Source organism: Pseudomonas sp. R1-15, from assembly GCF_051132085.1.
In the GTDB taxonomy this organism is placed as follows: Bacteria; Pseudomonadota; Gammaproteobacteria; order Pseudomonadales; family Pseudomonadaceae; genus Aquipseudomonas.
Genome location: NZ_CP071660.1, coordinates 2,819,793 through 2,935,135, shown reverse-complemented (window position 1 = coordinate 2,935,135; position 115,343 = coordinate 2,819,793). Strand labels below are relative to the sequence as shown.

Below are 115,343 nucleotides of genomic sequence, written 5' to 3'. Positions count from 1 at the left end.
AGCAAGCTCCCTCGCCACGGGGTAATGGGTGCCCGAGGATGCCCAGGCACAACAACCCCTGTGGGAGCGAGCTTGCCCGCGATAGCGGCCCGACAGCCGCCACATGACTGACTGCCCCTAACTTTCTGTGGCGAGGGAGCTTGCTCCCGCTGGGGTGCGCAGCAGCCCAAAAAAGGCTGATGGATATCTACCTGACACACCGCGGCGAATGACTTGGGGCCGCTTCGCAGCCCAGCGGGAGCAAGCTCCCTCGCCACGGGGGTAATGGGTGCCCGAGGATGCCCAGGCACAACAACCCCTGTGGGAGCGAGCCTGCTCGCGAAGGCGGCAACTCGGTTTACAAGCTCAACCGCCCCCGCTCCTCCTCGGTCAACCGCTGCCGCGCCTGCTCGTCCAACGGCCCGGCACCCAGCACCTGCACCGGACTGGCCGGATCATAGGTGCGTGGTGCTTCACGGCTGGCGCCATCACGCGAAGGCGCCAGTTGCTCGGAGCCGAAACTCACCACCTGCACGGTAAACACCGAGGCCTGGTTCTGCCGCGCCGCGTTCTGCTGCTGGCGCGCCACGTCTTCCGCCGCTTGCGTGGCCGAGGACGCCGCCGAACTGGCCGAGGTGATCGCCCCGGTGTTCACCGAAGCCGCCAGCGGCACGCCGCTGGATTTGCCCTGGGTCTGGATGTTGGCCGCGTTGACCACGGTCAACGCGGCGATGTTGACGTTACCCGAGACCCGGATTCCCGCCTCGCCCGCATCGATGGTGCCCAGCGGCGCGATCAGGTCGATATCCCCCGGCGCTACCTCTGGAATCGGGTTGAGAGTGGCAATACCAGCCCCTGTGCTCGGCACCGACGGCGACAGCGTCACGTTGCCCCAGGTGTCGTACAGGCGCTTGGGCGGCGTGTAGACCACGGTGGTCTTCGAACCACGACCGGCGTTGATGTCGCCTTGTGCTGACCAGCCGAGGATCGAACCACCAAAAGTGGTCATGATCCGGCTCTGCCCCAGCAGGATGCTGTTCTTCGCATACAACTGGATATCGCCCTCACCCTGGGTGATGACCCCGGCGGTGGACGGCGGCGTGTTGCCTTCGATGCCGAACGTCTGCCCGCCACCGGGAGTGAGCATCTGAATGCCGCCACCAAAATCGGTGTGCACCCCTGCCCCGCCGAACATGGTGATGTCGCCCTTGTAGGTGATCGCATTGCCCGCCACGTCCTTGCTCGGGAACAACAACTCGATAGCCTCTCGTCCGCGCAGATAGCTGCCCTGGCGCACGCCGCCCACTTCGTTGTACTCACGGCCACCGGCCTTGAGCTCGGCAAAGTACACATCGCGGGCAAACACCCGTTGCTGCTCCGCCGGCAACGCCGCGAAGAAACTGCGAGCCTGCTCGGTATCGCCGCTGAAGCCGAAGCGTTCCTTGAGCCACTTCACCAGCTCCGTTTCGTAGGTCTTGGCGACCTTGCCATCCTGGTCCGCCAGGGGCACACCGGCCAGGGCCTGGTTCGCCGGGTCCAGGTAGGCCTTGACGAAGCGCTGGTAATCCGCACCGTCGAGGCCGGCGCCGGCTTGCAGCACCAGGCTTGCGCCAGGGCGCGAATCACCCGGCACCACCGCGCCAATGCTGGTGATGCTGACCTTGTCGTCCATCAGGATGTTGCGCCCGGCAGTGATCTCCAGCAAGCCGGGGCCGGCGACGTTGAAGGTGCTGTAGAGGATGTCGCGCCCGGCTGACACGATGGAAATGTCGGTGGGGTTGTTGTGGATGAAGAGGTTGCCGGCGCTGGTGTAGTCCCCCGCTTCAGCGTTATCACTGCGCGATCCGGTCAGCGGTATCCCGCTGCTGACGATATCTCGCCCAGCCATCATCCGGACAGCTCCAGCGCCTTCATATGCAATTCGCCCCGGCCATTTGGCCGTGGAAACCGATGTCATTGACCGCCCGGTGGTGACTGCCAGCAAATCGCCTTCAAGTGCATAGAAGCGAGCAGGATCGGCATTGAGGGCCCATTCGCTGGAAGCGCTGCTGGTGTCGAAGGCAAGCAGCGGCAGCATGTTCGAACTAAGGCGCACGGGATTACCGTCGGCCGAAAGATTGCTGACTTTGATACTGATGCCGTTATCGACAGAAGCGACATAGGCTGGCCGCAATGGCGTCGCCAAAGCGGTCGATGCGGCACCGGAACGACTGACCGACATGTCGCCGCCGTAAATGGAATCGCCGGCGAGGAATTGCAATTCGCTATTGATGCCGGGAGCAAGCAGCAGGGCTGGGCGATTATCTCCGCTGTAGCCTGCTTCATATACTGCTGAAGACTTCCCATAATAAAGGCTGCCACTGGCCGCCACCGCTCTGAGGATAGACGGGTAGACCACCGCCAGATCCGTTGCGGTACTGGAGGTGAACGGCGTCAGGTTACCTCCGGACGACCACAAGTCGATCGCAGTATTGGCCGTCCATAGCGTGAACCAGCTCAGTCCCGATCCGTTACTGTCACCGTCCTTGAAGCGAGAGGCGCTCATCATCGGCGCCCGGCCCGGGTCGGCAACATCCATCACGACAAGGTCGCCCGACGTTGTCAAATCGAAGGTGGCATCGCCCGGCATGAGGGTCAGGCCACCGGTAGCGAATCCTCGTGTGGACTTGAAGGAATCGTAGGCCCGCGTTTCTCCCGGGGATTGCGCCGAGGTAGCGTTACCGTATTGAAGGTCAATACGACCGAGGGCACCGCTATCGATCTGTGCGTGACCTCGCAGGTTGATTACCGCACCGTTGAGATGCCCGTCCACGAACAAACTCCCGGGATTCAGAGCACCGCCCACATGCAGATTGAGATCGCCGCCGCCGGTCAATTGCAGACTGCCATCGGCACCCACACGCCCGGTACTGCCTACGGCAAGCACCAATCCTTGACTGCGACCGTTGCCGCGAGTCTCAAGACGGCTCCCTGCCATCTGATCGATCACCCCGGCATCGCCCGCGACCTGGACATTCAGGTTACCGCCGCCCAAGGTACCAAACCCCGTAAATCCAACCATCAAGTCAGCCTTGCCATCCTGTGCTGCGGTATAGCTCCCGAAATTGATCCACCAGGCAGTGGGTTGTGCCTGGGTACCGGTATAAACCGAACCGTTGCCTTGGCGCCACAGCCAGTTTCCGACATTCGCAGTGTCATAACCCAAATCGCCGGGATTGGGTCGCGTATTACCGCTGCTAGTCACCACGTCCATTGTATTGCCGGTCAGGCTACCGCCAACATTCAGAGTCAGGTTGCCGCCAAAATCCGGGTACCAGGCGCGGTAAAGACTGTTGCTACCGCCATCGACAAATTGCTCGTTTTCACCGAGTGGATCGTTAAGCACCTTATCCGCTGCCCCCAGCGCCTTGGGCTGGTTGTAAGGATCATTGGCAAAAGTCGTGCTCGCCGAGCTACCGGCGGTATAGACGCCGTATAGCGAATCCATTTCCAGATCGCCTGCCGAGAACAGCTCAAGATCTGCTGCTCCGGTACGAATCACGCTCCAGCGTTGGCTGCCAGCTTTGTAATCGGCTTGTCCGACTGCTTGGCAATAAGAGGGATTTTCGGTACACAATTCCGGATACCCGATGGCACCCAAATCAATCGGTTGGCCGGCGAGACTCGGGTCCCCCCATTCGATAGCCCCTACTTCAGTCCAGATATATCCACTGCTGACCTTACAAAAATCCGGTAAATCAGTACATAGCCCTGGGTAACCAATCGCCTCGAAGTCAATCGGTTGGCCTGCCATGCTGGTGTCGCCAAAAAAATCCAATGACCCTGCTTCGGTCCACAATATCTCGCCAGCCTTAGGCACACCAAACATACCGTAATGACTATCCGCCAAATGAAGATCCCCGCCAGCCGTCACAGGCTTCACGACCCGGCTGTCCGCCGCCTGCGTGTCGGCACCCGCCACCAGGCGCAACGACCAGGACTGCGACCCCTCGGCCAGCATTGGCGCAATAGCCCAGTTGCTGCCCGCCACTTCCGGACGCAACTGCACCGACTCGACACCCGCCGGCAGCTTGATGTCGGTACCTGAAGGAATTTTCGAACCGACATTCAATGCCAGGGGACCGCTGAGACGCACGACGTTGGTCAAGCCATGGGTCGCGTCCGCAATGCCTGGCAGTGCAACGCCTTTAGGCCAGATCAGGCTGCCAATGGTTGCGCTGCTGCCCAGCAGGCTCCCAGCCCCCAGCACTGTGCCCGCATCAAGGGTCTGAGTCGAAGCCAACAAAGTGCCGGCGGCGAACAACAGATTACCCAAGGCGTCATGCACCGCCGCGGCAAGCACCGTGCCCGCAGGCAGTACTAAAGGTTGATCAAGCGTCGCGGCTACCGGCAGCCGCGTCCCCGCCGCCAGAGTGGCGCCCTTGAGCGGCACGTCGAAGTTGAGCACCGAGCCGGCCGGAAACGCCGTGTCCTCCGCCAGGGTCACGCCGGTACCGGGCACGACGATATCGCCCGCCGCAAAATCAATACCCGGCAACAGCACCCAGCCCTTGTCGTCGTTGCTGGCCGGCGGCTGGGCGAAACCGTCGGTGATGCTGCCATAGATATTCAGATCACCCCCGGCGCGCAACGTCAGGCTCGCGGATTCGCCGGAGCCATAGACATTGTCCAGTTGGTTATGCGGATTGAGGCTCTCATAGCGATAGCGCGACAGGTCCAGGTCGCCTTGGACCACCAGGTCGCCATCGGCCGTCGCGCTCACCACCTCCACACCAGGGCGCAGATGGAATACATCGCGATAGCGGCTGTTGTTCAGTCCGGCGAGTTTGCGCTGCAACAGATCGTCGTTGTCGTGGGCCTGAGTGATGAACGCGGTGTTGTCGTCATGCACATCATCCAGCCACGCTTGATTGATGACCTGATAAGGCTTGCCGCTGGCTGCCGGTACGTTGACCAGCGGTGCATCGTCGTATTGCCACATGGCCACCAGCGCGATCGAACGGGCGCCTTGGACATCCACGGCGCCGCTGGCATCGATTGCCACGTCGCCGCCTGAAACCCCGCCCAGTCGTGGTGCGTTGAGTTGCAATGTGCCGCGGGCGCGACCGTCATTCATGCCCGGCTTACTGCCCTGCGCCACCTCGGTGCCATGGCGCAGGTCGATACGGGCACCATTGCCCAGGGTCAGCAGCCCTTGCCGCGCGGTCAGGTCCACGATGGCGCGGTTCGGTGAGTCGATGATCTTGCCGTAGCTGTCCACCCGCAGGCGTCGGCCATGGGCATCAAGCACCGCCGTGCTGCCCAGGGTCAGGGCATTGCCGGCGGCCAGATAAATACTGCCAACACGCTCACCGCTGGCGTCCACCTTACCGTTGACCAACAGGCTGCCATTATCCACCGACACATTGATCGACGAAGCCTTGAGCCCGTTGCCGATCACCAGGTCGCCCTGCTTGAGCTGGAACCCACGGGCGCCGAACACCTGCCCATCGTTCAACCGCTGGTTCAGCGCCGCGAACTGCTCGCTGAGGCTGCCGCTGTCGTCCAGGCGCTGGGCCTGGATCTCCACACTGCCGGCCAGGTACGGCATGGCGGTGCCGCCGGCGTCGTATTCGCCCGTGCTGCTGCCGAGAATCCGCCCTTGCAGGTCCACCACGCCCGCCGCCCCGTCCAGCGCCACGGCGCTGAGTCGGCCGGCCTGGTTGTTGCGGGCCGAGAAGTCGATGGTCGAGCCATCGGCCTGGCGGATGTCGCCGTCCTGGCTTTGCAGAATCACCTCGCCACCGGCGCTGTAGCGCGTCACATCGTTGAAGGTCACCGTGCGGCCCGCCACATCGATCAGCGCCTCATCGGCCAGGGTCAGGTCGCGGGTCGCGCTCAGGGTGAGCTTGCCGCTCGGCAACACCACCGCACTGGCCAGATTGACGCTCGCGCCCTTGAGAGATAGCTCGCCGCCGAGCCCGGAGACAGCGCCCGGCTTGGCGCCCGCGCCCGCCACGTTGATCGCCCCACCCGCGCTGATGCGGTTGATCGAACCGGCTTCCCCGGTCAACAACGGAGTGAAGATATTCAGGTTGCCGCCGCTGTAGGCGAAACCTGTTTTCGGGTCGTATGCACCCTGGGTCTGATAGACCGCCAGGCTGCCTTTGTGATTGGCGGTCAGACGCTCGCTGGCGCTGAAGTTGACGTTGGCAAAGCCCAGGGCCAGACGGTCCAGGGAAGTGACCGAGCTCGGCTGGGCGAATTCACCGTAGCCAAACTCGATGCGCTGGGCCTGGATATCCAGGCGACCGGCGCCGGTGCCGGCCCCGCCGGCGATGACCGAACCCGGCGCGCCGACGGCACCGTTCCAGATCAGGTTGGCAGTGCGGATGGTCGCTACGTCGCTGGCACCGCCTGCGCCATAAATGGCCGGGGTGCTGAGCATCAGGTTGGCCAACCGCGACTTGCCCGTCGCCGAGTCATAGGTGTCGAGACTGACAGTGCCGTAGAAGTTCAACGCCTCACGAGCCGACAGTTCAAGAGTTTCCAGGGCCGGGGCACCGTATTCGGTGTCCCCGCGCAACAGGCGATCGAGTACCGTCTGGCTCAGGGTCAGACCGGCCGGCAAGACATTACGCGCCGCTGCGTCGCTCAATGCCGGGGAGGTACCGACGTTGATATTGCTCAGGGCCAGCGTCAGGTGGCGGGTGCCATAGCGCACTCCATCATCCAGTTCCAGGCTGCCCCCGGTAGCGGCGGCGATGCTGCCTTCGGAATGAATCCGGGTGACGCCACTGCAGGGCGTCAGGCTGCATCCACCGATGTTGATCGTGCCGTTGCTGCCCGATGAGGGTGCCAGCACGTTGAGCAAGCCGTTGGAGGCGGCCAGCAAGCTCAAATTCTGGCCGTTCACATTGAGGTCATAGACAAAACCGTCACGGGCATCGTAGGCCGCCGCGCCACGGCCGATGGTGTTGATGGCCGCGCCTTGTTCCATCGACAACTCGCCGTTGGCCAGCAGGAAAACTTCCGGTGCCGCTAGCGTCGCGCCTTCACGCAAGATCACCCTGGACGACGCTGCAAATGTCGGCGTGATGTAATTTCCGCCCTGACCATAGAGCGTATAGAACTGGCCGCCAATCACCTGACGCGATGCGTTCAACGCATTGAGGCTTTCGGCATTGAGTGTCACACCCTCGAAGCCAGCCGTAGCCCCGCGTCCATCAGCCACTACCTCCAGCGCGCCCCCCACATTACCCACTACCGTGACAGTGCCGCCGTAGCCACCTTTCTGGGGCGCGAACTTACCAATGCCCTTGAAGGAGAACGCTTGGTCTCCCGCCCCTGGGGCCAGCTTCAACTTCAAGGTCTTGGCGTCCACCGGCAATAGGGCCCGAGGCACGCCCAGGCGTGCGGCGTCGGCTACAGCGAACTGGGCATAGCTAGTTTCGTTGTACTGCGAATAGCGACGCAGCACATCGCCTGAAGTCAGGATGATCTGGCTGGCCAGACGGTTGCGATGCTCGGAATTGGCCACCGACAGCACCCCGGCGGTGGTCCAGGAGCCGTTGCGCATCTGCAACGCACCCGTCGTGGAACCCTGACCCGCGAGGCCGTTGACCTCTACCCGGAACGCCCCAGGCAACAAGGCATAGGTGGACGGCATCAGTGTATAGGTACCCGCGGCCAGCCCCGGCACACCGGCACCGATGGTGATTTGCTGGCCGACCCTCGGGTCGACGGCGCCGCCCTCGGGCGCCACTGGCGCGTATGGACTTTGATTACCCGGCACAATGGCATAGACCGGGTTGCTGGACAGGCCAGGCAACGTAAAGCCGCCGTTGGCACCGATTTGCACCAGCGGGTTGAAGCGCGCATCGGTGGAACCACCACGGCCGGAGATGAAACCGGCGCCGAGCAGATCACCGCCACCGGAAAGATCGAGTACCGAGCCTTCCTGGGCCATTACAGACTTTCCGCCCAGAATTACGCCGATGTTCAGATCACCGTTGGCAGACGGCATAGCCCCTTGCCCCAGGAACACCACCTTCTTGACCGCGTACTCATAACTCTGACCATCGACGGTACCGCCATAAGGCAGCACCAGACCGAGGCCACTGACTGAAGTGAGACTGTTGGGCAGCAAATCCACCCGGGCAGTGACGCCAGTGATGTCATTGGTGCCGATTTCAATTAATCCCAACGGCGCCCGAACGACCCCACCCTGCTCGATCTGCGCACTGCCCAGTTGCAAGTGACCGAATGCCGAATAAGGCACTTGTGGTATGGCCTTGGTGGTTCGCCCGATAACCAGGCTGCGCGTCGGATCGTAAAGAGAGGTGCCGTTAGATGTGCCCCACCCATACCCCGCCAATACCCGAGCCCCAACCCCGGTCGCCGGATACAACTGGGCCGCTTGCAACAGCATATCCGAAGGGGTCAGCAACTGAGTGGTAAAACCCGTAGGCATATCGGCGCTCGAGAACCCGGCCAGGAATCGCAAATCACCCCGGCTGCTCAGCTGGACCTGATCGAAACCTGCGCGCTCAAGTCCCACTGTGCTGCCATCGGCCTGCCTCACTGTGCCTTTGCTGCTGAACATCACATTGCCTTGCACATCCAGCAGATCGGCGTTGACGGAAAACACCGCCTTGTTCGCCGATAGAGACACCCCGCCACCATCGACCACTGGCCGGATGTAAGGCTCAAAACTCGGTCGAGTGGTCGCCAGCCCTGTCGCAGTAGACAGCAACACATGGGGTGCATTGAACTCGACCCGGGTATTGGCTGGCGCGGTTGCACTCAATCCAAAGCTGCGGGCGTACAGGCTCAGGCTTTGTCCGAGGGACATCGACAGGTTGCCATCGACGCTCATCAGTCCGTTGCTCAACAAGGACAAATTGTCGAAACCACCAGCCTGGACTTGATCGACGCCTAGCCGACCGTGTCCGTAGACCAGCGAATCCGCCGATGTTTCAGCCGTGTCGCCAAGCCGATGTGCCTGAGCCACCTGTTCCAACACCAGTTCACGCACGTTCAGCACCCGGCCATCGACTGCGCTTTTCAGGTAGTAGGGAGTTTCCAGCGCCACCGACAGGCTGCCCCCCGCCGCCCCGGCACCTCCCGAACGGGCGCTTAATGCGCCGTCCAGATACAAGCCATTGGCCGACGCCAGGGAAATGCTGCCGCCGTTGCTCGCCACTGACGTGCGCCCCTGACCAGCGACATCCAGCACGGCCTGGCTGCCATCCGCTTGCAGACGGGCACCGTCGCGCACTACCACAAACAGCTCGGAGGCAGACGTCGATCCTTTCGCGGCATCAATCTGGCCACCGATGACAATCTGCCCGCCATCGCGCACCAGGCCATAGGTCTGGCCGCGCATATCCTGAGCGGTCATAGCCCGGCTCGATACATCGATCAGCGCCTGCTCGCCCAGCCAGATGGAACGACCGTGGCCCTGGGCATTGACCTGATCGCGAACCGCATCATCAACGCTCAACTCGGTAAGGCTGACCCGCCCGCCCCAGGCGTTAAGCGTGCCGTTGGCGGTCAATTGCCCGCTGCTCCGGACATCGATGCCCTGGCCTGGATCAACGGTAATCACACTGCCCTTGCCCAAGCTCAATACCGTGCGCGCCATGTCGGCGGCGCTGGAATTCGCGGTGCCAGCGGTGAGGCTCAGGCTCGCACCACGACGCTGGGTCAGGACACCTTTGACCGCATCTTCCTGATACAGCTCCGGCGTCCAGCGCTGCAAGGCAGCGGCCGGCTCCGCGTCGCTGCCGGTGTTCAACGCCTGCTCACCAAAACGGTACACCGGCATCGTCACATCGACCCGGGCCCCGTCGGCCACAGTGAGGCCTTCGTTGCCGGTGATGTCATAGGCGGAGAAACCCTTGTCGAAGAAATCGCCGCCCAGTTGCAGAGTGCCAGGTTCGAGGGGGGTGCCGCTGTTGCCGATCAGCACTTTGCTGGCCGCCAACTTCAAGGTCCCGCCGCCGCTCACGCCGGTACCGCGCAGTTCACCTTCGAGGTTCAAGTCACCGTTACCGGACGATGCACCGGTACTCGCGGTCAAGGTCAGGTCACCGCCCTTGCCGCCGCGAGTCTTGCCATCGGCCATCACGGCAGCACCGGAGCTGACGTCAATCAGGCTGCCCTGCTGCACATCAATATCGCCACTGCTGCGCACGGACACGCTGCCGCCGTTGATGAACGGCAGGCCTTGGCGGTCGTTGCCGTCGAGCAGCAGATTGCTCCAGCGCCCGGCGGTGTTCAGCTTGACGCCTTCGCCCAAGGTGACCGTCGCCCGCTGTCCCGTGGCGGGTGAAAGTGTGACGTCTGCCATCTGGAAATTATCCGTCCTGACCTGTTTGAGCACGTTACCCAAGGCAATGCGACCGCTGCGGGCCGTCAGGTCGGCATTCACCTCGACCTGCGGTGCATAAAGCGTGATATCGCCGCCATCGGCGACCTTGAGTGCCCCATCGACCTTGATGCCTTCAGCCGCCGCTACCTTGACCGCGCCGAGCTGGAAGCCATTGAGCAACGCATTGTCCAGCACCAGCGTGCCTTGCCGGTCAGTGCCGACCGCCGAGGTCAGGTCCAGCCCCGCAGCAAGCTTGTCGCTCACCTTGCCAAGGGTGACCTGATCGAAGGTGGGGTTCAGGCCACTGTTGATCACGCCACTGGCCTTGTCATAGATCGGCGTGTAGCTGCCCACCCATAATTGCGCCCGACGGGCTACGGCGTTTTGCGATTGCTGGTAGCCGTCGAGGTTGAGGTTGGGCGCCTGTGTCTGGCGTTCGCCCTGGTAGACCTCGCCGACGATCTGGCCGTCCAGCACGGCGTTGCGGGTCGACACCACCAGCTTGCCGGCATCGCGCCCGACGGTGTAACCGGCTTCAAAACGTTCGCGAGGGGCAATGAGCGGGTTGTAGTAGTAATCGGTCTGGCCCCAGCGCTGGCTGTGGTCTTCGTAACCCTTGTAGATGCCGGTGTAGAGGATGTCGCCCGGGGCCTTGGACAGCTCATACAGACGACCATTGGCGCCCTTGAGCCAGGATTGGCGCAAGTACCCACTCTGTACATCCAGGGTACCGCCGGACAGGTTCAACTGAGCCGCCTGCTGGGTCACCACGTCGTTGCCAGTGAACGTCAGGGTACCGCCCTGGGCCGCCCACTCCCCGACGCTGTGCCCACGGGTGCCGAGATAACCGCCAACCTCCAACAGACCTCCCGCCGTGTACCAGCGGTCAGTGGCGTAGCCGTTGGTGCCCGCCGGGACGTAGACCAGGTCGCGCACGTCCACCCACACATCGTTGTTGGTCAACTTACCGCCTTCGCGGTTGATCGGCGCATCCCGTTGTTCGTTACCTTGGACGTTGACCTTGATGGAATTGGACTCCATCGCCACCTTGACACCGATGGCGCCGGACACGTCGATCACCGCGCCATCGCGCACCAGGCTGCGACCGGCAGCGCTGACCGCAACCTGGCCGCCGGTGGCCAGGGTGATGGAGCCGTTCTGGAAGTCGACGCTGCCGCCACTGACGATCTCGACCCGTGACTGGTCGGTGCGGTCGACCACGCTGCTGAGGTTGTTGAACTGGCCGCTGATCAGGTTGTTCGGTGTGCCATCCAGGCCGGCGGGTCCGGCATTGCGCTGACTGTCCAGGGCACTGCCGCCCGCGGCGTCGAGCAGCACCGCCGTGGCGCTGCCCTGCCCCAGGGCCACGCTGCCGCTGCTGTCGCTCGCGGCGTTGAGTAGGTGCACGGTGCCGCGCGTATCCACCGAACTGCTCGCGACCGCCACGCCGTTCTGCTGCACGTGATGTCCAGTGAGGGTGATGTCGCCGGTGCTGGCCTGGATCAGGCCACTGTTGATCACGGTGCCGGCGCTGCTGCCTGAATTGAGTGACGTCGCGACCTCGTTGCCACGGGTGGTGGAGCGCAAGTTGCCGCTGGTGCCCTGGCCCCGGCGGATGTAGAAGCTGTCGCCCGCCGCCAGGGTGGTCTGGCCCTTGGCGGTGATGATGGAGCCGGCGTTCTCCACTTCCGAACCCAGCAGCAAGGCATAGCCACCGCCTGCGGTTGAAGTGGCGGCGCGGTGGGTTTCAATTTGCGCACCGCGTTGCACTTCGACCTTGCCGGCGGCATCGGTGAAGGTTGGCTGGGTGCCGGTGGCATCGACGTACAACCCGCGCTGGCTGAACTGCTCATCGCTGATGTTCGCCGCCACCGCCGCCAGGTTGCGCACGTTGACCTGGCTGCTGCCGCTGAAAATGATGCCGTTGCGGTTGACCAACATCACCGTGCCGTTGCCCTTGATCTGGCCCTGGATCTGGCTCGGTCGCGCCTGCGGGTCGTTGACCCGGTTGAGCACGGCCCAGTCCGATTGCTGCTGGAAATCCACCGTGGTGTTGCGCCCGACGTTGAAGGTTTCCCAGTTGAGAATCGCCTTGTCAGCGGTCTGCTCGATCTTCACGGTGGTCTTGCCGCCGTCCTGGGTCTGCTGCGGTCCTTTGGCGTTGAGCCAGCCCTGGGTCAGGCTGTTATCGACCTTGAGCCCGCCCTCGCCCAAGCCGTCAGGCACGACCTGTACCTGGCCGAACGCGGCTTGGCGCCCGGCGGCCTGGGCCGCCTGCTGAGCCGCGATGGCGGCCACGGTGTTGTTGAGGTTGGTCAGCGAACGCTGCAACTGCGCATTGGCCCGTTGTTGTTGGGCCAAGGGCGGCGGCATGCCTGGCTGCGCCGTTGCAGGTCGCACCGCACCGCCGGCCTGAGGCGCGCCCTTGGCGGCAAACCAGGCCGAACTGAACGCCGTCGCCGCGTGGGCATTGCCGGCCACCATCAACAGGGCAATGGCCTGGGCCAGCGGCTTGAGTCGCAACATCGACAACTCGCCATCGCGACGTGGGGCATTCAGGTTCGTCTGGGGTTTGCAGCGCAGCATCCTACTCATCCTTTCGGGTTCGCTCTAAGGGGGCGCAACGCAGTGCTATCAAGCTGCCAGCGTTGGTTATAGGGGATAGGCGGTTACAGCCGCTCGGGACCGAACGGTTGTCATGAAAATTTCATGTGGCTGTGTCGGTACGGGTGTTGGGCAAGGATCAGCAACGACTGCGCCGTCCTGATCGATATCCTGGGTTGCTCCCGGCATAGTTTTACAGCGGACGACCAATGCCATTGCATACGTTAGGGTTACCGATGCTCAAGGTGTCGGCAGCCGTCAAGAAGCTGTTGCGGATTGCGGCTTTCCAGGCAACTGGTAACGGCAGCAGACGATTGGCGCTGATAGCCGCGTCGTGATTGACGGCAGAGGAAGCGTTGTAGTGACGGACAAAGAAGGTACGCACCTGTGCACTCTGGCCGATATCGGCATAGCACTGACTGAAGATCACGTTGGTGAAGCCAAGAATGGGGTAGCCGGTGGTCGGGAAAGGCACCACGCTTGGGTCAAATGTGTCGGTAGTTGCGCCGAATACCGGCACCCAGGCGTTTGGATTCGAGCGATTACCGGTGGCAGGGACAGCGATTGCGGCTATAGCTGCCGAAATATTCGCTGGCGCAGGAGACACGCCGGCAACCCGGGCCACCTTTGTGGCGTCATCCAGGCCAGCCAAGGTCGATGCTGCATACGCCGGGCTCATATAAGTGATAGCACCTTGAGTCGCATTCATTGCATACATGGCGCCTTCACTATGAACGGCCGCTAGCGCACGGGCCGGCGGCCCGCCGCTGTAGCTGGAGGCGAAGTGGGTGGTGACAGAGAAGCTGCCTGTTTCCGCGCACTTTGCGCGCAGGAAGCGGGTGAACAATTCCGTGGTTCCGCTGCTCTCGGCACGGTAAACCACAGTGATTGGACCGGTACGGCCAGAGCCGTTGATCTGGCTCCAGTCGGTCAGGCGACCGGAGAATACGCCGCACAGCTGGTTGACACTCAAGTCGATGCCCGCCACGCCGGCCTTGTTGAACGGAATGGCGATTGAAGTGGCAGCCGAAGGCACCTGGATCAATGGACCCCAGGCCGCGCCATGAGCGAACGCGTAAGCATTCAATTCGACCGGTCTGAGCTTTGAGTCACTGGCGGCCCAATGCACGTTCCTGGTAACGCCATCGACGAACTTGCTGTAATCGTTATTCAGAAAAGCGACTTTGCCCGCACCGCTGCCCACACCGATATAGGGCGCAAAACCGGTCGTCAACACGCCGGCTGTCTGGTAAAGCGGCTGAGCCAAAGTACTGCCGCCGCCATTGATATCCGCCATCGCCAACGGCGCGCAGAGGCCGCTGCACAACAATGCAACCGTTCGGGAAAGATGCTTGAACATGACAAGACTCCTGTCTTGAAATGCTGCGCCCGATCCGAGTCGTTCGGGCTGTAGCGCAGCTGAGGGGGACAAAACGACCACCATTGACTACGAGGAAATCAGCAACGGCTTGCGCCGTTGCTGATCGGTGTTGCGTGTCGCTCAGGCGTGGTGTTACAGCGGACGACCAATGCCGTTGCAAACGTTGGTGTTACCAATGCTGAGAGCGTTGGTGCTGGTGAGGAAGCTGCTACGAACGGCTTGCTTCCAGGCCGCTGGCAGCGGCACGAAGCGGTTTGCAGTGATGGCAGCATCGTTGCTACTGGCCGCAGTAGCATTGTAGTGACGGGTGAAGAAGTCACGAACCTGCGTGGTTTGTGCAGCATCGGCATAGCACTGGCTGAAGATCACGTTGGTGAAGCCCAGGATCGGGTAGCCGGTAGTAGGGTAAGGCACGACGCTTGGATCGTTAGGGTTGGCAGCTGCAGCGAACACTGGTACCCAGGCGTTCGGGTTGGCGCGGTTGGCAGCAGCTGGAACGGCTACGGAGCCAATGGCGGCCGACACGTTGGCAGGTGCTGGGGAAACACCGGCAATGCGAGCAACTTTGGTGGCGTCATCCAGGCCGGCCAGGGTGGTAGCAGCGTAATCCGGGCTCATGTAGGTGATGCGACCTTGGGCAGCATTCAACGCAGTCATCACGGCCTGGCTACCAGTGGCGGCCACGGCGCCGGCTGGCAGGCCACCGCTGTAGCTGGAAGCGAAGTTGGTGGTGATGGAGAAAGTGCCTGGGACACTTGTACCGCACTTGGCGTTCAGGAAACGGGTGAACAGTTCCGTGGTACCGCTGCTCTCTGCACGGTAAGCCACAGTGATCGTGCCAGTACGGCCCGAACCGGTGATCTGGCTCCAGTCAGTCAGTGTGCCGGCGAACACGCCGCACAACTGAGCGACGCTGAGGTTAACGTTGGCAGTGCCAGTCTTGTTGAACGGAATGGCTACCGAGGTGGCAACCGAAGGCACCTGGATCAGTGGGCCCCAGGCAGCGCCGTGGGCAGTGACGTAGTTGTTCAGCTCAGTGGTGCTGAGCTTCGAATCGCTGCCAGCCCAGTGCACGTTCTTGCTGGTGTTGCCAGCCACGAACTTGGTGTAGTCGTTGTTCAGGAAAGCCAGTTTGCCGTTGCCGCTGCCCACGCCGATGTAGGGGGCAAAACCGGCGGTCAGAACACCGGAAGTCTGGTACAGAGGCTGAGGCAAGGTTGCACCACCGCCGTTGACATCAGCCATGGCGGCCTGAGCGGCGCAGAGGCCGGCGAGGGTCAGGGATACCGCGAGAACGTTGCGCTTAAACATGAAGAATCTCCTTTCATCGTGTTCGTACGTAGGTTGGGTGACGCGTGCTTGCCGTCATGGCGCTCGGTCCTGTGCCGGTGGCGATGGGGTGAGGCCATGGGTTAGAAATTCGCAGCTTCCGGTGACAGATAAAGGAAAAAACCTCGGGAGCTGAGGGCTGTTTTTCGGGTTTTTTTCTCGGGTGTTCGAGGGCTCTGGGTTGAGGGTCCGGGCTGGTTTTGCGGGGGTACGGCAAGGGTTGCCAGCGAAGTCGGCGGCAGGCGGTCGTGCGGCGGAGAAACATGACAGAACGAGGAACCCGAGTTTGGCGCGGGCATGACACGGGAGGTGTTGTGGCAGTGCAAAAATATTCGCAGCTTTTGTGGCGCGTCTTGCTACTGCACCAACTGATTGATCTCGATGATCGGCAGCAGCACGGCCATGACGATCACCAGCACCACCCCGCCCATGACCACGATCATCAATGGCTCCAGCAGCGCCGTCATGCCCATGGCGCGGCGTTCGATGTCGCGGGACAGCGTTTGCGCGGCACGTTCGAGCATGGGTGGCAGGCAGCCGGTTTTTTCGCCACTGGCGATCAGGTGGATCAGTACCGGCGGAAAGACTTTTTCCACCCGCAACGCCGCTGCCAGGTTGACACCTTCGCGAACCTTGGCCGTGGCATCGCTGACGCTCAGGCTCAGGCGGTCGTTGGAGAGGGTCTGGCGCGCGGCCTCCAGTGCTCGCAGCAAGGGCACTCCGGCGCCACCGAGGATCGCCAGGGTCGAGGCGAAACGCGCGGTATTGAGGCCCAGCACAAATCGCCCGATCAGCGGCAGGCGCAGCACCCGCGCGTGCCAGTTCAACCGCGCCGCCGGCTGGCGCAGGTAAAGACGCCAACTCCAGAACCCCCCGACCAGGACGCAAAAACATAGCCAGCCCCAGGCCCGGATGAAGTCGCTGGCGGTGAGCATCGCCAAGGTCAGCCCGGGCAAGTCCTGGCGGGCCTGGGAGAACGCGCTAACAACCTGGGGCACCACGTAGCTGAGCAGGAAAATCACGATGGCGACCGACACCAGTCCCACCACGCCGGGATAAATGAACGCCGTGAGGATCTTGCCCCGCAGGTTGTTGCGCTCCTCGATGTAGTCCGCCAACCGCTCCATCACCTGGGCCAGGTCGCCGGACTCTTCGCCGGCGGCAATCAGCGCCCGGTAGATTTCCGGAAAGTCCCGTGGCCGCGCCGCCAAGGCTTCGGCCAGGCGCATGCCACTGCGCACATCGGCGCGCACGGCGCTGAGGGTCTGGGCGATGTGCTTGCGCTCCGCCTGCTCCACCGTCGCACTCAGCGCGGCCTCCAGCGGCAGGCTGGCGCCCAGCAGGCTCGCCAGTTGCCGGGTGGCCCAGGCCAGGTCGTTATCCGAGAGTTTGGCACTGAACAGACCGCCGCCGTTGGCCTGCGCCGTGTTGCGCTCGAGCTGCACCTGCAACGCCGTCAGCCCGCGACTGCGCAGCAGGCTGAAGGCAGCGCCCTGGCTGTCGGCTTCCAAGTGCCCGGATTCGATCTTGCCCTGGGCGTCGGCGGCTTCGAAACGGTAGCGATTCATCAGGCGTCCCGTGTTACGCGGAGGATTTCTTCAGGCGCGGTGGCGCCACTGCGCACCCAGCGTTCGCCGTCTTCGCGCATGCTGAACATGCCGGCCTGGCGGGCCGCGGCGCGCAGCGCCTGCTCCCCTGCCCCTTGATGGATCAGCGTGCGAATGTCGTCGTCGATGCAGAACAGTTCATGAATGCCGGTGCGGCCGCTGTAGCCGGTCTGGTTGCAACTCGGGCAACCCACCGGGCGCCAGGTGCCAGGCGAGGCCGGATCGGCTTGTTTGCAGTGCGGACAGAGCCTGCGCACCAGCCGCTGGGCCAGCACGCCGAGCATCGACGAGGCCAGCAGGAAGGGTTCGACGCCCATGTCGATCAGACGGTTGATCGCCGACACCGCGTCGTTGGTGTGCAACGTTGCCAACACCAGGTGACCGGTGAGCGAGGCCTGCACGGCAATCTGCGCGGTCTCCAGGTCGCGGATTTCACCGATCATGATGATGTCCGGGTCCTGGCGCAGTATCGCCCGCAGGGCCAGGGCGAAGGTCATGTCGATTTTCGCATTGACCTGGATCTGGCTGATGCCCGGCAGGTCGTACTCCACCGGGTCTTCGACGGTAAGGATGTTGTGTACGCTGGCGTCCAGCCGCGCCAGGGCGGCGTAGAGGCTGGTGGTTTTGCCGCTGCCCGTAGGGCCGGTGACCAACACAATGCCGTGGGGCTGGCGGATCAGGTGGTCGAGCTTGCCGAGCACGTCCGGGTCCATCCCCAAAGTTTCCAGCTGCAAACGTCCGGCCTGTTTGTCCAGCAGGCGCATCACCACCCGTTCGCCGTGGCCAGTGGGCACGGTGGAGACGCGGATGTCGATCGGCCGCCCGGCGACACGCAAGGCGATGCGGCCGTCCTGGGGCAGGCGTTTTTCGGCGATGTCGAGCTGGGCCATGATCTTGATCCGCGACACCAGCGCGCCGTGCAAGGCCTTGCGCGGCGAGACCACGTCACGCAGCGTGCCGTCGACCCGATAGCGCACCACCGAATGGCTCTCGTAGGGTTCGATGTGGATGTCGCTGGCCTCGTCCCGGGCGGCCTGGGTCAGCAGCGCGTTGATCATGCGGATCACCGGCGCGCCGTCCTGGGTGTCCAGCAGGTCGGTTATTTCGGGAATGTCCTGCATCAACCGGTCGAGGTCCACCTCGTTTTCCGCCGCGCCGACCACGGCGGCAGCACTGCCGGTGTCGGCGTAGGCGGTATTGAGCAGGCCGTCGAGCTCCTCGTCACGCACCCGCTCCAGGCGGACCTCGCCGAACTGGCGACGCACTTCGCTGATCGACCAGCCCGGCGTCGACGGGCACACCATCAGCACCGCCTCTTCCCCGGACTGGCGCAATACCAGGCGCTGGGCCTTGGCCCAGGCGTATGGGAGGGTGTTCATGCCGACATCTCGGGTTCATGAGTCGTCTGGGCACCCTGTGGGAGCGAGCCTGCTCGCGAAGGCGGTGGGACAGCTGCATTGATATCGGCCAGACCGCCGTCATCGCGAGCAAGCTCGCTCCCACAGTGTCTTGGGGTGAACTCAACATTGCTCTCACCGCAACTCCCTTGTGGGAGCGAGCTTGCTCGCGATAGCGGTGGGTCAGTTTGCATGGATGTCGATCGGGTCGCCGTCATCGCGAGCAGGCTCGCTCCCACAGGGTTGGTGTCCATCAGCGAGCGCCTCCTTCGACCGGCACCGCCTTGATCACCGCCCTCGGCGTTTGCAGCCCGGCGGGCGTGGCGCCTGGAATCGCCCGGGCCGAGGCCGGCAGTTGCGGCGCCTGCACGTCCGGCAGCGCCCAGCTGCGCTCCGGTTGCAGCAGGCCTTGGGCGCGGCGCATGAAGTCGTAGCGGTTCAGGGTGATTCCGCGACCCGCCGCCGTGTCGCGGATGATGTAGGGCCGCAGGAAGACCATCAGGTTGGTCTTGGTGACCTGGCGCCGCTCGTTGCGAAACAGCGCGCCAATGCCGGGGATCGTCGACAGCCACGGCACCGCATCATTGCTCTGGCTGTAACCGTCCTGCAGCAGCCCGCCGAGGACCATGATCTGCCCGTCGTCCAGCAGGATGCTGGTGTCAATCGCACGTTTGTTGGTGACGATCCCGGTGGTGCTGGAGGCGCGGTTGTCGACACTGCTGACCTCCTGGTAAATGTCGAGCTTGACCGTACCGCCCTCGGAAATCTGCGGTCGGACGTTGAGCTTCAGGCCGACCTCCTCACGAGTCACGGTCTGGAACGGGTTGTTGCTGGTGCCGCCGCCACCGGTGACGTAGCTGCCGCTGACGAACGGGATGGTCTGGCCGACGAAGATGCTCGCCGCTTCGTTGTCCAGGGTCAGCAGGTTCGGCGTCGACAAGACGTTGGTGCCGCCCTTGCTCTTCAAGGCCCGGGCCAGCACCTTGAGATCGAGGATCTTGCCGATGCCGGGAATGTCCACGGTGCCGTTGACCAGGCCCAGGTTCAGGCCCTGGGGCAACACGTCGATGCTGGTCTTGCCGTTGAGGTTGAGCCCGGTGCCACCGAGGTTGACCCCGCCAATCACGCCGCTGCCGCCGAGGTTGCCGGTCTGCCATTGCACGCCGAACTCGCTGGCATCGTCCTCGCCGACTTCGACGATCAGGCTCTCGATCACCACCTGGGCGCGGCGCTGGTCGAGCAGGTCGATGACCTCGCGCAGGTTGCGATACAGCGGGTCCGGCGCGGAAATCAGCAAGGTGTTGGTGGTGGCATCGGCCTGGATGGTCACGCCACCGGCGCTGAAGGCAGTGTTCTGCTCGCTCTGCGTCGTGCTGGAGGTTTGCCCGCTGCTGCCTTGGCCTTGGCCATAGCCGCTGCCGCTGCCCGAGGTGGTGCTACTCACGGGGCTGGCTGCGCTTTCGTTGCCCTGCCCGCTCTGGCCGTTGGTGCTGGCGCCCATGCTGCTGAGCACCGAGCGCGAATTGTCGTTACCCTCGCCTTCGCTTTCCCCGGTGAGCAAGCCGCGCAGGGCCTGGGCGAGTTTGGCGGCCTGGGCGTTGCGCAGGTACACCACGTGCAGGTTGCTCGGGTTGTTCTGCGCGTTGTCGAGCTTGTAGATCAGGTTGCGCGCCAGCTCGGTCCGCTCCGGGCTGCCGGCGCGGATGATGATGGAGTTGGAGCGCGGGTCGCCGATCACATTGATCTTCTGCGTCTGGTCGCCGCCCTGGGTCTCCAGCAGGTCGGAAACCATCTGGGCGATGTCCACGGCGATGCCGTTCTGGATCGGCACCACATCGGTATCGATAGCACTCGGAGTGTCGATCCCCTCGATGAGCTGCGCGACGCGAGAGAGGTTCTCGGCGTAATCGGTCACCACAATGGTGTTGTTGCCGGGGTACGCGTTGATCGGGTTGTTCGGTGAGACGATCGGGCGCAGCACCGGGATCAGGTTGACCGCGTTCTCGTATTGCAGGCGAAAGGTGCGAGTCAGCATGCCGTTGCCGGCCGGTTTGTCAGCATTGTAGATCGGCCCACCCAGCAACTTGGCATCGGCTTCCGGGACCACTTGGGCGACACCGCCGACATCGACCACGCTGAAGCCCTGCATGCGCAAGGCCGCGAGCAGCATTTCATAGGCCTGGCGGGCGGGCACCTGGCCTTCGGAGACCAGGGTCAGGTTGCCTTTGACTCGCGGATCGACCAGGAACTGCTGACCGGTGGAACGCGACAAGGCGCGCACCACCGCCTGGATATCGGCCTCGACAAAATTCAGCGTCACCGGTTGATCACCCAACGGATTGCTCGCAGGGGCATCGCTACGCGGCGTGCGGGCGCGGGCGGTCAGGTCGACCTGATGGCGCACCGGCGGTTTCTGCTCGCGGGACGCCTGGGCCCGTTGCCGGTCCAGCAACGCGTCACCGCTGCGCTGGGTACTGCCCAGCGGGATGCCCAGTTCGCTGTCCACCAGCAACGGTGGCTGGGAGGCCGGTGGCGTGCTGGTGCACGCGCCCAAAGCAAGCAACAGCAGCGGCGCGGCCTTGCGCCAATGTCGCGGGTATCTGGACCCCTTCATGAAGCTTCCTTAGCGCTTGACGCGTGGTTCATGCGAACGGTTCCGGACAGAGTGCCGGGGGTTGGGTCGGAACTGGCCGGGGCCGTGCGCTGCAAGCGGGCCTCGATCACTTCCAGGGAAAATTGTGGTGGACTGCCCAGCAGCCAATCGATCACCCCGTCCGCCGGCGCTTCGGTGAAAGTGAGTTGCCACGCGTCCGGCGCCGCGGTGCCCGGCGGTTGTAACTGGTAGCGCTCGCCCAGGCCGCTGGCATCCAGAGTCTGGCGCAGGGCGACTTCAAGGGATTGGCCCCGGGCAGGTCCGCCAACGTCGCGCAGCAGCACTTCGAGGGCTTCGGTCTGCGAGCGCAGCTTCGGGGTCTCGGTTTGCCAATAAGCGATGGTTTTCAACGCCGGCTCGATCAAGGCCAGCCAGACCAGGCCGCCACCGAACACCAACGCCGCCAGGGCCACGGCACGTTGCTCGCGGGCGGCCAGGCCCTGCCAGGCCGTGCGAAGGTTTTGCCAGCGCGCCTTCAGCTGTGCCGCGGTCGGCTTATTCATCGTTTGCTTCCTGGTTTTCGTCGGGGCTGTCTTGCGCTTCCTGCCCGGCGGGAGCCACGCGCAACGTCCACCCCTGGTCAATGGCCGCGACCTCGATGCCGGCCTGGGCCAGGGGCATTTTCCAGTCGTCACCCGCCGCTACTTTCTGCGCTTCGGCGCCGAGCTTGAGGCGCAACTCAGCGTTTTCGAACACCAGTTCCTGCACATTGCCGCTCATGAACGGCATGGCGCTGCCCGCCTGCCTTACCAGGCTGGCGAAGCGCTGCCCAGGCTCCGCCAGCGAACCGCTCTGGCGCGCGGCGATTTGCTGACGGGCCTGCTGCAAGGGGTTGAGAATCACCGGCAGTTGAGGGAACGCCTGCTTCACCCGTTGGCTCATCTGCGCCTTGAGCCGCTGCCCCTGGGCCGCTTCACGGCTGGCATACAGATTGAGCCCGACCACCCACACCGCCACCGCCAGCGCGCAGATGCCCGCCGCCCGCCCCCAGCCGCCGCGCCCGGCACGCCCCTGCGTCAACCCGGCATGCAGGCCCCAGCCCGGCGCGACACCCGTCCAGCGCTGGGTGACGGGCAAACTGTCAGTCGTCACTTGCGGCGGCGACTCGCCCACCCAATGCAGGCCGCTGCCCATCTCCACAAGCCACTCGTCCAGCGCATCGTCCAGCAACGGCTGGACCACCGCGTGCTGCAAGCCATGGCGCACCAGCACGTGCCCGTCTTCGATACATGCCACTGGCCCCGACAACACCGGCAAGGCGTAGGCGGCCGGATACAGGCCGCGCAATTTGAGGCCGGCCTGCTGCAGGATCTGACCCAATAGGTTCAGCGACGCACGGTCCAGCCAGGCGACCGCTACCTGCCCGTCCGCATCGCGCGGGCCGTGGGCCACTTGCATCTGTTCGGTGGCGCCGAGCATCAGCGCCTGGGCCGCGCAGGTCACGGCGGCGGTGGTTTTCGCCGCGGACAACGGCGGCAGCTCCAGGCGCGCCAGCAAGCTGTCACGCGGATGCAGGAAACATTCGACCGCCTGCTTCTTCGTGCCCTGGCCAAGCGCCCGGAGTGTGCTGAGACCGGCATCACGCACCTGCCCTTGGCGATCCAGCCAGGCAAATGCCACCGGGCTATCGAGGCCGAGACGATCCAGCGGCGCCAGGGCGATGCGCAAACGGCTCATACACCCACCCGCGACCAGATCACCTGAGGCAAGCGGTCCTGGCTGCATTGGAGCAAGGCATCCAGTTCGACCCGCCGTTGGCCGCTGCGCACCTGGCCCCGCAGGCGGAACCAGTCGCTGGCGATGCCGACCTTGACGGTGCTGACGTCCAGTTCGGGCATGCGCAGGCGGTTGACGAAATCCCCGCGATTGATGAACCAGTGGCCACCGTCGCGTTCATTGATCAGCGCCTGGGCGCGTTGCAGCGACAACCCCGGCACGTAGGCGGCGAGCACCGCGGCGCTGGCGGTGTTGCCGTTGAGCCAGGTGTTGGCCGGCAGGATCGTGACGTAAGGGGCCAGCGTTTCCAGCAGTGCCGGGGTGACGCCCTTGACGCTGAGCAGGTCCTGCAAGGTGCGCAGCATCGGCCGGGTCGGCGCCAGCGTGTCGGAGGCGTCCGGTGAGGTGCTGCGGCCGCTGTCGAACGTGCTGCTCGTGGACGCCTGGCCCGCCCGCGGCAGATTCAACAGACGCGGGTAGCCAGCAATCACCCGCTCGACGATACGCGCCCGTACCGTGGCGGCGACACCCAACTGCTCGCACAGCCGCGAGAAGGCGCGCAGCTGTTCCTGGTCCACCTGGTCATCGACCACCAGATTGCGCAGGTTGAACTTGCCCTGTTCATCCTCCAGTTGCCCTTCGAATGGCGTGTCGACCTGGCCGGAGCCCGGCATCAGGATAGGTTTCGCCCAAGGCTGGCCGAAGCGCGTCAAGGGATCGCGCTGGCGAACCTCCCAGAGCAACTGGCGACTCACCTGCAGGCCGCCCTGTAACCGCGCCGCGCCCTGGATGCGCAGTTGCTCGGCTTCCAGGCTGCGGGTGAACAGGGTCTGGCGGGTGAGCATGCCGCCGGCGATGACGGCCACCACGGCAGCAATCAGCAAGGCACTGATCACCGCCATGCCGCCCTGCTTCGCCGCTGTCGGCGAATTCGTGCGCATCACGGCCCTTATAACTGCCAGGAGCCGATGTCGGCGTTCACACCGTCGCCGTCAGGCTGGCCGTCGGCACCGAGGGAAAAGATATCGACCTCGCCGTTCGCGCCAGGATTGAGATAGTTGTAGGGGCGGCCCCACGGATCATTGGGCAAGCGGTCCAGGTAGGAACGCCAGGTGCTGTTCTTGGCATCGGCCGGCCGCTCCACCAATACCTTGAGACCCTGGTTCATGCTGGGATAGCTGCCGTTATCGAGGCGATAAAGCTTCAGGGCCTGCATCAACCCGCCGATGTCCTGCTTTGCCGCCGTGGCACGGGCCTGGTCAGGTCGATCAAGAACCTTGGGCACTACCATCGCCGCGAGAATGCCGAGGATGACCACCACGACCATGATCTCGATCAGGGTGAAGCCCCGCTGCGCGCGTGGGCCTCGGGAACGGGCGTAACAAGGGGCGATGTGCATCTCGACAGTCCTTCCTGGATTCGATTCGAGGCGCAGTGTTGCAAGAAAATATGTCAGCGATATTGAAATTGCTCAGGAGCTTGCGTCGTCAATCTGTAAAGAACATTGCTCAGGCTTGGGTACTGCTTTCGCCCCCTCGAGCCGACCGATGTCACGCCCAGCCCCACAAGCCGGTTTCACCCTGATTGAAGTGCTGGTGGCCCTGGCGATCATTGCCGTGGCCATGTCTGCCGCGGTGCGCGTGGCGGCGGTGATGACCCAGAGCAACGGCTTGCTGCGAGACAAGTCCATCGCCTTGCTGACGGCTCGCAGCCAATTGGCGCAATTGCGCCTGGAGGGACACGTGACGCCGGGGATGAAAGTTTTTGAATGCGATCAGGGTCGCTTGCTGCTGCGTTGCGAGCAGAACCTGCGCCCGGCGGAAAATGGGCGAATGCTGCGGATCGAGCTGAGCGTATCCGACCGCAACCGCGAGGCGCCGCCCTTGGCTCGGCTGGAGACCTTGCTCAGTCGGGAAAAATAACCGGTTGCACACGATCTTTCTGTGGCGAGGGGATTTATCCCCGTCGGGCTGCGTAGCAGCCCCTTTTCAGGCCGACAACCGAGTGGATATTCAGTTTTGGGGCTGCTGCGCAGCCCAGCGGGGATAAATCCCCTCGCCACAAAGTTCAGCGGAGCAGCGACGGTAAACTCACCGAATCCGGCAGCCGCGCCAGTTCCAGCCGGGTCTGTTCGCCGCCGCGTTCGATCACCACGGCCTGCGCCTCGATCGCTACCAGCCTTACCCCTTGGGCTACCCGCTCGCCGGCCAGGAAACTGCGCGGTGGTCCGTCGTTGAGACTCAGGATCGCCACCGCGCCGCGGGCGCCGGCCATCACCCCGCTGACCTTGATATCCACCGCCGCCGGTTGGTTGGAAAACCACTGCAACGCAGGACTGTCGGAACGCTCGGCCAGGCGTTGCGGGGCCACGTCCGGGGTGCGCGACTCGGCGGATGTCAGCAGCAGAGAAGACCAGGTCGCCACGCCGGCCAACGCTGCCACCAGTCCCAGCGCCTGGACGATATGCGCCGGGGAGACTCGTTCCGTGAACGTCATGTCCTGATCTCCTTGTTTGATTCCAGCGTCCAGCGTACGCGTCAATTCTCTCCGTTTTATTTCACATCCTTATCATCTTCAGCGTGCACGATGATCACTAACGCAAAGGAGCGCGCCCGGATGCACGGCAAGCAACGCGGTTTTACCCTGATCGAATTGATGGTGGTGCTGGTGATCGTCGGCATCGCCAGCGCGGCCGTGAGCCTGAGCATCAAGCCGGACCCGGCGAAGCTGCTGCGCCAGGATGCCGAACGGCTGGCCCAGCTGCTGCAACTGGCCCAGACGGAAGCCCGCGCCGACGGGCGACCGATCACCTGGCGCTGGGACGCCAAGGGCTTCGGCTTCAGTCGCCGCCCGGACCAGGGCGCAGGACTGGACCGCTTCAATGAAGACCCGCAGCTGCGCCCGCGACGGTGGCAAAGCCCGTCCATGGAGGTACGTGTGGAACCTCGGCAACGCGTGGTGCTCAATGCCGAATGGATCGGCGTGCCGCTACAGATCCGCTTGTCAGACGGCCAGAACAGTTTCACTGTGCAACGCAGCGCCGCCGGTCGGGTATGGGTTCAATGAGCGGCCGGGAGGCAGGCTTCACCTTGCTTGAAGTCATGGTGGCGATCCTGCTGATGGCGGTGATCAGCCTGATCGCGTGGCGCGGGCTGGACAGCGTGACCCGCGCCGACAGCCACTTGCAGGCCAGCACCGAGCAGACCGAAGCCTTGCTGCGGGTACTGAACCAGCTGGAGCGCGATGTGGCCCTGCGGGCTGGCGTCGAGTTGAGCGAACCGCTCAAGCCGGGTATCGACAACGAGCCCTCGACCGCCCCGCCCGCCCTCACCCTGCGCAGCACCGAAGGCCAGGGTTTTCGCCTTGACGTTATCCGTGAGGCCGCCGATCAGGGCGGTGGCTTGCAACGGGTACGCTGGTGGCTCAAGGGCGACACACTTTATCGCGCCCAGGGCCAGGCTCGCAGCCGCTACCCTCTACCGGCGCCGGGTGCAGGCGTGGCTGTGTTGAGTGAAGTCAGCGATGCGGGGCTGCGATTCTGGGACAGGGAAAAGGGCTGGCGCAAACTCAGCGGCAACCGGCAGGAAGATCCACTGGGCATCGAGATCAGCTTGACCCGGCAGACACCGCAAGGGCCGGAGAAATATCGGCAGGTGCTGGGGCCGTTGGAGTAGCCCGCCCTTCGAGATTGTTGGAGCGGGGTTGCTCGCGTTTCCCTGTGGGAGATTCTATGGTGCGGGACTAGCCCCTAAATGCCTTTTGGTAAGTATTCGCTCTGGTTCTTCAACAGAGCGAATACCACTCGGGCAAGCTTGCGGGCCAGCGCTACCAATGCCTCGGTTGTGCTGAGCCCTCGGGACCTCAAACCCTCGTAAAATCCCTTCCACGCCGCCGTGCGACTCGCCGACATCGCGGCGTTGTGCATCAATCGGCGTGCCTCCGGATCACCTCGCTTAGACAGGCAGCGGCGTCCCTTCTTTTTTCCCGAGTCCGATATGCGCAGGTCCAGACCCAGAAAAGCGATGAAGGCATCGGCATTTCTGAAATCTCCACGTTGAAACGACGTGAGCAAACGGGCACCGCTTAACAGACCGATGCCTTCGACTTTCATGCAGCGCTTGAGCTGACTGCCCAAACCGGCTGCATCCAACTGCGTCTGGATTGTTTTCTCAAGCAAAATCTCGAGTCTTTGCATTGCCTTTATCTGGTTCTCAAAGGCCGTTTTGAGCAACGGTTCGTTTGACCAGCTTTGCTTGAGGCTGACACGCGCCTGAACCAAGGCTGCCCGTCGCCGGAAAAGGCTTATAAGCCTGCAATACAGGGGCGATGGCGGGGACCAAGGGTGCAACTGGTGGCCTTCGTTGTTCAAGTAGCGAGCCAACAACCGAGCATCCAGCGCATCGGTTTTAGCGCGCACTTTCACACCTTTGCGGTAATGACTGAGTTCGTAACCGCCGATCATATAAATCACACAGCCATGCGCATAAGCCAGATCGGCGAAGTCCTGGTGATAGATATTAGTGGCTTCGATGGCGACATCCACTGGCGCAGGTAATGCCTTGAGCCACTTTTTGATATCAGCTTTGGTGTTGGGGATCGTTTCGAGTCGATCGGATTGGGCGTGATAAATCACCAACTCATCTTTGGCGACATCCACACCTACGATCGGCTGGGCGGTGGCGACGGGCATTGCCATTGAAAATCCTCCGGGCTAAGGTTTGAACACTTGAAGGGTTCACCCAGAGGCGCAGGCTTGTTCCTATCGTCGGTCTAGGCCAGATGCATTCTTTATCGGCGCTTGGGTGAAAGGAGGAGGGGTGAAATCTCCCACGGTCTGTACTGCGGCTAACAGTCAGAATCGAGCCTAGTCCCTCCTCCTCCCTTCAAGTCCTACCATACAAGCGAGCTTGCTCGCGATGGCGGCCTGAGAGTCGGCCAGGGTTTCGTTGACTGGGTACATATCCGTTGCTGCGGTAACGGCTGCTTAGGGTTCCGCCCTTACGGCGGGTCACTTTTGGAAAGAGCGCCAAAAGTAACCAAAAACGCTCTGCCCCACCACTCGGCACCTCGCCTGGGCTCGGTGTGCCCTCACTCCGGCATTGCTCCGTGGGCCGCCGCGAAGGGCCATCCATGGCCCAGCGCGGCTATCCTGGCATCCATGCCAGGATGCCCACTGCGCAATGCCTGCGTTCGGCCAGCGTGGTTAACGGGGCGTCTCAGATCAAGATCAAGATCAAGATCAAGATCAGGATCAAGAGCGAGGCGGGCTGGTAGGCAGCCTGCCTCTTCTGCTTTACCCCGATCTAACTGTGGGAGCGAGCCTGCTCGCGAAGAGGCCGGCACAATCAACATCTTCATCGACCATGCCACCGCCTTCGCGAGCAGGCTCGCTCCCACAGGGGGGTTGTGTCGCCTGCAATTGCTTGGTTGAACGCGAGCCGACTGTGGGAGCGAGCCTGCTCGCGAAGAGGCCGGCCCAGGCGCCGCTGAACTAACTCAACACCACCACCCCACCCGGCAACTCGGTGCACTTGGCACCATAGGCATCGCGAATCAGCAGCGCCACCCCAGCCAGTTGATCGAGGCGGAAACGGGCCTGGACCTTGCGCAAGCCCAGCTCGCGATTGAGTAACAGCAGCATGCCCGGCCGATAACGGTTGATCTCGTCGATGACGCTGGCCAGGGTCGCATCGTTGAACACCAGCACCTGTTCGCGCCAGGCAACGGCGGCGGATACATCGGCGGCCTGTGGGCTGCTGACCTGGCGGGTGTCGTACGTCAATTGCATGCCCGGCTCGAGGCGAAACAGCCGGCCCTGCACCTGGACCTGCACGACGCCCTCCAGACAGGTTGCGCAGACGCTCTGATCGATGTAGCGAAGATTGAACCGGGCCCGCGCGGCGCTGATCCAACCGGCGCCGGCCTGGACGTTGATCGTCGCGGTGCTACCGCCGGACACTTCGACTTCGCCGGCGAGCAATTCCAGGCCCTGCCCGCCCTCGGCCAGCGCCAGGCGGCTGAGGCGAGTCTGGGTATTGAGTTCCAGGCTCACGCCATCGCCCAGCTCGACCCGGCGCTGTTCGCCCACTTCGGTGACGTAGTCCGCAGCGAGCCCGGAAACGCCACCCGGCACCGTGGCGCGGATCAGCAAGAAGCCCGCGGAGGCGGCCAGCGCGCCACCGAGCAACGCCCGACGGCCAAAATGCCGAGGCCCCTGCACCGCTTCGGCGGCCGGTCGCAGCCCATGCCACAGCGCCTTGGCCTGCTCGAACGCCTGCGCATGTTCGGCGCTCTGTCCGCACCATTGGCGCAAGGCGCGGGCATCGGCGACGGTGGCGCGTCCCGAGGTCAGCAGGATCAACCAGTCATGGGCCTCGCCGGCCAGTCTGGCCTCGGGCGTATCGTCAGGGGACGCGATGCTGAAGATGTTCAAGCGCACACACACTCATGAATGGGTCGGGTCTCTACTCTCAAGACGGTTTTCCCGCGCCGGGACCGAACCGCTGAATGACTTTTCTTTCCAGGCGCAGGGCGCAATGCCCCAACGCAGCCTTGATTTCCTTTTCCACCATGCGCGTGGAAATACCGAAACGCTGGGAGATCTCCAGGTGCGGGGCCTCTTCCAGGCGCGCGGCAATGAAAATCCTGCGGCGCCGCGCCGGCAACTCGTACAAGGCCTTAAGCAGGGTCTGCAACTCTTTCTGGCCACCCACCACCCGAGCCGGGTCCAGCGCTTCGTCGCAGATTTGCAGCAGCTCTTCGATCTCGCTGCCGGTGAGCAGACGAGCATCGGACTGCCGGCGGTCGGCGGCAATGTTCAGGGCCATGCGATAGAGGTAGGCGTTAGGCTGGACGATCTCCGGCGTGTCGCCCATGCGGTCGACCCGCAGGTAGGTTTCATGCAGCACATCGTTGGCCAGTTCCTCGGAACCCAGGCGCCTGCGCAGGCGCACCTTGAAATCCTCATAGGAGGTGAGGAACAGCTTGACCATCGGGCTGCGGCCAGCGTCTTTCATTGCCCGAACACCTCTTCCCCTGCTGTGCATTCCATGCTTTTTCCTGATGAATCGGGTAACAAAAGCAGGGTCACCGGCTGGCGCAGCGAACTGGGCGCCGGACGGTCGATCCTGAGGTTCTGCAAACTGTTGACCAAGGCTTTGTCACGCAACACATCACCCGTGGAACTGACCAGCCGACTGTTTTGCACCACGCCGTCGCGTCCGATCCACACTTGCAACAACGCGCGAAAACTGCCCGGTCGGGTCAATGGCGAACGGCACAGGTTGCGCTGGATGACCGCCTGGATCGTTGCCGCATAGTTGTTGTCGCTCAATCCGGCTGTGGCGCCCGGCGGTAATGGCACCTCGCGAACCTGTACCGGTTGCAAGGTGAATGCATCCGCACGGGCATACTGCGCCGCCAGCCCGGTACCACTGAGCAGAACAGTCAGCCCTTGGGCAGGCGTGAACAGCCCCTGGACGCCCATCGTCTGGCGCCGGTTCGACAAGGCGTGATCCACCAGCACCGCCATGCCTGTGGCCCGACTGAATTGCTCCAGTGCCGGGGCCAGTTCCTGAGGCGCAATGTCCAGGTCCACCATGCCGACTGCCTGGGCCGGCCCGGCTAGCAGACACCACGCCACCATCAGCCACCCCAAGGGCGCCCTGGCCAATCCACGCCTGCGTCCGCCCCCGGTTATGCCCTGCTGCACGACTGACGTATCCGTTGAAAAACGTCATCCTGATGGGTGTTTATGAATGTCGTATGACACCCGACACAAATCCCGCGCGCGGCACTAGACTGGTGTCGAAACGATGAGCCACCACCGTGGCGGGCCAGGAGGTCAACGATGAAACAGTGGATGAGCATGACAGCCGGAATCGGCTTGCTGATGACTTTGCCCGGGGTCCAGGGCGAAGAAGCCCCGGCCTGTATCGAGGTGACTGTCGGCGGCTACAAGACACCGGATTACAACTGCCTGAGCCGCCAGATGGGCAACGACCCCGAGACCGCCGCCGCTGCGCAACACGCGCAGGACAGGCTGGATGTGCCGGTCGACAGACGCGCACCGAACAGTGTCGGCCTCGCGACGCCGGCAGCCACCGGCGTACGCATGGGCAACACTTTTGGCACGTCGGTCAAGCCCCAGCGACCGCCTGCTCCCGTACCTGATTCGCCGCTGCCCAGATAGACGCTTTTTCTGAAGCGACAGTTTGCCTGCGCTCGCTTGCGCAGTGGCCGCGACGCCACGAGTCGCCATACGCATAGAACAGCTGTCCTATGTGCGTTATTCAGAATGGCTGCTATAACCAATAAGACTAAATGGATAGCCTCCACTTATCGATACGGTGGAGGTTTGGATGATTCGCGTAAAAGGATCCATTGCGCGTTCGCTTTGGCTGGATAGATTCAAGGCCGATATGGAGATCCCCCTGTGGTGTATGTACAACTATCTGAGCAAAGCGCCACACCCCTTGATTCTGCCTGCCTGGCTGAGGACGCTGCCCAGTCTCCTGAACGGCTGACTGCCGCTCGCACGTGAGCCAGGGGACGCCGTAATGGCAATCACGCAAAACAACCGGTTGGTGCAGGTCGACAGTCCCCTCGGCGGCGATGTCCTGCTGCTGCAAAGCATGGACGGCAGCGAAGAGCTGGGGCGGTTGTTCCATTACGAGCTGGACCTCACCTCCGAAGACCGGGCGATCAAGTTCGACCAGTTGCTGGGCAAGCCGATGGGCCTGACCCTCGAGCTCTATGACGGAGGCAAACGTTATTTCCACGGTATTGTCAGCACCTGTCGACAGCTGACCGGGCACGGGCAGTTCGCCGGGTATCGCGTCAGCCTGCGGCCCTGGTTCTGGCTGCTCACCCGCACCTCGGATTGCCGGATCTTCCAGAACAAGACCGTGCCGGACATCATCAAGCAGGTATTTCGCGATCTCGGCTTCTCCGACTTCGAAGACAGCCTGAGCGGCAGCTACCGCGAGTGGGAATATTGCGTGCAGTACCGCGAGACCAGCTTCGATTTCGTCAGTCGGCTGATGGAGCAGGAAGGCATCTATTACTACTTCCGCCATGAAAAGTCCCGCCATGTACTGGTGCTGGCCGATGCCTACGGCGCTCATTCCACGGCGGCGGACTACGCGTCGGTGCCCTTCTATCCGCCCGATCGGCAGATGCGCGAGCGCGACCATTTCTACGATTGGCAGATGGCCCGTGAAGTGCAACCCGGCTCGCTGGCGCTGAACGACTATGACTTCCTGCGGCCGCGCGCCAGCCTTGAGGTGCGCTCCAGTGTGCCGCGCAACCACAGCAATGGCGAATACCCGCTCTTCGACTACCCCGGTGAGTACGTCCAGAGCAACGATGGCGACCACTATGCGCGAACCCGCATTGAAGCCATCCATAGCCAGTTCGAGCGCGTGCAGCTACGTGGCCGCGCTCGCGGGCTGGGTTCCGGCCATTTGTTCACGCTGACCGGTTATGACCGCGCGGACCAGAACCGCGAATACCTGATAGTCGTCGCACGCTACCAGATCCGCCAGGAAGCCTACGAAAGCGGGCAGCAGGAACAGGCTGAACAGTTCGTCAGCGAGTTGGACTGCATGGATGCCAGCCAGGCGTTTCGCCCCCTCCCCGTCACGGCCATGCCGATTGTCCGCGGTCCACAGACCGCGGTGGTGGTGGGTCCCAGTGGCGAGGAGATATGGACAGACCAGTATGGTCGGGTCAAGGTGCATTTCCATTGGGATCGCCATGATCAGTCCAACGAAAACAGCTCCTGCTGGATTCGCGTCTCACAGGCCTGGGCCGGCAAGAACTGGGGCTCGGTGCAGATTCCTCGAATCGGCCAGGAAGTCATCGTCAGCTTCCTCGAAGGCGACCCGGACCGGCCGATCATCACTGGCCGCGTCTACAACGCTGAACAGACCCTGCCTTACCAACTGCCGGCCAACGCCACTCAGAGCGGCGTGAAAAGCCGATCGAGCAAGGACGGCACGCAGGCCAACTTCAATGAAATCCGCATGGAAGACAAAAAAGGCGCGGAGCAGCTGTTCATTCACGCCGAGAAGAACCAGGACATCGAGGTCGAGAACGACGAAACCCATTGGGTCGGCCATGATCGCAGCAAGACCGTCGACAACGATGAAACCGTGCAGGTCAAACACGACCGTACCGAAACGGTAGGCAATAACGAAACCATTTCCATCGGCGTCGACCGCACCGAGGATGTCGGCAGCAATGAAAAGATCAGCATCGGCGCGAATCGCACCGAACGGGTCGGCAGCAACGAAACCATCACCATCGGCGCGGACCGCACGGAAAAAGTCGGCGCGAACGAAAAAATCAGCATCGCCAGCAACCGCACCGAGGACGTCGGTGGCAACGAGACCATCGACATCGCGGGCAACCGTAATGAAACGGTGCAGGGCAACGAAGGGGTCGAGATCAACGGCAACCAGAGCACCCGGATCGGCCAGAACGAATCCCGCGACGTTGCCCAGAACCGCAGCACGGGGATCAAACAGAACGACAGCCTGGATGTGGGCAAGCATTTCGTGCTCAACGCCGGCGACTCGATCAGCCTGACTACCGGCGCCGCCAGCATCACCATGAAGAAGGACGGCAGCATCGTCATCAAGGGCAAGAACATCACCGTCGATGGCTCTGGCGCCATCAACATCAAGGCCAACAAGAATGTGGTCGTCAAAGGCCAGAAAATTCTGCAGAACTGAGCCACGGAGCAGGCGTCATGACCGTTGAATATCATCTCCCCGTATCTTCCACCGCCACGCCGACGCGCGTGGATGGCGTCGTGATCGGGGTGCTGCTGGACGTACCCACGCCGGACGCTCCGGTCGTGGCCTTCCCCGGCTGTCCCGGCGAAACCGGCCTCGCCGCGCGCACCACCACCGCGCTCTGTCGTGACGACATCGGCGCCCAGGTCGCGCTGATGTTCGAGGCCGGTGACCCGGCCCGGCCGCTGGTGATCGGCCGCATCCAGCGCCTGCCGGCAAGCGCAACGCCAACGGTCGCCCACCTCGATGGCGAGCGGCTGGAGTTCAGCGCGAAACAGGAGATCGTCCTGCGTTGCGGCAAGGCCAGCATCACCCTCACCCGCGCGGGCAAGGTGATCATCCGGGGCACCTACCTCTCCAGCCGCTCCAGCGGGGTCAACCGCATCAAGGGCGGCTCGGTGCAAATCAACTGACAGGTAAGTCGCCTCATGGAACTGCTCAACGCCAGCAAACTGCAGGCTGCCTATACCCTGGGCATGGCGAGCGACGGCCGCGAATCCCTGGTCGTCGTGGCCAAGGGCACCTTCGATTTGCCGCTGGACGGGCGTGCCGCGACCCTCGCAGACATCCAGCAACCGCTGCTGATGGCCGACACCTTCTTCGGCGAGCCGGGCCTCAGCGCGCCACGAGAGGAAATGGACTTCGCCCCGATCAAGCCATTCTGCGACGTGCTGGTATCGGGCAAAGCTTATGCACCGGGTGGTCGGCCGGTGACGCAGTTGACTGCCGGTATTCGTGTCGGTCGGGTGAGCAAGGCTTTTTCAGTGTTCGGTCCCCGGCAGTGGCAACTGGGAATCTCAGGTATTCATGCCGGCTCACCGCAGCCTTTCACCGTGCAGGCTATCTCCTATGCCCAGGCTTTCGGCGGTTCTCATCCCATGGAGAACATCCCCGACATGCGTCATTGCTACCAGGACAACCCGAGCGGTTGCGGCTGGTATCCAGACAGTTGCGACGACGCTGACATCGTCGGTCGACCGATGCCGAACACCGAGGAACCGGGCAAGCCGATCGACAGCCCTTCTGGCGATTTCCGCCCCATGGCCCTCGGGCCAATTGGGCGCAGTTGGCCGCAACGTGCGCGCTTCGCCGGTACTTACGACGATGCCTGGCTGGCCGATTGTTTTCCGTTCCTGCCTGGGGATTTCGACAACCGCTATTTCCAGGCAGCGCCTGAAGACCAGCAAACCGATTACCTGCGCGGCGGCGAAGAGGTGTTGTTGCTGAACCTAACGTCCCAGGAGCGGGCAGGCTTTCGCATTCCCGAAATGGCTGTGCCGGTGACTTTTTTTATGAAAAAAGGCGGCCATGAAACGGTCTCGGCGGTGATCGACACCTTGCTGATCGACACTGACGCCCGCCAGGTGCAACTGACCTGGCGGATTTCCCGTCCGCTACGGCGCAACATTTTCGAGATTGCCCAGGTGCTGGTCGGGACGATGTCCACGGCTTGGTGGCGTGCGCGTGAATTAGGCAAGGAGTACTACCCGTCGCTGGGCGCCCTGGTCAAGGCCAAACGTGCTCCTGAGGAAACCGATTGATGAGTGCTCTGTGCGTCATCGGTTCGGGGATGGTCAGCGCTGTTGGCCTCAGCGCACCGGCCAGCTGCGCGGCGATCCGCTGCGCCATCGACAACTTCCAGGAAACCCGCTTCATCGACCGCGGCGGCGAGTGGATCATTGGCGCCAGCGTACCTTTGGAACAGCCCTGGCGCGGTCGCACCAAGCTGATCAAGATGGCTGCCGGTGCCATTGGCGAAGCATTGCAGAGCATTCCCGGCGTCGATCCGGAAAAGACGCCGCTGTTGCTGTGCGTGGCGGAAGCCGAGCGTCCCGGACGCCTGAGCGGCCTGGATAAGGGGCTGTTGCAGGCCATCGAAACGGAGCTGGGGCTGCGCTTCCATCCTGACTCCAGCGTCATTGCCCGGGGACGGGTCAGTGCTGCCGTGGCCCTGCTCGATGCGCGCACGCTGATCTACCAGGGCGGTCGTCGCCACGTACTGGTTGCCGGCGTCGATTCCTTTCTGGCAGGAGCGACGTTGACCGCCTTCGAAGCGCGCGAGCGCCTGCTCACCAGCCAGAACTCCAACGGTTTCATTCCCGGCGAAGGCGCCGCTGCCGTGGTGCTGGCCGCCCCGGTCGCCAGCGAAACGCCGCAGTTAACCTGCATCGGCCTGGGTTTCGGCCTGGAACAGGCCACGGTGGAATCCGAAGACCTGCCGCTGCGCGCCGAAGGCCTGACCCAGGCTGTACGCGCAGCGCTGAACGAAGCGGGCTGCGGCCTGGAGCAGATGGATTATCGCCTGACGGATATTTCCGGCGAACAGTACTACTTCAAGGAGGCTTCCCTGGCCTTGAGTCGCAGTCTGCGGGTGCGCAAGGAGTTCTTCCATCTCTGGCATCCGGCGGATTGCATCGGCGAAGTCGGTGCGGCCATCGGCCCGGCAATGCTCGCCGTGGCCCTCGCTGCCAGTCGCAAGGGCTACGGCGAAGGGCCGAATATTTTCTGCCACCTGGGCAACGATGCCGGCGAGCGCGCGGCCGCACTGCTCAGCTACCGGATTGTGAGGGCTGCCTGATGGCCAACGAAGTCTTTGCCAACAACATGGAAGTTTCCTGCAAGGCGGCCGACGGCAAGTCGATCGCCTGTTTCCCGGATGTCTGCTTCACCCCTCCGCAGGCCCCGCCCACCCCGCTCGGCGTGCCCATCCCCTACCCCAACACCGGCATGGCCAAGGACACAACCAAGGGCAGTCGAACGGTCAGGATCAGCGGCAAGGAAGTGATGCTCAAGGACAAGAGCTTTTTCAAGACCAGTTATGGCGACGAGGCTGGGAACGCGCCCAAAAAAGGCATCGTCACCAGCCGGAACAAGGGCAAGGTGTATTTCACCTCCTGGTCGATGGATGTGAAATATGAAGGCAAGAATGTTGTTCGGCACATGGATCTGACTACTCATAACCATGCTTCTCAGCCCGGGAATACGGTGCCTTGGCCTTATGCTGACCGAATGGCATTGGCCGAGGAGCTGGGGCAATGCGAAAGTGAAAGAGCGCGAGCAAACGAGGCTTGCAAGGGCACCAACAAGGAAACGAGCTGCCCGGATACGGACAAGCTGAAAAACGCCATCAAGGCCCGCAGCGATGCGAAAAAAACCGCCGGCGACAGCTTTAAAACCGACCCAGCCTATCTGGCGGCACACACGGGAGTCCAAGGTGAATATTCGTCCTTGGCGACGTCGATCAATGCCAACGATTGCCAAAAGGCGTTGCGCTGTTTCCTTGCCCCGTACAAGCCCAACAGGTGCTGCCCGGGACAGACAGGTGACCACCTCATCGACTCCGCGTCTTTTACCAACGGGCCGGCGTCCGTCGGGCAGCCCAGGAACCAGCACCCGACAAAAGATGGCTGGAGCAAATACAAGACCGACAAGGCCCCGGTGATGTGCGTCGAGGGGCCCAACCAGACCACTGCCACCCACGGCCAGATGCACACCCGCCGTGGCGTGGTGGCTTTGCACGAGGCTGATGCAAAAGGTGAATGGTCGAGGGCCAAAGCCACAACCACAGGGGCGCTGGCTGCCAGGAGAACCTTCCCGGACTCCGAATGTTCTCAGGAGTGCTTGGAAGCACAGTTGAACAGGTATCACGATGAAGCCAAGGACGACGGTGTGGAGAAACCGATCAACGCCAGCGTTTCAATGACCAGCGATCCACTTGAGCGCGCAAAGGCTGCGGCCGAGATGATCGGAGTCGTATCCCGCCGTTAATCTACTTACATCAGAGGATCAACATGGACACTCAAGACTCGCCCTTCCAAGGACTCAGCATCGGCACAGGAGTTGTGCGCTACTCGGACCTCGGTTATTTGATCGCAACGCACGACGTCGCTATCAGCGAAGGCTACCTGGATTCAATATTAATCACTTTGGATTGTGGAGCCTGGGGCGCAGCTGCAGTGCCGTGGCTTGCCTGTTCCGGGACGGTCTGCCATGTACCGATCGAACGGTACCTGATGCTCGGCACCGATGGAACTGTAGAAGCCAGTGGCGGCGGTACGGTTAACACTGAAAGCATCGCGAGTGGCGGCGTCGACCCCAAAAAACGCGGCCCTCTGCGCGAAATCCGTGGCATCGCCAAAGGCCGCGCCTACGCCGTAGGCACCTGCCGCCAAGCCTACGTTCGCGACGGCGAGGACCAGTGGCGCTGCATCGACCAGAGCGCCCAGGTGGGCGACACGCCCATCACCGACACCAGCTTCGAATCCATCGACGGGTTCAGCGAGCAGGAAATCTATACCGTCGGTTGGGAAGGCGAAATCTGGAAATACGACGGCTCCGTCTTTACGCAGCAGAACAGCCCGACCAACCTGGCCCTCTACAAGGTTCGCTGCGCGTCGGACGGTTTTGCCTATGCCTGCGGCCAACTCGGGACCTTGCTGCGCGGGCGCAATGACCAATGGGAAGTGATCGACCACGAAAGCACCCGGGAAGACCTCTGGGGCATGGAGTATTTCGACGGCCATCTGTACGTGTCTTCCACCCATTTCATCTATCGCCTGGAAGATGGCCAGCTCATCCCCGTCGATTTCGGCGATGACGCACCGCGCACCTGTTATCACCTGAGTGCAGCCGACGGGATCATGTGGTCCATCGGGCCCAAGGACGTGATGGAGTTCGACGGTACAAACTGGAAACGGTGCCTGCAAATTGACTGACCCGACCCGCCCAAGCCTCGGCGGCGACGCATGATGAAGACATTGCCCGTCGTCCTTGACCTGCACGTCGAGGAAGCCGCGTTCCTCGCGATCCTGCGCGACTACGCATTACGCGCCCCCCACTATGACCTCGACGACCTGGGCAAACTGGAGGAGCGCATCGAGGCTCACCTCGATGGCTTGCGGATCGCCGGACCAACCGGCCTGGAAATCCTGCTGGCCCAGCTCGGTCCCGACGCTGTCGGCGAGATGTTCGCCAGCGTGGTGCTGGCCTTCGAGGCGGCCGAGGCCAAGGTGCTGTCGCGGCTCAGCGAGCATCTGCGCAGTGCGGTGGAAACCGAGCGTGGTTATCTGATGGCCCTGGGGTGGCTGGACTGGCAACAGCTATCGCCCTGGATCGAGCGCATGCTCGCCGCTCCGGAGCCGCTGTTCCGTCGTCTCGGCCTGGCCGCCTGCGGCATGCATCGCCGCGATCCTGGCCCGGCCCTGCTTGCCGGACTGTCCGAGGCTGAGCCAAGCGTGCTGGCGCGTGCCGTGCGCACGGCTGGCGAGCTGCGACGTCGGGACCTGCTGCCGGAAACTCGCGCCCACCGTCTGCATGAGGACGCGGCCACGCGCTTCTGGGCCAATTGGGCCACCGCCCAGATGGGCGACCAGCAGGCCCTTGAGCCTCTGCGTCAATTTGCCGAGCAACCGGGCGAGTTTCAGTATCGCGCGCTTTGCGTATTGTTGGCCTGGCAGGACCGCGAACCCAGCATCGCCTGGATACGCCAGTGCGTGCAGGATCCCAGGGATAGGCGCTTGGGCATCCAGGCCCTGGGACTGCTGGGCGATCCGGTCAGCATCCCGTGGTTGATCCAGCAGATGAACGACCTGCCTTACGCCCGGGTCGCTGGCGAAGCTTTCAGCCTCATCACCGGCGCCGACCTGGCGCTGCTCGACCTGGAGTTGCGCAGCTCACCGGACTTCGTCGCAGGGCCGAACGATGACCCTGAGGACTCGAATGTCGCCATGGACCCCGATGAGAACCTGCCCTGGCCCGACCCGTCGGCAATCGAGGCTTGGTGGCAGGCCAATGGCGGACAATTCCAGGTGGGGGCTCGTTACATGCTGGGGCTGGCCCACAGCGAACGCAGCTTTGAGCAAGCCCTCGTCCGGGGCCAGCAACGCCAGCGCGTAGCCGCTGCCTGCGGCCTCGCCGGCTTTCGACCGGATGAAGTGCTCTTTCCAACCAGTGCACCGGTCTTGCGGCAACAAAGACTCTTGAAAATTACCCCGTGACCCCGTGGCGAGGGAGCTTGCTGATCGAGCTACATCACAGCTGAAGCTGGCGAAGCTCACCCCCCTCCTGCTCCAGACGCCGCAGATACGCGCTGGCGTCCAGCAGTTGATAAGGGAAATAAAGCCCTGGCGGCGTCGATGGTTGGCCGTCCAGACCGAGCAGACGCTCCAGGAGCATTGCCACACTGAGGCCGGTCAGCGGTGCAGTGCCCGCTGGGTGAACGACGGCATGACGGGTGCGCAGCGGTTTGCCGTTGAGGTCTTCGCCGGCAAGTTCGATGAGTATCTCGGTGGACATCGGCCTGCCTTGACGTCGGGTTGAGCTGACCCCGATGCCAATGTTGAATTGAACATCAGGCGCACCTGTAGCGGTGGCCAGGCCGGCGACATCAATCGACGAAAAGCCTGAGGCCTCGATCTGCGTACCATCCACAGCGTGGAAGCCGGCCTTGGAGTCCTCGCCTTCGCGCCAGACGAACACCCCGTCGCGTCGCGTCAACGCGGCAGGCAACATTTTGTTCAGGTGTTCAAAGTCGCTGGCGACGGTCGGCCCGCCGGTGTCCTGTTCATCGACCAGCGCGTTGATGCTGATCTCCTGGACTCGGCTGAACGCCTGGGCACAGCTCAATGTAGCCACCGTCGTCGCGCCTGCCATCCATTCGTAGCCCAGGACTATGGGCGAAGCATCGGGCATGTGCATGTACGTGGCGATTTCCGGCGCGATCTCGAAAATTCCGGAAGAAATGCTGAGGTGCGGCACCCCACGCTTTTGTGCATAGCGCAATCCGGCCATCGCGTGGTCCATATAAAAGACCACAACCCCGCTGACCGGGCGAGCGCCAAGTCCCAGGTCGTCCGCAGTGGAATCGATCACCACGCCCTGCGCCCCGCCAATTTCCTTAGCGGCCTGCCGAGCCTTGGCAAGGTCACGGCCGCCGATCAACAGCGGTACGTCGGGATGAGCGGCGCGCAGCGCTCGGGCAGTCTGGTGACCAATGGCGCCGGAACCACCCATGAACAAGATAGGATCAAGTGACATCGTGAGTTCTCCTCGTTTCTGGACTAAAACCTACTGTTAGTAGGTAAACTATCACGCTCTCACGCCTTGTCACCTACCATTGGTAGGTTTTATTGATCTGGATGCGCCACCGTGCAGAAACCCATTAAAACCGCTACAGGCAACTCCCCTTCCCGCCGACTCTCGAAAGCCGAACGGCGCCGGCAGCTGTTGGACACTGCGTTATTGATCGTGCGCGAGGAAAACGCCGACAGCTTGACCCTCGGCCGCCTGGCCGTCCGCGCGGGCGTGTCCAAACCGGTGGTGTACGATCATTTCGCTACCCGCTCGGCGCTGTTGATCGAGCTGTACAAATGGATTGATACCGAGCGGGTCCGCGCTTTTCGCGAGGCCATGAGCAGGACTGCGCGAAGCCCGGAGGAAACCGCTCAGGTCCTGGCCAGCGCCTATATTCAGTGCGCAGCAGACAACACCGATGAGTTCCATGCGGTCGGCGCGGCCCTGGCGGGCAGTGAAGAGAAGGCGGCGGTTTTCCAGGAACTGCTCGACAACTGCGTACGGATGTTCGTGAGCGTACTTGCGCCTCACGCGACGTTGGCAAGCGCAGAACTTGAGCGCTGCTGCACCGGTCTGGTCGGTGCGGGGGAAGCACTTGCCGGCGCCCTGGTGCGGGGGCGACATGCCCAGGATGAAGTGATTGAAGCGTTCGCCGCGTTGATTCGCGGCGTGTTGAGTCCGCCTGAATAAATGTTCATGTTCCAGCAATAAGCAATTGCCTACAGATACTCAGCTATGTCACTCGACGGTGACAAAAATCTTGGATCCAATTCCTGGAATCGCCTTGACAGGCTAATGGAGCCGATGAAATATTTCCCTCCGCTACGGTTCAGCTTCAATCATCATTTGGCGCGGATGCCATAACAATAATCAAATGGAGTTCATGATGGTTTTCCTCAGTACAGTTCCATCGGTTATCCCGTCACTCTCCTTCAGTTCCTCGTTTCCCAACTAATCGCTCTATTCGGCGCCTTGGCGCTGAAGGGACTGTTGTGCAATGCCCATCGTCGTCGGCAGAGGATAACCATGAAAATAGTAGACAGTTCGGTTCTGAAGGAATGGTACGACAGCGAATACAGCGCCTGTAATAACGGTGCTTTATTTGGTGAACTACGCGAAGAGTTCAAACAGTTTTTATCCACCCTGCCTGACGGCCCCGGCGATGCCCTTGAGCTCGGCTGCGGAGACGGTCGCAACCTTACCGCCCTGGCGCGCAAGGGCTATAGCCTGAGCGGCGTGGACATGGTCGACAGCACCGTACAGAGTCGCCAGCTCAATCCCTGGCTAAAGGATCTGAATTTCCAGCAGGCTGACATTCTGACGTACGAGCCGTTGCGTGAAAGTTACGACGTACTTGTCTGTTCCGAAGTTCTGCATTTCTTCAATAAAGATGAACTTCAGACGGTAATGGCCAAGATTATCGGTGCGGTAAAGCCTGGCGGATATATTTTCCTTGATCTGTTATCGGACCTGTCGCGGTACTTTCAAGCGAGCGGAGAACCCTTCATCTGGGACAAGGAAGCGGGCTTGTCTGTCCAGGACAGCGAAGGGTTATTTGATGCCTGGCTGGGTGATTTCGACATTTATGCGTCGCGGCATTTCTTTGATAAGCAAAGTTGGCCATTAAGCGATTCGGCAAACTTGCCAATAGCTCCCTATACCTGGCAAGGCACCTACGTCTCGGTGTGTGCGCGAAAACGTAAATGACTTTGCGACATTCAGCTTGAAAAGGATATTGAGCCATGCAGCTTTTCCATCAGGTTATCGCCAGCAATGCAAGAAAATACCCGTCCAAGCCAGCCATCGTCCTCGACGGGCAAGCAACTTCCTATCAGCAACTGCAGCAGCGCGCGGATGACATTGCCTCGGTGCTCCCCCTGCTCGGCATTGCTCCCGGTGACCGGGTGGGCCTGTACGCGCCCATTTCCGTCGATTTGATCGCAGGTTACCTGGGCCTGCTGCAGGCTGGAGTGATCAGCGCAGCGACGCACCACACCTTGAGTCGTACCAAGCTGATCCATCAGCTCAAGCACTCGGGCGCCCGGGTACTGATCACCGACTGTACGGATGATTTGCCTGGCCTGATTGACGAGGCTGGCCTGGAACTGGTCCTGCTTACCGTTCCAGCCCAGGTTGCGGTGCCCAAGGTCATGCAGCTTGCCGATGCCGTCGCTGCGCTCGGAGGAAAGAAGTCCGCGCCCTCCTCTCCGTTGCCCGCTGACCCTGAACGCCCCACCTCGATCTTTTATACCTCGGGGTCATCCTTCAATCCGAAAGGCGTGCTCGTCAATCACCGTATCATGTTGGCGGCCTGTCGCCGGGTTACTGCGTATCTGCAAATCAGCCCCGATGATCGTGTCCTCAGCTATTCCACGCTGGCATCCGACTACGGGGTGTACAACGTGATGATGCCGCTGTATGCCGGGGCCACCAGTGTCATCGAAAGCCGGCCGGCCAGCAGCGCCGAGGAGGTGCTCGCGGTGGTCGAACGCGAGGGGGCCACGGCAATGCATGTGTTTCCCCCCGTGTTCTTCCTGTTGGCCAATACGGGCCCGCACTGGCAGGCGCGCGTGCCTGGCTTGCGCTACATCTCCAGCAGCGGGCAGGCCCTCTACAGTCGTCATATCCAGCGGATCCGCAAAGCCCTGCCCGCGGTGCGGATTTTTTCCAACTACGGGCTCACCGAGTGCAAGCGCGTGAGCTACCTGCCGCCCGAAGAAATCGACCAACGACCGACCTCGGTGGGTAAGCCTTTGCCGGGAGTCAGCGTGTACCTGGTAGACGAACAGGGCCAGCGTATCGAGCAGCCTGGACAAATAGGCGAGTTGCTGGTGACCAGCGACTACCTGATGCTTGAGTACTGGAACATGCCCGAAGCGAATGCCAACGCCTTTGTCCACGATGCCTTCGGCCATTCGCGCCTGTATCGAACCGGGGATCTGTTCAAGCAGGACGCCGAAGGCTACCTCTATTACGTCGCCCGCAAGGACGACGTTTTCGCGCGCAATATCTGGAACGTCAATCCGCGAGAAATCGAGCAGTGCCTGGCCGCGCATCCAGCGGTCGCCGAGGTGCTCGTGGTGCCGGTTGCCGACGAGTCGGCCGGGCACGTGCCCAAGGCTTGCATCGTGCTTGATGCCGATCATGGCCAGACCAGCGAACAGGCATTGCTCGATCACTGCAAGGCGCATCTGGACTGGCACATGGTCCCGGCCCAGTGGGCATTCCTCAAGGCCTTGCCGAAAACCGATTCGGGCAAGTTCACCACCAAAGGACTGATCTGACAGCAGGAGCCATGTCATGAAAACTTCCCCGCAATCCATGGATGACACCGACCTCGACAGGGACCTGCAAAAAAGCGCCATGCTCAAGCTTGCCGCGCACTTCCATAGCCTGGCGACAGGCGCCAGCCAGGTGCCCATGCAGTCTCTTGGCAGCCACTTGCGCGGCGAGATCCAGGATCCGCTGGTTCTCGATTACCACGATCGCCTGATCGAAGGGGCAGGACCGTTGTTCTCCCACTTTCTCGCCAGCGTGCCGTACATTCTCGAGGAGTTGTCCAGGATCGGCGCAGCCCTGACGCGCCTGGCTGAGGCCAATATCCGAGAAACAGGCCAGACCTTCAGTCTCTTCGAAGTGGATGCCTTTGATGGCAGTAACGGCCGCGCCGTTGCTGGCCATTCCAATGGACTGATCCGCAGTTTCACCTCATCGCCGAATCGGGCCAACCAGGTTGCCTTCGACCGGTATGCCGACCCGGCGCTGTCGCGGTTCTATCCGCAGTCGGTGTTCAAGGTGACACCGGACCTGCTGCAGCAACCCGAATACAGGCTTTTCAGCCAGGGCTTCGACTTCATCTACGAGATGGCCGCGTTCCAGTTCTACAGCCGCGACCGTGACCGGCAGATCGCCCATATCCAGCAATTTCTCAAGCCTGGCGGCCTGGTGTTTTTCCTTGAAAAGCTTAACCACCCGGACCCGGAGGAATACCTGCGCAGGGAACGGGTCAAGGATGAGCAATTCAAGACCCGCTACTTCAGCGAGGAAGAAATCCACTGGAAACGCCAGCAGATGCTTGAGCAAATGCAGAATGGCCAGGTCACCTTCGAAGAATTGGCAGGCGCCCTGTGCGCCCGGTTCAAGTGCGTCCATCTGTTGTGGAACAGCAGCAATTTCTGTGAGTTCGTCGCCTCCGACGATCCACAGCAAATCGAGCGATTGGTTCGGCTGTTGGGCCCGGTGGTGCAACCTGCGGACTTCTGTTTCGAGGGCTCGCGCCTGGGCGCGGTGGCGACGCTGCGCAGTGCCGGGGGGCAAGACGATGCTTGAGCTTGCCGAGCAGGCGTTCCATCCGGCCGCACAACCCTCGCTGTGTCAGCGAGCCGTCGAGCACTTGCCCGGCTGGCGCGAGCGGGCCGCCATGGCTGAAGCGAATCGACGGCTGAGCAACAGCACCTTCGACGAATTGTTTGCCGGCGGCTGGCTGGATCTGTTGACGCCGCGCGCGCCGGTGACGAGCAGCGGACACTGGCCCACACTGGTGGAAAGCGCGCGGATCGCCGCGCGGGCGTGCGCCTCCACGGGCTGGATGCTCGCGCTGGTGGGCGGCCACGGCGCCATCGCCCGACGACTGCCGCCTGCCTGCACGGACCAGCTCTACACCGATGGCCCACGACAGCTCTTCGCCTCAGCCTCCATCAGTGCCGATAGCCGGCTGACCTTTGACTCCGCCGGGGTACGGATCGATGGGCGCTGGCGCTTCGGTTCAGGGATCGAGAACGCGACCTGGCTGATGCTCAACGCCCCCTGCCCCAATCACCCGGACGCGGCTCACACCCCACGTTTCCTGGTGCTGGTCGCCGCCGATGAAGTCGAAAGACTCGACAGCTGGGACAGCTGTGGTATGGCGGCGACCGGCTCCCATGACGTACTGACCCGCCAATTGCTGGTGCCGCATGCTCGCGTATTCGCGCTGCATGAAGTGTTTGCGCAGGCCACGCATGCACCGGCGGCCGACTACATCGACCGTATGCCCCTGGTGCCTTACCTCACCACGTCGATCATCGGTCCGCTGCTCGGGTGCGCCGAGGGTGCTCTTGGCGCTTTTGTCACTGGGCTCAACGGTTCGTTGGCGGTGAGCGATCCGCGGATCGCCGAACAGGCCGCCCACTCGGCAGCACAGCTGTACAGCGCCGGGTTGTTGTATGACTCGCTGATCACCCGACTGCATGACGCCGGTATGAATGACCGGCCGCCAGACACGCGACAACTGCTTCAACTCAAGCGCGACCGCGCCTATCTGGCGGGCCAGTGCGTGCAGGCCGTGCGCCGTCTGGTGGAAAGGCTCGGTGCGTCGTCCCTGGTCGCCGGCAACCCGCTCCAGCGCCACTGGCGTGATATCCAGGCCATGGCCGCGCATCGGGACGTTGCCTGGAACGAGGCGATGCTGGCCAGCGGCGATGCGCTGCTGCGGCCCGTCGCCGCCGGCACTGCAAAGAACTGATTTGTTTTCCATCGACTATTTCAAAGAGGTCCCCATGTTCATTCGCAACATATCCGAGGTCGAGAAAACCCCTTACTTCGTCGAGTGGGGTGCCGGCACGAGTCATCGCTTGCTCACTGAACGTGACGCCATGGGCTTTACGCTATGCCATACCGTCGTGCGTGCAGGTACAGAGTCGCTGTTGCAATACCGCAATCACCTGGAGGCCTGTTATTGCATTGCCGGAGAAGGTGAAGTCGAAGACATGCACGGCAATGTCTTTGCGATCCGGCCTGGCGATGTCTACGTGCTCGATCAGCATGACCGGCATTTCCTGCGCGGTGGCAAGGACCAGGACCTGATCCTGGTCAGCGTCTTCAATCCGCCACTGCGCGGTGACGAACGACACAATCTCAACGACAGTTCAGGGTCGGCCTACTGATGATTTTCTTCGCCGCCACGCCCCGTCGCTTATCCGCAGGAGGTTTCCATGCGTAAGGATTACCTCGCTTTTTTCATGTCGTTGTTTCTGTCGCGGCTGGCGGATCAGATCCTGCTGTTCATCGTACCGCTGGTAGTGTTCCAGACGACCAACAGCGCGTCCTGGGCCGGGCTGGCGTTTTTCGTCGAGTCGCTGCCGCGATTCCTGGCGTTTCCGTTGTGTGGCGCCCTGTGCGACAAGTATTCGCCCATCAGGATCCTGCACATCAGCCAGGTCTACCGGGCCCTGCTGTGTGTCCTGGCGATGGCGCTGCATGGGGTCTTTGGTGGCATCGCCTGGGTCGTCGTGCTGTCAGCGGTGTGCGGGGTGCTGACAACGCAAGGCATCATGGCGCGTGAAGTGCTGATGCCGCACATCTTCCAGCACTACAGCTACACCAAGACCTTGTCTTACTCGCAGATCGCCGACCAGACCGGGCTGGTGCTCGGGCCATTGGTGGCGGCCCTGATGCTGGAAGTGTGGGCCTGGCATTGGGTGGTGCTGTGGATCGCCGGGTTGTTCCTGCTGGCCGATCTGAGCATGCTGGTCTGGCAACGCCTCAGCCGTATCACGCTGGAGGTTTTCGAGCAGCATCAGGACATCTGGTTGCAGCCGCTGCGGATTGCCTTCGGGCATATCCGTAACCTGGCAGAGCTGAAGAAAATCATCACCCTGGCGGTAGGCGTCAACCTGGTCGTGGGTGTCACTTTGGCGACCTCGGCGGCCATGGTGCTTGGCGAGTACAGCGCCGGCAAGGACGACTACGCGGGCCTTCAGGCGGCTGGCGCGGTGACAACGATCGTGATCCTGTTCTTTCTCGCCCGGGTCGCCCTGCCTCTGCGCGTCTCGGGAGGCGTCGGCTATTCGATGATCGCCGCGGGAGGCTTCATCAGTGCCCTGAGCCCGAACCTGGTCGGCTACGTCGTGGGCTTCCTGTTGATCGTCGGCTTCGACAAGATGTTCAACGTCTACATGCGCACGATCCGGCAACAGGTGATTCCGCCCAAGGACTTCGGTAAGACGGTGGGCGTGATCACTTTGCTCAACAACCTCTCGCAGCCGTTGGCCGGCTTGTTGGTAGCAGTGCTGGCGGCGCCCTTGGGCACGCAACCGGTGATCCTGATTTTGGCTGTGCTGGCGACGCTCCTGGGAGCCGCGGCGTGGTGGTGGTTTGCAAAGACGCGAAGCCCCCTCACCGCATCGATTCTGGCGGAGCAGGAAGTCGGCAAGTGAAAATGGCTGGCCAGCCGGCGGCGGGTCGTCTCGCCACGTCAACTCGGTTGCTCAAGCAGTAGCAGTGTCTTGCGATCCGGCTCGCCCGAATAAAACCGGTCAAGCGCCTGTTGGTACAGGGAAGATCCCGGTTGGACGCTCTTGAACAACGTCAGGCAGGAACGAAACTTGAGGTCGTCGGGTGAGCCAAAGATCTGCCCGGCACTCTTCCCGTGATGCAGCAGAACTGTTTCCACACAATCCTCCAGTCGCGGGCCAAGCACGTCGTGCTGGAGATACGCACGGGCCTCGGCAATGCCGGAGATGGCGAAACGCGCAGCCATTTCGGAACGCCCGAGGCCCTGCAACTGAGGGAAGATGAACCACATCCAGTGGCTCGTCTTGCGGCCTGCGCGTAACTCGTCCATGACTCGATCGAACACCGGGTTCTGGGCCTCGACGAAGCGGGACAGGTGGTAGATGTCTTGCATGATCCCCTCTCTTCAACCGTAAGCACCTGGGCACTCCGGGCTTCGCCGCTAGTTGTCCGTCCTGCGCCGATTGCCCAGCGGCCCTGCGTCTTTTATCTGATCGATGTTCTCAAGGAACATTTTCAGGATAGGTGACGGATTGTCGGTCCGATAACCCACCGCCAGATCAATGGTAGGCCGTGTTCCCTTGAGCGGCCTGCTGACGATCGTCCACGGCAGCAGCGGCTCCACGTAGGCTGGCAGGATGGCAACGCCCCGCGTGGAGCTGATCAGGGAGATCCCGGTGCCGTAGTCGTCCAGCCAGTAGGATGCGTTGACCTGCACGTTGCAACTGGCGAAATACTGCGCGATGACATCGCGTAGTACATGGGGAATCTCCGAACAGCCGATGAACGTCTCGCAGGCCAACTCGGCAGGATCGATATCACCCATCGAGGCCAGGCGATGGTCGTTCGGCATGATGACCAGCAATGGCTCTTTCGCGACAACCTCATAACTGACATCCGGCCGCGGCTCCACGCGCAGAAAGCCCAGGTCGACGTCGCCGCGTTGAATAGCGTCGGCCAGCGAGGGCGATTGCAAGCTGATGACCTTGAATTCGATGTTGGGCAGCTCATGCCGAAGCAAACGCGTCACGCTGGGCAGCCAGTCCACCTCCTGCCCCGTCAGGAAACCCACCGAGAACACCTTCTTCGCCGGCCTTGCCGCTCGCCGAGCCGCCGCCACGGCTTCTTCAGCATGACTGAGCGCAAGCCTGGCCTGATCAAGGAACGCTATTCCGGCCGGCGTCAGTTCGATGCCCCTGGCCTTGCGGACAAACAGCTGCGCGCCAACCTCCAACTCCAGATCGCGCAGCTGGCGGCTAAGGGATGGTTGCGCGGTATGAAGTCGTCGGGTCGCGGCAGAGGTCAGGTTGCCCTCTTCGGCAACGGCAACGAAGTAACGAAGGTGACGCAGCTCCATCAAGCGATACCTCTAAGGCATGGGTTCGAGCATATAAAGTCTTTTTAAAGCAGCTGCGGTTTGCCTACAGTCTGCCCGACTGATAACAGAATCCTTAGCGCGGGGCAAGCTCATCGCCGTGCTCTGCCATGCTTATCGGCTATCGACAAAAAGCCGCTAGCGAAATCGCAGGTTATTCCAACTCACCAAGAGGTATTTCCAATGAACAAGATTGCGCTCATTACCGGCGCCAACCGTGGCCTGGGCCGCAATGCCGCTATTGCCATCGCCGAAAAGGGCAACGACGTCATCCTCACTTATCGTAACGGCGAGGCCCAGGCCCGTGATGTAGTCGGGGAAATCGAACGGCTCGGGCGCAAAGCCGTTGCGTTGAAAGTCGATGTGAGTGACGTCTCCAGCTTCGGCACATTCGTCGCTACGCTTTCCGGCGCCCTCCAGCGAGGCTGGGGTCGAGCCGATTTCGACTTCCTCCTCAACAACGCGGGTCACGGCGCGATGGCGGCGTTTGCCGAGACCACCGAAGAGCAGTTCGATGAGCTGTTCAATGTGCACGTCAAAGGTGTTTTTTTCCTGACGCAGGCGCTCTTGCCACTGATCATCGATGGCGGTCGCATCGTCAACTATTCATCCGGGCTGACGCGTGTTTCCTTTCCCGGTTTCTCGGCGTATGCCGCCGCTAAAGGCGCGATCGAAACCCTCACGGTCTATATGGCCAGAGAGCTGGGCGGCCGCGGAGTCACGGTAAATACGGTGGCCCCTGGCGCGATTGCCACGGACTTCCTGGGCGGCGCAGTGCGCGACATGCCGGATCTGAATGCGCAATTTGCTGGCATGACTGCCCTTGGCCGGGTGGGCGTCCCGGACGACATCGGGCCAATGGTTGCGAGCCTGCTGGCGGAGGACAACCGGTGGGTTACCGGGCAGCGCATCGAAGTTTCCGGCGGGCAGACAATCTGACTTTGTAGAAAATCCAGTGTGGGAGCGAGCCTGCTCGCGATAGGGTTATCACGGTTATGAAATCGTTGAATGAACCGGCCTCTTCGCGAGCAGGCTCGCTCCCACGGGTCAGCGGTGGGCTCAATGGCGCAGTAGTCGGCGCAACGGCACTCCATCCTTGAGCACCGGCGATTTGATGACGATGTAACTGAAGTATTTGGAGATACCGATGTTCTTGTCCAGCAACCCTTCGATCACTTCCTGATAATGCTGGATGCTGCACGTCATGAAGCGCACCAGATAATCGTAACCGCCGCTGATCAAGTGGCACTCAAGTACTTCGTCGACCAGACGAATATTCGATTCAAACTTGGCGAAGTCTTCCCGTTTATGGTCGCTGAGGGTGATTTCGGTAAATACCGTGACCGAGTCGGTGATCTTTGCAAGGTTCAGATGCGCCCTGTACCCGGAGATATAACCGGCTGATTCGAGGCGTTTGACCCGCTGCAGACAAGGGCTGGACGACAGTCCCACGGCATCGGCGAGGCTGACATTGGTCATCCGACCGTCCTTTTGAAGTTCAACAAGGATACTGATATCAATTCGGTCTAGTTTTATTAAACCTTCCATCGGGTACCCCTCGGTCGTCTTCAGGCTGACAGTGGTTTTAGCAAATTCAACGGCGCAAAGATAGCTGATGCTGAGCGACGAGGTCGGCCATGCTGGTGATGTAGAAATCGGCGGAATATTCTTGATTTTCAGGCTCATGGCCACGGCGGATCAGGCACAGGCCAGCCGATTTTGGCGGTTGTGCGGGCGGTCTGGACACTTGCATGATCGTTGCAGGCTCTAGTTGGTTCTGCAGCAACCATGCCTCATCCTCCAGTGGATTGCTGGCTCGCGAATGCAGGTCCTCGGGTGGAATTCCCAAGCGTTCGCAGAGCTGGTCGCGATCCTCGGCATCACGATCGCAGTAAACCAATAACCGGTAGAATTTGCGCAGATACAACATGGCACCTGGTGCGTCCTCGAACAGCGACCAGTTGCAGGCCGAACGGGCAAAGCTCATGCCCTCTTCCCAGCTGACCTTGAGCCCCAGGCGCTCCGCCAACTGGCGATGGGCAAAACACAACAAGCCGCTGAAGCCGAGATCGGAAAAACGTGGATAGAGCCCGCGTACCGCCTCGTCGAATTCCGCCAATACCTGTTCCTTGCCCGGCATGCCCGGACGGTTTTCGAGCAACGGTTGCAGGGCCGTCCAGACACCGGAATCCCGATCGACCAGGACTTCGTCGCAATCGATCAGCAGCGCACGATAATCAGTCAGGTGCATGTGTCGCCTCCCATGGTGCGTTTATCAATCCTTATGCCTGGCTGCCTCGGTCGACAAAATCGCCAACTTGCCGACCGAGACCTGAGACTAATCCATTACCCGCAGCAATGCGGCATCCAGGATGGCCAGTGCTTCGTCGATCTGACTTTCTTCGGTGACCAGGGGAGCGAGGAAGCGCAGGACATTTCGGTACACCCCGCATTTGATCACCAACAGCCCGCCTATCCTTGCCTGATCGATCAGGCGCTGGGTGAGCTCGGCATCCGGGCTGCGGGCCTCATCGTCTTTGATCAGTTCGATTGCCAGCATGAAGCCGGTGCCGCGCACATCACCGATGCGCGGGTGGCGGGCCTGCAAGCGCAGCAGGCCCTGGCGCAGCCGCTCCCCCAGGACCTGGCCACGCTCGAGCAGATGCTCCTGCTCATAAGCCTCGATCACCGCCAATGCCGCGGCGCACGCCAGAGCGTTACCGCCGTAGGTGCCGCCAAGGCCACCGGGCAATGGCGCGTCCATGATGTGCGCGCGCCCCACCACGCCCGAGATGGGCAGGCCTCCGGCCAGGCTTTTGGCGACGGTGACCAGGTCCGGCTGGATGCCGGCGTGCTGAAAACCGAACCATTTGCCGGTACGACCGAAACCGGTCTGGATTTCATCGAGGATGAGCACGATGCCGTGCTGCTCGGTCAGGACTCGCAGCGCCTGGAGAAATTCTGGTGGCGCGCTGAGGAAGCCTCCATCGCCCTGCACCGGCTCGATGATAATCGCCGCGACCCGATCCGGAGCGACTTGGGTCGCCAGCAATTCGTTGACTGCCTGCAACGCCATATCACTGCTGAAACCGCGATAGGCATTCGGGTATGGCGTATGGTAGACCTCCGGCGCCAGAGGTCCGAAGTTCTGCTTGTAGGGCTGGCTCATGCCCGTCAGCGTCGTACCCAGTAAAGTACGCCCATGGAAACCGCCCCGGAAGGCAATGACGGCGGGACGATTGGTATGCGCGCGGGCGATCTTCACCGCGTTCTCCACTGCTTCCGCGCCGGAAGTGAACAGCGCCGCCTTGCAGGCTTGCTGCCCACCCACCAAGGCACACAGGCGCTTGACCAGATCGATATACGGTTTGTAGGCCACCACTTGGAAACACGCGTGGCTGACCTTCTGCAATTGAGCCTGCACCGCCGCGATCACCTTCGGGTGATTATGACCGATGTTCAACACGCCGATGCCGCCGACGAAGTCCAGATAACGCGCCCCATCCACGTCCCACACCTCTGCCCCCTGGGCCCGGTCGATGACCAGCGGATGCGCGGTGACCAACCCTCGTGGCACGAATTGATCGCGTTGGAGGAGCAGGCTCGGGGTTTCTTCGACTTTACTGTTCATGGCATCTCCCACAGTGAACCAGGCAACCGGGAAACGGCTGCGATGTGTTCCACAGGTTAAGCGTTCGACACAATTGTCTAAGCCGAACTTGGCCTCTGGGAAATTCGGATCGACTGTTTTCACCCCGGCAAACAGCAGAATCCTTCAGCCGACTCCAGCCCCATGGAATCTGCCGGCAGACGCCCTGTACAAAGCAGTGTCCGGTGATTACGCAGGTTGTTTCGATACATCCTGCTTTGCCACTCGGGCATGCTGGATGTTCCCTATCTTGCACGAGAAGTGACCCATGGCCCTGTTGTATAAAGCCGACCCGGTACGCGGTGAACAATGGAAGCGTCTATTCGCCGAGCACGCTCCGGACATCGAATGGCGCGCCTGGCCGGACATCGGCGACCCGAGGGACATTCACTTCCTCGCCGCCTGGCAGGCGCCGGATGACCTCGAAACACTCTTGCCGAACCTGCAAGTGCTGTTCGCTTTGTCGGCCGGGGTCGATCAGCTTGATCTTGATCGCTTGCCCACCTCCCTGCCGGTGGTCCGTCTCCTCGATCCCGGCATCACCCGGGGCATGTGCGAGTACGCCAGCTTCGCCGTGCTCAGCCTGCACCGGGATATGCTCCGTTATCGCCAGCAACAGATTGCCCGGTGCTGGCAGGCGCACTTGCTGCAACCGGCGGCCCAGCGTCGGGTCGGGGTCATGGGGCTCGGCATGCAGGCCCGGCAGATTCTGGCCACCTTGCAGACCTTTGGCTTCGCCTTGTCAGGTTGGGCACGCAGCGAGCATCACATCGCCGGGGTGAATTGCTTTGCCGGTGACGAACAGCTCCCGGCCTTCCTCGGCCAATGCGACATCGTGATTTGCGTCCTGCCATTGACCGAGCAGACCCAAGGGATTCTCAGCCGTCAATTATTCAGACATCTGCCCGAGGGTGCTGCCCTGGTCAACATGGGCCGTGGTGGCCACCTGATAGAAGAGGATCTGCTCGAGGCCCTGGCCAGCGGCCAACTCAGCGCGGCGGTGCTTGACGTCCTGCAACAGGAGCCGGCAGCGCCGGATCACCCGTTCTGGCAGCATCCGCAGATACTGCTGACGCCGCATATCGCGGCGATGACTCAACCCGAAAGTGCCTTCGGCGTGTTGCTGGACAACATCCGTCGGCATCAGCACGGTGAACCGATGCTCGGCCAGATTGACCGCCAGCGATGTTATTGAGCGGTGCGTGCTCACGCAGCTACAAAAAGCACCGGCGAAAAATCCGCTGATATTTGCTGCTGAGCCTGCTGTCGATTTGAGCAATAACTGCGGTGCGTGAAGCCGCAACTGATGCAATCTACCGAATCAATCTGCGCCTCTTGTCAGGTCTGGCGGCAGGTGAGATATCAGTCCTTTCGGCGGAGAAATCCGCCAGGTCACGCTCCCTTGAATACGGAGATGTTCATGTCCAGTTCGCAACGCCCGGCGTATGCCTATCGCCCCATGACCGCTGCCGATGTGGCAGCGGCCCATGCCTTATCCGTGCAGTTGAAGTGGCCCCATCGCCTGGAGGACTGGGCCATGCTGCAGCGCGTCTCGCAGGGTTTTGTCGCCGAGGACCACGGCCGCCTGATCGGCACCGCGTTCACCTGCCCGCAGGGTGATTACGCCACGATCGGCCTGGTGATCGTCAGTGACGAATACCAGGGCCAAGGCATCGGTCGCAAACTGATGGAACAGGCACTCCAAGCGTGTGGAACGCAGACCGCCATGCTCAACGCGACGCTGGCCGGCGCGCCTCTTTATGCCAGCCAGGGATTCGTTGACTTTGGTCATATCCAACAACATCAGGGGAACGTATCGCCTCCGGCCCCCAAGGACCTGCCATCCGGTGAGCGCCTGCGCCGCCTGACCGAAGCGGATCGAAACAACGTGATCGAACTCGCCAACGCCGGCAGCGGCCTGGACAGGCATGCCGTGCTCAATGATCTGTTCGACAGTGTCGAAGACGTCGTGGGCATCGAGCGCGATGGGCACCTGCGTGGGTTTGCCATTCTGCGTCCATTCGGTCGTGGTCGTTACATCGGCCCGGTCGTTGCAGAAAATCCACAGCAGGCCAAGCACTTGATCGCGGTGCTGTTGGCTCAAGTGCCGGATGCTTTCGTACGCTTGGATGTACCGTCCGACAGCGGCCTGGGTCCCTGGCTGGAAGAAGCCGGGCTGAAGCAGGTCGACACCGTCGCCCAGATGGTCCGTGGTTCCCCGCCCCAGGCCAGGGGCGGCGTAAAGCAGTTTGCGCTGGTGAGCCAGGCCATCGGCTGACGCCCCTGCATCACCGCTACATCCCCTACTTTCCCGGAGAAACACCCTCATGCTAGAGCCCACTGCCGTGCTGTTGGCCCACGCCAACGGCACTCCCGCGTCAACCGCATTCACCGGCGGCTCATTGGGAGCCAACGATCCGTTCGACAGGCAGATTGCCTATCTCGGGACCCAAGACATTGCTGCCGGTATCGTCCAGGCGAGCGGACAGTTCAGCGTCGATGCATATCCCTACAGTGAAACGATCGTGGTCCACGCCGGACAAGTCATTCTGCAAAGCGAGGAACACTCGCTGCAACTCGATCCGGGTGACAGCGCGGTAATTGCCCGCGGCACATCGATTAGGATCGAGGCGCAACCTGGTTCGCTCTGGGCATTCTGCGCCGATACCCAGCCTGTTGAAGCGGGCATCGTCGGAGTGACCGCACTCCCCCGGCACACCCTCCTAGCACCCTCGACGCCACCGAGTGAAGAATTCCTGCTGAGCCCGACACCGCAATGTCGCTCGAACAATCTGTTCGTCGAGGAGACGACAAACCTGCGCATCGGCGTCTGGGATTCGACGCCCTATAACCGCAGGGCAAGGCCGCACACGATGCACGAACTGATGCACCTGATCGAGGGCAGCATCATTCTCCAGCTCGGCGATGGGTCGGCGCTGGCGGTGAATACTGGCGATACGGTGTTTGTGCCCAAGGGGGCTCCTTGCGCCTGGAAGAGCAGCGTCTATGTGCGCAAGTTTTACGTCTGTAAGTAAATTGACTGACACACCGCCTTCGCGAGCAGGCTCGCTCCCACACTGGATCGTCGGCAGATGCAGGTCTCACGGCATACCGAGGAACCCTGTGGGAGCGAGCTTGCTCGCGAAAGGGCCGGTACAACCAATATCTTCATTGGCTGACACACCGCCTTCGCGAGCAAGCTCGCTCCCACACTGGATCAGCGGCAGACGCAGATTTCACGGCATACCGAGGAACCCTGTGGGAGCGGGCCTGCTCGCGAAAGCGCCAGAACATCCAATATCTTCATTGACTGACACACCGCCTTCGCGAGCAGGCTCGCTCCCACACTGGATCATCCGGCAGACGCAGGTCTCACGGCATACCGAGGAACCCTGTGGGAGCGAGCCTGCTCGCGAAAGGGCCAGCACATCTAATATCTTCATTGACTGACACACCGCCATCGCGAGCAGGCTCGCTCCCACATTGGATCAGCGGCAGACGCAGGTTTCACGGCATACCGAGGAACCCTGTGGGAGCGAGCTTGCTCGCGAAAGGGCCGGCACATCTAATATCTTCATTGACTGACACACCGCCTTCGCGAGCAAGCTCGCTCCCACATTGGATCGGCGGCAGACGCAGGTCTCACGGCATACCGAGGAACCCTGTGGGAGCGAGCTTGCTCGCGAAAGGGCCGGCACATCCAATATCTTCATTGACTGACACACCGCCTTCGCGAGCAGGCTCGCTCCCACATTGGATCAGCGGCAGACGCAGGTTTCACGGCATACCGAGGAACCCTGTGGGAGCGAGCCTGCTCGCGAAAGCGCCAGAACATCCAATATCTTCATTGACTGATACACCGCCATCGCGAGCAAGCTCGCTCCCACATTGGATCGGCGGCAGACGCAGGTCTCACGGCATACCGAGGAACCCTGTGGGAGCGAGCTTGCTCGCGAAAGGGCCAGCACATCCAATATCTTCATTGACTGACACACCGCCTTCGCGAGCAAGCTCGCTCCCACATTGGATCATCCGGCAGACGCAGATTTCATGGCATACCGAGGAACCCTGTGGGAGCGAGCTTGCTCGCGAAAGGGCCAGCACATCCAATATCTTCATTGACTGACACACCGCCATCGCGAGCAGGCTCGCTCCCACAGTTGTGTCGGAGCAGGACCGGAGCACAACTCCCAGTTCAAAGCGCCCCCGCAATAGCCAGACCAACCTCCTGAGTCGACGCCTGTCCGCCAAGATCAGGCGTAATCGGCCCCTCTGCAATAACCCGCTCGATGGCCCTGAGAATTCCGTCATGGGCCGCGCGATAGTGTTCATCGCCATTACCCAGGAAGTCGAGCATCAAGGCACCGGACCAGATCATCGCAATCGGGTTGGCGATATTCCGTCCATAGATATCTGGCGCCGAGCCATGGACCGGTTCGAACAACGAGGGAAATCGTCGCTGTGGATCAAGGTTGGCCGAAGGGGCGATGCCGATGGTGCCGGCGCAGGCAGGTCCGAGGTCGGACAGGATGTCACCGAACAGATTCGACGCCACGACCACATCGAAACGGTCCGGCTGAAGCACGAAGCGTGCACAGAGGATATCGATGTGTTGCTTGTCCCAGGTGACGTCCGGGTACTGCTGCGCCATGAGCGCCGTGCGTTCGTCCCAGTACGGCATGCTGATGGAAATGCCGTTGGACTTGGTCGCCGCCGTCAGGCGTTTGCGCGGCCGGGTCTGGGCCAGGTCGAAGGCGAACTTGAGAATCCGGTCCACACCGCGTCGGGTGAATACCGACTCCTGCAGCACGAACTCGTGCTCGGTGCCTTCGAACATCTTGCCGCCGACCGAGGAATACTCGCCCTCGGTGTTTTCGCGAATCACCACGAAGTCGATGTCCCCGGCCTCGCGTCCGGCCAACGGACACGGCACGCCGGGAAACAGCCGCACCGGACGGATGTTCACGTACTGATCGAAGTCCCGGCGAAACTTCAGCAGCGAACCCCACAGGGAAATGTGATCCGGTACCTTGTCCGGCCAGCCCACGGCGCCAAAGTAGATCGCATCGAAGCCCTTGAGCTGTTCGAACCAGTCGGCGGGCATCATCTGCCCGTGTTCCAGGTAGTAATCGCAGTGGGCCCAGTCGAGCACTTCGATGCTCAGATCCAATTGCCATTTCTTCGCCGCCTGCTCCAATACCCGCAGCCCCTCCGGCAAGACTTCCTTACCAATACCGTCGCCAGCAATCGCGGCGATTCTGAATGGTTTGCTCATCAACCGTGCCTCCTCTTCAAATCGCTGACCGCATCACAACCCGCCGACGTGGAAGGCTTTGACTTCAAGAAATTCATCCAGGCCATACTTGCTGCCTTCACGCCCAAGGCCCGATTGCTTGATGCCGCCGAAGGGCGCGACGTCCATGGAAATGAGCCCGGTATTGAGGCCAACCATGCCGAACTCCAGGGCCTCGCCGAACCGCCATGAGCGGCGCAGATCCTGGGTGAAAAAATATGCCGCCAAGCCATAGGGCGTAGCGTTGGCCAAGGCGAGCGCCTCTTCTTCCGTGCTGAAGCGCATCAGCGGAGCAACCGGACCGAAGGTTTCTTCGTTGGCCAGCAGCATCCCGGCATGCGTCTCCCCGAGCACCGTCGGCTGGACGAACCGGCTGTCGCCCGTGGGGATTTCGCCACAAAGCAGGCGAGCGCCCTGGCTCAACGCCTCGTCGATGTGTCGAGCGACCTTGCTGACCGCCGCCGCGTTGATCAGCGGACCGATGTTCACCTCGGCCTCGAGGCCGTCGCCAACCTTGAGTTTGCCCACCGCCTCCACCAAGCGCTGGGCGAAGCGCTCGTAGATCCCATCCTGCACCAGAATGCGGTTGGCGCAGACGCAGGTCTGCCCGGCGTTGCGGAATTTGCTGAGCATGATGCCGGTCACGGCCTGCTCCAGGTCCGCGTCGTCAAACACGATGAACGGAGCGTTACCGCCCAGCTCCAGGCTCAAGCGCTTGATGTGTTCCGAACTCTGACGCATCAGCAGGCGTCCGACAGCGGTAGAGCCGGTAAAGGAAAGCTTGCGCACCGTCGGGTTGCCGGTCAGTTCCTCACCAATGCCGGCGGGCATGCCGGTCACGACGTTGTACACCCCGGCCGGAATCCCGACCCGCTCGGCCAGCACCGCCAGGGCCAGGGCCGACAGCGGGGTCAGGTCCGACGGCTTGACCACGATCGTGCAACCCGCGGCCAGGGCCGGTGCGCACTTGCGGGTGATCATCGCATTGGGGAAATTCCACGGCGTGATCGCGGCGCAAACGCCCACCGGCTGTTTGAGGGTCATCAAGCGTCGATCACCGCTGGGGGCCGGGATGGTTTCGCCGTAGATCCGTCGAGCTTCTTCGGCAAACCATTTGACGAAGCTGGCACCGTAGCGGATCTCGCCCTTGGCTTCCGCCAGCGGCTTGCCCTGCTCAAGGGTGAGGATCAACGCCAGGTCGTCGAGGTTGTCGATCATCGCCTGGTACCAGCGATCGAGCAGCGCCGCCCGTTCCGCCGCCGGACGTGCACGCCAGGCCGGCCAGGCACGGTCGGCAGCTTCGATGGCGCGCCGGGTTTCGCTGCCGTGTATCGCCGGTACCCGGGCAAGCACCTCGCCGGTGGCCGGGTTGATCACGTCCAGGGTGGCGGCGTTGTCGGCGCCGACCCACTGGCCGTCGATGTAAGCGAGTTCTACCAGCAGGCTGGGGTCTTTCAGGCGATTCTTGAGCATGACGTCGGGTCCTGTTCTGAGACAGCCTTCAGTCTATTGAGTCGCCCTGAACGAGGATGCTGAAAACGCCGGCGCTACAGCCACGAATGCTGAAAATCAGCCTTCGACGGCATAATGCTGTTCATTAAGGCAATCGGGGAACCCGTGGCGAGGGAGCTTGCTCCCGCTGGGCCGCGAAGCGGCCCCAAAACCTGCCAAACACTTAGTATCAGACACACCGCATCCGCCGGTTTACGACTGCTTCGCAGCCGAGCGGGAGCAAGCTCCCTCGCCACGGGTACGTCATTTTGTTAAGTGAACAGCATTACCTTCGACGGCAGGCTTTACTGCTGCACGATCAAATGCGCATCGAGCCCAGCAACCCTTGCAGAAAGTACTCACCCGCCTCCATCTGGCTGATCTCGATGTACTCGTCAGGCTTGTGCGCCTGTTCGATCGAACCCGGGCCGCAAACCACCACCGGTACATCCAGGCGTTGCTTGAACAAACCACCCTCGGTGCCGAACGAGACTTTCGCGGTGCCCGTGTCCGGGGCGGCAAAGTTTTTCAGGAACCGTACTGCTTCGACGCTCGGATGGGTGTCGAGACCCGGGTAGACGTTCAGGGTCTCGATTTCAATCGCAGCCACGCTGGAGAGCTTTTGCGCCTCGCGCACGATCAGTTCGGCCCGTTCGCGCATCTGCTCGAGGAAGCCGTCCAGGTTGTCCGCCGGCAAGTTACGCACTTCGAAATCAAGGGTGCACAGGTTGGGCACGATGTTCAGCGCCTTGCCGCCGACAATCTGCCCGACATGCACCGTGCTGTAGGGCACATCGTAATCGGTATCCCGGGCACCCTGCTCTTGCAACTGCTGTTGGCTCAGGCGCAGCGCGGCGATGAAATCGCAGGCCACATGAATCGCATTGACCGAGCGTGGCGCCAATGATGAGTGCGCCTCCAGCCCACGACAGTACGTACGGTAGGAACCCTTGCCCTTGTGCCCGAGAACGAACTGCATATGGGTCGGCTCGCCGATGACGCACAGAAACGGCCGGACCGGTGCCAGGTGCAACACATCCAGCAAACGCCGTACCCCCACGCAGCCGATCTCCTCGTCATGGGACAGCGCCAGCTGCAGCGGCCTGCTCAATGGCTGCCCGGCGGCATCGAGCATGGCGTCGATTGCCAGGGCGATAAAGCCCTTCATATCGCAACTGCCGCGGCCATAAATCCGTCCGTCCCGCACCGTCGCCGCAAATGCCGGGAAGGTCCAGGCCTGCCCCGCCGCCGGCACCACGTCGGTATGACCCGACAGCAGGATCCCCGGCACATCCCTTGGACCGGTACTGGCAAACAGGTTGGCTTTGTTGCCGCTGTCGTCCCGCACGATCAAGGACTCGATGCCCTTGGTCATGAGCAGATCGCGCACGTATTCGATCAAGGCCATATTCGATTCCGAAGAGACGGTGTCGAAGGCCATCAGCCGTTTGAGAATCTCCAATACACGGGATTTCATGCGTACGCCGCCACGGTCGGAGTGTTCGGTTGCTGGGTTTTCATCAGTTCGGCGCTGTCGTGGTGGCAAAGGATTTCGCTGCCACCGACTAACATCCGTCGGTCCGGCGCGACGCGGTTGCACAGCCCGTCGACCCGCACCGGGCAGCGACTCAGGAAGGTGCACAGCCCTGGCACAGCGGCTTTCGGGCCAATCGGCGGCAGCGTCTGGCAGGTCGTTGCCCCGCAGCTTTCCAGCCAGCCCTGGCGCAGTTCCGGTACGGAGTGGATCAACAGATCGGTATACGGATGGAACGGAGCCTCGGCATAGGATTGACGCGTACCGGCCTGGACCTTGTGCCCGCTGTACATCACCACGATGTCGTCACACAACGCGCGCACGGTGGAGATGTCGTGGCTGATGAACAGGTAGGACACTCCCAGCTCCTGGCGCAAATCGCGCAGCAATTCGAGAATTGCCGCACCGACCACGGTATCCAGCGCCGAGGTCACCTCGTCACAGAGGATCAGGTCTGGCTTGGCCGCCAAGGCCCGGGCCAGGTTGATCCGTTGCTTCTGTCCGCCGGACAGTTCGTTCGGACGCCGGTCCGCCATCGTCCGGGGCAAACGCACCAGGTCCAGCAGCTCGCCGATACGCTCGCGCAACGCCGCGCCCTTGAGGCCGAAATACATCTTCAGCGGGCGGCTCAGGATCGTGCTGACGCTGTGCATCGGATTGAGTGCGGTGTCGGCATTCTGGAAGACCATCTGTATGCGTCGGAACTGCTCCTGGGTACGCGACGACAGGCTGCCGCCCAGGGGTTGACCATCGAAGGACAACCCGCCAAGGGCTGGCTGCAACAACCCGGCCACCACCCGTGCAAGGGTCGATTTGCCCGACCCCGACTCACCGATGACGCCGATGGCCTGGCCTCGGCGAACCGTCAGGTCGATGCTTTCCAGCACGCGAATCGCTGGCATGCCCTGGGCATTCTTGTTGCCGTAGCCGGCGGTCAGCCCCTGGATGGTCAGCAACGGCGTGTCTTGCGCGATGTCGCTGGGCGGACGGATCGTCGTGTCCGGCCGCGCCGCCGCCAACAGGCTGCGGGTGTATTCGTGGGCCGGGCCCTTGAGCAAAGGTGCCGTGGCGCTGTGTTCGAAGATCTCGCCGCCATTGAGCACCACGATCTGATCAGCCATCTGCGCCACGACCGCCAGGTCGTGGGACACATAGACGGCCGTGGCCCCACGCTCGCGGACAACCCGTTTGAAGGCCCGCAGCACATCGATCTGGGTCGTTACATCGAGGGCCGTGGTCGGCTCGTCGAGCACCACCAGCAATGGATCGCTGATCAGCGCCATGGCCGCCATCACCCGTTGCAGCTGCCCGCCGGACACCTGATGAGGATAGCGCTGGCCGATACGCTCCGGGTCTGGCAAGGCCAGGTCACGAAACAGCTCGATGGCCTTCGCCTCAAGCACCGCCCGGCTACCCAGGCCATGAATCAGCGCGCCTTCCACTACCTGGTCGATGAGTTTTTTCGCCGGGTTGAACGCCGCTGCGGCGCTCTGGGCGATATAGGACACGCGGTTGCCGCGCAACTTCTGCAACTGGCTCTCGCTCAACGCCAGCATGTCATCCTCGCCGATTTGCACCACGCCGCCCGCCAGCCGGCAACCGCGTCGGGCATAACCGAGCAATGCCAGGGCAATGGTGGTCTTGCCGGAACCGGACTCACCGATCAACGCCAATACTTCGCCTTTTTGCAGGGAGAAGCTGACCCCCTTGACGATGTCCACCTCCTCGCGCTCGCCGCAGGCGACCACGCGCAGGTCCTGTACCCGAATCAATTCGCTCATTTCAATGACCTCCCGTACGTCGGCTACGTCGCGACGACAACCGGTCGATGAACAGATTCACGCCGATGGTCAGGGTGCCGATGGCCAGGGCAGGAATCACGATGGCCGGCGCCCCCTGATTGAGGCCGCCGATGTTCTCGCGCACCAGCGAGCCAAGGTCGGCATCCGGTGGTTGCACGCCCAGCCCGAGGAAACTCATGCCACTGAGCAGCAGCACGATGAAACCAAAACGCAGGCCCAGGTCCGCCAGCACCGGATTGAGGATGTTCGGCAGGATTTCCACGCAGGCGATGTACAGTCGGCGCTCGCCCCGGGTACGGGCCACTTGCACGTACTCCAGCGCTTCGATATTCACCGCCATGCTGCGGGCGATGCGGAAGGCACCGGGGGTGTAGCTCAACACCGCCGTGCAGATCAGCAAGGTGACCGAGGAGCCGAAGGCCGAGACCATGATCAGCGCTAGCATCTTGCTCGGGATCGAAATGAACGCGTCCATCAGGCGGCTGATCAGCTCATCCAGCCACTTTGGCGACACCACCGACAACAGCGCCAGACTGGTTCCCAGGGTGCTCGACAGCACCGCGGCCACCAACGCCAGGCCGACGGTGAAACGCGCGCCGACAAGAACCCGGCTGAGCATGTCGCGGCCCAGGTAATCGGTGCCGAACGGGTACGTCGCGCTGAGGCTGTCGAAGACATTGTCGGAGACCACTTCGCCCACCGGATGCGGCGCCAGCCACGGGCCGAAAATCGCCACCAGCAACCAGATCACACACATCGCGGCGCCGGCCAGGCCAAGCCAGGACTTTGCGTGGGCGTCTTTGCCCAACCCCAGCGCAGCGGCCGCCGTCGGCGATTTCACAATGAGGTTGTTCATTGGTTTCTCAGCCTCGGATTGGAAAGAATCGCGCACAGGTCGGCGATCAACACCAACGCCAGGTACGCCGTACAGAACAACATGGTGCAGGCTTGAACCAGGGCCATGTCGCGGTTGGTCACGGCATCGACCATCAGGCTGGCAATGCCGGGATAGTTGAAGATCGTTTCGACGATCACCACCCCGCCCAACAGGTAGGACAAGCTCAGGGCGATGGCATTGGCAATGGGGCCGATGGCATTGGGCAAGGCATGCCGGAGCACGATACGGATATTGCTCACGCCCTTGAGCCGGGCCATTTCCACGTAAGGGCTGTCGAGCTGATCGATCACGGCTGCGCGGGTCATGCGTGACATTTGCGCGACAATCACGCAGCACAGCGTCATCACCGGCAATGCGTAGGTGCGCATGAATTGCCAGGGGGACGTGATGTCACTGGCGTAGGACAGCGCCGATAACCAACCCAGGTTCACGGCGAATATCAGCACCGCCAAGGTGGCGACCAGAAACTCCGGCACGGCCACCATGGTCAAGGTGAAAAAACTCAGGAAGCTGTCGAGGCGCCCGCCTCGGCCCATGGCCGAGCCGATGCCCAGGGTCAACGCCACGGGCACCGACACCAGGGCCGTGGCAGCGGCGAGCATCAAGGTGTTGGGAACCCGGCCGGCCATCAGCTCGATCACCGGCGTGGCGTTGGACATCGACATCCCCAGGTCACCGCTGAGCAGGCTCGTCAGCCAATGCAGGTAACGCAACACACCGGGCTGGTCCAGGCCCATTTTGGTCCGCAGGGCCGCCACCTGTTCCGGCGTGGCGAACTGTCCCAGCGCCTGCTGCGCCGCGTCCCCCGGCAGCACCGCCGTGATGGCGAACACCACCATGGAGACAATCAACAAGGTCACGATCGCCGCCCCCAGACGGCGGCCGATCAACCACAGTGTGTTGCTATTCATCATCCGACCCTCGTGCAATGTGGCCCAAACCGACCTTCATCAGGCATCCAGCCAGATCTGCTCGGCGAACATGTAGCCCATGAAACCGCCCAGGGGATTGGCGCCGTAGCCTTTTACACGCTGGTCGGCACCGTCGATGTTGCTGATGAACACCGGTACGCCGATGCCTCCGTGCTCATGCACCAGCACTTGCATGTCGGCGTACATCTTGCCGCGCTTGGCCTCGTCGGTTTCACCGCGGGCCTGTATCAACAATTGGTCGAACTGCTCGTTTTTCCAGCCTGATTCGTTCCAGGGCGCGCTCGACTGGAAGAACTGCGAGAACAGCATGTCGGCATTCGGTCGCGGATTGATGTTGCCAAAGCTCAGCGGGTGCTTGGCCCAGTGGTTGGACCAGTAGCCATCGCTCGGCAGGCGGTTGACGTTGAGCTTGAGCCCGGCCTCCTTGGCGGACTGCTGCAGCAGCACCGCGATGTCCACCGAACCGGTCGCCGCGGGCGAGCACATCAGCGGCATGCTGATGCTTTCCATGCCGGCCTTCTTCAGCAGGGATTTGGCCTGCTCGGGATCGTAGGCCCGTTGCGGCAAATCGGCGTTGAAGAAGCGTGCCCCGGGCGCGATCGGATGGTCGTTGCCGACCCGCGCATAGCCACGGAAGATCGCCGACTTGATCTGTTCCCGGTCCAGCAGCAACTTCATCGCCTGGGTGAACTCCGGGCTTTTGCCGGGCATCTGGTCCTGACGGATGATCAGGTCAGTGTAGTTGCCCGACGGCGAGTCGATGACCCGGTGCCTGGCGCTGTCCTTGATGCGGGTCGTCGAACGCGGGTTGACCTCGTTGACGATGTGCACGTCCCCTGAAAGCAAGGCGTTGATCCGGGACGATTCGTCGGCAATGCCGATGAATTCGATCTCGTCCAGGTACGGCAGGCCGGGCTTCCAGTAATTGCTGTTGCGCACGCCGACGGAGCGCACCCCGGGCTTGAACTCCTTGACCTTGAACGGACCGGTACCGATGCCCTGGCTGAAATCGCTGGTGCCTTCCGGCACGATCAACATGTGCGAGACGGCAAGGACCGACGGCAGTTCAGCGTTGGGGCCGCTCAACTGAATCTGCACTTCATGGGTGCCAACGGCTTTGACGTCGGCGAACTGCGACGCCAGCGGCAGGACCTTGGAGCCGGTGATCGGGTCCTTGTGCCGCAACAGCGAAAACACCACGTCGGCGGCGGTCAATGCCTTGCCGTTATGGAAGGTCACTTCCTTGCGCAGGCTGATCACCCAGAGCGTGGCGTCCGTGGTCTCGATACGCTCGGCCAGTTCCAGTTGCGGCACCATGTGGCTGTCAAAACGCGTCAGCCCGTTGTAGAACATGTAATGGCGTACGTAGTCGGTGGACGACGAACCTTTGGCCGGGTCCAGGGTGTCGGCGGTGGAACTGGTCGAGCCGGCGACGCGGATCCGCCCGCCAGGCTTGCCTTTGCCTGGGCTGGCGGCCTCCTCATCGGCGAACAGCTTGCCGGCGGCGCCGAACAGGCTGCCGGCGCCCGCCACGACCACCCCGGCCAACCCGAGCATCTGCAATGCATTGCGGCGTGACATGCCGCGATTGAGCCCTTCGAAAACGCGCAGACTTTCCGTACCTGTTATCAGCTGGGTATCGATACTGTTTTTTTTGTCAGTCATGTCGGTTCTACCTTTCGCAAATGATAAGGCTCGATTGCTCGCGCTATACGCAATGTGATGAAACCTGAAGCGTCCCTCGCCACTCAGTGCAAATAGTCTTGAAGACGGTAATACGCACCTACCAGCGGCAGGAACCAGGGCTTGCCAAAATGTCCGGGGATCGCCGGCCAGTCGAGTTCGCGCCAAGGGTTGGCCTCGACCTTGCCGGCCATGACGTCGGCCATGACCTGGCCCATGTGCACCGACATCTGCACGCCATGGCCGCTGTAGCCCATGGAGTGATAGACGCCGCCGTGCTGGCCGGCCCGGGGCAGCCGATCGGAGGTCATGTCCACCAATCCGCCCCAGCAATACTCGACCTTGACGTGGGCCAGCTGCGGAAGCATCTGCACCATCGCCGCGTGCAGGACTTTGCCGCTCTTGGCATCGGACACACTGTCGGACATGGCGAACCGCGCCCGCCCGCCAAACAGCAAGCGGTTGTCCGGCGTGATCCGAAAGTAGTTGCCGATCATCCGGCTGGTGACATAGGAGCGGTGTGCCGGCAGCAAACTGTCGATCAAGGCCTGCGGCAACACCTCGGTGGCGATCACAAAACTGCCCACCGGCACGATTCGCCGCCGATACCAACCCAACCCACCCTGCTGGCAGGTGCCGGTGGCCAGCAGGATCTGCGTGGCCTGTAGCGAACCCTTGGTGGTATTGACCCGATAGCCACCGGCGCTGGTTTTCCAGTCGGTTACGGATACGCCTTGGAAAATCAGCGCGCCGTGACGGGCGGCGGCTTCGGCCAACCCTACTCCGAAGCGTCCGACATGCATCTGCACGCCGTTACGCTGCAGCAAGCCGCCATGGAACTGGGCCGAGTTCACTTCAGCCCGGGTTTCTTGCGCAGACAGCAACTCGACCTCGGCATCGACCTCGCGCCGGATCAATTCGCAAGTACGTGCCAACCCTTCGTAGTGCAGGGGCTTGGCCGCCAACTTGAGCTTGCCATTGCGCTTGAAGTCGCAGGCAATCTGCTCTTGCTCCACCAGCGAGACGACACTCTGCACGGCGCTTTCATAGGCCTGGTAATAGGCGCGCGCCTTGTCGGCGCCGAGGCTGGCACTTAATGACGCGTAGTCCTGGGCGACGCCGGTGTTGCACTGGCCGCCATTGCGCCCCGAAGCCTCGCCAATGACCCGCCCGCCTTCCAGCACCACCACATTGGCGCCCTTCAAGGCCAGGGACCGGGCGGCCGCCAGGCCAGTGAAACCGCCACCGACGATGGCCACATCGACCTGCCCGGGCAACGCACCGAGCTGGGCACCGGTAAATGCCGGTGCGGTATCGAGCCAATAAGACTCACTGCCCATGTCTAACCCCTTATGCCTTGAAGCGTGCAATGAGACTCAGAGACCGACCAGACCGGCCAACCCGCCGATGTCCGGGATCTGGTGGTAACCAAAGGCCGCGTTCGCCGGTTGCTCATGACCCCGGGCCACGAAGGCTTTGTGCTTGATCTTCATGTCATGGGCCGACATCAGGTCGTAGCGGAAGCTCGAAGACACATGCAGGACATCCTCCGGCCCGCAGCCGAGGTTATCGAGCATGTACTCGAAGGCCGCCAGACGTGGCTTGTAGGCTTGGGCCTGTTGAGCCGTGAAGACTTTATGAAAAGGTGCGCCGAGCTTGTCGACGTTGGACATGATCTGCTCGTCCATCGCATTGGAGAAAATCACCAGGGGAATCTTGTCGGCGATTTTCGACAGGCCTGCCGGTACGTCGGCATGTGGGCCCCAGGTCGGTACGGCATCGTAATAGAGCTGGCCTTCGCCTTTGTATTCGACACCCCAACGCTTGCAGACCCGGGCCAGGGCAGTCTTGAGAATTTCATCATAGGGCCGCCAGTCGCCCATCACCTGGTCCAGCCGGTAGGCCGAGAAATCCTTGACGAACTGATCCATCTGCTCGGCTGGGACCCGATCGGCGAACAGCTCGCGCGTCATGGTCCCCATCTGAAAGTTGGTCAACGTGCCATAGCAGTCAAAGGTAATGAACTTGGGGCGAAGGAAGCTCATGAGTGCGGTCCTGAGTGATGGTTGAGGTCATGAGGGGCAAGCGGTTGCTCGTTCTTGAAGCCTGGCTGCAACGCTGCATCACGGTTTTATTACAGCATCATGAGACCGCGCATAAACGGTTAAAAGTATAGGCCGCTTGGCACAAACCACCGTTTTTCGGGGCCCGCTCAGCAGACTGTGCGGGATGCGCCAAGCCCGGGCATCTGCACCTTTTTCAGGGTGTTCGCGGCCATTTATGGTGCGCAAAAAACCAGTCGAACCGCCGCCAGCGGCAGAATCCACCCCGCCAACGAGAACGGGCGCATTCCCTGAGGATGCGCCCGTTGCTTGTGTTGCCGGTGAGATTTGTACTGGCCTCAGAACTCCGCGACTTTGCCCCAGGCTGAAGACTGGAATCGATCTGGGTGATAAGGACGCGGGTCAACCAGGGGAGGCATGTCGCTGACAATGTCGGCGATCAAGTGGCCCGCGCCAGGGCCAATGCCGAAGCCATGGCCACTGAACCCCGCCGCCAGCACCAGGCCAGGCAGGCTCGCTATTTCGCCAATGCCCGGGACGCCATCAGGCGTGCTGTCCACATAACCTGCCCAGGCAGCGGTGACTGACGAGTTTTTCAGCATCGGGATCAGGTCGACCGCGCGCTTGTAAGTCAGCTCGACAACCGATGCATCGGCTGCAGGATCGAGGATGCGCATCCGCTCCATCGGGGTTGGCTGGTCCAACCGCCAGCGGCCCAGGCCTTCATGCCCCGACTGGAAGCCTTGCAGACCACCGGGCGCCAGCTTGCGCCAGCGGCGCTGGAACATCGGCAGGAACTGCGGAGCGAACCGCAACAGCTGCGGGGTCGGGTCAACGCGCCCTCTGCCACTGATGGCCAGCGTGAAACCGCCATCAGAGCGACGGGTCATGGAGACCTCGTCCGTGTGGAGTGCGTCCGGTATCTCTTCGGCGCCCTTGGAGACCGACAGTATCGTCTGGCGAATGGACGCCTGGGGAAACCGGATGCCGTACTGACGGCAGAACGAGGACGCCCATGCGCCACCGGCCAGCACCGCGAGCCTGGTGCGAATGGTGCCCTTTTCGGTAACGACCGCGGATAGCCGGCCGCCTTCGGTCTCGATCCCACGCGCGGCGCAGCCCTGATGCACCGTGCCGCCCAGCTTGATGATTGCCCGCGCAACCGCCGGGGCGGCACGGGACGGGTCCGCCGTACCGTCGGTCGGCGAGAAGACCCCGCCTTTCCAGGACTTGCCAGTCACCCGGCCATGTTCTGCAGCCTGTTCCGCCGTCAGCATGTGCGTTGTGACATTGACGGTACGGGCAAACTCACCCCACTTTGCCCAACCCGCCAGTTCTTTCTCGTTGTTGCTCAGATAGAGCAAGCCACACCTTCTGAATCCGGTGTCCTCGCCGGTCTCCGCGGCGAACTGTTCCCACAGCTCCAGGCTCTTGGTCGACAGCGGCAGCTCACGAGCGTCCCGATTCTGCTGACGGCACCAACCCCAGTTTCGACTCGATTGCTCCGCCCCCACGCGCCCCTTCTCCACCAGCGCGACCTTCATGCCGCGCTTGGCCAGGTAATAGGCCGTGAAGGTTCCGATAATGCCGCCGCCGATCACCACAACGTCAGCGTGCGTCGGCAGTTCAGAATTCGTCTCTACGGAAGTTAACGGTGCAGGCATTTTGGGATGTCCATTGAAGGGCGGTGAGCGGTGGCGTTATTACAACACCATGAAACCGTGCATAAACGGCTAAAAGTATAGGCCGCCTGGTACAAAGCACCGTTTTGCGCGACCTGTTCAGCAGACTTTGCGGGACGCTCCGAACCCGGTCGTTGCGGTCGGAAACGTCAGAGCCTGGCAGGCCATGGTTAATGGGAAGTTAGCCTGGCAGATACGGCAGATTCTCCTTTGGGCACTTGAACAACGGCATATTTTGTCCGGACCGCTTTGTTAGCTTATTGAGCAGACTCGACATGCCGCTCTAAAGGAACGCCCTGGATGACTACTCAATCTTCGAATCGCTACAGTGTTGATCCGCAATCGGCTCAGCGGTTTTATATCAATGGCGGTTGGTCTGCGCCGGCCAGCCCGGCCAGCCTGCCGGTGATCAACCCGGCGACCGAAGAAGTGGTCGCCCAGGTTGCCAGCGGTTCTGTCGAGGATATCGATCGGGCGGTAGCAGCGGCGCGCGCCGCGTTTGCCGGTTGGTCTGCCACCTCCACGGCGTCGCGCGCGCTGCTGCTGGACAAGATCCATGAGCTTATCCTTGAGCGAAAAGAAGCGTTTGCCCAGGCGATCTCCCTGGAAATGGGCTCGGCCATCGCTGCCGCACGTGCTATGCAGGTGCCCCTGGCGGCCGAACACGTTCGGGTCGCGCGCGATCTGCTGTCCACCTATCATTTCCAGACGCTCGAGGGCACGACCGCAATCCGACGCGAACCCATAGGCGTCTGCGGCTTGATCACGCCCTGGAACTGGCCGCTTTACCAGATCACAGCAAAAGTCGCCCCGGCACTGGCGGCCGGATGCACGGTGGTGCTCAAGCCCAGTGAGCTGTCACCGCTGAGCGCCCTGCTGTTTGCACAGGTGGTGCATGACGCGGGCCTGCCACCGGGGGTTTTCAACCTGGTGAACGGCAGCGGCCATGTGGTCGGCGCGGCGATGGCCGCACACGCTGATATCGACATGATTTCGATCACCGGCTCAAACCGAGCGGGCACGCTGGTGGCACAGGCGGCCGCCCCGACGGCGAAGCGGGTCGGCCAGGAACTGGGCGGCAAATCGCCGAACATATTGCTTCCCGATGCGGACTTTGCCAAAGCCGTCCCGGCCGGCGTGCTGGCGGCGCTGCGCAACGTCGGACAATCCTGCAGCGCCCCGACCCGCATGATCGTTCCGAAGGACCGACTGGCTGAAGTCGAAGCGCTGGCGGCCGCAACCGCCAACGCGATCATCGTTGGTGATCCGCAATCGCCGGAAACGGTACTCGGCCCGATTGCCAATCAAGCCCAGTTCAATCGCGTGCAGGCGATGATCGAGAACGGCCTGCACGAAGGCGCAAAACTGCTTTGCGGCGGACTTGGACGCGTGCCCGGTTTTGAAAAGGGCTACTTCACCCGCCCGACAGTGTTCTCCGAGGTGGATAACGCCATGCGCATCGCCCAGGAGGAAATCTTCGGGCCGGTGCTGTGCATCATTGCCTATGAAACGATCGACGAGGCGGTGGCTATTGCGAACGATACGGTCTACGGGCTGGGCGCCCACGTCCAGTCACAAGACCTCGACCTGGCGCGCGCGGTGGCTTCTCGAATCCGCGCCGGGCAAGTGCTCCTGAATTACCCCGCCTGGAATCCCATGGCGCCCTTCGGTGGTTACAAGCGATCGGGCAACGGGCGTGAGTACGGCGTCTTCGGGCTTGAGGAATACCTGGAAACCAAGGCGATCATCGGGTTCGGCTGATCGCCCTATGCCGTCGCCCGAATGGTTTCAGTACGACAGTTTATTCAAGAAAAAAAGACCCCGTGGCGAGGGAGCTTGCTCCCGCTGGGTCGCGAAGCGGCCCCAAAACCTGCCGAATGCGGAATATCGGAGTCACCTTGACCACCGATTCACGACTGCTGCGCAGCCGAGCGGGAGCAAGCTCCCTCGCCACGGGTTTGTTGTTTGCCTTATGGGCAGTTGAGTGAACCTGACTCAACCCGCCTGTTCCGCCTCCAACCGCTTGAGCAACGCCTTGGCAGCCGCTTCGGATGAGGCGGGATTCTGCCCGGTGATCAGATGCCCGTCCTCGACCACATGGCTGCCCCAGTCCGCCCCTTTGGAATACTCGCCGCCCTTGGCCTTGAGCATGTCCTCGACCAGGAACGGGACCACTTGGGTCAGCCCCACCGCCTCTTCTTCGGAATTGGTGAAACCGGTGACTTTTTTACCCTTGACCACCGGCTGGCCGTCCGGGGCGTTGACGTTCTTGAAGACTCCGGGCGCGTGGCAGACGGCCGCGATGGGTTTATTCGCTGCGTAAAACGCTTCGATGAGGGTCTTGGAGTCGGTGTCCTCGGCGAGATCCCAAAGAGGGCCATGACCGCCGGGATAAAACACCGCATCGAAGTCATAGGGGTCGACCTCGCCCAGCGGCAAGGTGTTGGCCAACGCCGCTTGGGCCTGGGTGTCGGCGCCAAAGCGACGGGTTGCATCAGTCTGGGCGTCCCCTTCATCGCTCTTGGGGTCCAGCGGTGGTTGCCCGCCCTTCGGCGACGCAAGCGTGACCGTGGCCTTGGCATCGACGAACACGTAATAGGGAGCGGCGAATTCTTCCAGCCAGAAGCCGGTTTTTTTGCCGGTGTCGCCCAACTGATCGTGAGATGTAAGGACCATTAGAATCTTCATGTGAACCTATCCTCCGCGCGGTGAATGGGCGACGTGCGTGCGCCCTGTAATAGTGTCAGAGGCTGCGTTGAGGGAGACGTTCAAGTGGGTGTAGGGAACGCCATGATTTCGTCATGCCCCATTTCCGCCCGCGGCGCAGGCCAAGCCACTACCAAAGCGCAACATCGTAGGTCAGGTAGAGACGATTACTGTCACGGCCCCTGGCAAAATCCGAGCGATAGACATAGTTGCGCAGTTTCACACCCAGCCCTTTGAAAGAGCCCTGCTGCACGACATAGGCCACTTCTGCATCACGCTCCCATTCCTTTACCGCGCTGTTGGGCTTGCCATCGTCACCGCTGAGATAACGACTGGAAAACGTCAGGCCGGGAATGCCAAGGCGCGCGAAGTCGTAGCCGTAACCGAGCATCCAGGTCTTCTCGTCTTCCTCGATGAATTTGCCGATCCCGGCATTGCTGAAGGAATAGACCGTCGCCCCGCTGATATAAGGCAAACCCCCTTCGCCGCTGAGTTTCTGGTAGCCGGCGCTGAAGGTGTGGCCGACGACGGCATAGGACAGCATCCCGCTGAGCATGTCGTTATCGATGTTCCCGCCATAGGCCGAGCCGGAATCGGCGCTGTTGAAATAGCGCAAATCGCTGGTGAGAACCCCGGGGCCAAGCGGCAGGTCGTGCTGGATGCCAGCGAAGCTCTGTCGATAGAAGTTCTCCAGCTCGCCATAGAAGTAGCTCAGGCGCAGGGTCTTGCCCAACTTGTAGTCGGCGCCGGCGTAGCTGAAGTCGCCTGACTGATCGCCACCATAACCGTCGGGCACGATCGGCATGCTGTCGCTTGAATCGCGCAGTTTGAAACGCTGCAGATGCCCGCCAATCAGGCTGAGATTGTCGATGTCGCTGCTGCTGATCTGGGTCCCCTGGTAGGTCTGCGGCAACAGGCGCGCGTCGTTGTAGATCAGCACCGGGTTCTTCGGCAACAGGGTGCCGTGCTTGAGGATGGTCTTGGCCACCCGGGCCTTGGCGGTCATGCCGGCGCTGGCAAACTCGTCGGCGGCGCGCCCGTCGTCATGCACCGGTAGCAGGCCCGTGCCGCTGCGCCCGCGCCCGGAATCAAGCTTGACCCCCAGCAGGCCCAGGGCATCGACGCCGAAACCGACGGTACCCGGGGTATAACCTGACTGGTAATCCAACAGGAAACCCTGGGCCCATTCGGTGCGCTCGCTCTTGGCGGTCCTGGCGGCCCGCGCGCTCATGCCATGTTCGTCGCGAAAGTTTTCGTTGAAGTAGACGTTGCGCAGTTGCAACTTCAACTTGCTGTCGTCGATGAACCCTTCGGCGCTGGCCATGGGCAGCGGCAACAGGCCGAGGATCGGAAACCACGCCGCGCGGGTCAGGTAATTGCTCATGTCGGATTTCTCATTGTTGTTATTTGGCGCGCAGGCCAGCGCACTCCCCGTGTGGGGAGCGTCAGGCAAGCAACAAGGTTGTCGGGTGACTCAGGAGAACAGCGTCAGCGCCCCGGTCAGCAGGGCCAACGCGGTAATCACCAGGGAGGTGAGCACCGCCCATTTGAGGGTGACTTTCTGGAAGTCGCCGAGGTCGCGGTCAACCATGCCCACCAGCAACAGGGTCGAGGCCACCAGCGGACTCATCAGGTGCACCGGCTGGCCGAGAATCGACGCCCGGGCGATTTCCACCGGATGAATGCCGTAGGCGGCAGCGGCGTTGGCGAGGATCGGCACCACACCGAAGTAGTAGGCATCGTTGGACAGCACGAAGGTCAGCGGCATGCTGGTAATCGCCACCACCAGCGGGAACAGATGGCCCCAGGATGGCGGGATCCAGTCGACCAGGGTCTGCGCCAGGGCATCGACCATTTTGGTCCCGGAGAAGATCCCGGCAAAAATGCCCGCCGCGAACACCAGCAAGACCACGGTCATGGCGTTGCCCGAATGAGCGAGGATGCGCTCCTTCTGGATATCCAGTTGCGGATAGTTGATCACCAGCGCAAGGACAAAACCGATCAGGAACAGGATCGCCGAATGCATGAGCCCCATCACCAGCGCGACCATCACCGCAATCACCAGCAGCAGGTTGACGTAGGCCAGCTTCGGACGCTTGTGCGGCGTGTCTTCAAGAATCGCCTTGATGTAGCAGTCGCCGCCACCGCTTTGCAGCTGGATATTGCCAATGCGCTTGCGCTCGGCGCGGCCCAGCAGGTACGCGGTGAACACCACCCAGGCGGCACCGCCGATCATGGTCGGCAGCAGCGGGACGAAATACTCGCCGGCATCCAGGCCCAGAGCCGCGATGGCGCGGGTCGCCGGCCCACCCCAGGGTGTCATGCCGCTCATGATGCTCAGCGACAGCATCGAGACAGTCGCCAGGATCATCGGATTCATGCCGATGCGCTTGTACAGCGGCAGCATCGCGGCGCAGGTGATCATGTAGGTCGTCGTGCCGTCACCGTCCAGGGCCACCAGCAATGACAACAGTGCGGTGCCCACGGCGATCTTCATCGGGTCGCCATTGACGCGTTTGAGAATCTTGCGGATCAGCGGGTCGAACAGCCCGGCGTCGATCATCAGGCCGAAAAACAGGATCGCGAACAGCAGCAGCGCCGCCGACGGCGCGACCATCTTCAGGCCGTCCAGCATCATCTTGCCGGTGGTTCCGCCAAACCCGCCCAGTATTGCGAAGACGATCGGCACGATTGTCAGGGCGACGATCGGCGACAGCCGTTTGGTCATTATCAGGAAGGTAAAGACCACCACCATGGCCAAGCCAAGTAAAGCGAGCATATGTCAGATCTCTTGTTGTTATTGAGTCGCTGATGCAATGACAAAAACGGCCTGGACTATCCGGCCAGGCGCCGGGAAACCGTGGCGTAGACGAAACCCGAGAAGAGCCGGCGGGCGGTGCGGACCACCGACGCACGGATGGTCTCACCCTTTTCGCCGGTGTAGGACAACACCACGTCGATGCCGCCGCTGGGGTGCTCGATGCGAACCCGCTGCAAGCGCGGCTCGCTGGCGCCGCCAAGCAGGTTGGCGGCGACGCTGCCGTCGGTCACGCACGCCGTCGCCAGGCCGATCGAGCCGGTAATCGCCAGCGCGCGGTGGCAGTTGTGCGGCATGAAATAGCGCACTTGAATCGTCCCGCCGCTCTTGGCCGCGGAAACCAGCACCGGCTTGGGAATCACCTTGTCGCTGACGTCGCCCAGGCCCATCGCGAGCCCGGCCTTCAGTCGCAACGACTCCAGGCGTTGCAGGAAGGCCTTGTCGGCGTCCAGTTCGGCCGGGCTCTCGTCGCCACGCTTGCCCAGTTGGCTGGCCTCGATGATCAGCATCGGCATGGCCATGTCGATACAAGTCACCGGGACGCCGTCGATCAGGTCAAGGGCTTTCCCGGTCGGGAAAAGTTTGCCGGTCTTGCTACCCGCGGCGTCAAGAAAGGTCAGTTGCACTGGCGCCGCCGTGCCGGGCACGCCATCGATGGCGGTGTCGCCCTCATAGCTGACCTTGCCTTGCGGAGTCTGCACCTCGGCGTTGACGAAGGTGCCGGTGTTGAGGTTGCGGATACGCACCCGGGTCAGCTCGCCTGTCGCCTTGACCAGGCCCTGCTCGATGGCGAACGGGCCGACGGCGCAGAGCATGTTGCCGCAGTTGGGTGCGGTATCGACCCGCCGCTGGGACACCATGACCTGCACAAACAGGTAATCCACATCGGCCTCCGGATGCAGTGAAGGACTGACGATCGCCACTTTGCTGGTTTGCGGGCTGCCACCGCCGATGCCATCGATTTCCAGCTCGTGACCGGAGCCCATCAGGTTGAGCAGCAACTCGTCTCGTTCGGCGAGCACCGCAGGCAAATCCCAGGCGAGAAAAACCGGACCTTTGGACGTGCCGCCACGCATGAGTACACAAGGAATTCGTTGCATGACCACTAACTCTTGTTGATCAATCTGGATAATTGATGTTCTGGACACAAGAGTGGCAGGGTTTAAAAAGTGATTCCAATGCAAAGATCGGAGCGATTATTGCGTTTCACAAAAGAATTATTCTACGATCCGGGGCGTGTCCACTGCCCCTTCCCAGCGAGATAAAACATGGAATATGAACTGCAGGACATTCGATCTTTCGTGAAAATCGCCGAATTGGGGAGTTTTCATGAGGCTGCCGATGCGCTGCACCTGTCCCAGCCGGCCCTGAGTCGGCGCATGAAAAAACTGGAGGAAGGCCTGGGAACGGCCCTGCTTGATCGCACCACGCGCAAGGTCAGCCTGACCAGCGTCGGGCGGGATTTCCTGCCCAAGGCGCGACGCCTGCTGGATGATTTCGACGACTCGATCCTCAACATCCGCGAGTTGGCGGAACGACAGATCGGCCGAGTGACCCTGGCCTGCATCCCGACGGCGGCGTTCTACTTCCTGCCCTCGGTAATCCGGCTCTACAACGAGCGCTACCCGAAAATCCGCATCCGCCTGCTGGACCTCAGCGCAAACGAAGGACTGGAGGCGGTACTGCGCGGCGAAGCCGATTTCGGCATCAACATGATGAGCGGCCAGCACCCGGACATCGAATTCGTGCCGCTGGTCAACGAACCCTTTGTATTGGCCTGCAGGCGCGACCATGAACTGGCAGGACGCAGCGCCGTGACCTGGTCGGAACTCAGCGACTATCGGTTGATCGGCGTCGGGCGCCTGAGCGGCAACCGCATGCTGCTAGATCACGCGCTGTCTGGCCTGAGCTGGCGTCCGCAGTGGTTCTATGAAGTGCAACATCTCTCCACGTCACTGGGCCTGGTCGAGGCCGGCCTCGGGGTGTCGGCGATGCCCAGCCTGGCAATGCCTGCCGGGGACCATCCGACGCTGGTCAGCGTGCCGCTGATTGAACCCGTGGTGAACCGATCCCTGGGCCTGGTTTATCGACGAGGCGCTTCGCTATCGCCTGCCGCAGAGAAATTCGTCTCGATCCTGCTGGAGCAGTGGCCGCAGTAGAGTGCTCTTTGCACTGGCAAATCGATGCCATACTGACCGACCACCATCCTTGGAAGACTGCCATGCCAAACGCAATCGGACTCAACCCTGTGGCGCTCGTCAGTGGCGTTGGCAGCGAGACGGGCATCGGCATGGCGATCGCCCGCAGGCTTGGTGCCGCCGGTGCCAGGCTGATCGTCACCGCCAGCAGCGCGCGCATCGAAGAGCGCATCGAGGAACTGCGCGCCGAAGGGTTTAAAGTCGCAGGGCAGCCCCTCGACCTCACCGATGAAAACCAGGTACGCGAGTTCGGGTCGTGGGCAGAGTCCGTCTGGGGCCGGATCGACATCCTCGTGAACAACGCCGGCATGGCCATGCAGGGCAGCCCGGAGTCTTTCTCCGAGGTGGCAACCATGGACCTGGCGCTGTGGAATCTGTCGCTGGCGCGAAATGTGACCACGGCTTTCCTGCTGACCCGCGCCGTCCTGCCCGGTATGCAGTCGCGCAATTACGGGCGCATCGTCAATATCAGTTCCACCACTGGCACCCGGTGCAGCAATCCTGGCGAGGCGGCCTACAGCGCCGCGAAGGCCGCCATGGTGGGCATGAGCATGGGCCTGGCGCTGGAAGTGGCCCGGCAGGGAATCACGGTGAACTGCGTCGCACCCGGCTGGATCGCCACCGGCTCGACCACCGCCGAGGAAGCCAATGCCGCGCGCTACACCCCGATGCGCCGGGCCGGTCGCCCGGAGGAAGTCGCCGCGCTGGTCGCCTTCCTCGCCTCTGCCGAGGCGAGCTACATCACCGGGGAAGTGATGGTGGTAGACGGCGGCAATTGCCTGGTCGAGAACAAGGCGCCGGACCGGTCACTGGACTGACCGCATGACCGGTCGGCGTCGTCATTTAGGCGCCAAAAGCGCCTTTCGATCGGCCTTCTCTTGTTTCATCGCCGCGATCTCACGCTCGCAGGCTTGCACGTCGAAGGAATTGTCCCACTTGGCGATGGCGATGGTGCCGATGCCATTGCCGATCAGGTTGGTAACGGCCCGTGCTTCATTGAGGAATCGGTCGATGCCGAGCAGCAACACCAGCCCGACCAAGGGGATGGAATGAATCGTGGTGAGTGTCGCGGCGAGGGTCACGAAACCGGCACCGGCGACACCCGCCGAACCTTTTGATGTGAGCAGGAACACACCCAGCAGGATCATCTGGTCTATGAACGTCAGCGGTGTATTGGTGGCCTGGGCGATGAAGATAGCCGCCATCGTCAGGTAGATGCAGGTGCCATCGGCATTGAAGGTGTACCCGGTGGGCAAGACCATGCCCACGACTGACTTTCTGCAGCCGAGTTTTTCAAGCTTGACCATCATTCGCGGAAGCACCGCTTCGGTCGAGCAGGTCCCCAGCGTGATGAGGATCTCGTCCTTGAAATAACGAAGGAACTGCATCAGCGGCATCCCCGACCATCGGGCGACCGCGCCCAGCACGACGACGATGAAAATCAGCGTCGTGACATACAGAGCGACCAGCAACTGGCCCAGCGACAGCAAAGTGCCGATGCCGTATTTGCCAATGGTGAACGCCATGCCGGCGCCCGCGCCGATTGGCGCCAGGCGCATGACCATCGCGACTATCCTGAACAGCCCCTGCAGGAACAGATCGATGGTGTTGATCAGCGGCTTGCTGGTTTCGCCCATTTGCACCAGGGCGACACCCATCAGCACCGACAGCAGAATCACCTGGAGCATGACGCCATTGGAGAATGCGCCGACGAACGTCTGCGGGATGATATTGAGAAAGAACTCGACGGTACCGCCCTGCTCACTCGCCGCCTGGCTGTACTTGCTGATGGAGCTGCCATCAAGGGAGTTGGCATTGATGTTCATCCCGACGCCAGGCTTCACGACGTTGACCACCACCAGGCCGACGACCAGCGCAATGGTCGAAAGGATCTCGAAGTAGATCAACGCCTTCACACCAATCCTTCCGACCTCCTTGATGCTGCCCATCTTGGCGATACCCACGACCACCGTGCCGAAGATGATCGGCGCCAACAGCATCTTGATGAGTTTGATAAAACCATCGGCGAAGGGCTGGAGCTTGGCCCCGACATTCGGGATGAAGTAACCGATCGCTGCGCCGATCACGATGCCGATCAGTACCTGCACATACAGCTGGCTGTACCAGCGAGACTTGGAGATTTCCACGAGAGCACCTCATTTTATTGTTGTGATGGGCATGTGGCAGGCGTCTGCGCGACGCCCGATGCCGCAGCCTCGTTGGAGGCCGCGGCGATGAGGACGATCAGCCCTCGCCCAGCTCGCGCATGACCGCGTACAGGGCGGACTTGGCTTCGAAACCGACGCCAGGAATATCCGGCAGGCCGACGTAGCTGTTTTCCACTCGAATGCCGTCAGCAAAACCGCCAAACGGCTGGAACACATCGGGGTACGATTCGTTGCCGCCCAGGTGCAAACCGGCAGCGATGTTCAGGGACATCTGATGGCCGCCGTGGGGCACCACGCGGCGCGAAGACCAACCCATCTCTTCCATGACTTTCAGGGTGCGCATGTACTCCACGAGCCCGTAGGACAGGGCGCAATCGAACTGCAGGTAATCGCGATCCGGGCGCATGCCGCCGTGTCGCAGCAGGTTGCGCGCGTCCTGGTGGGAGAACAGGTTCTCACCGGTCGCCATCGGCAGTTCATAGTGATTGGCGAGCTCGGCCTGGAGCGCGTAGTCCAACGGATCGCCGACTTCCTCGTACCAGAAGAGGTTGTACTGCTTGATGGCTTCGGCGTACGCGATACCGGTCTCCAGATCGAAGCGGCCGTTGGCATCAACCGCCAGTCGCCGCCCGTCCCCGACCACTTCAAGCGCCGCTTCGATGCGCCGGATGTCTTCGTCCAGTGGCACCGCGCCGATCTTCATCTTGACCACGTCATAGCCACGATCCAGATAACCCTGCATTTCTGCCTTGAGCTTGCTCTGGTCCTTGCCGGGATAGTAATAACCACCCGCCGCGTAGACCCAGACCTTGTCATCCGCCACACCGCCGCGATAACGGTCGGCCAGCAGGCGGTACAGCGGCTTGCCTTCGATCTTGGCGACAGCATCCCACACGGCCATGTCGATGGTGCCGACGGCCACTGAACGCTCACCGTGGCCACCCGGTTTCTCGTTGGTCATCAGGGTTTTCCAGATGGCGAACGGATCCAGATTGGCGTGTTCCTTGTCGATCAGCGTTTCCGGGTCGGCCTCGGTGACTCGCGCCAGGAATCGATCACGCATCAGCGCGCCCTGGCCGTAGCGACCGTTGGAGTTGAAACCGTAACCGATCACCGGTTTGCCATCGCGAATCACATCGGTGACAACCGCCACGACCGAGCAGGTCATTTTCGAAAAATCGATATAGGCGTTGGCAATGGGAGAGGCGATGGAAACGGTTTTTTCGCGGATGTCGACGATACGCATGAGGGGTTCCTCTTGTTGTGGTTGACCCCACGTTATGCTTTGCGACGAAACCCGCCCAATGCTATTAATGCCGCGCCCTATGCACAGGAGGCATTGCCCTTGGAACTCGTCTGGCTAGAAGATTTTTCAGCACTCGCGGAGTACGGCAGCTTCGTTCGCGCCGCCGAAGCACGCCACGTTACGCAGCCGGCTTTCAGTCGCAGGGTCCGTTCGCTGGAAAACTGGATGGGCGTGGATCTGTTTGTGCGCACGCCTCAAGGCGCGACGCTGACCGAGGCTGGAAGGCAGATTCTGCCTGGCGCCCAGGAGGCTGCGAGGCGCCTCTACAGGCTGCGCACCGAGGCCCAGGAAGTCGCCGGAGTGGCCGCCAAGACGCTGCAATTTGCAGCCACGCATTCGCTGTCGTTCACGTTTTTCCCGCGTTGGCTGAGAAGCGCCGAGCATGGCGCGCCGATAGATGCCGTGCGCCTGCACTCCGACAGCATGGCGGTGTGCGAACAGATGCTGATTCATGGCCAGGTGCAGTTCCTGCTCTGCCATCGGCACCCCGACGTACCGCCACTGTTGGCGCCTGATCAATTCAGCGGGAAAAAAGTCGGCGAGGACGTCCTCATACCCTTGGCGAGTGCCTCGGCCAATTTCGGTACCTCACCGGCGACGTTGCCCTACCTGGCCTACACCGAGGAATCGGGGCTCGGGCGTATCGTCGCTCACCGACTCCACGGCAAGGAGGAATACCTGCACCTCAAGCCGCTTTTCAGCAGCCATCTCGCCGCGGTGCTGATGTCCATGGCACTGGAAAGCAAGGGCGTCGCGTGGCTGCCCAAAAGCCTGACAGAACAGGAAATGGCCGACGGGCGCCTGGTCCGGGCCCTGGATGAAAGCTGGGATATTCCATTGGAAATCCATCTCACCCGCCCAACCGCGCCGATCAGCGCAGCGGCAGAGGAGTTCTGGAACAGGCTGAAGGGTTAGGGCGATTCAACTGCCCTGCTCTGCCACTTGTAAAACCCCACGAATCACCCCGGACTGCCATTCGAAATAAGGATTGTAGGTCAGCCGTGCGTGGATCTTCCCCGGCTCGCTGTACCCCCAGTCCGAATACCAGACCTCTTCCCCCGCTTCGCACCGGGCCACTTCGTCGGCATTGCGGCTGTTGCGGCAGAACCGCAAGGTGCCCGAACGACCGTAGAGCGGGTTGGCTGGCGAGAAGAGGATGCCCATGTGGGAGAACTGGCTGATGCGTTCATCGGCGATGCGGTCGCTGCGCGTCAGGATGCGCCGCTCCTGCGCAGCGCCCTTGTCACCGGTCGGCTCCGCCTGGCCATACCAGATCAATCGGCTCGCGGCATGGGTGAAGCGCCGTTGGAACAGCTCCCGCACGTAGCGCACGTCGACGACTGAATCCTGCTCAGTCAGCACGATAACCACCGGCCGATCGAAGTTTTGCTGCTCGATGAGCCGGCGAACCGCTACGCTGCTGCGGTAGAACTGGGCAAAGCCGTTGGTGGGTACGTTGTGGTAGCGCACGGGCGACTGCTGCGGCCGGGAATTGTCGGGCGCAAGGATCCAGGTCTTGAAATGCGCCAGCCAGGGCGTGGCCCAGTCGTAGGACTCGCTCGAGCGAAAGGCCGGGGAAAACAGCACCAGGCCCTTGATGTCCGGGTCCCTGGCGGCATAGGCCAGCGCCAGATTGGCGCCGGTCGAGAAACCGCCCAGGTAGACGTTCGCGAACTCCTTGTGCAGCAACGCAACCTGCTGCTCGACCAACTGTTGCCACTGTTCCAGTTGCACATCGATCAGGTCGGCCGGCTTGGTGCCATGCCCGGGCAGCAATGCGACGCGCACCACGTAGCCTTGCGCGGCCAGATCCCGGGCGATATCGACGAAGGACCAGGGTGAGTCCCCCAAGCCATGGAGCAAGAGAATGGCCTTGGTGGAAGGAACATCGGGGCGCACTTCATAAGGTGCGTTCCAGGCCAGCTCATCGGCGTGATTCTCGGTCTGGAACAGACGCTTTTCCTCGATCCAGGCCCGGGATGCCTGGGCATACGCCTGGAAATTTTCCGCTTCGGTCATGGCATCGGCCGCGCTGGGTTGCCGCGCGCAGCCTGCCGCCATTGCAATGCATGCCAAGGTCGCGGCGACTCCCAGCATGAGCCGGCGCCAAGGCGACGGCACATTCCTGATCTTTGCTGACACTATCAATTGATCACTCCAGCGCTTCGCTGCGAGAAACGTTACCGGTGCGTTTGTACAACCACTTCGCCCCATCGTCCACATAGGAAAACACCACGGGTATGACCAGCAGGCTCAACAGCGTTGACGTGACAAGCCCGCCAATCAGGACGATGGCCATCGGTGCGCGAAAGCTCGGGTCGGCCCCCAGACCCAGGGCGATTGGCATCATGCCTGCGCCCATCGCGATTGTCGTCATGACAATCGGCCGAGCGCGTTTGCCGCAGGCGTCGAGGATCGCTTCCTGGCGGCTCAGGCCGTCGCGTCGACGCGCGAGGATGATGTAGTCGACCAGCAGGATCGAATTTTTCGTCGCGATGCCCATCAGCATGATCAAGCCGATCATCGAGGGCATGGACAATGTCGAGCCCGTCACGAACAGCGCCACGAAGGCCCCAGGCACCGAGAGCACCAGGGCGGCGAGGATCGTCAGCGGTTGCAGGAAATCCTTGAGCAACAGCACCAGGACCATGTAGATGCATAACACTCCGGTCAACATCGCCACGCCGAATCCGGAAGCCAGTTCGCCCATGGCCTCGGCATCGCCTACCGAGGTTCGCACCAGGCCTGGCGGCAGGTTCTGCAAGCCTGGCAAGGCCAGAACAGCCTGCTCGATGTCGCCCAGCGGTTGACCGTTCGTCTCGATCTCGATGTTGACATTGCGCATCCGGTCGAACCGTTCGATTTGCGCCGGGCCACTGGTGATCTCCAGCGTCGCCACGTTTTCCAGCGCTACCGGACCACGCGCGCCGGGCACCGGCAGACGTTTCAGCGTCTCGAAGTCCGCGCGGGCGGTGTCGCTCAGCCGCACCACGATAGGCACCTGGCGGTCGCTGAAATTGAGCTTGGCAAGCTCCTGGTCATAATCTCCCAGGGTGGCCACGCGGAGCGTGTCGGCAATCGCGCTCGCGGTCACGCCCAGGTCGGCGGCCCTGGCGAAATCCGGCCGAACCACCAGTTCAGGGCGCATCAGGCTGGCGGTCGAGATCACCGCCCCCACGCCTGGCACGCTACGCAGCTCTCGTTCCACCTGCTGCGCGTGCCGAGTGAGCAAGCTAGCGTCTTCACCCGCGAGCACCAGCACGTAGCTTTCCGACTCTCCCATACCGACCTTGATACGCGCGCCAGGCAACACGGCGAGCGCTTCGCGCAGCTGGTTTTCGAGCTGCTGCCGGGTCAGTCCGGGACGCTCGTTGCGGTGCGTCAGGTTAAGCGTCAGCACCGCCGTGCGGACATTCGCGACATCACTGCCGGCCGGTTCGATCAGGTCCGCGCCGGCGCTGCCATCCCCCACCGCGGTGTAGACCTTTCTGACGTGCTGATTTTGCGTGACTATCTGCCGCGCTTGCTCAGCCAACGCCAGCGTGTCGCGCAGTTTGCTGCCGGGCGCAAGCGTGAGGGTGACCTGGGTCTGCCAGTCGTCATCCGGCGGGATGAAGGTGCCCGGCAACACGGCCGCGAGCATCAGTCCCCCGGCGAAAAAAGCCACCGCGCCGAGTGTGGTCACCGCGCGATGGCGCAAGCACCAGCGCGCCCAGGACAGGTAGCGGTTTATCCACCCGGGCGCATCGTGGGCCGGCCTTTTCGGCGCGCGCATCAGGTAGGCCGCCATCATGGGCGTCAGCAAGCGGGCGACGACGAGGGAGAAAAACACTGCGGTTGCGGCCGTCCAGCCAAACTGGACGAAGAACTTACCAACCGTACCGCTCATGAAAGCCGTGGGCAGGAACACCGCGACCAGCGTGAATGCCGTGGCGACTACCGCCAGGCCGATTTCATCGGAAGCATCCATGGCGGCTTGATAAGGTTTCTTGCCCATCTGCAAATGGCGCCCGATGTTCTCGACCTCGACGATGGCGTCGTCTACCAGCACGCCGATGACCAGCGACAGCGACAATAGCGTCACGGTGTTGAGGGTGAACCCCATCCAATGCATCACGGCGAATGTCGGTATCGCCGACAGCGGCAACGCGACGGCGGAAACGAAGGTCGCGCGCCAATCCGGCAGAAACAGGAACACCACCAGCACCGCGAGCGCCGCGCCTTCATAAAGCAGGTGCATGGAGCCCTGGTAATTTTCGATCACTGGGTCGACGAAGTTGAAAGCCTGGGTGACGGTGATTTCGGGGTGACGGGTCTTGAGCAACTCCAGGGCGGCGCGTACGCCTTCATCCACCTCGATTTCGCCGGCCCCTCTGGCGCGCGTGATTTCAAAGCCGACCACCGGCTTACCGTCGAGGAACGCCGCCGACCGGGGTTCGCCGACGGTATCGGAGACCGTGGCCAGCTGGTCGAGCCGGACACGCCGGCCGTCGCTCAAGGTCACGTCAAGCAAGGCGATTTCCGCGGCCGACTGCACCGTGGCGAGGGTGCGCACCGTCTGCTCGGCGCCGCCAAGGTCCACGCGTCCGCCCGATGCCTCTTGCTGGATCAGGCGCAGCTGGCGGGAGACGTCCAGGGCCGAGGTATTCAGCGCCAGCAGACGCGCGGGATCGAGGTCGATGCGGATTTCCCGGGCCACCCCACCGACCCGAGTGACGGCCCCCACGCCAGGCACCGCCAGCAAGGCCTTGCTGACGCTGTTATCGACAAACCAGGACAACGCTTCGTCGTCCATCCGCTTGGCCGAAACCGTGTAGGTCAGGATCGGCGAACCGGCGAGTTCGATCTTGCGGACCACCGGGTCGCGCAAGTCGGCGGGCAGGTCGGCCCGGACCCGGGAGACCGCATCACGCACGTCATCAAGCGCTTCCTGCGTGGGCTTGTCGAGGTGGAACTCGATCGAGATAGCGGCGTTGCCGTCGGTCAGGATGCTCTGGATATGCTTGACGCCCTGCACGGTTGCGAGCGAGTCCTCAAGCTTGCGGGCCACGTCGTTTTCCAGTTGCGCGGGCGAAGCCCCGGGCAGCTCGGCCGACACGCTGACCATGGGCAGATCAACGTCAGGGAAGTTCTGCACCTTCATCTTCCAGAAGCCCATCAAGCCGGCGAAGGTCAGCAGGATGAACAACAGGACCGAAGGCGTCGGATTGCGGATCGACCAGGACGACAAGTTGAGGCTCATTGCGCGCTCCCGCGTGCTGGGTGGTTGTTCATTGGGTCGGTGCGCGCCTGGACAACCCGGACGAGGTCACCCTCGGCAAGAAAACCGCCTCCGGTTTCGACCACTGCGGCGCCAGCGTCGATACCCGCGGTTATCTCGATACGGTCGCCGACACGGCGGCCGACCATCACCTTGACCTGGCTCACCTTCAAGTGCGGTCCTACCTGCAGCACGTAATCGAAGCCGTCACGCTGCAGCACCGCGCTCTGGGGCAGCGTCATCATCCGCTCGGCGGCCACTTCGAACTCGCCACGGGCAAACATCCCGGCACGCGCCGCCGTGCCCGCGGGCAAATCGACATAGACCAGGCCGTTGCGAGTCTGCAGGTCGACCGTCGGCGCAACCCTGCGCACCCGCCCCTCTATCGCCCCGCCATTGACCGGAGTTACCTGCGCGAGCTGGCCGGGGCTGAACTTGACAAGGTCGGGGGCCGCGACTTCGGCGCGCCATTCGAGCCGTCCGTTGCGAATCAAGCGAAACAGCTCCTGGCCAGCGGGCAGTACCGCGCCCACCGTGGCACTGCGCGCCGAAATCACCCCGTCGTCGGGGGCCAGCACCTGGGTCTGGGCCAGACGCAGGTGCTGGATACGCTCCAGCGCCCTGCCCGCCTCCAGCCGCGCCTGAGCCGTGCGTTCGGCCGTCAGCTGTTGGTGAACCTCCTGCTTCGACAGCGCCCCGCTCGACTGCAATTGACGGGCGCGCTGCGCATTGGCTCGTGCCTCGGCAAGCGTCGCTTGCGCTTCGGCGGTGGCGGCGCGACGCTGGGCGAGTTCAGTGGCCATCGTCTCGGCGCTGAACGTGGCAAGTACCTGGCCGCGCCGGACCACATCGCCCACGTTGACCATGACCTCGGCCAACCGCAGGCCATCGGCCTCGGTGCCGACACTGGCTTCCTGCCAGGCGACAATGTTGCCGTTCGCCTGGATACGGATCGGCAGCATGGACGATTGCAGTCGGGTGACGGCCACCGTCAATGCCGGCCTGGCAGGCACCTCGACCTCGGCCTGGCGAGGGCCGGGCGAAACAGCAATCATCCCGACGGCGATGGCGCAGGCCATGGTCACGACAAACAGCACGACATGCCGTGTTTTTCTTTTCATAGGGTTCGTATTCCTGCGCAAGAAGCCGCGTTTGCTTGAGGCGGCAACTATCCGCCAGGAAACCTTGCGCAAGTCTTACCGGCAAAAAGGCGCTTACCCGGGCGAACCGTAAGTGTTCAGTAAGAAGAAGTTCTCAACGATAGGGACGCTTTCATCCCATTGATCCGGAGACTTCCATGCCCCTGTCCATTTCGAAAACTGCAATTGCGATCCGGTTGACCACCGCCGGCACGGCGTTCGTGCTGGGCGTGTGCGCGTCGATGGCGGCCAGTGCCGACCAGCCTGAAGGCTCCGCCTGGGGGCTTGGCGTGGGTGCGGTCAGCAGCCAACAGCCGTACGAAGACATCGACCGTGACAGCGAGGTCCTGCCGCTGATCTATTTCGAGAATCAATACCTTCGTGTCTTCGGCCCCACCGCCGAAATCAAGCTGCCGGGCCTGGAGATCAGCGACACCCAGCAGCTCGATTTCAGCCTCGTCGGCGAATACGATTTCAGTGGCTACGATGACGACGACGCGCGAATCCTGGAGGGCATGAGCGATCGCAAAGGCGGATTCTGGGCGGGCGCCAAGGTCCAATGGCGCAATGACCTGGCCGACGTCAGCGCCGAGTGGCTGGGCGACGTTTCGGGCAACAGCAAGGGCCAGCGTTTCACCCTGGGCCTGGAGCGATCCTGGCGGATCGGTGAACACATCATGCTGACGCCACGGCTGGCGGCCATCTGGCAGGACGAAAAATACATCGATTACTACTTTGGCGTTCGGGAAAATGAAGCTCGCATCGATCGGGCGGCCTATGATGGCAAGTCCGGCATCAACACCGAATTTGGCGTACGTGGAAACTATATGTTCGATGACCATCACTCAGTGTTCCTGGACCTCAAGGCGACGAGCCTTGCCAATGAAATCAAGGACAGCCCGCTGGTCGACCAGTCCAGCGAGAACAGCGTGCTGTTCGGCTATCTGTACCGTTTCTGATGAGCCGCATTCTGCTGGTCGAGGACCACGAACGCCTCGCGCAACTGGTGTGCAAGGGCCTGTCGAGTGCCGGTATCGCTGTCGATGTCATCAGCCGCATCGACGCGGCGTGGGCGGCAATCCAGCAAGTGCCTTACCAGGCGCTGGTGCTTGATCGCGGCCTGCCGGACGGCGATGGGCTGCTGTTGCTGGCGCGTTTGCGTAACGCCGGGCTGGGCCTGCCGTGCCTGGTCCTGACCGCGCGTGACGCGCTGCATGACCGGATCGAAGGCCTCGACGCCGGGGCGGATGATTACCTGCCCAAGCCGTTCGCCATGGACGAGATGGTCGCGCGCGTGCGAGCCCTGCTGCGTCGCCCCGCAGAGCGGCGTTCGTTGGCGCCTTCCCATGGCGACCTCAGTGTGCAGCCCGACACAGGCCTCATGTGCAGCGTCGAAGGTAGCATTCCGCTAGCGCCGGCGGAGATGCAGATCATGCTGTTGCTGCTGCGCAAACCTGGCGAAATCGTCCGGCGCAGCGCCATCGAGGCGGCGGCATGGGGCCTGAGTGAAGCCGTGACGCCGAACGCCCTGGACGTGGCCCTGCATCGGATTCGCCGCAAGCTGCTGGCGATCGGTTCCCACCAACGGATAGTCAACCTCAGAGGCCTGGGTTATGCCCTTCGGCAAGACGATCTGGCGCAATAGCATCAGCTTCAAGGTACTGGTCGCCTACGTCGCGGGCGTGGGCTTGAGCATCCTGCTGATTGCACTGGGCGCGTTCGCGCTCATCACGTCCAAGAGCGATATCCTGCTAACCACCGACGTCGCCGAGCGCACCCATGAGCTGGCCGGCAAGCTGCAGTTCGACGCGGCGGGCCGACCCACCGGGTTCGACAACAGCGAGGGCGATCGCGTCTGGACCTTCAACAGCCTGGGCGAGGAAATCGGCTATCGGGTGCTGGATTCAGAGGCAAACGTCCTCCTGGCTTCCACTGACGAGGCTTTCTGGGCTTCGGCCGCAACGGTTCGCCCCGCGGAACAGGGGCGCTTCAAGTTCGAGCGCAAAGGCATCACGATGTACGCCGCGACCGCTCCGGTGGAGCAGGTCGACCACACCTTGTACCTGCAATTCGCGGTCAGCGAACGCCTGATGGACCTGCTGCACAAGGGCTTTGCCTGGCCTTTCATGGGCGCTGGAATCGTCCTGTTCAGCCTGGTGCTGCTCTTCGTCTTTGGCACCTGCGCCTATTTCACGCTGGGCTACACGCTCAAACCGCTGCGCGAGGTCTCGGAGTCGGCGGCCGCCATCTCCCCTCGCTCCCTGCACTCACGGCTGGATGTCAAAACCGTGCCGTCCGAGGTAGCGCCGCTGGTGACCAGCTTCAACAGCGCGCTTGAGCGCCTGGAACACGGCTACCGGGTCCAGCAGGAATTTCTCGCAACCGCCGCGCACGAACTGAAGACGCCACTCGCGCTGATCCGCGCGCAGCTCGAACTGATGGCGCCAGACAAAGGCCGCGACTCGCTGCTCAACGATGCCGAGCACATGACGCGTCAGGTCCAGCAACTGCTGCTGCTGGCCGAGACCAGCGAGGCGCATAACTACAGCTTCGCCGCCGTGGATGTCATGGAGGTTGCGCGGCAAGCGGCAGGTTATCTGCAACGCATGGCCGACGCGGCCGATGTGCGCCTCGTCCTGACTGGCCCGACGGGTGTGGCAGAGCCTTGGCAGGCCGACCGTAGCGCCTTGTTTACCCTCCTGAAAAACCTCCTGGAAAATGCCATCCAGCATGCGCCTCGTGGTACGCAAGTATTGTTGGAGCTCAGCGGCGACGCGCTGACTGTGCGCGACTGGGGCCCTGGCGTGACGCAGGACCAGGTGGTGCAGATATTCACCCGTTTCTGGCGCGGGGCTCATCGCCGCGATCATGGCGCCGGGCTGGGCCTGACGATTTGCCAGGAAATTGCCCGGGCCCACGGGTGGAGCTTGATTGCACAAAGAGCGGAGCCCGGGTTGTCGTTTTTTTTGTCTCGCTGAACCGTGAAATCTGCGTCTGTCGAGGATCCAGTGTGGGAGCGAGCCTGCTCGCGAAGGCGGTGTGTCTGCCGATGAAGAGGTTGAATGGACTGGCCCCTTCGCGAGCAGGCTCGCTCCCACAAGGGGTCTGTATGTGCCGTGAAATCTGAGGCTGTCGAGGATTCAGTGTGGGAGCGAGCTTGCTCGCGATAGCGGTATATCAGTCGATGAAAACGTTGAATTTACTGGCCTCTTCGCGAGCAAGCTCGCTCCCACAGGGTTCCATGTGAACCCTGAAATCTGCGGCTGCCTAAGATCCAATGTGGGAGCGAGCTCGCTCGCGATAGCGGTATATCAGTCGATGAAAATGTTGAATTTACTGGCCTCTTCGCGAGCAGGCTCGCTCCCACAGGGTTCCATGTGAACCCTGAAACCTGCGGCTGCCTAAGATCCAATGTGGGAGCGAGCTTGCTCGCGATAGCGGTATATCAGTCGATGAAAATATTGAATTTACTAGCCCCTTCGCGAGCAAGCTCGCTCCCACAGGGTTCCATGTGAACCCTGAAACCTGCGGCTGCCTAAGATCCAATGTGGGAGCGAGCTTGCTCGCGATAGCGGTATATCAGTCGATGAAAATGTTGAATTTACTGGCCTCTTCGCGAGCAAGCTCGCTCCCACAGGGTTCCATGTGAAACCTGAAATCTGCGGCTGCCTAAGATCCAATGTGGGAGCGAGCTTGCTCGCGATAGCGGTATATCAGTCGATGAAAATGTTGAATTTACTAGCCTCTTCGCGAGCAAGCTCGCTTCCACAGGGTTCCATGTGAACCCTGAAACCTGCGGCTGCCTAAGATCCAATGTGGGAGCGAGCTTGCTCGCGATAGCGGTATATCAGTCGATGAAAATGTTGAATTTACTGGCCTCTTCGCGAGCAGGCTCGCTCCCACAGGGTTCCATGTGAGTCCTGAAATCTGCGGCTGTCGAGGATCCAGTGTGGGAGCGAGCTTGCTCGCGATAGCGGTATATCAGTCGATGAAAATGTTGAATTTACTAGCCTCTTCGCGAGCAAGCTCGCTCCCACAGGGTTCCATGTGAGTCCTGAAATCTGCGGCTGTCGAGGATCCAGTGTGGGAGCGAGCCTGCTCGCGAAGGCGGTGTGTCTGCCGATGAAAAGGTTGAATGGACTGGCCCCTTCGCGAGCAGGCTCGCTCCCACAAGGGGTCTGTATGTGCCGTGAAATCTGCGGCTGTCGAGGATCCAGTGTGGGAGCGAGCCTGCTCGCGAAGGCGGTATATCGTCGATGAAATGTCTGCGGCTGTGGAATGCCGGGATAGCCGCCGATCAATAATCCCAGGAGCCCGCCACCCAACGAAACGCGTCCCCGTCCACCGCCACGCGCCCCACGGAGGGAAACTCAAGCGGTTTTTCACATCCTCGACAAGCAGTCCTCCGATGTGGTCCATGTGCATGTGGGTGATCACCACATCGGTGATGGACGACAGCTCGATCCCGGCAGCCACCAATCGCCGGGGGAACTGCCCGGCACGCGGGAAACCGGGGAACTGCCCGCCCAGTCCGGCATCGACCAGCAACGTCTGCTCGCCGCTGCGCACCACCAGCACATTCAACGCCCAGTCGAACGCATCCGGGCCGAGGTACATATCCTTGAACCAGGCGGCACGGGCGGCCGGGTCGGCATTGGTCGACATGGTCGAGGTCGGCAGCGGCAGCACGCCATCGCTGACCACCAGCACATCGACGTCGCCGACCTTGAGCGCATAGCGCGAAGGCACCAGTTCCTCGGTCGCTGACCTGCTCAGGTTTGTCGGGTCTTTCTGCGCAGTCTGTTGCAGAACCATAGTCATGCTCGCTCTCCTGTTTTCGATGAGGCGATCGCGCTGTTCAATACGAAACAGCTGATCACCTGGAGAACGAGTGTGCATCGCGGCGCAGCGCGCTCGATACCATACGCGGGTATGGCCGGCATACATCTTGGCGTGGGCGTTTCAAACGAAAGGACGGTGGATTTGCAAGATTGGGCAATCATCGGACCGGATCGTGCAAGCTTTCCCCGCCGATGCTTTCTATAGTAATCGGTGCCAAACCATCTGGAGCTGGTCCGACTATGAGCGCCCTCAATATCAATGGCCGTGAACACACGGTTGACGTAGATCCCGGCACCCCGATTCTCTGGGCCCTGCGCGACACGCTGGGCATGACCGGCACCAAGTTCGGCTGCGGCGCAGCCCTGTGTGGCGCCTGTACCGTCCACCTGGATGGCCAGGCCATTCGCTCCTGCGTGACGCCCGTTGCCGCCGCGCTTGGCAAGAAGATCACCACCATCGAGGCGGCCACCGACGGCAGCGACCCGGTGGGCAGTGCCGTGCATGACGCCTGGGTCAAACATGACGTGGCGCAATGCGGTTACTGCCAGAGCGGCCAGATCATGAGCGCCACGGCGTTCCTCAAGGCGCAGCCCAAGGGCAAGCAACCCACGCCAGCCGAGATCGACTCGGCCATGGCCGGCAATATCTGCCGCTGCGGCACCTACGCCCGCATTCGCGCCGCGGTGGCCGATGCCGCCAAGACCCTCGCCTGACAGGAGCTCGCCATGCTGAACGAGATTTTTCCCAACGAGCTTCCGCGCGCCTTGCAGCACCTGCTTGAACGCGACGACAGCGACGGCCCCGCCACCCTGCCCCGGCGCAGCTTTCTCAAGATCGTCGGTATCGGCGGCCTGGCCTTGGGCGCGTTTCCTCACCTGGCCTTGGGGCAACAGGCCAACGGCGCTGGCGACGGCGCGCTCAAGCCGACTCAACAACCTTCGGCCTTCGTGCAGATCGCGCCGAATGGCGAAGTCACCGTAACGATCAACCGCCTGGAGTTCGGCCAGGGTGTCCAGACCGGCCTGCCGATGATCCTCGCCGAAGAGCTCGACGCCGACTGGAGCCTGGTGCGCACGCGTAACGGCAGCAACGACTCGGCCTACATGGACCCGGCGTTTGGCATTCACCTCACCGGCGGCTCCAATTCGATCAAGAACAGCTACACCCAATACCGCGAACTGGGCGCCCGCGCCCGCGCCATGCTGCTCAGCGCTGCCGCCGCGCGCTGGAACGTCGATGCGGCGAGCCTGACCACGCAAAACGGCACGGTGCTGGGGCCTGGCGGCCGCAAGGCTAGTTACGGCGAGCTCGCCGAAGCGGCCATGGCGCTGCCCGTTCCGGAGAGGGTCATGCTCAAGGATCCGAAGGATTTTCGCATCGTCGGCCAGGCCACCACCCGCCTCGATGCGAAGGCCAAGAGCAGCGGCCAGCAGGATTTCGGCATTGATGTGAATCTACCGGGGCAACTGACCGCCGTGGTCGCCCGGCCACCGGTGTTCGGTGCCCGGATCGCGTCCCTGGACGACAGCGCCGCACGGGCGATCAAAGGCGTGAAAGCCGTATTGCGCGTGCCGCTGGACGGCGGCGCCGAAGGCGTTGCGGTGGTTGCCGACGGTTACTGGCCGGCGAAGCTGGGGCGCGATGCGCTTAAAGTCGAGTGGGACGTGGCCAAAGTCGAGAAAGTGGACACGGAAAAACAGCTGGCTCAGTACCGGGAACTGGCCGGCAAGCCCGGCCTGGTCCACTTTGATGCTGACATGAAACCACTCGCCACGGCGCCGCATCAGCTGGAGGCCGAGTTCATTTTCCCTTACCTGGCCCACGCGCCCATGGAACCGCTGAACTGCACCGTCCAGTTGTCCGAGGGTCGCGCCCAGTTGTGGGTCGGCACGCAATTCCCCGGCGGCGATGGCGCAGCGGCGGCCAAGGTGCTGAATCTCAAGCCCGAGCAAGTCCAAGTTAATGTACAGACGGCGGGCGGCGGCTTCGGCCGGCGTGGTGTGCCCAGCAATGATTTCGTCGTGCAGGCTTGTGAAGTGGCCAAGGCCGCCCGTGCTGCCGGCATCGATGCGCCGGTGCGCACGCTGTGGAGTCGAGAAGATGACATCAAGGGTGGCTACTACCGCCCGATGCACCTGCACCGTGCGCGCATCGGTTTTGACGACAGCGGCAAAGTCCTGGCCTGGGACCACGCCCTGGTCGGGCAATCCATCCTCACCGGCACGCTGTTCGGTGGGCAGATGAAAAATGGCATCGACCCCACCGCGACCGAAGGCATGCGCGATCCCTACCCGCTGCCGATGCGCTTGTCCGTGCATCATCCCAAGCTCAACGTGCCGGTGTTGTGGTGGCGCAGCGTGGGTTCCACCCATACGGCCTTTGTGATGGAAACGCTGATCGACGAAATCGCCCGCGCGACGAAACAGGACCCGGTGGCGTATCGCATGAACCTGTTCGGCGATCAAAGCCCACGCCATCGCGCCGCGCTGCAACTGGCGGTGGACAAGAGCGAATACGGCAAGCGTCAACTGCCCGCCGGACAGGCCTGGGGCGTGGCGGTCCACGAGTCGTTCAGTTCGGTGGTGGCCTACGTCGTGGAGGCGTCGGTGCAGGATGGGCGTGCGGTGCTGCACAACGTGACCGCCGGGGTCCATTGCAACCTGGTGGTCAATCCGCGCAGCGTCGAAGCCCAGGTCCAGGGCGCGGCCCTGATGGGCCTGTCGATGTGCCTGCCGGGCGGTGCCGTCACGCTGAAAGACGGTGTCGTGCAGCAGAGCAACTTCGCCGACTTCAGCGTGCCGCGCATCACCGACATGCCACAGATCGCCGTGCACATCGTTCCCAGCGCCGAACCGCCAACCGGCATGGGCGAACCCGGCCTGCCCGCCCTCGCCCCGGCGTTTGCCAATGCGATTGCCAGCCTGACGGGCAAACCACTGCGGCAGTTGCCGTTCAACCTGGCGTAACCGCCAGCAAGTGACAGCCCGTGGCGAGGGAGCTTGCTCCCGCTGGGCTGCGTAGCGGCCCCAAGTTTTGCGGTCGCTGCGCAACCGAGCGGGAGCAAGCTCCCTCGCCACAGTTAGCGGTGATCGGCGATCAATTATCCTGGTCGCACCCCTGGGCCAGAGCGCTGTAGTCCAGCGCCCGGATCGTCCCGGTGGAGTCCAGATAGGTCATGCGCGATTCAACGACGCCGCAGCCCGAGCCCGCCCCTTGCTTGACCGACAGCACCTTGGCGATGTCCAGGTGATCGCCGTACATGTAGGTGTGTGGCTTGACGCTGTCCTGGGCGTTGGCGGTCAGGGCGCCGAGGCTGAGGACGGCAAACAGTGAAGCGAGGCTGAGGTTCTTCAGGTTCATGGTGATGTCTCCGGCGTTTGAGTGAGGTCCTGAGACGGCATGTGCTGTCTCGATGGGCTCATTAGACGCCGGCGAGGTATCCCGGGTGTGTCAGCAACGGGCTTGAAGGAATCAGTTCGTATCGACAGCGGGGCTGGATACACAGCGATACATTTGTATCGAGGCTATTTTCGCTGAAGCTGCCGGTCGGTCCCATGAAACGCCTGCCCCAGCGCCGCCAGCCGCTCCGCCAAAGGCGGCAGGCATTGGCTGCTGCGGGTCAGCACACCGATGTTGTCGGCGTTGCGCTCGGCCACGGCCTGTACCGTTTGCAAGCGCTCATTGATACCCATCGACGCCGCGGACTGTTGCTGGGTCGTGCTGGCGATCAGGTCGTTGAAATGGTTGATCACCGCGATGTCTTCGACGACAGCATGCAACAGTTGCGAGGCCTGCTGGCTGGCGGACACGCAACGCTCGACCCCTTCACGGCTGTCTTGCATGGCGATCGCAGCCTGACGGCTGCCCTGTTGCAGCTTGGCGATGATCTGCTGGATTTCCGTGGTGGAAGTCGAGGTCCGTTGGGACAGCGTCCGGACCTCGTCGGCCACCACGGCGAACCCACGCCCCTGCTCGCCGGCCCGGGCCGCCTCGATGGCCGCATTGAGGGCCAGCAGGTTGGTCTGTTCGGCGATGCTGTTGATCACGTCCAGCACCTGGCCGATCTGCTGCGCCTGCTCGGCCAGCAGTTGCACGGTTTCATTGGTCAGGTTGATCCGCCCCGCCAGTTCGAGAATTTCTTCCCGGGTCTGGTCAACCGTGGTGCGCCCCCGGTTGACTTGCTCGTTGGCCTGCCCAGCGCGCTGCAGCGTCTGGCCGACGTGGCCGGTAATACTCTCCATGGCCTGCATCAGCTGGCCGATCGCGCCGCTCATCTGCGCCACTTCGTCCAACTGGTGCCGGGCACCGTTTTCCAGGGTCTGGCCGACCTGGGACAGGTCCTGGCCGAGGTCCGACAGGTCACGGGTGTCGCGCACCACACCGTCCACCAGGTTGGTCACTTGCAGGAGGAAATGGTCGAAACGCTCGCCGGATGAGACTTTCACGCCCTGGCTGCGTTGTGTGTCGGCGTCACGACTCAACCGCGCGGCGGCGGCCAGCACCTTGTCGAGCACGTCCTGGTTGTCCGTCGCATCGGCCAGGCTCTGGTTCGCCAGGTAGATCAGAATCACGCTTTCGACGACAACATAAAAGGCATGCACAAAAATCATCGTCCACCCGCCGTGGGCATCCATCACGAACACCGGGTAGCCCTGATGCTGGAGCCAATGAAACCCGACGTGGTGAACGGCGATGGTACCGGCGGCCACGACGATCGGCAGCCAGTCGCGATAGAACGTCAACACCGCCAGCAGCACGAAGATGCCGAAGTGGAACTCGATCACGCCTCGGGTCTGGTTGATGTGCAGCGCGGCCATGACCATCAGCGCCATGGCGATGATGCAGCGCATCGCACGGGTGCCGCCGATGCCCCGGTAGAGCAGCGTAGCCAGCAGGCACGTTGGTGCGCCGATCAGCAGCGCCTGGGTGAAGGTCGAATGGAGAAATGCCAGGCCCAGCGAATACAGGAGCGTGAGCCAGAGCAGCCCGAGCATGATGCGATCGGCTTTGCGGTAGTGATCGTTAAAGCGCAGGGGCGATTTCATCGGGCTGTCCTTGTCATGAACGGGGCGTCCGTCGGCGGCGTATCGACGTCTCGGGACGAAACTGTAGCGCATTGCAGCAAACTAATGGCAATTAGCTACCAATCTTTTTGTACAGCCTCTTTGCTTTATGATGGCCCGATTCTGTATCCCTGACTGATGGAACCACCATGACTTTCGATTTCGACCAGGTGTTCGAACGCCAAGGCACCGGCAGCACCAAATGGAGCCGTTACCCGGCCGAGGTATTGCCGATGTGGGTGGCCGACATGGATTTTGCCGCCCCGCCAATGGTGATCGATGCGCTGCACAAGCGCCTTGAGCATCCGATGCTGGGCTACAGCGTGGCCCAGGACAGCCTGCGCGCCGCCATCGTCGCCGATCTCTGGAGCAAGTATGGCTGGCGCGTCGAGCCCCAGCAGATCCTGTTCCTGCCGGGGGTCGAGCCAGGTTTCAACATGGCTTTGCATGCGTTGGTCGAGCCGCAGCAGAACGTTGTGGTGCAGGTGCCCAACTACCCGCCGCTGCGTCATGCGCCGGGCCATTGGAACCTGAACAAGGTGGAGCTGCCCTTCACCCCGCTCGACGGAGAGTTCCACACGCCCCTGGGCGCATTGCGCGACGCCTTGCAGGGCGGCGGCGCGCTGCTGCTGAGCAATCCACACAACCCGCTGGGCAAGGTGTTCGGGCGCGACGAACTCAAGGCGGTGGCGGACATTTGTGTCGAGCAGGACGCCTGGATCATTTCCGACGAGATCCATGCCGAACTGTGCTTCGATGGCCGCGTGCACATCCCCACCGCCAGCCTCGGCGCGGAGATTGCCGAGCGCACCATCACGCTGATGTCGGCCAGCAAGGCCTACAACATCGCGGGGCTGAAAACCTCCTTTGCGATCATCCAGAACGCCAGGCTGCGCGAGCGGGTCAACAGCGCCAGGGCGGGCATGGTCGACAGCGTCAATGCCCTGGGCCTGGAGGCGACTCGTGCCGCCTACAGCGAAGCGGGTCCGTGGCTTGAGGCATTGAAGGCCTACCTGCAAGCCAACCGGGATTACCTGGTCGACGCGGTGAAGAACCGCTTGCCGGGCGTGACCATGACCGTGCCCCAGGGGACCTACCTGGCGTGGCTGGATTGCTCCGGGCTGGGGCTGGACGATCCGCAAGCCTTTTTCCTGAAGGAAGCCAAGGTCGGCTTGAGCGCCGGGATGGATTTTGGCGATGATGCCGGGCAATTCGTGAGGCTGAACTTCGGTTGCCCGAGGGCCCTGCTGGAGGAGGGTCTTGCGCGGATGGAGCGGAGCCTGAAGGCCCGGAACTGACCAGGTCCCCTTGTGGCGAGGGAGCTTGCTCCCGCTCGGTTGCGTAGCGACCGCAAGATTTTGGGGCTGCTACGCAGCCCAGCGGGAGCAAGCTCCCTCGCCACAACAGCGGATCATCTCAAGAGCGGATGACCTCACGAGCGGATCACCCCAGGAGCAGATCACCTCAAGATCGGGTCAATCATACATATCCGGCGTATGCACAAAGCACAACTTGTTGCCCTCCGGGTCCCGGCAATAAGCCCCGAAGTAATCCTTAGAATACTGGGGCCTCGGCCCCGGCGCGCCTTCGTCGAAACCGCCCATCGCCAGGGCCATGTCCCAGGCGGCGCGCACGGTCTGCGGCGAATCGGCGGCGAAGCTCACTTGCATGCCATTGCCCCAGGTTGCGGGCAGGCCATTGATCGGCACCTGGACGAACACCTGCGGCCAATGCCTGCCGGGTTGATGCCAGCCTTCCCCGGGCGGGCCCGAGTCGTCTTCGCTGTCCATGCGCACCAACCCCAGGCACCCCAGGACGGCATCGTAGAACGCGACCATTTTCGGTAGATCCCGCGCACCAATCTGAATGTGACTGAACATGCCCTTCTCCTTATGAAGCGTTGTTGTCATTGGAGAGCATGACCGTGTCCCCGTTCAGCCGAACATGAACACGGTCGACAAAACGCTCGCTCATCGACCGATGGGAAAGTCCGACCGAACTCTGCCTGAAACGCCACAGTCCACCCTCCATCGCAACCACCTGCCATGGAGAATGAAAATGGCCGATTACCCAACCCCACCCTTCCCCAAACAAAGCCAGCCCGTCCCCGGCAGCCAGCAGAAGATGGACCCGTATCCAGACTGCGGTGAACAAAGCTACAAGGGTTCCGGTCGCCTGGCGAACAAGATTGCCCTGATCACCGGCGCCGACAGCGGCATCGGGCGAGCGGTAGCCATCGCCTTCGCCCGCGAAGGCGCTGACGTGGCCATTTCCTACCTGAACGAGCACGAGGATGCCAAGGAGACCGCTCGCTGGGTCGAACAGGCCGGCCGGCAATGCCTGTTGCTGCCCGGCGACCTGGCGGACAAGGCCCAATGCCGCAAGGTCGTCGATGAAACCGTGGCGCGCTTCGGCCGCATCGACGTCCTCGTCAACAACGCCGCGTTCCAGATGACTCATGAAACCCTGGAAGAAATTCCGGACGAAGAATGGGTGCGCACGTTCGATATCAACATCACCGCAATGTTCAGGATCTGCCAGGCCGCGGTGCCGCACATGCAGGCCGGGGGATCGATCATCAACACCACCTCGGTCAACTCGGACATGCCCAAGCCGACGTTGCTGGCCTATGCCACGACCAAAGGCGCCATCGCCAACTTCACCGGTGGCCTGGCGCAGATGCTCGGGCCCAAGGGCATCCGGGTGAACAGCGTCGCGCCAGGGCCGATCTGGACACCGCTGATCGTTGCCACCATGCCCGAGGAAGAAGTGCAGAACTTCGGTTCGCAGACACCACTGGGGCGCCCCGGCCAGCCCGTGGAAGTGGCGCCGATCTTCGTGCTGCTGGCCTCGGATGAGTCCAGCTACATTTCCGGCTCGCGGTATGCGGTGACCGGGGGCAAGCCGATCCTTTAAAGCTCGTCGCAATCCCGCGGACCTGTGGTCCCTGGGCTCCGGGCTCCGGGCTCCGGGCTTTTGACTCTGTGGCGAGGGAGCTTGCTCCCGCTCGGTTGCGTAGCGACCGCAAGATTTCAGGGCCGCTTCGCAGCCCAGCGGGAGCAAGCTCCCTCGCCACAAAAGCCCCGCCACTACCAAGGATCACTCCTTGGCAATCACCGAAATCTTCCCGTTGCGTTCGATGATCGCGAACTTGATGCGATCCAGGGTCTCGATGCCCTGGCTCGAGCGCGCCGCTTCCATGATGTCTGCCTCTATCAGCCGAGCGTGACGCATGCGTCCCTGCAAGATACGCCCATCCTCGACGATGATGGTCGGACCACCATCGATCAGCCGCGAAACCCAGTCGGAGCGCAGCTTGAGCAGCGAAAACCCGACATCGATGGCAATCAGCGTGACGATGACCATGAACGAATTGGTCATCGAGAAATCGTCCCCCAACAATGCCTGCTGGGTAGCCTCGCCAATGATCATCAACAGGACGAAATCGAAGGTGGTGATCTCCGCCAGCGAACGTCGCCCGGCGATCTTGAACAACACCAACAATACCGCGTACATAGCGGCGGCTCGCAATACCGAATCCATACGTCACCTATGGAAAGATGAATTGATTGAACCTGACCTCGGCGCCATTGGGCGTTGCGATGCGGCTTTTATAGTTACCGAGGCCTTCACCGAGCAGTGACAGGTGCAGGTTGGCCCGCCCCTGCCCGTCGGCCTGGACCCAGACCTTCATACCCTGCCCCGCGGCGGCCGAACGCACTGGCTGCGGTTGCACGCTCTGCACATCGAACCCCTCCAGCCAATCGCCGCCGAGCTCCACCTCCAGCACCGCGTTGGACGCGCCTTGCAGACGGACGACCAGCGGATTGACCGAGCCGTTGCGATGGAACATCTCGTATTCGACGCCAATGCTGCCGTCCGCGCTTTGCGCTTCGCGGCTGCTCAGCGGACCACGGGAAAACAGCCCGAGCAGGGTCAGGATCACCAACAGCACCAATACGTACCAGCCGACCCGCTCGAAGCGCCAGACCTTGTGCTGGAATGCCATGTCCTCTTCCACCGGGAACTGGCGGCTGCGGTGGTCGTCTTGTTCACGCTGATCGATCATGGGGCCGCTCCTATCGAAGTTCACCGGCCAAAGCACGCTGGTGATAGCCGGGCAATTGCCGCAAGGCGTACTCGCTGGAGAGCAACTGCACCTGGCGCCGGTCGCCAAAGAACCGCTCCTGGCGGCTGAACAGCGCACGCTGGCCGTTTACCTCGAACGCCCAGGCAAAACAGACCGTGCCAGCAGGTATGCCGTCCTTGTCGTCCGGCCCGAGCAGGCCGGTGGTAGCGACCGCGACGTTGGCGTCGGCGTCGCGCAGCGCGCCCAGGGCCATTTCCTCGGCGACTTCGCGGCTGGTGAGATTGAAGGTATCGATGGTGCGCGGCTTGACGCCGAGCAAGCGCTGCTTGGCTTCGGGGGAATACACCACATAGCCGCTTTCGATCAGCGAGCCACTGCCCGGCACTTCCGCCAACAGGGTGACAATCAGCCCGGCGGTGCAGGACTCGGCGGTGGTCAGGCGCAGTTCATGTTCTTGCAGATAATCAACCAGGGATTGGGCAACAGTCATGGCATACAGTCCTTCATGGATGCTGATGGGTTGACCCCCACGGTTTCGAATCATTCCCTTTATCGCGCCGTCGCCCGGACACGCCAAATAAATGAAACCCCTGGCCGATCCTGTACCTCATAACGGTATGAGCCTCATGCAGAGGCTGTCCTGATCAGGAGGTCGTCATGTCTGTGCTTTTCGTCAAGCTGTTCACCCATCCGGAATTTGCTTGGGGGGACATTCGCGAGCAGGAGCAGGCTCACCCTCACCATTACCTGGCCCATCTGCTGTTGCTCGCGCTGATTCCGGCGGTGTGCCTGTTCGTCGGCACCACCTGGACCGGCTGGAGCCTGGCCGAAAACGAGACCGTGAGGTTGAGTCAGGCCAGCGCCTTGCAACTGTGCGCCCTGCTCTACCTGACCATCGTGATCGGCGTCTCGCTGATGGGGCTGTTCATCCGCTGGATGTCGCGGACCTTCGAGGCCCGGCCCACGGTCAACCAGTGCATCGGTTTCGCCGCCTACACCGCAACCCCGTACTTCCTGGCCGGCATCTTCGGGCTGTACCCCAGCCGCTGGCTGGCGGTGGTGGTCCTGTTGCTCGCCTCGGTCTACTCGACATTCCTGCTGTTCGTCGGTCTGCCGAAGTTCATGGGCCTGAAGAAAGAACAAGGGCTATTGTATTCGGCGAGCGTCTGGGGCGTCGGTTTACTGGTGCTAGTCACGATCCTGGTGGAAATGATCCTGCTGTGGTTCAACTACCTGCAACCGGAATACCTTCGCGTGCCAGTGGGCTGAGCCCGCGTCGAGGCGCACAATGACGGAAGCCGCGGTCAGGCGAACATCCACTTCGCAATCTTCGCCTAACCCGACTATCCTGCGAGTTTTTGCACCCTGAATATCGAGGCGACAGCGCTGGACCGCTGCGCCGCCCTTCCTAAGGCCAATGTCATATGTCTTCACCAAGCAAACGCTCTCCCAACGTGCCACAGCGACGAGAGCTGAGCCCCAGCAGCCTCGAGTTTCCGGTAGTAGGAATCGGCGCCTCCGCGGGTGGCTTGCAGGCCATCAAACAGTTTTTCGAGCACATGCCCAAGGACAATGGCATGGCTTTCGTGATCGTCCTGCACCTGGCTCCAGACCATCAGAGCATTGCCGACAGGATCATCCAGGAATCGACCAAGATGCCGGTGCTTCAGGTGAGCGAGACGGTCGCTATCCAGAAAAACCATGTCTATGTCATTTCCCCTGCCCATCATTTGTCGATGAACGACGGATATCTGAAGGTCAAGCCGGCCGAGCCCCGCCTCGGCGGGCATGTGGCTATCGACCTGTTTTTCCGTGACCTGGCCGACGTACACAAGGAGCGGGCATTCTGCCTGGTGCTGTCGGGCACCGGCTCCGACGGTGCCGTGGGCCTGTCGCGCATCAAGGAACAGGGCGGCGTGACCATCGCCCAATCGCCCCAGGACGCCGAATTCGACGGCATGCCCCAGGCCGCCATCGACACCCAGATGGTCGACCTGGTGCTTCCCGTGGTGGAAATGCCGCAAAAACTCCTGGAGCTGTGGCGCAATTCCCAGAATATTCGCCTGCCGACGGCCAACGACCCGGAAATCAAGACCCAACCGCCAACCTCCGAGCGCGAAGCAGTCGCCGCCGAGCAATCGCTGCATGACATCCTGGTGCAGCTGCGCGCTGGCACCGGGCATGACTTCAAGCATTACAAGCGGGCCACCGTGCTGCGGCGTATCGAACGGCGCATGCAGGTCACCGCCCAGCCAGATCTGGGCGCCTACTACGCGTATCTGCAGAATCACCCCGAAGAAACCAAGGCGCTGCTGGGCGACCTGCTGATCGGGGTGACCAATTTCTTCCGCGATCGCGAAGCCTTCGAAGCCCTGGAGCGCGACGTCCTGCCCAACCTGTTGAAGCCGGTCGAGCCGGGTAGCGTGCCGCCTGAGGAAATCAGGGTCTGGTCGGCCGGCTGCTCCACCGGCGAAGAGGCCTATACCCTGGCCATGTTGCTCAGCGATCAGTTACAGCACGATTCGAGCAACGCCAAGCTGCAGATATTCGCCACCGACATCGACGAACGCGCCATTACCGTGGGGCGCGGCGGCGCCTACCCGGAAGCGATCATTACCGACGTGCCGCCCACTCGCCTGCGCCAATATTTCCTGAAGGAAAGCACGACGTACCGTGTGCGCAAGGAAATCCGCGAGCGCGTGCTGTTTGCCAAACACAGCCTGCTGTCGGACCCGCCCTTCTCGCAGATCGACCTGATCGTCTGCCGCAACCTGCTGATCTACCTCGACCGCGAGGTGCAGCGGGAAATCCTGCAGATGTTCCACTTTGCCCTGCGCCCGGGAGGCTACCTGTTCCTCGGTTCGTCGGAGTCGGCCGATGCCTGCAGCGAGCTGTTCAGCCCGGTGGACAAGCGCAACCGGATCTTCCGCGCCAAATATGGCACTGCCGCCAGCCGCCGAACCCCGACCATGCCCCGTGGCGGTTACGTGCGCAGCACCTCGTCCCTGGCCGCGCCGCAAATCATCGCGCCGCGCAAGGTGTCGTTTGCCGATATCCACTTGCGTGCCATCGAACGGGCCGCGCCACCGAGCATAATTGTCGACAGCAATGGCGACATCCTGCACATGATCGAAACCGCCGGCCGCTATCTGCGCCACGTTGGCGGCGAGATGTCGCGTAACCTGCTGACGCTGATCAACCCGCAGCTGCGCCTGGAAATCCGCACCGCCTTGTTCCAGGTGAACCAGAACGGCCAGCCGGTCAAGTCCCGCCAGGTCAATATGGAGCGCGATGGCAAGCGCTTCCTGGTGGACCTGCTGGTCCAGCCGTATCGCGACGACGAATCCGATGGCGAGTTTGTCCTTGTCGTGTTCGAGGAGGAGGAAGTCGACCCCAGCCAGCAGGTTACCGCCATCACCAGCCAGACCGAAAACCAGGTGCTGGCCAATCTGGAGCGGGAGCTGCAGCGGACCAAGTCGCACCTGCAGGACACCATCGAGCAGGCCGAGGTCTCCAGCGAGGAGCTCAAGGCCTCCAATGAAGAAATGCAGGCCATCAACGAGGAACTGCGCTCGGCCACCGAGGAGCTGGAAACCAGCAAGGAAGAGCTGCAATCGATCAACGAAGAGTTGCTGACGGTCAACTACGAGCTCAAGACCAAGGTCGAGGAAACCGACAAGATCAACGACTACCTCACCAACCTGATCGCCTCCACCGACATCGCCACGGTATTCGTCGACCGCAGCATGCGCATCAAATGGTTCACCCCGCGGGCCACGGAAATCTTCAGCATGCTCCCGGTGGACACCGGCCGTTCACTGCTCGACATCACTCACCGCCTGGACTATGTGGAGATGGCTGCGGACGCCACCCAGGTGTTCGAGTCGCTGAACATGATCGAGCGCGAAGTCAGCAGCAAGGATGACCGCTGGTACATCGCCCGCCTGCTGCCCTATCGCTCCAGCGAAGACCACATCGACGGCACAGTGTTGACCTTTATCGACATCACCAAGCGCCGTGCCGCTGAAGAAGAGTTGCGCCTGGGCGAAGAGCGCATGCGCCTGGTGGCCGAAAGCACCCGTGACTACGCGATCATCCTGCTCGACGAACATGGCGTGATCACCAGTTGGAACACCGGCGCGCAGCTGATTTTCGGCCATACCAAGGCCGAAGCCGAAGGCGCTTATTACGACTTCCTCTTTACCCCGGAAGACCGTAGCTACGGCGCTCCTGAAACCGAACTGAGCACCGCTCGTGCCAAAGGCCGTTGCGAAGACGAGCGCTGGCATCAACGCAAGGACGGCAGCCGCTTCTTCTGCAGCGGCGAGGTCACGCTGCTCAGTGGCGACTACTTGCAGGGCTACGTGAAGATTGCCCGTGATCTCACCGGGCATAAGCGCCTGCACGAAGAACAGACCCAACGGCTCATGGAAACCCAGAACAACAGCCACTTGAAGGATGAGTTCTTCGCGGTCATGTCCCACGAGCTCAAGCACCCGTTGAACCTGATCCAGCTCAATGCCGAGTTGCTGCGCCGCCTGCCGGTGACCAAGACCGTCACCGCGGCTGCCAGGGCGGTCAACACCATCTGCGACGCTGTTACCAGCCAGGCGCGTATCATCGACGACCTGCTGGACGTAGCCCGGGTACGCACCGGCAAGCTAAAGCTCAAGCGCCTGGCGGTCGATCTGGGTCGCGTGCTGCAAGACATCTACACCGTGGTGATCAACGACAACCATCCCAACAAGGTCACCTTGGAACTGCCCGAAGGGCCCGGCAGCGAGCTGATTGTCAACGCCGATCCGACCCGACTGGAGCAGATCATCTGGAACCTGGTGAACAACGCGCTGAAATTCACCCCGAACGGCGGCCGCGTGCAGTTGATCGCCAGCCAGGACGGGCGCATGGTTCGCCTGGACGTCAAGGATTCAGGCGTCGGTATTGCCGCGGAACACTTGAGCGAAGTGTTCGACTTGTTCGGCCAGGCCGAGACCCAGCACGCGACCCATCAGCGCGAAGGGCTGGGAATCGGCCTGTCGCTAGTACGGCAGTTGACCGAAGCCCACGGCGGCAGCGTCGAGGTCAAGTCCGAAGGGCTGGGCAAAGGCTGCACATTCACCATTCGCCTGCCCTTGAGCAACGCCGAACTGGCGCCCAAGCCGCAAGCCTGCGAAGAGCAATCCGGACGCCTGAGCGGCTTGACGGTGCTGTTGGTGGACGATTCCCCCGACGTGCTCGATACCCTCAAGCTGCTGCTGGAAATGGAGGACGCCAACGTCGTTGCGTTCGATCAACCGTTGCAAGCGCTGGAAGCGGCCCGGGACGCCCGTTACGACGTGGTGATCTCGGACCTGGGCATGCCGGTGATGAATGGCCATGAACTGATGCAGGCGTTGCGCGAGTTGCCCCACATCAAAAACATCCCGGCCATCGCCCTGACCGGGTACGGTGCGTCTGTCGACATGCACAAGTCGCAGCAGTCGGGTTTTGACCAGCACATCGGCAAACCGGTGTCCTATGACGAGTTGATCGAAGCGATCGAGCAATTGCGGCGGGCGCGGGTTTATTAGAGAGGCGGCTGGCCAGGGTTGGGCCTTCCAGCTGGATAATCCCTTTTGTATCAGAGGTGCCTCTAGTGGAAATGGCCTTTTTGTGGCTAGAGGCGCTCTCCAGTGGCAACTGCTTTTGTGGCGAGGGAGCTTGCTCCCGCTCGGTTGCGCAGCGACCGCAAAAAGCTCAGGGCTGCTGCGCACTGGAGCGCCAGCCCGGCCCAGCGGGAGCAAGCTCCCTCGCCACGAAGGCAGTCCAGCTCCAGATAATGAGTCCGCCTTCAGCTACTTGGCGGTGGTCTTCATCCCAATCCGCCGACGCATCTCGGCCGTGATGCCCTGGCGGGTTTTCTTCAGGTCCGCCCAAGGCGCATGCCCCACCTCGGCCAGCCGCTCATGCACGTTGTGCACGTTCCACAGGTTGGCGCCCTTGAGCTCGGCCACTTCTTCGCGATAAATCGGCACCGACACCGGCAGCCCTTCACGGGTGCGGGCGGCATAGGCACAAATGGTCGTGGCGCCCAGGCCGTTGCGCAGGTAATCGATGAAAATCCGCCCCACCCGGTTTTTCGGTCCCGATACCGCCGAGAAGCGATCGGGCAACAGCTTGGCCATGTGGCTGACAATGGCGTGGCTGAAGCCCTTGACCTCGTCCCAGCCCAACTTGCGGGTCAGCGGCACCACCACGTGGATACCCTTGCCGCCGCTGGTCTTGAGAAACGCCTTCAGGCCCAGTTCATCCAGCACCGACAAGGTCAGTTGGGTGGCTTCCACCATGCTTTTCCACGGCAGCGCCGGGTCCGGGTCAAGGTCGAGGACAAAACGGTCGGGCTTGTCCAGGTCTACCGAAGTGGCGTTCCAGGTGTGCAGCTCCACGGTACTCATCTGCACCGCACCGATGAGCGCTTCGGCGTTGTTGATGATCATCACCGGTTGCCCGGTCAGGTCCTTGTCCAGGCTGGTGATGCCGGGAATCGCCAGGCGCTCGGGGTTCTTCTGGAAGAACAGCTCGCCGGCGATGCCATCCGGCGCGCGCACCAGCGCCACCGGACGGTCGGCCAGTTCCGGCAGGATGAACTCGGCAACGCTGGCGTAGTATTCGGCCAGTTGCATCTTGGTCGTGCCACTGCTGGCATCGATGATCCGGTCCGGGTGGGTAATGCGCACCTTGCCGTCCAGAGTCGGTGCCTGGGTGGTCTTGGCCTTGGCTTTCGTCTTGGGCTTGGCCGGTGCCGGCTCCTCCTTGGCGGCGGTTTTTTTCCTGGCGGGCTTCTCTATCGGTTTCGGCAGTTCCTGGGTAATCGCCTTGGCCGGCTTGTCGTTGCGCAAGCCATGGAACACCGCGTGGCGTACCGAACCTTCCTTGGTCATTTCAGCAAATGCCACCTCGGCCAGTAATTCCGGCTTGAGCCAGTGCACGCCCTTGGCCTCGTAACCAGTGGGGGGGTTGACCACGGCGGCTTTTTTCGTTTCCAGGGGCAACAGCTGCTGGTAGATGCTTTTGAGCGTCGTCTCGTTGAAACCGGTGCCGACCTTGCCGGCATACCGCAGCTCACCGCTGTCTACGTCATGCAGGCCCAGCAACAAGGCACCGAACGCGCTGCGCGAGCCCTTGGGCTCGCTGAAGCCGACCACGACAAACTCCTGGCGATTCTTGCATTTGAGCTTGATCCAGTCGCTGCTGCGCCGGGACACATAGGCGCTGCCCTGGCGTTTGCCGATCAATCCTTCCATGCGCATCTGGCAAGCGCTGTTGAGCAGTGCTTCGGGGGTTTCCTCGAAGGCGTCGGAAAAACGCAGCAACGGATCTTCATTCGCTTCAAGCACCGCTGCCAGCGCGGCCCGACGCTCCTCCACCGGCACTTTGCGCAGATCCATGCCGTTGAGGTAGGGCAAATCGAACAGGTAATAGGCGATCTTGCCACTGCTGCCGACATCAAAGGCGTTTTGCAGGGCCTGGAAATCCGGTACGCCTTGCTCGTTGGCAACGACCATCTCGCCGTCGAGCCAGGCCGATTCCAGCCCCAGCGCAGCCAGGGCCTCGGCCTGTTTCGGCAGTTTGTGGGTCCAGTCATGGCCGTTGCGGGTGATCAAGCGCACATCGCCGTCGTCGATACGCGCCATGACCCGGTAGCCGTCGAACTTGATTTCGTAGAGCCAGTCGCCATCGGGCGCGCTGTCCACCAGCGTTGCCAGTTCCGGCTTGAGGGTCTCGGGAATCGGGCCGGCAACGGCGCCGCTGAGGGTGGTCTTCGCGGTTTTTCTCGACGACTTCGGCGGCGCGGCTTTTTCCGGTTGTTTTACCGCTTTGGCGGCAGCGGCCTTGCCTCGACGCTTGGGCACGATCGTGCGGTCGCTGAGCACGCTGTCCGGCTCGGCCTGGACCACGTCATACTCGCTTTCCGGACGGGCCGCGTCGTCCTGGTGCTTGATCAGGAACCATTGCTCCTGTTTACCGGGCATATGGGTGCGCACCAGGTTCCACACGCCGGCGAGTTTCTCTCCGCGCAGTTCGAACTTGAGCCGGCCCTTCTCATAGGCTTCGTGTACGTCGCCCTGGGGAATCCACACGCCCCGGTCCCAGACAATGACATCGCCGGCGCCGTAATGCCCTTCGGGAATGCTGCCCTCGAAGGTCGCGTAATCGAGCGGATGGTCTTCGACATGCACGGCCAGGCGCTTGACCTTCGGATCCAGGGACGGGCCCTTGGGCACTGCCCAGCTCTTGAGCGCGCCGTCCAGCTCCAGGCGAAAGTCATAGTGCAACCGCGTGGCATCGTGCTTCTGGATGCAGTACTGCAAGGCATGGGCGGTTTTCGCCGCTTTGCGCGAGCGTTTCGCCGCCGGTTCCGGGGTGGCGGCGAAGTCGCGCATGCGGTTGTAGTCTTCAAGGGTTTTGCTGGTCATGGGCCACCTGCAACTTGCGCAAGGGTCGGATCGGCCACGGGCATCCCGGCGGTTTCCGACAGCAACTGATCAACGACCCGACTCAAGGCCTGTTCGATGGAGTCCCCCAGCAGCAAGCCTTGTTCATACAGTACGACCTGGCGATCAGCACTGGTGCCCTCCTGGACGATCCGGCGGGCCTGCTTGAACACGTCCTGTACACCCAGCGCTGTGGCGGTGTCGGCGAAGGTCTGCTCGGCCAGGTTCAGCCATTCGCCAATGAGCATGGGTTGTTCCTGCCCCTCGATGATGAACTCCGCCAGGATGCCGTGGCGCTTGGCCCGGTAGCGGTTTTCCTTGAGGATCCACTGCGACATCAGGCTGTAATTGGCCCCAGGCTTGGGCTGGGCGCAGGCATGGGCAACCATCAGGCGAAACAGCGAAACCAGGCACAGAACGTCGTCGATCCGCGGGCAGGCATCGCAGATACGCAGCTCCAGCGTCGGGTAACGCGACGACGGCCTGAGCACCCACCAGCAATCGCTGGGCTGGCGAATGGAGCCGGTGCGCGTGAGCATGTCGACGTAGCCGTTGAACGCGGCCTCGTCGGCGAAGAACTCCGGCACGCCCATCCGCGGCCATTCATCGCAGGCCACCTGGCGATAACTGCTGAAGCCGCTGTAGCCGCCGTTCCAGAACGGCGAAGACGCACTCAGCGCCAACAACATCGGCAGCCACGGCAACACTTCGTTCATGACCTTGACCCGGTCCTGATCGCCCGGTACTTCCACGTGTACATGCAAGCCCGATAACACGCTGCGGCGCGCCACTCGCTGGTAGTCGTCGAACAATTGCTGGAAATGCAGCTCGTCGGTGGGCTGCAAGCCGACCGTGGTCATCGGATGTGAGCCCGCGCTCAACAATCCCAGGCCGTGGGGTGCCAGGCGCCGCGTCAGGCCGCTACGCACCTGGGCCAGGTAATCGGCGGCCTCCGCCAGGTTCTCGAAGATGGGCGAAGCCATCTCCACCTGGCTCAGGAACATCTCGTGGGCGAAATGCTCACCCAGCTCCTCCCGGCATGCCGCAATCGCCGCCGCGGGCGGCTGGTCGGGCATGTGCCGGGTTTGCAGGTCGGTGACGAAATATTCCTCTTCAATGCCGAACTTCAGACGCCTGTTCATCGATGTTCCCTCCGATACCCGCACCCGTGCGGGTGACAACCAACGCCACCACGGCGATCCGTTCCACGTCCTGATAACCCGGGGTCAGCAATTCCTCGCCGAAGACATCCGGGTCCAGTTCCCGGTAAGTCCAGGCGTACTGCGCCGAATCGCGCCAAGGGCCAAGCGACTCCAGGAACGGATCGCGACCGTCGACCATCGCCACGCCGGTGTAGAGCACCAGCGAGCCACCAGGCGTAAGCCGGGGCAACGCCTGCTCGACGATACGCAGCGACAGGCCGGCGCCCAGCGCGCCACCCCCATGGCGATAGGCACGCTCGGCCGGGTCGGCCATGTACGGTGGGTTGGCAACGATCAGGTCAAAGCTGCCCTCGACTTCCCCGAGAACATCACTGTGGGCGACCTCGACGTTGGCGACCTCGGCCAGCGCGGCGTTGACCGCGCACAGGCGCAGGGCCAGGGGATTGATGTCCACGGCCAGAACCTCGGCCTCGCGCCGGGCGCGGGCAATCACCATGGCCCCAACACCGGCACCGCAGCCGATGTCCACGGCCCGATGCACCGCGGTGAAGTTCTGTTGCAGGTGGGTATGGATCAGATGGGCGAACCGATAGCTGTCCGGGCCGAAAAATACTGCGTCATTGGCCTGGGTGGGAAATTGCGAATGGGCGAACAGCATGCCGTCCAGGCTCGACCAGCGCACGCGGCTGTACAACAGGCCGTCACGTTCCTCCAGCACCTGCGCCTCCTGCAACTGACGCTGCTCATCGGCGGAAATCAGCCCAGGCGCGAACGGCCGCGACCAGCCGAAAACGTCCCGCAGGGTCTTCGAGCGCTCGTTGCCGGGCCGCTGATTGACCCGTTCATGGGTCAACGGTGTCGGGGTGATGAAACGGTAGCCGTCGGCGTGCAGGCGGCGACCCAGTTGCAGCAGCGCCAGGTCGGGTTCGGACAGGCGATCTTCCTGATTCATGCAGGGCTCCTAACGAAGGGCGGATTTGAGTTCGATGAACCGGCGGGTCGCCAGCAGCCCGGCCGGATGGCTATGGGCGCGCGGCGAAAGCCAGGGCATGAGGATCTGCATCTGCGCATCGGGCGCCTTGCCCCGCAGTAATTGCTGCAGGTTCTGCACGTCCGGATCCTGCGTCGGTGCCTGGGTATCCTGCGCCGCGCCAAGGCTGCGGCGGGCGCCGGAGCGACCGCGCCCCTCCAACCAGTCACCGGCGATCCAATCGTGCAACAGCTGCTTTTCGTAAGGGCTGAAGACCCCGAACATCGCCGCGCCAGCGCCTTCGATCAGAGTCCAGAAGCGGCTGTTCTGCGGATCTTCGTGGCGCCGGATCCAGCCTTTGCCTTGCATGGCCTTGAGGAAACCTTCCAGCTGCCCCGGCTCCGCCAGCCATTGGTTGACGGTCTTGCCTTCGAATTTGCAGTAATCGGAATGCATGTGTTGGCCAAACGGGCGCTTGCGCTCGAGCATGTCGAGGACCTCGCGTTCCAGGTCAAACGACTCGATGACCGCCCGGCTGCCCTGCCCCAGGTCGTTGAGGCGATAGCCCAGGGTGACCCGACGCCAGAAGGATTCGCGATCCGCCTCCATCGGCATCAGTTGCAGCAGCGACTGCACAGCCTTGTGGGCATGGCCGGTGCTGGCGTTGTCGATGGTCACATGGAGAGTGAAGTAATACGGGTCGATGTCGAGTTCGCTCAGCTCGTACGCACTGATCAGCAAATGCAGTGGCAGTTGTTCGTAGCCAAGGTTGTAGCCGATGACCTCGGGCAGATACTCGTCGCCGGCATAACCCAAAGCCAGTTGCACCGCACCTTGCAGATAGCGGTCATCGTGGATGTCGGGCATGTCCGACAGGCCATGTTCAGCCAGCAGCTTGCGGTAGAGCACCACATGGTTCTGGGCCGGCACACCATCGCCGAGCTCTTCCAGATAGGTACACAGCAGCCCTTCGAAACGGTGGTCATGCCAATGCCTGAGCACGCCGTACAACCAGGCGCCATCCACCAGTTTGGTCGGCGCCACGGCCTGCAGGAAGTACAACGCCTGGGCCTTGCTGTGGAAGAACTCCCGACGACCGCCACTCTTGCGTCGTTCCAGGTAGTCGGCGTACTGCCGGGCCACGCCGGCGCTGTGCTGTTCTACCCAGGCAAGCAGCGCCGCCGGATCGTCGGGCATCTCCTGGGGCAACGCCGCGGCCTGCTCCAGCAAAGGCTGGAGAAAGGCTTGGGCATCGGCTTGCTTGTCGCTGTCGTCGGGGCCCTGCAGCAGCCGCTCGTAGCATTGACGAACGTTGCCCGCAGTGGTGAATGGCTGCGCGGTGGCAGGCCTGGATTGGAGGGATGTCAGCGCAGTCATAAAGGCCTCTTGGGTTTCTCGACGGGACGCTCGATCAGCACGTCTCTTCCATTGCAGAGCCTCGCGCACGGGAAAAAATTCCCCTGGATCGAAAAGCGCCCGGATAAACGGGAGCCTGCCGATATGCCGGGGAACCCTCGCTTCGCTAACACCCTCGAACGCTAGGCAAGGCGGTTTTTCGTGGCGAGGGAGCTTGCTCCCGCTGGGTCGGGCTGGCGCTCCAGTGCGCAGCGGCCCCCAAAGAAAGGCCGCTGCGCGGCCAGCGGGAGCAAGCTCCCTCGCCACAAGGAAATGAGTGGTCACAATCCAAGGAGCAACGATGATCTTCACAGTGTGGGTAGCGGTGCTCGGTGCCGTTTTGCTGACCCTGGCCCTGACGTCGTCCTACCTGCGCTGGATGCCGGTCACCACCTCGGCCGTGTGCCTGGTGCTGGGCGTCGCCATTGGCCCGGCGGGGCTGGGACTGCTGCGGCTGGGGGTCGACGATTCGTCCGTCTGGATGGAGCACCTGACCGAAGTCGCCGTGGTGTTCTCGCTGTTCGTCAGCGGCCTCAAGCTGCGCCTCCCACTGAAGAACCGCAGCTGGCGCGTGGCCTACGGGCTGGCCGGTCCGGTGATGATCCTGACCATCGCCGGCCTGTGCCTGACCTTGCACTACCTGTTTGGCCTCGGATGGGGCGTGTCCATGTTGATCGGCGCGATGCTCGCACCCACCGACCCGGTGCTGGCGGCACTGGTGCAGGTCAATGATGCCCGCGACGATGATCGCGTGCGGTTCGGCCTGTCCGGGGAAGCCGGGCTGAACGACGGCACTGCATTTCCCTTTGTCATCCTTGGCTTGCTCATGCTGCAGGAAGACGGCAGCGGATTCCTCGGCGAGTGGGCCTTGCGCAACGTCTTGTGGGCCGTACCGGCGGGGCTGTTGATCGGTTACTGGCTGGGGCGTGGCATCGGCCGGCTGACCTTGTCGATGCGCATCAGGAACGCCGACAGTACCCTGTCGCCAAACGATTACCTGGCCCTGGCCCTGATCGCCCTGGCCTACGTGGCGGCGGAGTCGGTGCAGGCTTATGGCTTTCTTTCGGTGTTCGCCGCCGGCCTGGGATTGCGTCAGGCGGAAGTCGAGTCTACCGATGAAAACGCGCCGCCGGCCGAGCATCTGGTGCAACCGCTGGTGGGCCATGAAGCGGTAGAACCGGAGCAGG

The 115,343-nt window shown here is 62.3% G+C and carries 88 protein-coding genes (1 of these 88 only partly in view); 37 read left to right on the top strand and 51 right to left on the bottom strand.

The genetic code is table 11. From position 1 onward, the window contains the following. Nucleotides 1-337: 337 nt before the first annotated feature. From J3P97_RS13205 to gspG, 10 genes are all read right to left on the bottom strand, one after another. Entirely contained in the window at nt 338-12,919 is a 12,582-nt protein-coding gene (locus J3P97_RS13205) for a filamentous haemagglutinin family protein (protein WP_434674420.1), read from the bottom strand. Nucleotides 12,920-13,130: 211 nt separating this feature from the next. After that, nucleotides 13,131-14,297: a substrate-binding domain-containing protein gene (locus tag J3P97_RS13200; RefSeq protein ID WP_434674419.1), complete on the bottom strand. Its 1,167-nt coding sequence runs from the start codon at nt 14,295-14,297 to the stop codon at nt 13,131-13,133. 153 nt (nt 14,298-14,450) lie between these two features. Continuing rightward, entirely contained in the window at nt 14,451-15,629 is a 1,179-nt protein-coding gene (locus tag J3P97_RS13195) for a substrate-binding domain-containing protein (RefSeq protein ID WP_434657994.1), read from the bottom strand. A 374-nt stretch (nt 15,630-16,003) separates the two neighbouring features. Next, nucleotides 16,004-17,215: a type II secretion system inner membrane protein GspF gene (gene gspF, locus J3P97_RS13190; protein WP_434674418.1), complete on the bottom strand. Its 1,212-nt coding sequence runs from the start codon at nt 17,213-17,215 to the stop codon at nt 16,004-16,006. Continuing rightward, nucleotides 17,215-18,633 carry a type II secretion system ATPase GspE gene (gspE, locus tag J3P97_RS13185; RefSeq protein WP_434674417.1) on the bottom strand — a complete coding sequence of 473 codons (1,419 nt, stop codon included), beginning with the start codon at nt 18,631-18,633 and terminating at the stop codon, nt 17,215-17,217. The genes gspF and gspE overlap by 1 nt, the downstream gene beginning before the upstream one ends. A 271-nt stretch (nt 18,634-18,904) precedes the next feature. Next, the gene (gene gspD, locus J3P97_RS13180) at nt 18,905-21,265 is read right to left on the bottom strand and encodes a type II secretion system secretin GspD (RefSeq protein ID WP_434674416.1); all 2,361 of its coding nucleotides are present in this window, start codon (nt 21,263-21,265) and stop codon (nt 18,905-18,907) included. Further along, nucleotides 21,262-21,807 carry a type II secretion system protein GspM gene (gspM, locus tag J3P97_RS13175; protein ID WP_434674415.1) on the bottom strand — a complete coding sequence of 182 codons (546 nt, stop codon included), beginning with the start codon at nt 21,805-21,807 and terminating at the stop codon, nt 21,262-21,264. Before gspM ends, gspD begins: the two co-directional genes overlap by 4 nt. After that, nucleotides 21,800-22,981 carry a type II secretion system protein GspL gene (gspL, locus tag J3P97_RS13170; RefSeq protein WP_434674414.1) on the bottom strand — a complete coding sequence of 394 codons (1,182 nt, stop codon included), beginning with the start codon at nt 22,979-22,981 and terminating at the stop codon, nt 21,800-21,802. Before gspL ends, gspM begins: the two co-directional genes overlap by 8 nt. Further along, a complete protein-coding gene (gene gspK, locus J3P97_RS13165) occupies nt 22,978-23,961 on the bottom strand; it encodes a type II secretion system minor pseudopilin GspK (RefSeq protein ID WP_434674413.1) in 984 nt (327 codons plus the stop codon). The genes gspL and gspK overlap by 4 nt, the downstream gene beginning before the upstream one ends. 8 nt (nt 23,962-23,969) lie before the next feature. Beyond that, entirely contained in the window at nt 23,970-24,419 is a 450-nt protein-coding gene (gene gspG / locus J3P97_RS13160; protein ID WP_434674412.1) for a type II secretion system major pseudopilin GspG, read from the bottom strand. Nucleotides 24,420-24,567: 148 nt separating this feature from the next. Here gspG and gspI point away from each other — a divergent pair, with 148 nt between their 5' ends. Continuing rightward, nucleotides 24,568-24,942: a type II secretion system minor pseudopilin GspI gene (gene gspI, locus J3P97_RS13155; protein ID WP_434674411.1), complete on the top strand. Its 375-nt coding sequence runs from the start codon at nt 24,568-24,570 to the stop codon at nt 24,940-24,942. 145 nt (nt 24,943-25,087) lie between these two features. Here gspI and J3P97_RS13150 read toward each other — a convergent pair whose 3' ends face one another. Then, nucleotides 25,088-25,516, bottom strand: a complete 429-nt coding sequence (locus J3P97_RS13150) for a type II secretion system protein N (RefSeq protein WP_434568453.1) — start codon at nt 25,514-25,516, stop codon at nt 25,088-25,090. Nucleotides 25,517-25,636: 120 nt separating this feature from the next. On the opposite strand from J3P97_RS13150, the gene gspH reads away from it, so the two are divergent. Both gspH and J3P97_RS13140 read left to right on the top strand, forming a co-directional pair. Next, nucleotides 25,637-26,086, top strand: a complete 450-nt coding sequence (gene gspH, locus J3P97_RS13145) for a type II secretion system minor pseudopilin GspH (protein WP_434674554.1) — start codon at nt 25,637-25,639, stop codon at nt 26,084-26,086. Continuing rightward, on the top strand, nt 26,083-26,694 hold the full coding sequence (locus J3P97_RS13140; protein ID WP_434674410.1) for a type II secretion system protein GspJ: 612 nt from the start codon (nt 26,083-26,085) through the stop codon (nt 26,692-26,694). Before gspH ends, J3P97_RS13140 begins: the two co-directional genes overlap by 4 nt. Before the next feature lie 74 nt (nt 26,695-26,768). Here J3P97_RS13140 and J3P97_RS13135 read toward each other — a convergent pair whose 3' ends face one another. Next, complete coding sequence (locus tag J3P97_RS13135) at nt 26,769-27,716, bottom strand: IS110 family transposase (protein WP_434623735.1); 948 nt, start codon at nt 27,714-27,716, stop codon at nt 26,769-26,771. A gap of 410 nt (nt 27,717-28,126) precedes the next feature. Here J3P97_RS13135 and J3P97_RS13130 point away from each other — a divergent pair, with 410 nt between their 5' ends. Then, nucleotides 28,127-28,294, top strand: a complete 168-nt coding sequence (locus J3P97_RS13130) for a hypothetical protein (protein ID WP_434674605.1) — start codon at nt 28,127-28,129, stop codon at nt 28,292-28,294. A 217-nt stretch (nt 28,295-28,511) separates the two neighbouring features. Here J3P97_RS13130 and J3P97_RS13125 read toward each other — a convergent pair whose 3' ends face one another. From J3P97_RS13125 to J3P97_RS13115, 3 genes are read right to left on the bottom strand one after another with little or no spacing between them, the layout of a single operon-like run. Continuing rightward, on the bottom strand, nt 28,512-29,453 hold the full coding sequence (locus tag J3P97_RS13125) for a FecR family protein (RefSeq protein ID WP_434674553.1): 942 nt from the start codon (nt 29,451-29,453) through the stop codon (nt 28,512-28,514). 37 nt (nt 29,454-29,490) lie between these two features. Then, complete coding sequence (locus J3P97_RS13120; RefSeq protein WP_434600743.1) at nt 29,491-30,036, bottom strand: sigma-70 family RNA polymerase sigma factor; 546 nt, start codon at nt 30,034-30,036, stop codon at nt 29,491-29,493. Continuing rightward, a complete protein-coding gene (locus J3P97_RS13115; RefSeq protein WP_434600742.1) occupies nt 30,033-30,665 on the bottom strand; it encodes a TonB C-terminal domain-containing protein in 633 nt (210 codons plus the stop codon). Before J3P97_RS13115 ends, J3P97_RS13120 begins: the two co-directional genes overlap by 4 nt. Nucleotides 30,666-30,869: 204 nt before the next feature. Between J3P97_RS13115 and J3P97_RS13110 the strand changes: the two genes are divergently transcribed. The 8 genes from J3P97_RS13110 to J3P97_RS13075 all read left to right on the top strand — a co-directional run bounded on the left by J3P97_RS13110 (nt 30,870) and on the right by J3P97_RS13075 (nt 39,815). After that, nucleotides 30,870-31,211 (top strand): hypothetical protein, encoded by a 342-nt coding sequence (locus tag J3P97_RS13110; protein ID WP_434674409.1) that lies wholly within the window; start codon nt 30,870-30,872, stop codon nt 31,209-31,211. Nucleotides 31,212-31,578: 367 nt separating this feature from the next. Beyond that, on the top strand, nt 31,579-33,756 hold the full coding sequence (locus tag J3P97_RS13105) for a type VI secretion system Vgr family protein (RefSeq protein ID WP_434674408.1): 2,178 nt from the start codon (nt 31,579-31,581) through the stop codon (nt 33,754-33,756). Nucleotides 33,757-33,773: 17 nt separating this feature from the next. Continuing rightward, nucleotides 33,774-34,232: a DUF6484 domain-containing protein gene (locus tag J3P97_RS13100; RefSeq protein ID WP_305501128.1), complete on the top strand. Its 459-nt coding sequence runs from the start codon at nt 33,774-33,776 to the stop codon at nt 34,230-34,232. Nucleotides 34,233-34,247: 15 nt separating this feature from the next. Beyond that, nucleotides 34,248-35,360 carry a DUF2169 family type VI secretion system accessory protein gene (locus J3P97_RS13095; protein WP_434674407.1) on the top strand — a complete coding sequence of 371 codons (1,113 nt, stop codon included), beginning with the start codon at nt 34,248-34,250 and terminating at the stop codon, nt 35,358-35,360. Further along, nucleotides 35,360-36,397, top strand: a complete 1,038-nt coding sequence (locus J3P97_RS13090) for a hypothetical protein (protein WP_434674406.1) — start codon at nt 35,360-35,362, stop codon at nt 36,395-36,397. Before J3P97_RS13095 ends, J3P97_RS13090 begins: the two co-directional genes overlap by 1 nt. Beyond that, nucleotides 36,397-37,587 carry a PAAR-like domain-containing protein gene (locus tag J3P97_RS13085; RefSeq protein WP_434674405.1) on the top strand — a complete coding sequence of 397 codons (1,191 nt, stop codon included), beginning with the start codon at nt 36,397-36,399 and terminating at the stop codon, nt 37,585-37,587. The genes J3P97_RS13090 and J3P97_RS13085 overlap by 1 nt, the downstream gene beginning before the upstream one ends. Before the next feature lie 23 nt (nt 37,588-37,610). After that, nucleotides 37,611-38,534, top strand: a complete 924-nt coding sequence (locus tag J3P97_RS13080) for a hypothetical protein (RefSeq protein ID WP_434674404.1) — start codon at nt 37,611-37,613, stop codon at nt 38,532-38,534. Between the two features lie 33 nt (nt 38,535-38,567). Then, nucleotides 38,568-39,815 (top strand): TIGR02270 family protein, encoded by a 1,248-nt coding sequence (locus J3P97_RS13075; RefSeq protein ID WP_434674552.1) that lies wholly within the window; start codon nt 38,568-38,570, stop codon nt 39,813-39,815. Between the two features lie 34 nt (nt 39,816-39,849). Here the strand turns inward: J3P97_RS13075 and J3P97_RS13070 are convergent, their stop codons facing one another. Then, on the bottom strand, nt 39,850-40,854 hold the full coding sequence (locus tag J3P97_RS13070; RefSeq protein WP_434674403.1) for an NAD(P)-dependent oxidoreductase: 1,005 nt from the start codon (nt 40,852-40,854) through the stop codon (nt 39,850-39,852). Between the two features lie 111 nt (nt 40,855-40,965). Between J3P97_RS13070 and J3P97_RS13065 the strand changes: the two genes are divergently transcribed. The 7 genes from J3P97_RS13065 to J3P97_RS13035 all read left to right on the top strand — a co-directional run bounded on the left by J3P97_RS13065 (nt 40,966) and on the right by J3P97_RS13035 (nt 48,086). Beyond that, nucleotides 40,966-41,580, top strand: a complete 615-nt coding sequence (locus J3P97_RS13065; RefSeq protein ID WP_434674402.1) for a TetR/AcrR family transcriptional regulator — start codon at nt 40,966-40,968, stop codon at nt 41,578-41,580. Nucleotides 41,581-41,916: 336 nt separating this feature from the next. Continuing rightward, the gene (locus tag J3P97_RS13060; RefSeq protein WP_434674401.1) at nt 41,917-42,597 is read left to right on the top strand and encodes a class I SAM-dependent methyltransferase; all 681 of its coding nucleotides are present in this window, start codon (nt 41,917-41,919) and stop codon (nt 42,595-42,597) included. Between the two features lie 35 nt (nt 42,598-42,632). Further along, the gene (locus J3P97_RS13055; protein WP_434674400.1) at nt 42,633-44,174 is read left to right on the top strand and encodes a class I adenylate-forming enzyme family protein; all 1,542 of its coding nucleotides are present in this window, start codon (nt 42,633-42,635) and stop codon (nt 44,172-44,174) included. Between the two features lie 16 nt (nt 44,175-44,190). After that, complete coding sequence (locus J3P97_RS13050) at nt 44,191-45,219, top strand: class I SAM-dependent methyltransferase (protein WP_434674399.1); 1,029 nt, start codon at nt 44,191-44,193, stop codon at nt 45,217-45,219. After that, on the top strand, nt 45,212-46,393 hold the full coding sequence (locus J3P97_RS13045) for a hypothetical protein (RefSeq protein WP_434674398.1): 1,182 nt from the start codon (nt 45,212-45,214) through the stop codon (nt 46,391-46,393). The genes J3P97_RS13050 and J3P97_RS13045 overlap by 8 nt, the downstream gene beginning before the upstream one ends. Before the next feature lie 34 nt (nt 46,394-46,427). Further along, nucleotides 46,428-46,814 (top strand): ectoine synthase, encoded by a 387-nt coding sequence (locus tag J3P97_RS13040; protein ID WP_305501143.1) that lies wholly within the window; start codon nt 46,428-46,430, stop codon nt 46,812-46,814. A gap of 48 nt (nt 46,815-46,862) precedes the next feature. After that, nucleotides 46,863-48,086: an MFS transporter gene (locus tag J3P97_RS13035; RefSeq protein WP_434674397.1), complete on the top strand. Its 1,224-nt coding sequence runs from the start codon at nt 46,863-46,865 to the stop codon at nt 48,084-48,086. Nucleotides 48,087-48,124: 38 nt separating this feature from the next. Here the strand turns inward: J3P97_RS13035 and J3P97_RS13030 are convergent, their stop codons facing one another. Both J3P97_RS13030 and J3P97_RS13025 read right to left on the bottom strand, forming a co-directional pair. Beyond that, entirely contained in the window at nt 48,125-48,556 is a 432-nt protein-coding gene (locus J3P97_RS13030) for a DUF1810 domain-containing protein (RefSeq protein ID WP_434674396.1), read from the bottom strand. 48 nt (nt 48,557-48,604) lie between these two features. Then, on the bottom strand, nt 48,605-49,519 hold the full coding sequence (locus J3P97_RS13025) for a LysR family transcriptional regulator (protein WP_434674395.1): 915 nt from the start codon (nt 49,517-49,519) through the stop codon (nt 48,605-48,607). Nucleotides 49,520-49,720: 201 nt separating this feature from the next. Here J3P97_RS13025 and J3P97_RS13020 point away from each other — a divergent pair, with 201 nt between their 5' ends. Beyond that, nucleotides 49,721-50,476, top strand: coding sequence for an SDR family NAD(P)-dependent oxidoreductase (locus J3P97_RS13020; RefSeq protein ID WP_434674394.1), 756 nt, complete (start codon nt 49,721-49,723; stop codon nt 50,474-50,476). 120 nt (nt 50,477-50,596) lie between these two features. Here the strand turns inward: J3P97_RS13020 and J3P97_RS13015 are convergent, their stop codons facing one another. The 3 genes from J3P97_RS13015 to gabT form a co-directional block, all read right to left on the bottom strand. Beyond that, complete coding sequence (locus J3P97_RS13015) at nt 50,597-51,085, bottom strand: Lrp/AsnC family transcriptional regulator (protein WP_008146530.1); 489 nt, start codon at nt 51,083-51,085, stop codon at nt 50,597-50,599. A 46-nt stretch (nt 51,086-51,131) separates the two neighbouring features. Continuing rightward, nucleotides 51,132-51,788, bottom strand: a complete 657-nt coding sequence (locus J3P97_RS13010; protein WP_434568476.1) for an HAD family hydrolase — start codon at nt 51,786-51,788, stop codon at nt 51,132-51,134. Nucleotides 51,789-51,875: 87 nt separating this feature from the next. Continuing rightward, on the bottom strand, nt 51,876-53,168 hold the full coding sequence (gene gabT / locus J3P97_RS13005; protein WP_434674393.1) for a 4-aminobutyrate--2-oxoglutarate transaminase: 1,293 nt from the start codon (nt 53,166-53,168) through the stop codon (nt 51,876-51,878). Between the two features lie 286 nt (nt 53,169-53,454). Here gabT and J3P97_RS13000 point away from each other — a divergent pair, with 286 nt between their 5' ends. The 3 genes from J3P97_RS13000 to J3P97_RS12990 all read left to right on the top strand — a co-directional run bounded on the left by J3P97_RS13000 (nt 53,455) and on the right by J3P97_RS12990 (nt 56,221). Continuing rightward, nucleotides 53,455-54,381, top strand: coding sequence for a 2-hydroxyacid dehydrogenase (locus tag J3P97_RS13000; protein ID WP_434674392.1), 927 nt, complete (start codon nt 53,455-53,457; stop codon nt 54,379-54,381). Between the two features lie 225 nt (nt 54,382-54,606). Further along, nucleotides 54,607-55,464 (top strand): GNAT family N-acetyltransferase, encoded by an 858-nt coding sequence (locus tag J3P97_RS12995; protein ID WP_434674391.1) that lies wholly within the window; start codon nt 54,607-54,609, stop codon nt 55,462-55,464. A gap of 49 nt (nt 55,465-55,513) precedes the next feature. Then, nucleotides 55,514-56,221, top strand: coding sequence for a cupin domain-containing protein (locus J3P97_RS12990; protein WP_434674390.1), 708 nt, complete (start codon nt 55,514-55,516; stop codon nt 56,219-56,221). A gap of 1,160 nt (nt 56,222-57,381) precedes the next feature. On the opposite strand, the gene J3P97_RS12985 is transcribed toward J3P97_RS12990, so the two are convergent. From J3P97_RS12985 to J3P97_RS12940, 10 genes are all read right to left on the bottom strand, one after another. Continuing rightward, the gene (locus J3P97_RS12985) at nt 57,382-58,461 is read right to left on the bottom strand and encodes a tartrate dehydrogenase (RefSeq protein ID WP_434674389.1); all 1,080 of its coding nucleotides are present in this window, start codon (nt 58,459-58,461) and stop codon (nt 57,382-57,384) included. Nucleotides 58,462-58,494: 33 nt separating this feature from the next. Beyond that, a complete protein-coding gene (locus tag J3P97_RS12980) occupies nt 58,495-59,952 on the bottom strand; it encodes an NAD-dependent succinate-semialdehyde dehydrogenase (RefSeq protein WP_434674388.1) in 1,458 nt (485 codons plus the stop codon). Nucleotides 59,953-60,289: 337 nt separating this feature from the next. Beyond that, on the bottom strand, nt 60,290-61,447 hold the full coding sequence (argE, locus tag J3P97_RS12975) for an acetylornithine deacetylase (RefSeq protein WP_434674387.1): 1,158 nt from the start codon (nt 61,445-61,447) through the stop codon (nt 60,290-60,292). After that, a complete protein-coding gene (locus tag J3P97_RS12970; protein ID WP_434674386.1) occupies nt 61,444-63,285 on the bottom strand; it encodes an ABC transporter ATP-binding protein in 1,842 nt (613 codons plus the stop codon). Before J3P97_RS12970 ends, argE begins: the two co-directional genes overlap by 4 nt. A 1-nt stretch (nt 63,286) precedes the next feature. Next, the gene (locus J3P97_RS12965; protein ID WP_434568485.1) at nt 63,287-64,162 is read right to left on the bottom strand and encodes an ABC transporter permease; all 876 of its coding nucleotides are present in this window, start codon (nt 64,160-64,162) and stop codon (nt 63,287-63,289) included. Further along, the gene (locus tag J3P97_RS12960) at nt 64,159-65,115 is read right to left on the bottom strand and encodes an ABC transporter permease (RefSeq protein ID WP_434574175.1); all 957 of its coding nucleotides are present in this window, start codon (nt 65,113-65,115) and stop codon (nt 64,159-64,161) included. The genes J3P97_RS12965 and J3P97_RS12960 overlap by 4 nt, the downstream gene beginning before the upstream one ends. A gap of 39 nt (nt 65,116-65,154) precedes the next feature. After that, nucleotides 65,155-66,801 carry an ABC transporter substrate-binding protein gene (locus J3P97_RS12955; protein ID WP_434674385.1) on the bottom strand — a complete coding sequence of 549 codons (1,647 nt, stop codon included), beginning with the start codon at nt 66,799-66,801 and terminating at the stop codon, nt 65,155-65,157. Between the two features lie 83 nt (nt 66,802-66,884). Then, complete coding sequence (locus J3P97_RS12950; protein ID WP_434674384.1) at nt 66,885-68,159, bottom strand: NAD(P)/FAD-dependent oxidoreductase; 1,275 nt, start codon at nt 68,157-68,159, stop codon at nt 66,885-66,887. Between the two features lie 36 nt (nt 68,160-68,195). After that, nucleotides 68,196-68,864, bottom strand: a complete 669-nt coding sequence (locus J3P97_RS12945) for a haloacid dehalogenase type II (protein ID WP_305494668.1) — start codon at nt 68,862-68,864, stop codon at nt 68,196-68,198. Nucleotides 68,865-69,220: 356 nt separating this feature from the next. Continuing rightward, complete coding sequence (locus J3P97_RS12940; protein ID WP_434604938.1) at nt 69,221-70,546, bottom strand: NAD(P)/FAD-dependent oxidoreductase; 1,326 nt, start codon at nt 70,544-70,546, stop codon at nt 69,221-69,223. Nucleotides 70,547-70,864: 318 nt separating this feature from the next. Between J3P97_RS12940 and J3P97_RS12935 the strand changes: the two genes are divergently transcribed. Next, nucleotides 70,865-72,325, top strand: a complete 1,461-nt coding sequence (locus J3P97_RS12935; RefSeq protein WP_434674383.1) for an aldehyde dehydrogenase family protein — start codon at nt 70,865-70,867, stop codon at nt 72,323-72,325. Between the two features lie 234 nt (nt 72,326-72,559). Here J3P97_RS12935 and J3P97_RS12930 read toward each other — a convergent pair whose 3' ends face one another. From J3P97_RS12930 to J3P97_RS12915, 4 genes are all read right to left on the bottom strand, one after another. After that, the gene (locus J3P97_RS12930) at nt 72,560-73,252 is read right to left on the bottom strand and encodes a type 1 glutamine amidotransferase domain-containing protein (protein WP_434674382.1); all 693 of its coding nucleotides are present in this window, start codon (nt 73,250-73,252) and stop codon (nt 72,560-72,562) included. A gap of 148 nt (nt 73,253-73,400) precedes the next feature. Then, entirely contained in the window at nt 73,401-74,654 is a 1,254-nt protein-coding gene (locus tag J3P97_RS12925; RefSeq protein ID WP_434674381.1) for an OprD family porin, read from the bottom strand. Nucleotides 74,655-74,744: 90 nt separating this feature from the next. Further along, nucleotides 74,745-76,049, bottom strand: a complete 1,305-nt coding sequence (locus J3P97_RS12920; protein WP_434674380.1) for a CitMHS family transporter — start codon at nt 76,047-76,049, stop codon at nt 74,745-74,747. 56 nt (nt 76,050-76,105) lie between these two features. Further along, on the bottom strand, nt 76,106-77,188 hold the full coding sequence (locus tag J3P97_RS12915; RefSeq protein ID WP_434674379.1) for a 4-oxalomesaconate tautomerase: 1,083 nt from the start codon (nt 77,186-77,188) through the stop codon (nt 76,106-76,108). A gap of 168 nt (nt 77,189-77,356) precedes the next feature. On the opposite strand from J3P97_RS12915, the gene J3P97_RS12910 reads away from it, so the two are divergent. Both J3P97_RS12910 and J3P97_RS12905 read left to right on the top strand, forming a co-directional pair. Next, a complete protein-coding gene (locus J3P97_RS12910) occupies nt 77,357-78,247 on the top strand; it encodes a LysR family transcriptional regulator (protein WP_024777250.1) in 891 nt (296 codons plus the stop codon). Nucleotides 78,248-78,309: 62 nt separating this feature from the next. Next, nucleotides 78,310-79,104, top strand: a complete 795-nt coding sequence (locus tag J3P97_RS12905; protein WP_434674378.1) for an SDR family NAD(P)-dependent oxidoreductase — start codon at nt 78,310-78,312, stop codon at nt 79,102-79,104. Nucleotides 79,105-79,125: 21 nt separating this feature from the next. Here the strand turns inward: J3P97_RS12905 and dctA are convergent, their stop codons facing one another. Both dctA and J3P97_RS12895 read right to left on the bottom strand, forming a co-directional pair. Next, nucleotides 79,126-80,433, bottom strand: coding sequence for a C4-dicarboxylate transporter DctA (dctA, locus tag J3P97_RS12900; RefSeq protein WP_434674377.1), 1,308 nt, complete (start codon nt 80,431-80,433; stop codon nt 79,126-79,128). Nucleotides 80,434-80,530: 97 nt separating this feature from the next. After that, complete coding sequence (locus J3P97_RS12895; protein ID WP_434674376.1) at nt 80,531-81,700, bottom strand: mandelate racemase/muconate lactonizing enzyme family protein; 1,170 nt, start codon at nt 81,698-81,700, stop codon at nt 80,531-80,533. A 99-nt stretch (nt 81,701-81,799) separates the two neighbouring features. Between J3P97_RS12895 and J3P97_RS12890 the strand changes: the two genes are divergently transcribed. Next, nucleotides 81,800-82,675 carry a LysR family transcriptional regulator gene (locus tag J3P97_RS12890; protein WP_434674375.1) on the top strand — a complete coding sequence of 292 codons (876 nt, stop codon included), beginning with the start codon at nt 81,800-81,802 and terminating at the stop codon, nt 82,673-82,675. Between the two features lie 6 nt (nt 82,676-82,681). Here J3P97_RS12890 and J3P97_RS12885 read toward each other — a convergent pair whose 3' ends face one another. From J3P97_RS12885 to J3P97_RS12875, 3 genes are all read right to left on the bottom strand, one after another. Further along, nucleotides 82,682-83,821, bottom strand: coding sequence for an alpha/beta hydrolase (locus J3P97_RS12885; protein ID WP_434674551.1), 1,140 nt, complete (start codon nt 83,819-83,821; stop codon nt 82,682-82,684). A gap of 91 nt (nt 83,822-83,912) precedes the next feature. Then, entirely contained in the window at nt 83,913-87,002 is a 3,090-nt protein-coding gene (locus J3P97_RS12880) for an efflux RND transporter permease subunit (protein ID WP_434674374.1), read from the bottom strand. Further along, nucleotides 86,999-88,141, bottom strand: coding sequence for an efflux RND transporter periplasmic adaptor subunit (locus J3P97_RS12875; RefSeq protein WP_434674373.1), 1,143 nt, complete (start codon nt 88,139-88,141; stop codon nt 86,999-87,001). The genes J3P97_RS12880 and J3P97_RS12875 overlap by 4 nt, the downstream gene beginning before the upstream one ends. A gap of 176 nt (nt 88,142-88,317) precedes the next feature. Here J3P97_RS12875 and J3P97_RS12870 point away from each other — a divergent pair, with 176 nt between their 5' ends. The 3 genes from J3P97_RS12870 to J3P97_RS12860 are packed head-to-tail and all read left to right on the top strand — an operon-like array spanning nt 88,318 to nt 91,137. Then, nucleotides 88,318-89,118 (top strand): MipA/OmpV family protein, encoded by an 801-nt coding sequence (locus J3P97_RS12870; protein WP_434674372.1) that lies wholly within the window; start codon nt 88,318-88,320, stop codon nt 89,116-89,118. Further along, entirely contained in the window at nt 89,118-89,804 is a 687-nt protein-coding gene (locus J3P97_RS12865) for a response regulator transcription factor (RefSeq protein ID WP_434674371.1), read from the top strand. The genes J3P97_RS12870 and J3P97_RS12865 overlap by 1 nt, the downstream gene beginning before the upstream one ends. Then, nucleotides 89,773-91,137, top strand: a complete 1,365-nt coding sequence (locus tag J3P97_RS12860) for a sensor histidine kinase (protein WP_434674370.1) — start codon at nt 89,773-89,775, stop codon at nt 91,135-91,137. Before J3P97_RS12865 ends, J3P97_RS12860 begins: the two co-directional genes overlap by 32 nt. A 1,003-nt stretch (nt 91,138-92,140) precedes the next feature. Here the strand turns inward: J3P97_RS12860 and J3P97_RS12855 are convergent. Next, entirely contained in the window at nt 92,141-92,980 is an 840-nt protein-coding gene (locus J3P97_RS12855; RefSeq protein ID WP_434674369.1) for an MBL fold metallo-hydrolase, read from the bottom strand. A 260-nt stretch (nt 92,981-93,240) separates the two neighbouring features. On the opposite strand from J3P97_RS12855, the gene J3P97_RS12850 reads away from it, so the two are divergent. Continuing rightward, nucleotides 93,241-93,714 carry a (2Fe-2S)-binding protein gene (locus J3P97_RS12850; RefSeq protein ID WP_305494711.1) on the top strand — a complete coding sequence of 158 codons (474 nt, stop codon included), beginning with the start codon at nt 93,241-93,243 and terminating at the stop codon, nt 93,712-93,714. A 12-nt stretch (nt 93,715-93,726) separates the two neighbouring features. Continuing rightward, nucleotides 93,727-95,967 carry a molybdopterin cofactor-binding domain-containing protein gene (locus J3P97_RS12845; RefSeq protein ID WP_434674368.1) on the top strand — a complete coding sequence of 747 codons (2,241 nt, stop codon included), beginning with the start codon at nt 93,727-93,729 and terminating at the stop codon, nt 95,965-95,967. Between the two features lie 130 nt (nt 95,968-96,097). Here J3P97_RS12845 and J3P97_RS12840 read toward each other — a convergent pair whose 3' ends face one another. Together J3P97_RS12840 and J3P97_RS12835 are read right to left on the bottom strand one after the other, a co-directional pair. Beyond that, the gene (locus J3P97_RS12840) at nt 96,098-96,361 is read right to left on the bottom strand and encodes a DUF2790 domain-containing protein (protein WP_305494713.1); all 264 of its coding nucleotides are present in this window, start codon (nt 96,359-96,361) and stop codon (nt 96,098-96,100) included. A gap of 164 nt (nt 96,362-96,525) precedes the next feature. After that, entirely contained in the window at nt 96,526-97,242 is a 717-nt protein-coding gene (locus J3P97_RS12835) for a methyl-accepting chemotaxis protein (RefSeq protein WP_434674550.1), read from the bottom strand. A gap of 971 nt (nt 97,243-98,213) precedes the next feature. On the opposite strand from J3P97_RS12835, the gene J3P97_RS12830 reads away from it, so the two are divergent. Continuing rightward, on the top strand, nt 98,214-99,362 hold the full coding sequence (locus tag J3P97_RS12830) for a MalY/PatB family protein (protein ID WP_434674367.1): 1,149 nt from the start codon (nt 98,214-98,216) through the stop codon (nt 99,360-99,362). Nucleotides 99,363-99,539: 177 nt separating this feature from the next. Here the strand turns inward: J3P97_RS12830 and J3P97_RS12825 are convergent, their stop codons facing one another. Further along, on the bottom strand, nt 99,540-99,944 hold the full coding sequence (locus J3P97_RS12825) for a VOC family protein (protein WP_434568526.1): 405 nt from the start codon (nt 99,942-99,944) through the stop codon (nt 99,540-99,542). A gap of 178 nt (nt 99,945-100,122) precedes the next feature. On the opposite strand from J3P97_RS12825, the gene J3P97_RS12820 reads away from it, so the two are divergent. Beyond that, complete coding sequence (locus J3P97_RS12820; RefSeq protein WP_434604902.1) at nt 100,123-100,980, top strand: SDR family oxidoreductase; 858 nt, start codon at nt 100,123-100,125, stop codon at nt 100,978-100,980. A 183-nt stretch (nt 100,981-101,163) separates the two neighbouring features. On the opposite strand, the gene J3P97_RS12815 is transcribed toward J3P97_RS12820, so the two are convergent. Genes J3P97_RS12815 through J3P97_RS12805 form a run of 3 tightly spaced genes read right to left on the bottom strand, consistent with a single transcriptional unit; the run spans nt 101,164 to nt 102,644 of the window. Beyond that, nucleotides 101,164-101,607, bottom strand: a complete 444-nt coding sequence (locus tag J3P97_RS12815; protein ID WP_434674366.1) for a DUF421 domain-containing protein — start codon at nt 101,605-101,607, stop codon at nt 101,164-101,166. Between the two features lie 7 nt (nt 101,608-101,614). After that, nucleotides 101,615-102,133, bottom strand: a complete 519-nt coding sequence (locus J3P97_RS12810) for a hypothetical protein (protein ID WP_434568529.1) — start codon at nt 102,131-102,133, stop codon at nt 101,615-101,617. 10 nt (nt 102,134-102,143) lie between these two features. Next, nucleotides 102,144-102,644, bottom strand: a complete 501-nt coding sequence (locus J3P97_RS12805; RefSeq protein ID WP_434674365.1) for a CinA family protein — start codon at nt 102,642-102,644, stop codon at nt 102,144-102,146. A gap of 167 nt (nt 102,645-102,811) precedes the next feature. Between J3P97_RS12805 and J3P97_RS12800 the strand changes: the two genes are divergently transcribed. Both J3P97_RS12800 and J3P97_RS12795 read left to right on the top strand, forming a co-directional pair. After that, a complete protein-coding gene (locus J3P97_RS12800) occupies nt 102,812-103,423 on the top strand; it encodes a Yip1 family protein (protein ID WP_434674364.1) in 612 nt (203 codons plus the stop codon). 155 nt (nt 103,424-103,578) lie between these two features. After that, nucleotides 103,579-107,724: a CheR family methyltransferase gene (locus J3P97_RS12795; protein ID WP_434674363.1), complete on the top strand. Its 4,146-nt coding sequence runs from the start codon at nt 103,579-103,581 to the stop codon at nt 107,722-107,724. 264 nt (nt 107,725-107,988) lie between these two features. Here the strand turns inward: J3P97_RS12795 and ligD are convergent, their stop codons facing one another. From ligD to J3P97_RS12775, 4 genes are read right to left on the bottom strand one after another with little or no spacing between them, the layout of a single operon-like run. After that, nucleotides 107,989-110,610, bottom strand: coding sequence for a DNA ligase D (gene ligD / locus J3P97_RS12790; protein ID WP_434674362.1), 2,622 nt, complete (start codon nt 110,608-110,610; stop codon nt 107,989-107,991). Beyond that, nucleotides 110,607-111,770, bottom strand: coding sequence for a carboxylate-amine ligase (locus tag J3P97_RS12785; RefSeq protein WP_434674361.1), 1,164 nt, complete (start codon nt 111,768-111,770; stop codon nt 110,607-110,609). Before J3P97_RS12785 ends, ligD begins: the two co-directional genes overlap by 4 nt. Further along, nucleotides 111,742-112,743 (bottom strand): methyltransferase, encoded by a 1,002-nt coding sequence (locus tag J3P97_RS12780; RefSeq protein ID WP_434674360.1) that lies wholly within the window; start codon nt 112,741-112,743, stop codon nt 111,742-111,744. Before J3P97_RS12780 ends, J3P97_RS12785 begins: the two co-directional genes overlap by 29 nt. A 9-nt stretch (nt 112,744-112,752) precedes the next feature. Continuing rightward, complete coding sequence (locus J3P97_RS12775) at nt 112,753-114,138, bottom strand: iron-containing redox enzyme family protein (protein WP_434674359.1); 1,386 nt, start codon at nt 114,136-114,138, stop codon at nt 112,753-112,755. Nucleotides 114,139-114,457: 319 nt separating this feature from the next. On the opposite strand from J3P97_RS12775, the gene J3P97_RS12770 reads away from it, so the two are divergent. Beyond that, nucleotides 114,458-115,343, top strand: partial view of a cation:proton antiporter gene (locus J3P97_RS12770; RefSeq protein ID WP_434674358.1) — the 5' portion only. Its footprint extends 446 nt past the window's final position; 886 of the gene's 1,332 nt are visible here — the first part of the coding sequence; the start codon lies at nt 114,458-114,460; its stop codon lies off the right edge, out of view.

What these genes read in the sequence shown, in the direction of transcription:
- J3P97_RS13205 (WP_434674420.1), bottom strand. Translation starts at nt 12,919, where the DNA reads ATGCTGCGCTGCAAACCCCAGACGAACCTGAATGCCCCACGTCGCGAT.
- J3P97_RS13200 (WP_434674419.1), bottom strand. Translation starts at nt 14,297, where the DNA reads ATGTTCAAGCATCTTTCCCGAACGGTTGCATTGTTGTGCAGCGGCCTC.
- J3P97_RS13195 (WP_434657994.1), bottom strand. Translation starts at nt 15,629, where the DNA reads ATGTTTAAGCGCAACGTTCTCGCGGTATCCCTGACCCTCGCCGGCCTC.
- gspF (WP_434674418.1), bottom strand. Translation starts at nt 17,215, where the DNA reads ATGAATCGCTACCGTTTCGAAGCCGCCGACGCCCAGGGCAAGATCGAA.
- gspE (WP_434674417.1), bottom strand. Translation starts at nt 18,633, where the DNA reads ATGAACACCCTCCCATACGCCTGGGCCAAGGCCCAGCGCCTGGTATTG.
- gspD (WP_434674416.1), bottom strand. Translation starts at nt 21,265, where the DNA reads ATGAAGGGGTCCAGATACCCGCGACATTGGCGCAAGGCCGCGCCGCTG.
- gspM (WP_434674415.1), bottom strand. Translation starts at nt 21,807, where the DNA reads ATGAATAAGCCGACCGCGGCACAGCTGAAGGCGCGCTGGCAAAACCTT.
- gspL (WP_434674414.1), bottom strand. Translation starts at nt 22,981, where the DNA reads ATGAGCCGTTTGCGCATCGCCCTGGCGCCGCTGGATCGTCTCGGCCTC.
- gspK (WP_434674413.1), bottom strand. Translation starts at nt 23,961, where the DNA reads ATGCGCACGAATTCGCCGACAGCGGCGAAGCAGGGCGGCATGGCGGTG.
- gspG (WP_434674412.1), bottom strand. Translation starts at nt 24,419, where the DNA reads ATGCACATCGCCCCTTGTTACGCCCGTTCCCGAGGCCCACGCGCGCAG.
- gspI (WP_434674411.1), top strand. Translation starts at nt 24,568, where the DNA reads ATGTCACGCCCAGCCCCACAAGCCGGTTTCACCCTGATTGAAGTGCTG.
- J3P97_RS13150 (WP_434568453.1), bottom strand. Translation starts at nt 25,516, where the DNA reads ATGACGTTCACGGAACGAGTCTCCCCGGCGCATATCGTCCAGGCGCTG.
- gspH (WP_434674554.1), top strand. Translation starts at nt 25,637, where the DNA reads ATGCACGGCAAGCAACGCGGTTTTACCCTGATCGAATTGATGGTGGTG.
- J3P97_RS13140 (WP_434674410.1), top strand. Translation starts at nt 26,083, where the DNA reads ATGAGCGGCCGGGAGGCAGGCTTCACCTTGCTTGAAGTCATGGTGGCG.
- J3P97_RS13135 (WP_434623735.1), bottom strand. Translation starts at nt 27,716, where the DNA reads ATGGCAATGCCCGTCGCCACCGCCCAGCCGATCGTAGGTGTGGATGTC.
- J3P97_RS13120 (WP_434600743.1), bottom strand. Translation starts at nt 30,036, where the DNA reads ATGAAAGACGCTGGCCGCAGCCCGATGGTCAAGCTGTTCCTCACCTCC.
- J3P97_RS13115 (WP_434600742.1), bottom strand. Translation starts at nt 30,665, where the DNA reads ATGGTGGCGTGGTGTCTGCTAGCCGGGCCGGCCCAGGCAGTCGGCATG.
- J3P97_RS13110 (WP_434674409.1), top strand. Translation starts at nt 30,870, where the DNA reads ATGAAACAGTGGATGAGCATGACAGCCGGAATCGGCTTGCTGATGACT.
- J3P97_RS13105 (WP_434674408.1), top strand. Translation starts at nt 31,579, where the DNA reads ATGGCAATCACGCAAAACAACCGGTTGGTGCAGGTCGACAGTCCCCTC.
- J3P97_RS13100 (WP_305501128.1), top strand. Translation starts at nt 33,774, where the DNA reads ATGACCGTTGAATATCATCTCCCCGTATCTTCCACCGCCACGCCGACG.
- J3P97_RS13095 (WP_434674407.1), top strand. Translation starts at nt 34,248, where the DNA reads ATGGAACTGCTCAACGCCAGCAAACTGCAGGCTGCCTATACCCTGGGC.
- J3P97_RS13090 (WP_434674406.1), top strand. Translation starts at nt 35,360, where the DNA reads ATGAGTGCTCTGTGCGTCATCGGTTCGGGGATGGTCAGCGCTGTTGGC.
- J3P97_RS13085 (WP_434674405.1), top strand. Translation starts at nt 36,397, where the DNA reads ATGGCCAACGAAGTCTTTGCCAACAACATGGAAGTTTCCTGCAAGGCG.
- J3P97_RS13080 (WP_434674404.1), top strand. Translation starts at nt 37,611, where the DNA reads ATGGACACTCAAGACTCGCCCTTCCAAGGACTCAGCATCGGCACAGGA.
- J3P97_RS13075 (WP_434674552.1), top strand. Translation starts at nt 38,568, where the DNA reads ATGAAGACATTGCCCGTCGTCCTTGACCTGCACGTCGAGGAAGCCGCG.
- J3P97_RS13070 (WP_434674403.1), bottom strand. Translation starts at nt 40,854, where the DNA reads ATGTCACTTGATCCTATCTTGTTCATGGGTGGTTCCGGCGCCATTGGT.
- J3P97_RS13060 (WP_434674401.1), top strand. Translation starts at nt 41,917, where the DNA reads ATGAAAATAGTAGACAGTTCGGTTCTGAAGGAATGGTACGACAGCGAA.
- J3P97_RS13055 (WP_434674400.1), top strand. Translation starts at nt 42,633, where the DNA reads ATGCAGCTTTTCCATCAGGTTATCGCCAGCAATGCAAGAAAATACCCG.
- J3P97_RS13050 (WP_434674399.1), top strand. Translation starts at nt 44,191, where the DNA reads ATGAAAACTTCCCCGCAATCCATGGATGACACCGACCTCGACAGGGAC.
- J3P97_RS13045 (WP_434674398.1), top strand. Translation starts at nt 45,212, where the DNA reads ATGCTTGAGCTTGCCGAGCAGGCGTTCCATCCGGCCGCACAACCCTCG.
- J3P97_RS13040 (WP_305501143.1), top strand. Translation starts at nt 46,428, where the DNA reads ATGTTCATTCGCAACATATCCGAGGTCGAGAAAACCCCTTACTTCGTC.
- J3P97_RS13035 (WP_434674397.1), top strand. Translation starts at nt 46,863, where the DNA reads ATGCGTAAGGATTACCTCGCTTTTTTCATGTCGTTGTTTCTGTCGCGG.
- J3P97_RS13030 (WP_434674396.1), bottom strand. Translation starts at nt 48,556, where the DNA reads ATGCAAGACATCTACCACCTGTCCCGCTTCGTCGAGGCCCAGAACCCG.
- J3P97_RS13025 (WP_434674395.1), bottom strand. Translation starts at nt 49,519, where the DNA reads ATGGAGCTGCGTCACCTTCGTTACTTCGTTGCCGTTGCCGAAGAGGGC.
- J3P97_RS13020 (WP_434674394.1), top strand. Translation starts at nt 49,721, where the DNA reads ATGAACAAGATTGCGCTCATTACCGGCGCCAACCGTGGCCTGGGCCGC.
- J3P97_RS13015 (WP_008146530.1), bottom strand. Translation starts at nt 51,085, where the DNA reads ATGGAAGGTTTAATAAAACTAGACCGAATTGATATCAGTATCCTTGTT.
- J3P97_RS13010 (WP_434568476.1), bottom strand. Translation starts at nt 51,788, where the DNA reads ATGCACCTGACTGATTATCGTGCGCTGCTGATCGATTGCGACGAAGTC.
- gabT (WP_434674393.1), bottom strand. Translation starts at nt 53,168, where the DNA reads ATGAACAGTAAAGTCGAAGAAACCCCGAGCCTGCTCCTCCAACGCGAT.
- J3P97_RS13000 (WP_434674392.1), top strand. Translation starts at nt 53,455, where the DNA reads ATGGCCCTGTTGTATAAAGCCGACCCGGTACGCGGTGAACAATGGAAG.
- J3P97_RS12995 (WP_434674391.1), top strand. Translation starts at nt 54,607, where the DNA reads ATGTCCAGTTCGCAACGCCCGGCGTATGCCTATCGCCCCATGACCGCT.
- J3P97_RS12990 (WP_434674390.1), top strand. Translation starts at nt 55,514, where the DNA reads ATGCTAGAGCCCACTGCCGTGCTGTTGGCCCACGCCAACGGCACTCCC.
- J3P97_RS12985 (WP_434674389.1), bottom strand. Translation starts at nt 58,461, where the DNA reads ATGAGCAAACCATTCAGAATCGCCGCGATTGCTGGCGACGGTATTGGT.
- J3P97_RS12980 (WP_434674388.1), bottom strand. Translation starts at nt 59,952, where the DNA reads ATGCTCAAGAATCGCCTGAAAGACCCCAGCCTGCTGGTAGAACTCGCT.
- argE (WP_434674387.1), bottom strand. Translation starts at nt 61,447, where the DNA reads ATGAAATCCCGTGTATTGGAGATTCTCAAACGGCTGATGGCCTTCGAC.
- J3P97_RS12970 (WP_434674386.1), bottom strand. Translation starts at nt 63,285, where the DNA reads ATGAGCGAATTGATTCGGGTACAGGACCTGCGCGTGGTCGCCTGCGGC.
- J3P97_RS12965 (WP_434568485.1), bottom strand. Translation starts at nt 64,162, where the DNA reads ATGAACAACCTCATTGTGAAATCGCCGACGGCGGCCGCTGCGCTGGGG.
- J3P97_RS12960 (WP_434574175.1), bottom strand. Translation starts at nt 65,115, where the DNA reads ATGAATAGCAACACACTGTGGTTGATCGGCCGCCGTCTGGGGGCGGCG.
- J3P97_RS12955 (WP_434674385.1), bottom strand. Translation starts at nt 66,801, where the DNA reads ATGACTGACAAAAAAAACAGTATCGATACCCAGCTGATAACAGGTACG.
- J3P97_RS12950 (WP_434674384.1), bottom strand. Translation starts at nt 68,159, where the DNA reads ATGGGCAGTGAGTCTTATTGGCTCGATACCGCACCGGCATTTACCGGT.
- J3P97_RS12945 (WP_305494668.1), bottom strand. Translation starts at nt 68,864, where the DNA reads ATGAGCTTCCTTCGCCCCAAGTTCATTACCTTTGACTGCTATGGCACG.
- J3P97_RS12940 (WP_434604938.1), bottom strand. Translation starts at nt 70,546, where the DNA reads ATGCCTGCACCGTTAACTTCCGTAGAGACGAATTCTGAACTGCCGACG.
- J3P97_RS12935 (WP_434674383.1), top strand. Translation starts at nt 70,865, where the DNA reads ATGACTACTCAATCTTCGAATCGCTACAGTGTTGATCCGCAATCGGCT.
- J3P97_RS12930 (WP_434674382.1), bottom strand. Translation starts at nt 73,252, where the DNA reads ATGAAGATTCTAATGGTCCTTACATCTCACGATCAGTTGGGCGACACC.
- J3P97_RS12925 (WP_434674381.1), bottom strand. Translation starts at nt 74,654, where the DNA reads ATGAGCAATTACCTGACCCGCGCGGCGTGGTTTCCGATCCTCGGCCTG.
- J3P97_RS12920 (WP_434674380.1), bottom strand. Translation starts at nt 76,049, where the DNA reads ATGCTCGCTTTACTTGGCTTGGCCATGGTGGTGGTCTTTACCTTCCTG.
- J3P97_RS12915 (WP_434674379.1), bottom strand. Translation starts at nt 77,188, where the DNA reads ATGCAACGAATTCCTTGTGTACTCATGCGTGGCGGCACGTCCAAAGGT.
- J3P97_RS12910 (WP_024777250.1), top strand. Translation starts at nt 77,357, where the DNA reads ATGGAATATGAACTGCAGGACATTCGATCTTTCGTGAAAATCGCCGAA.
- J3P97_RS12905 (WP_434674378.1), top strand. Translation starts at nt 78,310, where the DNA reads ATGCCAAACGCAATCGGACTCAACCCTGTGGCGCTCGTCAGTGGCGTT.
- J3P97_RS12895 (WP_434674376.1), bottom strand. Translation starts at nt 81,700, where the DNA reads ATGCGTATCGTCGACATCCGCGAAAAAACCGTTTCCATCGCCTCTCCC.
- J3P97_RS12885 (WP_434674551.1), bottom strand. Translation starts at nt 83,821, where the DNA reads ATGGCGGCAGGCTGCGCGCGGCAACCCAGCGCGGCCGATGCCATGACC.
- J3P97_RS12880 (WP_434674374.1), bottom strand. Translation starts at nt 87,002, where the DNA reads ATGAGCCTCAACTTGTCGTCCTGGTCGATCCGCAATCCGACGCCTTCG.
- J3P97_RS12875 (WP_434674373.1), bottom strand. Translation starts at nt 88,141, where the DNA reads ATGAAAAGAAAAACACGGCATGTCGTGCTGTTTGTCGTGACCATGGCC.
- J3P97_RS12870 (WP_434674372.1), top strand. Translation starts at nt 88,318, where the DNA reads ATGCCCCTGTCCATTTCGAAAACTGCAATTGCGATCCGGTTGACCACC.
- J3P97_RS12865 (WP_434674371.1), top strand. Translation starts at nt 89,118, where the DNA reads ATGAGCCGCATTCTGCTGGTCGAGGACCACGAACGCCTCGCGCAACTG.
- J3P97_RS12860 (WP_434674370.1), top strand. Translation starts at nt 89,773, where the DNA reads ATGCCCTTCGGCAAGACGATCTGGCGCAATAGCATCAGCTTCAAGGTA.
- J3P97_RS12855 (WP_434674369.1), bottom strand. Translation starts at nt 92,980, where the DNA reads ATGACTATGGTTCTGCAACAGACTGCGCAGAAAGACCCGACAAACCTG.
- J3P97_RS12850 (WP_305494711.1), top strand. Translation starts at nt 93,241, where the DNA reads ATGAGCGCCCTCAATATCAATGGCCGTGAACACACGGTTGACGTAGAT.
- J3P97_RS12845 (WP_434674368.1), top strand. Translation starts at nt 93,727, where the DNA reads ATGCTGAACGAGATTTTTCCCAACGAGCTTCCGCGCGCCTTGCAGCAC.
- J3P97_RS12840 (WP_305494713.1), bottom strand. Translation starts at nt 96,361, where the DNA reads ATGAACCTGAAGAACCTCAGCCTCGCTTCACTGTTTGCCGTCCTCAGC.
- J3P97_RS12835 (WP_434674550.1), bottom strand. Translation starts at nt 97,242, where the DNA reads ATGGAGAGTATTACCGGCCACGTCGGCCAGACGCTGCAGCGCGCTGGG.
- J3P97_RS12830 (WP_434674367.1), top strand. Translation starts at nt 98,214, where the DNA reads ATGACTTTCGATTTCGACCAGGTGTTCGAACGCCAAGGCACCGGCAGC.
- J3P97_RS12825 (WP_434568526.1), bottom strand. Translation starts at nt 99,944, where the DNA reads ATGTTCAGTCACATTCAGATTGGTGCGCGGGATCTACCGAAAATGGTC.
- J3P97_RS12820 (WP_434604902.1), top strand. Translation starts at nt 100,123, where the DNA reads ATGGCCGATTACCCAACCCCACCCTTCCCCAAACAAAGCCAGCCCGTC.
- J3P97_RS12815 (WP_434674366.1), bottom strand. Translation starts at nt 101,607, where the DNA reads ATGGATTCGGTATTGCGAGCCGCCGCTATGTACGCGGTATTGTTGGTG.
- J3P97_RS12810 (WP_434568529.1), bottom strand. Translation starts at nt 102,133, where the DNA reads ATGATCGATCAGCGTGAACAAGACGACCACCGCAGCCGCCAGTTCCCG.
- J3P97_RS12805 (WP_434674365.1), bottom strand. Translation starts at nt 102,644, where the DNA reads ATGACTGTTGCCCAATCCCTGGTTGATTATCTGCAAGAACATGAACTG.
- J3P97_RS12800 (WP_434674364.1), top strand. Translation starts at nt 102,812, where the DNA reads ATGTCTGTGCTTTTCGTCAAGCTGTTCACCCATCCGGAATTTGCTTGG.
- J3P97_RS12795 (WP_434674363.1), top strand. Translation starts at nt 103,579, where the DNA reads ATGTCTTCACCAAGCAAACGCTCTCCCAACGTGCCACAGCGACGAGAG.
- ligD (WP_434674362.1), bottom strand. Translation starts at nt 110,610, where the DNA reads ATGACCAGCAAAACCCTTGAAGACTACAACCGCATGCGCGACTTCGCC.
- J3P97_RS12785 (WP_434674361.1), bottom strand. Translation starts at nt 111,770, where the DNA reads ATGAACAGGCGTCTGAAGTTCGGCATTGAAGAGGAATATTTCGTCACC.
- J3P97_RS12780 (WP_434674360.1), bottom strand. Translation starts at nt 112,743, where the DNA reads ATGAATCAGGAAGATCGCCTGTCCGAACCCGACCTGGCGCTGCTGCAA.
- J3P97_RS12775 (WP_434674359.1), bottom strand. Translation starts at nt 114,138, where the DNA reads ATGACTGCGCTGACATCCCTCCAATCCAGGCCTGCCACCGCGCAGCCA.